Source organism: Caulobacter sp. DWR1-3-2b1, from assembly GCF_049895765.1.
Lineage (GTDB): Bacteria > Pseudomonadota > Alphaproteobacteria > Caulobacterales > Caulobacteraceae > Caulobacter.
The window spans coordinates 165,723-246,518 of record NZ_JAFCSZ010000005.1; the positions used below are offsets into that span (position 1 = coordinate 165,723).

General features: G+C 65.7%; 87 protein-coding genes, 1 other RNA gene and 4 pseudogenes (1 of these 92 cut by a window edge). 47 read left to right on the forward strand and 45 right to left on the reverse strand.

Going from position 1 to position 80,796, the window contains the following annotated elements; all coding sequences use genetic code 11:
- From ACP69S_RS07290 to ACP69S_RS07310, 5 genes are all read right to left on the reverse strand, one after another.
- On the reverse strand, positions 1–673 hold the 5' portion of the coding sequence (locus ACP69S_RS07290; RefSeq protein ID WP_425995907.1) for a Leu/Phe/Val dehydrogenase. The gene continues 386 nt to the left of window position 1, outside the view; 673 of the gene's 1,059 nt are visible here — the first part of the coding sequence; its start codon is at positions 671–673; its stop codon lies beyond the left edge, outside the window.
- Between the two features lie 59 nt (positions 674–732).
- Complete coding sequence (locus ACP69S_RS07295; protein ID WP_425995908.1) at positions 733–1,779, reverse strand: lysophospholipase; 1,047 nt, start codon at positions 1,777–1,779, stop codon at positions 733–735.
- Complete coding sequence (locus ACP69S_RS07300; protein ID WP_425995909.1) at positions 1,776–2,357, reverse strand: uracil-DNA glycosylase family protein; 582 nt, start codon at positions 2,355–2,357, stop codon at positions 1,776–1,778. Before ACP69S_RS07300 ends, ACP69S_RS07295 begins: the two co-directional genes overlap by 4 nt.
- A 56-nt stretch (positions 2,358–2,413) precedes the next feature.
- Positions 2,414–3,046: a glutathione S-transferase family protein gene (locus tag ACP69S_RS07305; protein ID WP_425995910.1), complete on the reverse strand. Its 633-nt coding sequence runs from the start codon at positions 3,044–3,046 to the stop codon at positions 2,414–2,416.
- A gap of 170 nt (positions 3,047–3,216) precedes the next feature.
- A complete protein-coding gene (locus tag ACP69S_RS07310) occupies positions 3,217–3,519 on the reverse strand; it encodes a DUF3253 domain-containing protein (protein WP_425995911.1) in 303 nt (100 codons plus the stop codon).
- A 103-nt stretch (positions 3,520–3,622) separates the two neighbouring features.
- Between ACP69S_RS07310 and ACP69S_RS07315 the strand changes: the two genes are divergently transcribed.
- Positions 3,623–4,075: a PaaI family thioesterase gene (locus ACP69S_RS07315; RefSeq protein ID WP_425995912.1), complete on the forward strand. Its 453-nt coding sequence runs from the start codon at positions 3,623–3,625 to the stop codon at positions 4,073–4,075.
- Between the two features lie 215 nt (positions 4,076–4,290).
- On the opposite strand, the gene ACP69S_RS07320 is transcribed toward ACP69S_RS07315, so the two are convergent.
- Both ACP69S_RS07320 and ACP69S_RS07325 read right to left on the reverse strand, forming a co-directional pair.
- Entirely contained in the window at positions 4,291–4,908 is a 618-nt protein-coding gene (locus tag ACP69S_RS07320) for a glutathione S-transferase family protein (RefSeq protein WP_425995913.1), read from the reverse strand.
- 63 nt (positions 4,909–4,971) lie between these two features.
- Positions 4,972–6,252 (reverse strand): NupC/NupG family nucleoside CNT transporter, encoded by a 1,281-nt coding sequence (locus ACP69S_RS07325; protein ID WP_425995914.1) that lies wholly within the window; start codon positions 6,250–6,252, stop codon positions 4,972–4,974.
- A 267-nt stretch (positions 6,253–6,519) separates the two neighbouring features.
- Here ACP69S_RS07325 and ACP69S_RS07330 point away from each other — a divergent pair, with 267 nt between their 5' ends.
- The 5 genes from ACP69S_RS07330 (at position 6,520) to ACP69S_RS07350 (ending at position 12,116) form a co-directional block, all read left to right on the forward strand.
- Positions 6,520–7,728, forward strand: coding sequence for an ABC transporter permease (locus ACP69S_RS07330; RefSeq protein ID WP_425995915.1), 1,209 nt, complete (start codon positions 6,520–6,522; stop codon positions 7,726–7,728).
- A complete protein-coding gene (locus ACP69S_RS07335) occupies positions 7,725–8,474 on the forward strand; it encodes an ABC transporter ATP-binding protein (protein WP_425995916.1) in 750 nt (249 codons plus the stop codon). Before ACP69S_RS07330 ends, ACP69S_RS07335 begins: the two co-directional genes overlap by 4 nt.
- An 18-nt stretch (positions 8,475–8,492) precedes the next feature.
- Entirely contained in the window at positions 8,493–9,497 is a 1,005-nt protein-coding gene (locus tag ACP69S_RS07340) for an HlyD family secretion protein (RefSeq protein ID WP_425995917.1), read from the forward strand.
- 183 nt (positions 9,498–9,680) lie between these two features.
- Positions 9,681–10,586, forward strand: coding sequence for an SDR family NAD(P)-dependent oxidoreductase (locus ACP69S_RS07345; RefSeq protein WP_425995918.1), 906 nt, complete (start codon positions 9,681–9,683; stop codon positions 10,584–10,586).
- Positions 10,587–10,862: 276 nt separating this feature from the next.
- On the forward strand, positions 10,863–12,116 hold the full coding sequence (locus ACP69S_RS07350) for an outer membrane protein transport protein (protein WP_425995919.1): 1,254 nt from the start codon (positions 10,863–10,865) through the stop codon (positions 12,114–12,116).
- A 55-nt stretch (positions 12,117–12,171) separates the two neighbouring features.
- Here the strand turns inward: ACP69S_RS07350 and ACP69S_RS07355 are convergent, their stop codons facing one another.
- On the reverse strand, positions 12,172–13,284 hold the full coding sequence (locus ACP69S_RS07355) for an Mrp/NBP35 family ATP-binding protein (RefSeq protein ID WP_425995920.1): 1,113 nt from the start codon (positions 13,282–13,284) through the stop codon (positions 12,172–12,174).
- A 237-nt stretch (positions 13,285–13,521) separates the two neighbouring features.
- On the opposite strand from ACP69S_RS07355, the gene hflK reads away from it, so the two are divergent.
- From hflK to ACP69S_RS07370, 3 genes are read left to right on the forward strand one after another with little or no spacing between them, the layout of a single operon-like run.
- Positions 13,522–14,478 (forward strand): FtsH protease activity modulator HflK, encoded by a 957-nt coding sequence (gene hflK / locus ACP69S_RS07360; RefSeq protein ID WP_425995921.1) that lies wholly within the window; start codon positions 13,522–13,524, stop codon positions 14,476–14,478.
- On the forward strand, positions 14,475–15,326 hold the full coding sequence (hflC, locus tag ACP69S_RS07365) for a protease modulator HflC (protein ID WP_425995922.1): 852 nt from the start codon (positions 14,475–14,477) through the stop codon (positions 15,324–15,326). Before hflK ends, hflC begins: the two co-directional genes overlap by 4 nt.
- Positions 15,327–15,379: 53 nt before the next feature.
- Positions 15,380–16,420, forward strand: a complete 1,041-nt coding sequence (locus ACP69S_RS07370; protein ID WP_425995923.1) for a purine nucleoside permease — start codon at positions 15,380–15,382, stop codon at positions 16,418–16,420.
- Between the two features lie 149 nt (positions 16,421–16,569).
- Here ACP69S_RS07370 and ACP69S_RS07375 read toward each other — a convergent pair whose 3' ends face one another.
- Both ACP69S_RS07375 and ACP69S_RS07380 read right to left on the reverse strand, forming a co-directional pair.
- Positions 16,570–17,079, reverse strand: a complete 510-nt coding sequence (locus ACP69S_RS07375) for a group I truncated hemoglobin (RefSeq protein WP_425995924.1) — start codon at positions 17,077–17,079, stop codon at positions 16,570–16,572.
- An 11-nt stretch (positions 17,080–17,090) separates the two neighbouring features.
- The gene (locus tag ACP69S_RS07380) at positions 17,091–17,981 is read right to left on the reverse strand and encodes a DUF3034 family protein (RefSeq protein ID WP_425995925.1); all 891 of its coding nucleotides are present in this window, start codon (positions 17,979–17,981) and stop codon (positions 17,091–17,093) included.
- 173 nt (positions 17,982–18,154) lie between these two features.
- Between ACP69S_RS07380 and ACP69S_RS07385 the strand changes: the two genes are divergently transcribed.
- Together ACP69S_RS07385 and ACP69S_RS07390 are read left to right on the forward strand one after the other, a co-directional pair.
- A complete protein-coding gene (locus ACP69S_RS07385) occupies positions 18,155–18,775 on the forward strand; it encodes a methylamine utilization protein (RefSeq protein WP_425995926.1) in 621 nt (206 codons plus the stop codon).
- Positions 18,776–18,783: 8 nt separating this feature from the next.
- Positions 18,784–21,132 carry an EAL domain-containing protein gene (locus tag ACP69S_RS07390; protein ID WP_425995927.1) on the forward strand — a complete coding sequence of 783 codons (2,349 nt, stop codon included), beginning with the start codon at positions 18,784–18,786 and terminating at the stop codon, positions 21,130–21,132.
- 76 nt (positions 21,133–21,208) lie between these two features.
- Here ACP69S_RS07390 and ACP69S_RS07395 read toward each other — a convergent pair whose 3' ends face one another.
- Genes ACP69S_RS07395 through ACP69S_RS07405 form a run of 3 tightly spaced genes read right to left on the reverse strand, consistent with a single transcriptional unit; the run spans position 21,209 to position 23,242 of the window.
- Positions 21,209–21,874 (reverse strand): HAD family hydrolase, encoded by a 666-nt coding sequence (locus ACP69S_RS07395; protein WP_425995928.1) that lies wholly within the window; start codon positions 21,872–21,874, stop codon positions 21,209–21,211.
- A complete protein-coding gene (gene serB, locus ACP69S_RS07400) occupies positions 21,871–22,740 on the reverse strand; it encodes a phosphoserine phosphatase SerB (RefSeq protein ID WP_425995929.1) in 870 nt (289 codons plus the stop codon). The genes ACP69S_RS07395 and serB overlap by 4 nt, the downstream gene beginning before the upstream one ends.
- Positions 22,741–22,786: 46 nt before the next feature.
- Positions 22,787–23,242: a hypothetical protein gene (locus ACP69S_RS07405; protein ID WP_425995930.1), complete on the reverse strand. Its 456-nt coding sequence runs from the start codon at positions 23,240–23,242 to the stop codon at positions 22,787–22,789.
- Positions 23,243–23,280: 38 nt separating this feature from the next.
- Between ACP69S_RS07405 and miaA the strand changes: the two genes are divergently transcribed.
- The 5 genes from miaA (at position 23,281) to ACP69S_RS07430 (ending at position 28,217) form a co-directional block, all read left to right on the forward strand.
- Positions 23,281–24,150: a tRNA (adenosine(37)-N6)-dimethylallyltransferase MiaA gene (gene miaA / locus ACP69S_RS07410; RefSeq protein WP_425995931.1), complete on the forward strand. Its 870-nt coding sequence runs from the start codon at positions 23,281–23,283 to the stop codon at positions 24,148–24,150.
- 29 nt (positions 24,151–24,179) lie between these two features.
- Positions 24,180–24,665 (forward strand): CinA family protein, encoded by a 486-nt coding sequence (locus ACP69S_RS07415; RefSeq protein WP_425995932.1) that lies wholly within the window; start codon positions 24,180–24,182, stop codon positions 24,663–24,665.
- A 244-nt stretch (positions 24,666–24,909) separates the two neighbouring features.
- On the forward strand, positions 24,910–26,718 hold the full coding sequence (locus ACP69S_RS07420; RefSeq protein WP_425995933.1) for an acetolactate synthase 3 large subunit: 1,809 nt from the start codon (positions 24,910–24,912) through the stop codon (positions 26,716–26,718).
- A gap of 44 nt (positions 26,719–26,762) precedes the next feature.
- Positions 26,763–27,317 carry an acetolactate synthase small subunit gene (gene ilvN / locus ACP69S_RS07425; RefSeq protein ID WP_425995934.1) on the forward strand — a complete coding sequence of 185 codons (555 nt, stop codon included), beginning with the start codon at positions 26,763–26,765 and terminating at the stop codon, positions 27,315–27,317.
- 12 nt (positions 27,318–27,329) lie between these two features.
- Positions 27,330–28,217, forward strand: coding sequence for a hypothetical protein (locus ACP69S_RS07430; RefSeq protein WP_425995935.1), 888 nt, complete (start codon positions 27,330–27,332; stop codon positions 28,215–28,217).
- Here ACP69S_RS07430 and ACP69S_RS07435 read toward each other — a convergent pair.
- Together ACP69S_RS07435 and ACP69S_RS07440 are read right to left on the reverse strand one after the other, a co-directional pair.
- Positions 28,195–28,443 (reverse strand): aquaporin, encoded by a 249-nt coding sequence (locus tag ACP69S_RS07435; protein ID WP_425995936.1) that lies wholly within the window; start codon positions 28,441–28,443, stop codon positions 28,195–28,197. The two genes, ACP69S_RS07430 and ACP69S_RS07435, sit on opposite strands and share 23 nt — an antisense overlap.
- Before the next feature lie 77 nt (positions 28,444–28,520).
- Positions 28,521–29,477, reverse strand: coding sequence for an AraC family transcriptional regulator (locus ACP69S_RS07440; RefSeq protein WP_425995937.1), 957 nt, complete (start codon positions 29,475–29,477; stop codon positions 28,521–28,523).
- Positions 29,478–29,656: 179 nt separating this feature from the next.
- On the opposite strand from ACP69S_RS07440, the gene ACP69S_RS07445 reads away from it, so the two are divergent.
- The 7 genes from ACP69S_RS07445 to ACP69S_RS07475 all read left to right on the forward strand — a co-directional run bounded on the left by ACP69S_RS07445 (position 29,657) and on the right by ACP69S_RS07475 (position 35,173).
- Entirely contained in the window at positions 29,657–29,800 is a 144-nt protein-coding gene (locus ACP69S_RS07445) for a hypothetical protein (RefSeq protein ID WP_425995938.1), read from the forward strand.
- A 227-nt stretch (positions 29,801–30,027) separates the two neighbouring features.
- Positions 30,028–30,393, forward strand: a transfer-messenger RNA (tmRNA) gene (gene ssrA, locus ACP69S_RS07450).
- Positions 30,394–30,742: 349 nt separating this feature from the next.
- On the forward strand, positions 30,743–31,225 hold the full coding sequence (locus ACP69S_RS07455; protein WP_425995939.1) for an SspB family protein: 483 nt from the start codon (positions 30,743–30,745) through the stop codon (positions 31,223–31,225).
- A gap of 3 nt (positions 31,226–31,228) precedes the next feature.
- Positions 31,229–31,699 (forward strand): PaaI family thioesterase, encoded by a 471-nt coding sequence (locus tag ACP69S_RS07460; protein ID WP_425995940.1) that lies wholly within the window; start codon positions 31,229–31,231, stop codon positions 31,697–31,699.
- A gap of 9 nt (positions 31,700–31,708) precedes the next feature.
- Positions 31,709–32,494, forward strand: a complete 786-nt coding sequence (locus ACP69S_RS07465) for a C13 family peptidase (RefSeq protein WP_425995941.1) — start codon at positions 31,709–31,711, stop codon at positions 32,492–32,494.
- A 102-nt stretch (positions 32,495–32,596) separates the two neighbouring features.
- A complete protein-coding gene (locus ACP69S_RS07470; protein WP_425995942.1) occupies positions 32,597–34,720 on the forward strand; it encodes a serine hydrolase domain-containing protein in 2,124 nt (707 codons plus the stop codon).
- Positions 34,721–34,786: 66 nt separating this feature from the next.
- Positions 34,787–35,173 (forward strand): hypothetical protein, encoded by a 387-nt coding sequence (locus ACP69S_RS07475; protein ID WP_425995943.1) that lies wholly within the window; start codon positions 34,787–34,789, stop codon positions 35,171–35,173.
- On the opposite strand, the gene ACP69S_RS07480 is transcribed toward ACP69S_RS07475, so the two are convergent.
- Both ACP69S_RS07480 and ACP69S_RS07485 read right to left on the reverse strand, forming a co-directional pair.
- Positions 35,141–35,581, reverse strand: coding sequence for a RusA family crossover junction endodeoxyribonuclease (locus ACP69S_RS07480; RefSeq protein WP_425995998.1), 441 nt, complete (start codon positions 35,579–35,581; stop codon positions 35,141–35,143). The genes ACP69S_RS07475 and ACP69S_RS07480 overlap by 33 nt on opposite strands.
- Positions 35,539–36,078: a DUF1697 domain-containing protein gene (locus tag ACP69S_RS07485; RefSeq protein WP_425995944.1), complete on the reverse strand. Its 540-nt coding sequence runs from the start codon at positions 36,076–36,078 to the stop codon at positions 35,539–35,541. The genes ACP69S_RS07480 and ACP69S_RS07485 overlap by 43 nt, the downstream gene beginning before the upstream one ends.
- Positions 36,079–36,203: 125 nt before the next feature.
- Between ACP69S_RS07485 and fumC the strand changes: the two genes are divergently transcribed.
- From fumC to ACP69S_RS07515, 6 genes are all read left to right on the forward strand, one after another.
- Positions 36,204–37,595, forward strand: coding sequence for a class II fumarate hydratase (fumC, locus tag ACP69S_RS07490; RefSeq protein ID WP_425995945.1), 1,392 nt, complete (start codon positions 36,204–36,206; stop codon positions 37,593–37,595).
- A gap of 4 nt (positions 37,596–37,599) precedes the next feature.
- Positions 37,600–38,007: a DoxX family protein gene (locus tag ACP69S_RS07495; RefSeq protein WP_425995946.1), complete on the forward strand. Its 408-nt coding sequence runs from the start codon at positions 37,600–37,602 to the stop codon at positions 38,005–38,007.
- 78 nt (positions 38,008–38,085) lie between these two features.
- Positions 38,086–38,625 carry an AAA family ATPase gene (locus tag ACP69S_RS07500; protein ID WP_425995947.1) on the forward strand — a complete coding sequence of 180 codons (540 nt, stop codon included), beginning with the start codon at positions 38,086–38,088 and terminating at the stop codon, positions 38,623–38,625.
- Positions 38,604–38,807 (forward strand): hypothetical protein, encoded by a 204-nt coding sequence (locus ACP69S_RS07505; RefSeq protein WP_425995948.1) that lies wholly within the window; start codon positions 38,604–38,606, stop codon positions 38,805–38,807. The genes ACP69S_RS07500 and ACP69S_RS07505 overlap by 22 nt, the downstream gene beginning before the upstream one ends.
- The gene (locus ACP69S_RS07510; protein ID WP_425995949.1) at positions 38,804–39,064 is read left to right on the forward strand and encodes a type II toxin-antitoxin system CcdA family antitoxin; all 261 of its coding nucleotides are present in this window, start codon (positions 38,804–38,806) and stop codon (positions 39,062–39,064) included. Before ACP69S_RS07505 ends, ACP69S_RS07510 begins: the two co-directional genes overlap by 4 nt.
- Entirely contained in the window at positions 39,065–39,373 is a 309-nt protein-coding gene (locus ACP69S_RS07515; RefSeq protein WP_425995950.1) for a CcdB family protein, read from the forward strand. It begins immediately after the preceding gene.
- A gap of 3 nt (positions 39,374–39,376) precedes the next feature.
- On the opposite strand, the gene ACP69S_RS07520 is transcribed toward ACP69S_RS07515, so the two are convergent.
- Positions 39,377–39,781, reverse strand: a complete 405-nt coding sequence (locus tag ACP69S_RS07520) for a YccF domain-containing protein (protein WP_425995951.1) — start codon at positions 39,779–39,781, stop codon at positions 39,377–39,379.
- Positions 39,782–39,975: 194 nt separating this feature from the next.
- Here ACP69S_RS07520 and ACP69S_RS07525 point away from each other — a divergent pair, with 194 nt between their 5' ends.
- A complete protein-coding gene (locus ACP69S_RS07525; RefSeq protein ID WP_425995952.1) occupies positions 39,976–40,827 on the forward strand; it encodes an FkbM family methyltransferase in 852 nt (283 codons plus the stop codon).
- A 3-nt stretch (positions 40,828–40,830) separates the two neighbouring features.
- On the opposite strand, the gene ACP69S_RS07530 is transcribed toward ACP69S_RS07525, so the two are convergent.
- Together ACP69S_RS07530 and ACP69S_RS07535 are read right to left on the reverse strand one after the other, a co-directional pair.
- Positions 40,831–41,424, reverse strand: coding sequence for a hypothetical protein (locus ACP69S_RS07530; RefSeq protein ID WP_425995953.1), 594 nt, complete (start codon positions 41,422–41,424; stop codon positions 40,831–40,833).
- Positions 41,424–42,434, reverse strand: a complete 1,011-nt coding sequence (locus ACP69S_RS07535) for a polyprenyl synthetase family protein (RefSeq protein ID WP_425995954.1) — start codon at positions 42,432–42,434, stop codon at positions 41,424–41,426. Before ACP69S_RS07535 ends, ACP69S_RS07530 begins: the two co-directional genes overlap by 1 nt.
- Before the next feature lie 226 nt (positions 42,435–42,660).
- On the opposite strand from ACP69S_RS07535, the gene ACP69S_RS07540 reads away from it, so the two are divergent.
- A complete protein-coding gene (locus tag ACP69S_RS07540; protein ID WP_425995999.1) occupies positions 42,661–43,320 on the forward strand; it encodes a tRNA1(Val) (adenine(37)-N6)-methyltransferase in 660 nt (219 codons plus the stop codon).
- Positions 43,321–43,323: 3 nt separating this feature from the next.
- Here ACP69S_RS07540 and ACP69S_RS07545 read toward each other — a convergent pair whose 3' ends face one another.
- The gene (locus ACP69S_RS07545) at positions 43,324–43,887 is read right to left on the reverse strand and encodes a nucleoside 2-deoxyribosyltransferase (protein WP_425995955.1); all 564 of its coding nucleotides are present in this window, start codon (positions 43,885–43,887) and stop codon (positions 43,324–43,326) included.
- A gap of 54 nt (positions 43,888–43,941) precedes the next feature.
- On the opposite strand from ACP69S_RS07545, the gene ACP69S_RS07550 reads away from it, so the two are divergent.
- Positions 43,942–44,739 carry a CAP domain-containing protein gene (locus ACP69S_RS07550; protein WP_425995956.1) on the forward strand — a complete coding sequence of 266 codons (798 nt, stop codon included), beginning with the start codon at positions 43,942–43,944 and terminating at the stop codon, positions 44,737–44,739.
- A gap of 1 nt (position 44,740) precedes the next feature.
- On the opposite strand, the pseudogene ACP69S_RS07555 reads toward ACP69S_RS07550, so the two are convergent.
- Positions 44,741–45,325 (reverse strand): annotated as a pseudogene (locus ACP69S_RS07555) (YceI family protein).
- A gap of 141 nt (positions 45,326–45,466) precedes the next feature.
- Positions 45,467–46,486 carry a ketol-acid reductoisomerase gene (gene ilvC / locus ACP69S_RS07560; RefSeq protein WP_425995957.1) on the reverse strand — a complete coding sequence of 340 codons (1,020 nt, stop codon included), beginning with the start codon at positions 46,484–46,486 and terminating at the stop codon, positions 45,467–45,469.
- Between the two features lie 167 nt (positions 46,487–46,653).
- Here ilvC and ACP69S_RS07565 point away from each other — a divergent pair, with 167 nt between their 5' ends.
- Entirely contained in the window at positions 46,654–47,577 is a 924-nt protein-coding gene (locus ACP69S_RS07565; RefSeq protein WP_425995958.1) for an NAD(P)H-dependent oxidoreductase, read from the forward strand.
- Here ACP69S_RS07565 and ACP69S_RS07570 read toward each other — a convergent pair.
- Complete coding sequence (locus ACP69S_RS07570) at positions 47,467–47,973, reverse strand: DoxX family protein (protein WP_425995959.1); 507 nt, start codon at positions 47,971–47,973, stop codon at positions 47,467–47,469. The genes ACP69S_RS07565 and ACP69S_RS07570 overlap by 111 nt on opposite strands.
- A 180-nt stretch (positions 47,974–48,153) precedes the next feature.
- Positions 48,154–49,047 carry an RcnB family protein gene (locus tag ACP69S_RS07575; protein ID WP_425995960.1) on the reverse strand — a complete coding sequence of 298 codons (894 nt, stop codon included), beginning with the start codon at positions 49,045–49,047 and terminating at the stop codon, positions 48,154–48,156.
- A 105-nt stretch (positions 49,048–49,152) separates the two neighbouring features.
- Here ACP69S_RS07575 and ACP69S_RS07580 point away from each other — a divergent pair, with 105 nt between their 5' ends.
- The 6 genes from ACP69S_RS07580 (at position 49,153) to ACP69S_RS07605 (ending at position 53,877) form a co-directional block, all read left to right on the forward strand.
- The gene (locus tag ACP69S_RS07580; RefSeq protein ID WP_425995961.1) at positions 49,153–49,707 is read left to right on the forward strand and encodes a DUF924 family protein; all 555 of its coding nucleotides are present in this window, start codon (positions 49,153–49,155) and stop codon (positions 49,705–49,707) included.
- A gap of 72 nt (positions 49,708–49,779) precedes the next feature.
- The gene (locus tag ACP69S_RS07585; RefSeq protein ID WP_425995962.1) at positions 49,780–50,619 is read left to right on the forward strand and encodes a thymidylate synthase; all 840 of its coding nucleotides are present in this window, start codon (positions 49,780–49,782) and stop codon (positions 50,617–50,619) included.
- Positions 50,616–51,128: a hypothetical protein gene (locus tag ACP69S_RS07590; RefSeq protein WP_425995963.1), complete on the forward strand. Its 513-nt coding sequence runs from the start codon at positions 50,616–50,618 to the stop codon at positions 51,126–51,128. The genes ACP69S_RS07585 and ACP69S_RS07590 overlap by 4 nt, the downstream gene beginning before the upstream one ends.
- Positions 51,125–51,640, forward strand: coding sequence for a dihydrofolate reductase (locus ACP69S_RS07595; RefSeq protein WP_425995964.1), 516 nt, complete (start codon positions 51,125–51,127; stop codon positions 51,638–51,640). The genes ACP69S_RS07590 and ACP69S_RS07595 overlap by 4 nt, the downstream gene beginning before the upstream one ends.
- Before the next feature lie 89 nt (positions 51,641–51,729).
- Positions 51,730–52,887 (forward strand): DUF3667 domain-containing protein, encoded by a 1,158-nt coding sequence (locus ACP69S_RS07600; protein ID WP_425995965.1) that lies wholly within the window; start codon positions 51,730–51,732, stop codon positions 52,885–52,887.
- A 78-nt stretch (positions 52,888–52,965) separates the two neighbouring features.
- Positions 52,966–53,877 (forward strand): SMP-30/gluconolactonase/LRE family protein, encoded by a 912-nt coding sequence (locus ACP69S_RS07605; RefSeq protein WP_425995966.1) that lies wholly within the window; start codon positions 52,966–52,968, stop codon positions 53,875–53,877.
- A gap of 329 nt (positions 53,878–54,206) precedes the next feature.
- On the opposite strand, the gene ACP69S_RS07610 is transcribed toward ACP69S_RS07605, so the two are convergent.
- From ACP69S_RS07610 to ACP69S_RS07620, 3 genes are all read right to left on the reverse strand, one after another.
- Entirely contained in the window at positions 54,207–55,298 is a 1,092-nt protein-coding gene (locus tag ACP69S_RS07610; RefSeq protein WP_425995967.1) for an NADH:flavin oxidoreductase, read from the reverse strand.
- Between the two features lie 141 nt (positions 55,299–55,439).
- A complete protein-coding gene (locus ACP69S_RS07615) occupies positions 55,440–56,651 on the reverse strand; it encodes an acyl-CoA dehydrogenase family protein (RefSeq protein ID WP_425995968.1) in 1,212 nt (403 codons plus the stop codon).
- Positions 56,652–56,656: 5 nt separating this feature from the next.
- A complete protein-coding gene (locus ACP69S_RS07620) occupies positions 56,657–56,947 on the reverse strand; it encodes a putative quinol monooxygenase (protein ID WP_425995969.1) in 291 nt (96 codons plus the stop codon).
- 150 nt (positions 56,948–57,097) lie between these two features.
- Between ACP69S_RS07620 and ACP69S_RS07625 the strand changes: the two genes are divergently transcribed.
- Both ACP69S_RS07625 and ACP69S_RS07630 read left to right on the forward strand, forming a co-directional pair.
- Positions 57,098–57,352, forward strand: coding sequence for a type II toxin-antitoxin system Phd/YefM family antitoxin (locus ACP69S_RS07625; protein WP_425995970.1), 255 nt, complete (start codon positions 57,098–57,100; stop codon positions 57,350–57,352).
- Positions 57,349–57,606, forward strand: coding sequence for a Txe/YoeB family addiction module toxin (locus tag ACP69S_RS07630; RefSeq protein ID WP_425995971.1), 258 nt, complete (start codon positions 57,349–57,351; stop codon positions 57,604–57,606). Before ACP69S_RS07625 ends, ACP69S_RS07630 begins: the two co-directional genes overlap by 4 nt.
- Before the next feature lie 10 nt (positions 57,607–57,616).
- On the opposite strand, the gene ACP69S_RS07635 is transcribed toward ACP69S_RS07630, so the two are convergent.
- Complete coding sequence (locus ACP69S_RS07635; protein ID WP_425995972.1) at positions 57,617–57,910, reverse strand: hypothetical protein; 294 nt, start codon at positions 57,908–57,910, stop codon at positions 57,617–57,619.
- Positions 57,911–58,066: 156 nt separating this feature from the next.
- Positions 58,067–58,762, reverse strand: coding sequence for a TerB family tellurite resistance protein (locus ACP69S_RS07640; RefSeq protein WP_425995973.1), 696 nt, complete (start codon positions 58,760–58,762; stop codon positions 58,067–58,069).
- Between the two features lie 287 nt (positions 58,763–59,049).
- Between ACP69S_RS07640 and ACP69S_RS07645 the strand changes: the two genes are divergently transcribed.
- Positions 59,050–59,895 (forward strand): hypothetical protein, encoded by an 846-nt coding sequence (locus tag ACP69S_RS07645; RefSeq protein ID WP_425995974.1) that lies wholly within the window; start codon positions 59,050–59,052, stop codon positions 59,893–59,895.
- A 179-nt stretch (positions 59,896–60,074) separates the two neighbouring features.
- On the opposite strand, the gene ACP69S_RS07650 is transcribed toward ACP69S_RS07645, so the two are convergent.
- The 13 genes from ACP69S_RS07650 to ACP69S_RS07710 all read right to left on the reverse strand — a co-directional run bounded on the left by ACP69S_RS07650 (position 60,075) and on the right by ACP69S_RS07710 (position 74,922).
- A complete protein-coding gene (locus tag ACP69S_RS07650; RefSeq protein WP_425995975.1) occupies positions 60,075–61,541 on the reverse strand; it encodes a GH1 family beta-glucosidase in 1,467 nt (488 codons plus the stop codon).
- A gap of 92 nt (positions 61,542–61,633) precedes the next feature.
- Positions 61,634–63,835 carry a bifunctional diguanylate cyclase/phosphodiesterase gene (locus tag ACP69S_RS07655; protein WP_425995976.1) on the reverse strand — a complete coding sequence of 734 codons (2,202 nt, stop codon included), beginning with the start codon at positions 63,833–63,835 and terminating at the stop codon, positions 61,634–61,636.
- Between the two features lie 284 nt (positions 63,836–64,119).
- Positions 64,120–65,190, reverse strand: coding sequence for a M48 family metallopeptidase (locus ACP69S_RS07660; RefSeq protein ID WP_425995977.1), 1,071 nt, complete (start codon positions 65,188–65,190; stop codon positions 64,120–64,122).
- 1 nt (position 65,191) lies between these two features.
- Positions 65,192–66,265, reverse strand: coding sequence for a YjgN family protein (locus tag ACP69S_RS07665; protein WP_425995978.1), 1,074 nt, complete (start codon positions 66,263–66,265; stop codon positions 65,192–65,194).
- A gap of 87 nt (positions 66,266–66,352) precedes the next feature.
- Positions 66,353–66,937 carry a hypothetical protein gene (locus ACP69S_RS07670; protein ID WP_425995979.1) on the reverse strand — a complete coding sequence of 195 codons (585 nt, stop codon included), beginning with the start codon at positions 66,935–66,937 and terminating at the stop codon, positions 66,353–66,355.
- 68 nt (positions 66,938–67,005) lie between these two features.
- On the reverse strand, positions 67,006–69,723 hold the full coding sequence (gene metH, locus ACP69S_RS07675) for a methionine synthase (protein WP_425995980.1): 2,718 nt from the start codon (positions 69,721–69,723) through the stop codon (positions 67,006–67,008).
- Positions 69,672–70,073, reverse strand: a complete 402-nt coding sequence (locus tag ACP69S_RS07680) for a DUF4259 domain-containing protein (RefSeq protein ID WP_425995981.1) — start codon at positions 70,071–70,073, stop codon at positions 69,672–69,674. The genes metH and ACP69S_RS07680 overlap by 52 nt, the downstream gene beginning before the upstream one ends.
- A 1-nt stretch (position 70,074) precedes the next feature.
- Positions 70,075–71,154, reverse strand: coding sequence for a homocysteine S-methyltransferase family protein (locus ACP69S_RS07685; protein WP_425995982.1), 1,080 nt, complete (start codon positions 71,152–71,154; stop codon positions 70,075–70,077).
- Complete coding sequence (gene bla / locus ACP69S_RS07690; RefSeq protein WP_425995983.1) at positions 71,151–72,020, reverse strand: subclass B3 metallo-beta-lactamase; 870 nt, start codon at positions 72,018–72,020, stop codon at positions 71,151–71,153. The genes ACP69S_RS07685 and bla overlap by 4 nt, the downstream gene beginning before the upstream one ends.
- Entirely contained in the window at positions 72,017–72,988 is a 972-nt protein-coding gene (metF, locus tag ACP69S_RS07695) for a methylenetetrahydrofolate reductase [NAD(P)H] (protein WP_425995984.1), read from the reverse strand. Before metF ends, bla begins: the two co-directional genes overlap by 4 nt.
- Positions 72,985–73,962, reverse strand: a complete 978-nt coding sequence (locus ACP69S_RS07700; protein WP_425995985.1) for an ArsR/SmtB family transcription factor — start codon at positions 73,960–73,962, stop codon at positions 72,985–72,987. Before ACP69S_RS07700 ends, metF begins: the two co-directional genes overlap by 4 nt.
- A gap of 76 nt (positions 73,963–74,038) precedes the next feature.
- Entirely contained in the window at positions 74,039–74,413 is a 375-nt protein-coding gene (locus tag ACP69S_RS07705; protein ID WP_425995986.1) for a VOC family protein, read from the reverse strand.
- A gap of 74 nt (positions 74,414–74,487) precedes the next feature.
- Complete coding sequence (locus ACP69S_RS07710; protein ID WP_425996001.1) at positions 74,488–74,922, reverse strand: winged helix-turn-helix transcriptional regulator; 435 nt, start codon at positions 74,920–74,922, stop codon at positions 74,488–74,490.
- Between ACP69S_RS07710 and ACP69S_RS07715 the strand changes: the two are divergent.
- Positions 74,921–75,202 (forward strand): annotated as a pseudogene (locus ACP69S_RS07715) (carboxymuconolactone decarboxylase family protein); the annotation flags it as partial. The gene ACP69S_RS07710 and the pseudogene ACP69S_RS07715 overlap by 2 nt on opposite strands.
- Positions 75,201–75,466: pseudogene (locus ACP69S_RS07720) on the forward strand (hypothetical protein). The pseudogenes ACP69S_RS07715 and ACP69S_RS07720, both read left to right, overlap by 2 nt.
- On the opposite strand, the gene ACP69S_RS07725 reads toward ACP69S_RS07720, so the two are convergent.
- Complete coding sequence (locus ACP69S_RS07725) at positions 75,463–76,422, reverse strand: 2-hydroxyacid dehydrogenase (RefSeq protein ID WP_425995987.1); 960 nt, start codon at positions 76,420–76,422, stop codon at positions 75,463–75,465. The pseudogene ACP69S_RS07720 and the gene ACP69S_RS07725 overlap by 4 nt on opposite strands.
- Positions 76,423–76,822: 400 nt before the next feature.
- On the opposite strand from ACP69S_RS07725, the gene ACP69S_RS07730 reads away from it, so the two are divergent.
- On the forward strand, positions 76,823–77,311 hold the full coding sequence (locus ACP69S_RS07730; protein WP_425995988.1) for a hypothetical protein: 489 nt from the start codon (positions 76,823–76,825) through the stop codon (positions 77,309–77,311).
- A gap of 60 nt (positions 77,312–77,371) precedes the next feature.
- Positions 77,372–77,788: a hypothetical protein gene (locus tag ACP69S_RS07735; protein WP_425995989.1), complete on the forward strand. Its 417-nt coding sequence runs from the start codon at positions 77,372–77,374 to the stop codon at positions 77,786–77,788.
- Between the two features lie 39 nt (positions 77,789–77,827).
- Here the strand turns inward: ACP69S_RS07735 and ACP69S_RS07740 are convergent, their stop codons facing one another.
- Positions 77,828–80,629, reverse strand: a complete 2,802-nt coding sequence (locus tag ACP69S_RS07740; protein ID WP_425996000.1) for a calcium-binding protein — start codon at positions 80,627–80,629, stop codon at positions 77,828–77,830.
- Between the two features lie 35 nt (positions 80,630–80,664).
- On the opposite strand from ACP69S_RS07740, the pseudogene ACP69S_RS07745 reads away from it, so the two are divergent.
- Positions 80,665–80,796, forward strand: a pseudogene (locus ACP69S_RS07745) (IS481 family transposase); the annotation flags it as partial.

Here is an 80,796-nt window from a genome sequence, read left to right on the forward strand (position 1 = left end):
TGGCGTCGGTCGAGACGATGGTCGCGCCGGTCCTGGCGGCCACCTCGTTCAGAGCCGTCTGATTGACGTCGGCAATGGTCAGGATGGCTCCGGCCGCATGCAGCTTCTCGGCCAGATAGGCGCCGACATGGCCCACACCCTGGATCGCCACGCGGACGCCCGTCAGGTCGCGCTGCAGAGCTCGCTCGACGCACAGGCGCACGCCGCGAAACACGCCCTCGGCGGTAACCGGCGAAGGATCGCCCGAGGCGGCCGCGTGGCCCTCCAGACCTGCGACATAGCGCGTGGTCTTGCGGGTGCTTTCGAGATCCGAAGGCGAGACGCCGACGTCCTCGGCGGTCCAGTATTTGCCGTTCAGGCTGTCGACGGCTCGGCCAAAGGCTTCGAACAGGGCCGGTGTCTTCTGGCTGCGGCTGTCGCCGATGATCACGGCCTTGCCACCGCCAAACGCCAGGTCAGCCATGGCGTTCTTGTACGACATGCCGCGCGACAGACGCAGGGCGTCAGTCAGGGCGGCTTCGCTGCTGGTGTAGTCCCACATCCGGCAACCACCGGCGGCCGGGCCGCGCGCGGTGGAATGAATGGCGATGATCGACTTCAGACCGGTTTTTTCGTCGAAGAAGGAATGGACGCCTTCATGTCCCTCGAAATCGGGGGAATCGAACAAGGTCATGCCGCAGGTCTCGCCTCAGACAGAAGAATGCGCCGGGGTGTACGCTCCCGCGCCCAAGCTCACAAGCCCGAAGACCTGGCGCTTGCCTTGCTTGGCGGCTTCGGGGCCAAGGCCTCCATAACCTTCACCTTAGGCGGGATCGGCGGGGAGCCCGAGGGCCACGGCGCGGCGGGGTCGTGCATGAAGCTCACGGCGTCGCGCCAGACGGCCTCGGCTTGCTGGTCCACCAGCAGCAGATGCCAGCCCTTGGCGTAGCAGGCCGTTCGGTCGCCGGGCTTCAGCTTGGCCGCCGCCTCGACCGTCGGCGCCTTGGGAATGATGTGGTCGTTGACGCCGTAGAACCAGGCTGTGGGGACCACCAGCTTGTCGGTCGAGCGCCACGCCTTCTCCATCAGACCGACCAGACCATAGATGGTGTCGGACCGCGCGCCCCAGATCATCAGCGGGTCTTTGCCCATGCGGCGCAGCTCGTCGATATTGTCGCTGGGCATGACCTTGCGGACCAGCCAGTCTGGCGGCTCGACCACCCAGCCGCCGACCATGTGGGCGGTGACCCACAGGCTGGCGCGATTGGGCAAAGGCTGTTCCGACCAGCCCCAGACGGCGGGCGCGAACAGCATCAGGCGATCGACCACCGGCGGGTCGGGGTCGGTCATGGCGGCGATGGCCAGGCCCCCGCCCATGCTGATCCCCGCCAGGGCGACCTTGGCGTTCGGGTGCCGCTCGCGGACCAGGGCCACACAAGCGCGGATATCCTCGACCACAATGCCGACCGGGGCCCAGACGCCGCGTTCGGGCGAGCGACCAAAGCCGCGCACATCGAAAGCGTAGGTGGCGATTCCCTGCCCGGCCCACCAGTCAGCGGCCAAGTGATAGGCGTTGGAATAGTCGTTCATGCCGTGCAGGCCGATGATCACCCACTCTGGCTCGCCCGCCGGCAGCCAGCGCTTGAGGCCCAGTCGCGCGCCGTCGAAGCTGACGAAGTCGTCGCCCTCGAAGCGCGGCCCGCGAAAGCCCAGCGGCCCCAGGTCCAGTTTCTGGGTGAGGGGCGCGCAGCCGCTCAAGGCGGCGGCGGACGCGGTGAAGATCAGGCTCCGGCGGTTCATGTTCCGAGAATGCCCGCCACACGCTGGCGAAGATAGGGCGCCACCTCTTCCTCGAACCACGGGTTGCGCTTCAGCCAGGCTGTGTTGCGCCACGACGGATGCGGCATGGGCAGGACATCGGGACCGACGGTGCGCCAGGCTGCGACGGTGTCGGTCATGGTCTTGCCCACGCGGTCGCCCAGCGCCCAGGCCTGGGCGTAGCTTCCGACCAGCAGGGTCAGCTCGACGTTCGGCAGTTGCTCCAGCAGTTGCGGCCGCCACAACGCAGCGCAGCGCGGCGGGGGCGGATAGTCGCCGCCCTTCGGGTTGGTGCCCGGAAAGCAGAAGGCCATGGCCGCGACGCCGATCTCGGGCCGGCCATAGAAGGTCTCGCGGTCGATCCCCATCCACTTGCGCAGTCGCACCCCCGATGGATCGTTGAACGGCAGGCCGGTCTCGTGGACGAGGCGTCCCGGAGCCTGGCCGCAGATCAGGATTCGGGTCTCGGGCCGCACCCGCACCACGGGCCGGGGCATATGCGGCAAATACGGCGAGCAGGCTCGGCAGGCGGCGATATCGGCAAGGACGGTGTCGAGCATCGCGACAATCTAGGGCGCGGCGGCGCTTATCCAAGCGTCGCCGCGCCTATTGCGGTCTATCCGCCCAGGAAAGCCCGTTCCTTGGCGACCACCGTCTCGAACGACGGCCGGGCCAGGATGGCGTCGGCCCACGCCTTGGCCTTGGGCCAGCGGGCGAAGTCGAAGCTCGTATGGATCAGGTTGGCGAACGGACTGGCCACAGCGATGTCGGCCAGGGTCAGGCGGTCCTCGATCAGGAAGCCGCTCGCAGGCGCGATCTTTTCCAGATAGTCCAGCACCGGCGGCACCTCTTCCTTCTCGGCTTTGTCAGCAGCGGCCAGATCGCCCTCGACCCCCATGAAGCGTGGGCCGACGATCCTGTTGAAGAATATCTTGCCGGCCGCCGCCACGAAGATGGTGTCGGAAAATTCCTCGAACCAGATCGTCCTGGCGCGGGCCTTGGGCTCCACGGGGATCAGGTTTGGATCAGGGTGGGCTGCTTCCAGATAGGTGACGATGGCGGTCGAGTCGGAGATTCTGAAATCGCCGTCCTGGAAGCCTGGGATCTTCTTGAACGGGCTGCTTTCCAGGAACTCGGGATCGGTCGAGCCCGGCCGGCCAACCTTGTTCTCGAAGGCCAGCCCCTTCTCGGTGGCGAAGGCCATGGTCTTGCGCACGAACGGCGACAGCGACGAGCCGTGGATGATCATTGGTGAACTCCCTGATGTTGGGGCGCATAAGTTCACTGATTAAGTTTCGTTTCAAGACCCAGTCATGTCGGCTTGACGTCGAAGCTTGCGTGCCCCCGCGTGCGGCTGGCGGCGCCGGAAAATGTCGACGCGCAGATCTCGGCCGGGATCAGGAAGGCCTGGGAAGGCGCCTAGATCTCGTCGTCCGCGCCATCATCTTCGACCGCCGTCTCGAAGCTGGTCGGGTCGCCCGGCAGGCGGGTGCGAATGCGATAGACACCGCGGAATTTCTCGGGATCAACCGGCTTGTTGTGACGCAGGATCACGATGGTCCCGGCGCGGGCCAGCTCGATGGCGTTGTTGCGCACGTGGCCCAGGATCTGCTGCCAGCGCTCGGGCTGCACCGCCTTGGCGACATTCATCGGGTCGATGGACTTGCCTTCTGGCAGGCCCGCCAGTTGGGAAAGGATGGTCTCTTGGATCGGGATCGTCATGGGCGCTCCCATGCCACGGATTGTCAGCAGAGGCGAGAGTCCGGCTTGCGCGCCTTTCGACCCTGCCCTAGCTGAACAGCGATAATAACGAGGGGACAGAGCCATGGATGGCGGAAACGACGCACCGAGCGGACCGCGACTGGTCGAGACCGGCGACTGGGCTGGCTGGCGCACATGGTCGGGCATGGACCCCTATGAAGACCAGTCCGGGCCGTTCTATTTCAAGGAAGACGACGCCGGCCGGGTGACCACCGCCTTTCGCGCCGAGAAGAAACACATGAATGGCGGCGGCTTCATGCACGGCGGCTGCATGATGACCTTCGCCGACTTCTCGCTGTTTGCGATCTCGTGGAAGGAACTGGGCGCCTTGCACGCGGTGACCGTCAGCCTGAACGGCGAGTTCCTGGGTCCGGCGCGGCCGGGTGATCTGGTCACGGCGACGGGTGAGGTCACGAAGGCCGGCGGGTCGCTGCTGTTCGTGCGCGGGCTGGTCTCGACGGGGAGCTCGCCGATGCTGAACTTCTCGGGTGTGATCAAGAAGATCCGGTCGCGCTAATTCAGATCCTCCCCCTAGTGGGCAGAGCTATCGCATATGGAATGCGGGCGAAAAAAGCTGTCATCCCGGACAACCCCGGCGAAAGCCGGGGGCAGATCCGGGACCGCCGGAAGCGCTGAGTTCAGGCGTCGGTCCCGGATTGGCGCGCTGCGCGCTTGTCCGGGATGACAACCGTTTTTGGTCATAGGCGATAGCCCTGCCTTCAGGCGGAGGATTTAAACCCCCGCCGTCGCCGCCGGCCGCTCCATCATCCCCTTAAGCCAGCGCCCCACGTTCACCAGCTCGGCGTCCGGCCGAAACCGAACCATCCGCGCGAAGTCGATGCCGGTGACCGCAAGGATGTCGGCGATCGTAACCCGGTCGGCCGCGATAAATTCGCTCTCGCCCAGTCGGCGGTCGAAGACCTTCAGCGCCCGCTCGGCGGACTTGCGGTTGGTCTCGGCGATCTCAGGCACCTGCGTCTCGATAGCCGCCAGCGCCGGATGCCCATGGCGCACAGCCATCATCAACGGGGTGGACACCAGCATTTCCGACCGACGTGTCCACATCTCGATCACGGCGATCTCGCGAGCGTCGTGGCCAAACAGGTTGGGCTCGGGATAGACGCTTTCCAGATAGCGGCAGATGGCTACCGACTCGGTGATCGTGGTCTTCGCGTCGATCTCCAGCGCCGGGACGTTGGGCAGCCCCGCCTTGGCCAGGTAGTCGGGGCTGCGATGCTGGCCGCCAAAGATGTCGATGTCGATGATCTCGACGTCTTCGATCCCCTTCTCGGCCATGAACCAGCGCACGCGACGCGGATTGGGCGCGCGGCGGCTGTCATAGAGCTTCATACGAAAATCCTCCCGGCTTTTGACCGGGAGGATGCGCGCCTTCCTCCAAGGAAAGGAAGAGACTTACAGCCCGAACAGCGCTCGGGGCATCAGGCCGATCAGCGAACCGGTCAGGCAGGTGGCCAGGAAGCCGGCGATCATCGCCTTCCAGACCAGGCCCAGCACCTCTTGCCGGCGCTCGGGCACCAACACGCTGAAGCCGGCCACGTTCATGCCGACCGAGCCGATATTGGCGAAGCCGCACAGGGCGTAGGTCATGATCATCCGGGTCCGCTCGTCCAGCAGAGCAGTGTCCATCTTCGACATCTGGATGAAGGCGGTGAACTCGGTGAGGATCAGCTTCACCCCCAGCAGGCCGCCAGCGCTGCCAGCTTCGTTCCAAGGAATGCCCATCGACCAGGCCAACGGCGCGAAGACCACGCCCAGACCACGTGCGATGCTCAGCGGTTGGCCGCCGACGTCGGGCAAGGCGCCCAGGGTCTTGTCGACCATTGTGGCCAGGGCCACGAAGACGATCAGAGTCGCGCCAATGTTGAGGGCGATCTGCAGACCGTCGGACGTACCCTTCATCACCGCATCGATGGCGCTGCCATAGGTCTTGTCCTCGGTGTTTAGATCCAGATCGGAGACCTTTTCCATCGGATCGGCGGGCACGATGATCCGGGCCAGCAGCACGCCGGCCGGAGCCGAGATCAGCGACGCGGTCAGCACGTGGGCGGCGGCGTTGGGCAGTACGTCGGCCAGGATAGTGGCGTAGGCCACCATGGTCGAGCCGGAGACGCAGGCCATGCCGACAGCGATCAGCATGAAGAGTTCCGACCGGGAGAGCTTGTCCAGATAGGCTCGGATGAAGATCGGCCCCTCAACCTGACCCATGAAGATGGTGGCGGCGGTGGCCAGGGCCGGCGGGCCGCGCAGACCCAGGGTCTTCTGGAACAGGAAGCCAAAGCCCTGCGCCGCCCATTTGAGGATCTTCCAGTGCCACAGCAGCGCCGACAGGGCGCAGACCACCAGGATCACCGGCAGGACACGGAAGGCGAAGATGAAACCCGCGCCCGGATTGCTGACCGGATAGGGCTGATCGCCACCGGCCAGAAAGCCGAAGATGAACGTCGTGCCGGCCTGGGTCGAGGACGACAGCCCCTCCACCGCGCCATTGACGCCGCGCAGCATCGCTTGGGCCTGAGGCAGGCCAAACAGCAGCAACACCAGGCCCACCTGGACGATGATCGCGCCTATGGCCAGCAGCCAGGGGAAGCGCTTCCGATTTTCAGAGATCAACCAACACAGGGCGAGGGTGAGCGCCACGCCCGCGAGGGCTTGAACGTTCTCGGGACGAAACATCAAGACGGAAGAACCTTTGAACTAGGCGACGCCCCCGCGACGTCGGCTAAGGGGCGAGATTGACACCAAGTTTACCGTTGGAGGCAAGCGGCTTGCGCGTGTGCGCGCCACGGGACGGGTTTTATGCCGCCCATGCGACAGAACGACTCTCCGCCTCGGCATCCCGCGCGCTCGGTCAGCCCCGAGGCTCGCCTTACCCCGATTTAACTTGGCCGCTAGTCGAACGCCGGTCATTGCTGCAACCCTCGATTGGGGAGCATTGTTCGCATGTCGCTGGCCTTGGCCACCTTGCTTTACGAGTGGCGTCGATACATGGCGGCCGTTGTCGCCTTGGCGTTCTCCGGTCTTCTGGTGCTGGCGCAGGTCGGCATGTTCGTCGGCATCGGCAAGGGCTTCACAGCCCAGATCGACCGTGCCCGCGCCGACATCATGGTGCTGGGTCCCGGCGCCAAGGCCCTGTTCGGCGGCCCGTCCGGCCTGCCGCGCCGTATGATCCCCCTAGTCTACAGCCATCCGGAAGTCGTGCAGGTGGCCCCGCTCGACGGTTCGGGCGGCCGTTTCCAGAACATCCTCTCCCCGGAGGAGCAGGCCAAGATCGAGGCCCGCACCAAGGCCGCCGCCAAAGGCGGCAAGAAGGCTGGCGGCGAAGGGGGCGGACGCAAGACCGAGTTCGTCAACGTCACCGTGATCGACGCCATTCCCGGCTATGTCACCGTGCCAACCGACTATACCCAGTCGATGATTGAGGCGCTGCGCCAGCCCTACGCCGTAGCCGTTGATCAGACTGCGCTGAAGCGCCTGGGCGTCAAGAAGGGCGACAAGGCGATCTACAACGGCAAGACTATCACGATCGCCGTGGTGACCACCGGCTATCCCAACATCATTCAGCCCACCCTGGTGATGTCGCGCGACACCCTGCGGATGCTGGGCGAGGCAGACGCCGGCCAGCGCGTGGGGCCCCTCATGGTGCAGATTCGCGACCCGGCCCGCGCCGAGATCGTGGCGGCGCAACTTAACAAGAAAGCAGACGGCAAGTTCCGCGCCTGGACCCGTCAGGAACTGGCCGACGCCAATTCCAGCGCCATGCTGGATGACCAGATCATCGGCATCATGCTGGGCTTCTCGGCGTTTCTCGGCCTGCTGATCGGCGTCGCTATCACCTGGCAGACCCTGCGGGGCGCGATCATGGCCAATATCAAGGAGTTCGCCAGCTTGCGCGCCCTTGGCGTATCGATGGGCGACCTGCGCAACATCGTGATGGAGCTGAGCTTCTGGGTTGGCATCGTAGGCGTCGGTGCGGCGGGCCTGCTGACCTGGCTGGTCACGCTGCTGGCCACCGCCGGCGGCGTGCCGATGTTCTTCCCGCCAAGCCTGATCATCATCGTCGCCGTCTTCCTGGTGATCATCGCCATGCTCTCCGGCTTTCTGTCGCTGGGCATCCTGAAGAACAGCCAACCCGCGGACCTGCTGCGATGAGCAACGATCACAGCCACAAGCGCGGGCAGAGCGCTCTTTCGGCCCAAGGCATCGTCAAACGGTTCAAGACCGGCCGCACCTATATCGAAGTACTCAAGGGCGTGGACTTCGACGCCAAGCACGGCGACGTGACCATGGTCATGGGCCCCTCGGGCTCAGGCAAGTCGACCCTAGTGGCGGCGTTGTCGGGCCTGCTCAAGCCCGACGAGGGCAAGGTCACCGCACTGGAAGCCAACGACCTGTGGGCGCTGACGCCCGGTAGGATCGATAAGTTCCGCCTCGATCATTGCGGCTTCATCTTCCAGGGCTTCAACCTGTTTCCCGCCCTCACCGCCAAGCAGCAGGTGATGGCTGTCCTGAAGTATCAGAACGTCGGCCCCGGCGAGGCGTCGCGCCGCGCCCAGGCGGCGCTGGAGTCGGTGGGCCTGGGTCCGCGCGTCAACCAGCGTCCCTCGGAGCTTTCGGGCGGCGAGAAGCAGCGGGTGGCCATCGCCCGCGCGCTCGCCAAGAACCCCAACCTGATCTTCGCCGACGAGCCGACCTCGGCCCTCGACGGCAAGAGCGGTGAAACCGTCATCAGGCTCCTGCGCGCCGCCGCGACCGAGCGCGGCGCGGCGGTGATCTGCGTCACCCACGACCCGCGGTTGGAGGCCTATGCCGACCGCGTCATCCACATCGAAGACGGCCGGATCCTGGACGACGTGCGTAGAACGCCCGACGCCAACCCCGCGCCGCTCAGCCACTGACTTTTTGGGGAAACCGATATGTTCGGCTTTTTGCGCCGCCCGATGTTCTGGATCACCGTCGTCGTCATCGCCCTCGGCGCTGGCGGGTTCTTCTACATGAAGGGCCAGGCGGCTGAGAAAAAGAAGAAGCTCGAAGTGGCGGCGGCTCAGGAAGAGCCCTCCCCCTACGCCGCCATCGCCAACGGCAAAGCCGACGTTGAGGGCGGCATCATCCAAGTCGCCGCCCGCCGCGGCGGCGTGGTCGAGGCCGTTTATGTCCAGGAAGGCGAAGTGGTCGTGAAAGACCAGATCCTGGCCCGCCAGCAAAGCGACGAGGGCCGGCTGGCCGTCGAGCGCGCCTCGGCCGAAGTCGCCCAGGCCCGCGCTTCCCAGCACGCCACCCGCGTCCAGCTGGCCACCGCCCAGCGCGAGCATGCTCGCCTGAGCAAGCTTACCGCCAGCAACTTTGTGGCCGGCTTGCGCGTCGATGCCGCCCGCGACGCCATCGACCAGGCGCGCGCCACCCTGGCCGCCCAGCAGGCGCAGGTCGCCACCGCCGTGGCGCGCAAGAACGAGGCCCAGTACAACCTCGAACTGACGGTGATCCGCGCCCCGATGAATGGCCGCATCGCCCGCCGCTACGCCAATCCCGGCGCCGGCGCCTCGACCCTGAATGTCTCCAACATGTTCGACCTCGAACCCGACACCCAGCGCATCGTACGGGCCGAGATCGTCGAGGCCGACATCCCCAATGTCACCGACAATCAGGAAGTCGAGATCCAGCCCGAGGGCGATCCGGACAAGGTCTATCTTGGTCGCGTTCTGCGCCGCGCCGCCGTGTTCGGGGCCCGCAAGCTGGCCTCCGACGATCCCAGCCAGCGCAGCGACGAGCGCGTGGTCGAGGTGGTGGTCAGCGCCGACGGGGCCCCGCTGCTGGTCGGCCAGCGCGTGCTGGTCAAGTTCATGAAGCCCGGAAAGAAGGCTGGCGTGAAGCGGGACAAGCCGACATCGCCCGTCGGCGGCGGCATGACCAAGCCGAAGTAGCCACAACTGTCATCCCGGGCGTGGCGCAGCGAAGACCCGGGACCGCCACAAACGAAAGCGCTTCCGGCGGTCCCGGCTCGGCGCGCTACGCGCTTGGCCGGGATGACAAAACTGCATTGACGCCTCCCCTCCCGCGCCGCACAAACGCGCCAAACCAAACACGCGTTTGAGGGAGACTAGGGCATGTCGGACATCCGTTTTGACGGCAAGGTGGCGATCGTTACGGGCGCGGGCGGCGGCCTGGGTCGACAGCACGCCCTGGAACTGGCCCGTCGCGGCGCCAAGGTCGTGGTCAACGATCTGGGCGGCAGCGTCGACGGTTCGGGCGGCTCGTCCGACGCGGCCCTGAAGGTGGTTGAAGAGATCAAGGCGGCCGGCGGCGAGGCGATCGCCCATGGCGGCTCGGTGACTGACGACGCCGGCGTCGCAGCCATGGTCAAGACCACCATGGAGACCTGGGGCCGCATCGACATTCTGATCGCCAACGCCGGGATCCTGCGCGACAAGACCCTGACCAAGATGGAACTGGCCGACTTCGAGCTGGTCATGCAGGTCCACGTCTTCGGCACCTTCAAGCCGATCAAGGCCGTCTGGGACATCATGAAGGCCCAGAACTACGGCCGCATCGTCGTGACCACCTCGTCATCGGGCATGTACGGCAATTTCGGCCAGTCAAACTATGGCGCGGCCAAGATGGCGGTGCTGGGCCTGATGAACACCCTCAAGCTGGAGGGCCAGAAGAACAACATCCACATCAACGCCATCAGCCCGGTCGCCGCCACGCGCATGACCGAAGGCCTGATGCCCCCCGAGGTTCTGGCCAAGCTGGCGCCCGAGGCCGTGACCCCCGGCGTCGTCTATCTGGTCTCCGACGAGGCCCCGACCGGCGCGATCCTGACCGCCGGCGCAGGCGCCTTCGCCCTGTCGCGCATCTACGAGACCGAAGGCGTCTATCTCGGCGAAAGCGAGCTGTCGGCCGAAGGCATCCGCGACCATTGGGGCCAGATCACCGCCGAAGACGGCCAAAAGGCCTATTTCAACGGCGGCGAACAGGGCCAGAAGTTCTTCCGCAAGATGGCGGGCGGCTAGAGATAGTCTTGTAATGAAAGCGCCCCGTTGCGGGCCACATTCTCACCATTACTGACATAACAGCGATTAAACGGGGCCATATCGGCCCCGTTTCTTTGACTGCTTGTATAAAATGCACCGCGCAATCGAGAAATAGCAACGGTTTCTGACTAAATCCGTTAGACGCGGCGCTCCTCCAGCGCCGCAAGACGCTTGGGGACTTCTCCTCCCCAAGAAGGTCTCGTCAGTCCCACGTCTTTTTCGCGTAACCACCTCGCCGTCGGCGTGGCTTTTGGCGTGCTTATCGCCGCCTCCCAAGCCTCCGCTTCGGCCTTTTATCTTCAAGAGCAATCGGTGCGCGGCGCGGGCCGGGCCTATTCGGGCGAAGTCGCCGATCGCGGCGCCGCCAGCCTGTGGTGGAACCCCGCATCGATCGCCGGCCTGGAAACCAACGAAGTCTATGGCGGCCTGCACGCCATCCAAGTCGATTCCGACGTCAATGACAGCGGTTCGACAATCACCCGCCCCGTGCAGCCCACCGGCCTGACCACCCCTGTCGGCGGCGACCCGCGCGCCTCGAAGCCGATCAATGACGGGATCGTTCCCAACTTCGCCAGCGCCTGGCGGATGAACGACCAGCTGACCTTCGGCTTGTCCGTCGCCGCGCCCTACAACTTCACCACCGAATACAGCCCGCGCAGCTGGACCCGCTACGACGCCCTCAAGTCGCGCCTGACCACGGCAGACATCCAGGGCACGGTAGCCTTCCGCGTCAATGAAAAGCTGGACCTCGGCGCCGGTGTCAGCGCCGTCTATGCCGACGCGGAACTGACCAACGCCCTGCCCAACATCTCGCCCCTGCAGCCCGACGGCCATCAGTCGCTGAAGGGCGACGGCTGGGCCTACGGCTGGACGGTCGGCGCGCAGTACCGCCCCACCCCGGCCCTGACCCTCGGCGCCAGCTATCGCGCCAAGGTCGAGCAGACCCTGAAGGGTGAGATTGCCGTATCGGGCCTGTTGGCCCCGATCCCCGCCGCCAGCAACTTCAAGACCGCCGGCGAGGCCAAGATCACCACCCCGTGGATGGCCATCGTCGGCGCGCGCTGGGCGGTCACTGACCGTGTTACCCTGAACGGCTCGGTCAGCCGCATCGGCTGGAGCGAGTTCGACGCGATCCGCGTCAAGTACGCCTCGGCCAACTCGATCAGCGTCCAGGACTACAAGGACATCACCACCGCCGCCGTTGGCGTCGACTACCAGGCCAGCCCGCGCCTGACCCTGCGAACCGGCGCGCAGTACGACCCGACCCCGACCCCGGACATCGGCCGCACCGCCCGCGTGCCGGACGGCGACCGCATGATGTACGCGGCCGGCGCGACCTGGGCGGCCAAGCCGAACCTGATGCTTGACGCGGCGATCAGCTACATCGGCTTTGAGGATACCAAGATCAATCGCGACGACGTGACCGCGACCAGCTCGACCGTCCGCCTGCGCGGCGACGTGACCGGCTCGGCCGTCGTGATGTCGACGGGCGTTCGCTACAGCTTCTAGGGCTGGCGAAATCAGAACTGCAGAGGCCGTCCGGGAGACCCGGGCGGCCTTTTTGCTAGGCCTTCAGCCTGGCCCAAAGCGTCTGGGCCGCGCCAGCGAACGCCTTGGACGCAACGCTCTCCGGCCTGCCCAGCACCACCGGAACCCCGCCGTCGCCGCCTTCGCGGACGGCCAGTTCGATGGGGACCTCGGCCAGCACCGGTACGCCCAGACTCCTGGCCTCGGCCACCCCGCCGCCCGATCCAAAGATCGGGATCGGCGCGCCGGTGGTCGGGTCGGCGAAGAAGGCCATGTTCTCGATCAGGCCCAGGATGGGGGTTGCGGTCTTGCCGAACATTACCGCCGCGCGGCGGGCGTCGATCAGGGCGATTTCCTGGGGCGTGGTGACCAACACTACGCCGTCGATGCGCAGCTTCTGCACGAGGGTCAGTTGCACGTCGCCCGTGCCCGGCGGCAGGTCGACGACCAGCACGTCAAGGGGCGCGGTCTCCGAGCCCCAGGCGACGTCGTGGATCATTTGGCGCACCGCCGACGAAGCCATTGGCCCGCGCCAGATCATCGCCTTGCCTTCATCGACCAGGAATCCGATCGACATGATCTTGATGCCATGGGCTTCCAGCGGCTGCAGCTTGCCGTCCTCGAAGCTGGGCTCGCCATCAACGCCCATCATACGTGGGGCCGAGGGACCGTAGATGTCGGCGTCCAGCAGGCCGACCTTCAGACCCATCGCCTGAAAGGCGCAGGCCAGGTTCGTCGCGACCGTGGACTTGCCAACCCCGCCCTTGCCCGAGGCCACGGCGATCACATGGCGAACGTGGGCGGGCTTTTCGGCTTCCGGCGGCGGGACCATGCGGGCCTGGGGATCTTCGCTCACCCGCGCGCCCTTGCGCACCCGGGTCGCGCCCTCTACAGCCTGGGTGGTCAGGACCACTTGGGCGACGTCGATCCCCGGCAAGGCGCCCAGCGCCTTTTCGGCGGCCTCGCGGACTGGCGCATAGGCGGCGGCGTTGGCGGCGGGGACTTCCAGCATGAAGCCGGCGCGACCGTTGCGCACGACCAGGCCCTGCACCAGTCCAGCGCAGACCAGGCCCTGTCCGGTCACCGGATCGACGATGCGATCCAGGGCCGCGCGGGCGTCGTAGAGGGTTGTAGAAGCGGCGGCGGTCACGTCTATGTCTTGCCTTGTTGGGTTGGCGTCCTCATATCCCCGTGTGGGGGACGATTTACAATCCCCGCTGAAAATCATAAAGCCGACGGGAAGACGACGCCGCTCATGCCGTGGAACGACAATGCTGGCCCTGGTCCCTGGGGTTCTCCGCCGCCGAGCGGCGACAAGGACAATGCCTCTCGCCCCGGTCCAAGGCGACCAACCGGCGGTCCGCGCGATCCCCAGACGCCCATTGACGTGAACCAGTTGATCGAGGACCTGACCGACCGTCTGCGTCGCTACTTCCAGGGCCCCGATCGTCCCCGCGCCATCGCGACGGCGGCTGGCGCTGTCGTCGCGCTCTGGGCCGTGACCGGCGTCTATGTCGTGCAGCCCAATCAGCAAGGCGTGGTCAGTACCTTCGGCGCCTTTTCGCGCGTGGCCAACCCGGGCTTGCGCTACCACCTGCCCTTCCCTCTCGAAACCGTGGAAAAGGTCTCCGTCAGCGAGATCCGCACCACCGACATCGGCGGCTCGGGCACGGACGGCGGCGAAGAGCGCCTGATGCTGACCAGCGACGAGAATATCGTCGACCTGGCCTTTTCGGTGCAGTGGCGGGTGTCCGACGCACCCAAGTACCTGTTCAATATCCGCGACCCCGACAGCGTGATCCGCGCCGTGGGCGAAAGCGCCATGCGTGAGGTGGTCGGCAAGACCGCCCTCACCCCGATCCTGACCACCGGTCGCGGCCAGCTTCAGCTTGAGGCCGAGCGCCTGACGCAGCAGATTCTGGATCGCTATGACGCCGGCGTTTTCGTCGAAAGCGTGCAGATCCAGACGGCCACCCCGCCGCCGCCGGTCATCGACGCCTTCCGCGACGTGCAGCGCGCCAGCCAGAACGCCCAGTCGGCCGCCAACGTCGCGCGCGGCCAGAGCGCCCAGATCGTGCAGCAGGCCAAGGGCTATCGCGAGCAGGTCGTGCGCGAGGCGGCCGGTGAAGCCGCCCGCTTCAACCAGATCTACGACCAGTACAAGCTGGCCCCGGCCGTGACCCGCGAGCGTCTCTATATCGAGACTATGCAGCGCGTTCTGGCCAATTCGAACAAGGTCATCATCGACAACAAGGGCGCCAGCGCCCCGGTGATCCTGCCCCCGGACGCGTTCCGTCCGAGGACCGCCACCGTGGTCAAGTCCATCGACGGAGCCGTCCAATGATCCGTCCGCAAAATCGTCTAGCCGCCATCGGCGTCGCCGCCGGCGCCCTGCTCGTCCTGCTGGGCTCGACCGTCTATCAGGTCGATCAGCGCCACCAGGCCCTGGTCATCCGCTTCGGCGACCCGATCCGCGTGGTCCGCACGGCGGGCCTGCATCTGAAGGCGCCGTTCCTGGATCGCGTGGTCAAGTTCGACAACCGCAACATCGCCCTGAATGCCGACCAGGAAGAAGTGATCGCCGCCGATCAGGAGCGCCTGGTCGTCGACGCCTTCGTCCGCTATCGGATCAGCGACCCGCGCCAGTTCTACAAGACCCTGGGCGACGAGACGAAGGCCAAGGACCGGCTGGAGCGCATCGTCAACGCTTCGCTGCGCCAGACCATCGGCCGGGCCAATTCCGAGGAAGTGATCGCCGGCAAGCGCGCCGTGGTCATGGCCGCCATCCGCGACGAGGTCGGCCGCCAAGTGAAGGCTTCCGATCTCGGCGTCCAGATCATCGATGTGCGCATTCGCCGCGCCGATCTGCCCGAGGCCAACCAGAAGGCGGTGTTCGAGCGCATGCAGACCGCTCGTCAGCAGGAAGCCGCCCAGCTGCGCGCAATCGGCGAGCAGCAGAAGCGCGAGATCGTGGCGACCGCCACCGAGGAAGGCGAGAAGATCCGGGGCGAGGGCGACGCCCGCCGCGCCGAACTGTTCGCGTCCAGCTTTGGCCGCGACCCCAACTTCGCGGCCTTCTACCGCTCGATGCAGGCCTATGAGGCGTCGCTTGGTCAGGGAGACGCCACCCTGGTGCTTTCACCCGACAGCGCCTTCTTCAAGTACTTCCAGCGCGGCCCGCAAGCGCAGTAAAGAACCAGGGCCGCGAGATTCTCTCGCGGCCCTTTTTCTGTCCGGGGAAGCCCATGCGCCATCTCGCGATCCTCGCCTGCCTGTTTGCCAGCCTGATGGCCGCGCCCGCCCTCGCCGCCCCCCTGGAAGTTCGAGTGGTGGTGGTGACCGCCTTCGAGATTGGCGAGGACACCGGCGACAAGGCCGGCGAGTTCCAGGCCTGGGCGCAGGTCATGCCGCAAAAGATCCCGTTCAAGACCGGCTTTCGCGACCTTCGCTACGACCCCACACGCAAGGTGCTGCTGCTCTCCACAAGCATGGGCACCAATCGCGCGGCGATCTCGACCATGGCGCTGGGCCTGGATCCGCGCTTCGACCTCTCCAAGGCCTACTGGCTGGTTGCGGCCATAGCCGGGGTCAACCCGAACCAGGGCTCGGTCGGCTCGGCCGCCTGGATCGGAGCGGTCATCGACAGCGACTTCGGCTACAATATCGATCCGCGCGAGATGCCGAAGACCTGGGCGATCGGCCAGATCCCTTTCCAACGCAAGGCTCCGTATGAGGGGCCGCCAGAGGCGGACAGCGAGAACCTCTTCCCGCTCAACATGGCCCTTCGCGACTGGGCCTTCGACCTGACCCGCGACGCGGCGATCCCCGACAACGAAGCCCTGAAGGCCCTGCGCGCGCCCTATATCGGCCTGCCCAAGGCCCAGACACCGCCGATGGTGCTGAAGGGCGACGAGGTCAGCGGCCAAGCCTTCTGGCATGGCGCGATCCTCAACCAGCACTACGAGGCGTGGGCCGACTACTGGACTGGCGACCGGGACGGCTTCGTGATGACTGGCATGGAAGACACCGGCGTCCTGGCCGCCATCGACGCCCTTGGCCGCGCGGGTCGCTCCGACCCTAGGCGTGTGCTGGTGCTGCGCACGGCCAGCAACTACACGACCCAGCCGCCCGGCGGCGATGCGGCGACCAACCTGCTGGGCGAGCACACCGGCGTGCCGGCCCTGCAGTCCTCGCTCGACGCGGCCTTCAAGGTCGGGGGTGTCGTGGTGAACGAGTTGGCGGGCAACTGGCCGCGATACGCGGAAACTGTTCCGGGAGCCAAGTAGCACCCCACCCCGCTCTTCCCGGCGAAAGCCGGGACGCAGATTCAGCCTGAGCGTCTGGGGATGACGCGCCGTTTGGTCTAGCAAAGGCGACAGCATTCCCCGGGGCTCGATCTGGACCCCGGCATTCGCCGGGGAGAGCGGTAATTGGATTACCGCTCGACCACGCCGCGCTGCATCGGAGCCAGCTTGGCCAGCAGCTTGTTCTGCGCGAAGAAAGGCACGCCTTCCTTCTCCATCGCCCATTGCAGGTTCTCGACCAGGGCGTTGAAGTCCTTGTTGGTGACGCCCATGTCCTTGTGCACCGACGCCATGTCGCGGCCGGTATAGGCGCAGCCACCGCCCAGCACGTAGCAGAACTGCTCGGCCAGTGTGCGCTTCAGGCGGGGCACGTCGGTGGTGGCGAAGACATCCTTGATGCGCGGATCGGCGAGGCTGCGATCGACCGTGTCGGCGGCGATCCGTGTCAGACCATCCTTGCCGTGAAACGCCCCGAAGACCTTGGTGTCGTCCATCGGCCTGGCGCCGGCGTTGGCGTTGGATTGCGCATAGGGATCGACCGGCTTCTCGCCGGGCGGTACGGGGTCCTGGGCCAGGGCGGCGCCGGTGAGACCGAGGGTGATGACGGCGGCCAGGGCCGCGCTCTTGGTGAAATGACGCATGATGCGCGCTCCTAGAAGCCAGCCTGCAGCGAGATATAGACCCCGCGCTGATCCTTGAACGTGGCGATGTCGCCCAGATCGACATAGGCGGCCGTCACCGACACCGTCCTGTTGATCGCGTAGGCGGCGAAGAGGTCGACCCAGTCGTCCTCCTTGGCGAAGCCCAGATTGCTGGGCTTGGTGCGGTACTCGGCGCCGACAGCCAGGCGTTTGCTGAGCAGCAGGCCGGCCGAGCCCTCGAACTGGGCCTTGTAGCTGTCGTTCTTGTCGCCGCCGAAGCCCAGCAGGCCGGTCTGGTTGGCCTTGGTCAGACGCACAGCGCCGCTCAGCACCAGACTGTGGTCGAGCAGAAGCTTGGTGGCGGCCACGTAGTAGTCCACGCCGCTGTCCTTCTTGCCGCCGACAGCGCGGACGATGGCGCCCTGATTGTTCTTCTTGTACTGCGCGCCGACCGAGACCTGCGGAACCCAACTGTCCTGCTCGTAGACAACGTCGCCCAGCACCCGCAGCTTTGCGCCGACGATGTCCTGTTTGAAGGTGAAGCCCTTGCCCAGGCCTAGCTTGGCGCCCGTAGCGCCGGTGTCGAACTCCTGACGAGCGATCGACAGTTCGACCCTGTCGTGGAAGCCGATGGCGGCCCCCGCGGCGCGCAGCTTGTAGTCGGAGACATCGACATAGGTCGCATGGACCTTCCCGCCGACGCCACTATTGGTCTCGTTGCCGGCGATGACGCCCCAGGTCGCCAAACCTCCGCCCGCTCCGCCTTCCAGCGAACTGACGCCGCCGGTCAGCAGCAACTTGCCACCGGCGTCGATCTCCGCCGCGGCCGCGCCGCTCGCCCAGCCGAGCGTCCCGACCAGAACGGTCGCCAGGCCAAGAGTTCTCGCAAGGTGAAGCCGCATGTCGCCCCCGTCGCCGATCCGACGCGCGCCTGCCCGTCTCGATGTCCAGATCCAGAGGTTCGTTCAGAAGACTTTACAGAACCTTTCCAGGTTAACCGCATCAACACTTGAAATGCCGCGTTGCAACACTGATGTTAACGCCGATTTCATTTGAAAGCCGTTAGGTGTTCAGCATGAAACTCATCGCGGCACTTCTCATGGTTGCGCTGATGAGCGGCAGCGCCTTGGCGGGCAGCCTGACCGTCACCGTTCGCGGCGCGGACGGCAAGCCCGTTCCCGACGCGGTCGTGACGGTCAATCCAGATGGCCAACCCACGCGCGGACCGATCAAGTTCCCTTGGCCCTACCGCGTTCAGCAGCAGAACATCCAGTTTTCGCCCTTCGTGCTGATCGTGTCGGCAGGCGCCGAGGTGACTTTCCCCAACCTCGATAAGGTGCGCCACCACGTCTATTCGTTCTCGGCCGGCAACAAGTTCGAGCTGAAGCTCTACGGCCGCGAAGAGAACCGCACCGTCAAGCTGCCCGCCGTCGGCGTGGCCGCTATCGGCTGCAACATCCACGACCGGATGATCGGCTTCATCAAGGTGGTCGATACCGCCTATGCGGCCAAGAGCGACGCCTCGGGCGTGGCCGTCATCGCCGATTTGCCCGCCGGTCCTGTCGTGGTTCGCGTCTGGCATCCGTATCTGCGCGCGCCGGAGAATGAAAAGACTCTGCCCCTGACGTCCATGGGCGGCGCATCGGCGCGTGAAACCGTCACCATCGATCTGCGCGCGCCGACGGCGCACCATTGAGACCAGCCGTGTTCAACCGCCTTCAGACCAAGCTGACCGTTCTCTACGCCGGGCTCTTCGCCCTGGCGCTGAGCCTGGTCGCGGTGACGGTCTATCTGGCCATCGCCGGCAACGCCCAGCAGACGGTGCGCAAGGGGCTGGCGGCCAGCGGCACGGTTTTCGACCGCGTCTGGGCCCTGCGCACCCAACGCCTGCGCGACGGCGCCGATCTGCTGTCGCGTGACTTCGGCTTCCGCGCCGCGGTCGCCACCCACGATGCGCCTACCGTCGAGTCCGCCGTCGCCAACCTGCGCCAGCGGCTGGGCCTGGACCTGGCTTTCGTGGTCGGGGTCGATGGCGACGTCGTGGGCGTCGATCCCGCCAAGCTGGACATCGAAAAGCTGTGGACGGCGCTCGACGCCGAGGACGGCGCTCTGGGCGTCTTCGTTATCGACAAGGCCCCCTATCAGGTGATCTCCGCCCCGATCATGGCCCCGACCCTGAACGGCTGGATCGTGTTCGCCGCCCGGCTGGACGACCGCGAAATGCGGGCGCTGGAACGCCTGTCGGCCATCAATCTCGACGCTCAGGTCTTCGACCGGCGGGGCGACAGGTGGATCACCACCGACACAGGCTTCGACCCCGAACGGATCGGCCTCTATGTCGATACGGCCCTGCGCGCCAAGGCCTACGAGCCCGGCCTGCTGAAAGCCGGCGGCGCGGACAACCTGGTGCTGGTCAAACCGCTCAAGTCCCTCAGCCATGACGGCGCGGCGGCGCTGGTCCTGCGCTATCCCATGGCCCAAGCCATGGCGCCCTATCGGCCCCTGTTCGCCGCCGTGATCATCGCCGGCCTGATCGGCGCAGCCCTGGTGGTCGCCGCCAGCTGGGCGCTGTCGCGGAGCTTGGCCCGCCCGATCGCCGCCCTTGACGACGCCGCCCGCCGCCTGCAGCGCGGCGAGGACGTTCATGTCGAGGTCCAGACCCACGACGAGATCGGCCGTCTGGCCGACAGCTTCAACCTGATGGCCTCGGAGATCCGCGATCGCGAAGCCAAGATGATCCATCAGGCCCTTCATGACGAAGAGACCGGCCTGCCCAACCGTCGGGCTCTCGAGCGCGAGATCACCGACCGTCTGGCCAAGGGCGCCGACGGCGAGCAGGTAATCATCAGCGCCGTGGGCCTGGACCGCTTCCCCTTCATGCGAGCGGCCATCGGCTATGGTCTGGCGACCCAGCTTATCGCCGATCTGGGCGAGCGGATCATGGCCATCAGCCCAGGCCTGCTGGTGGGACGCCTGACAACTTCGACCCTCTGTGTCGTCTCCGACGTTACCGACTTGGCCGCTCTGTTGCCGCTGATCGACCTGGTGGTGAATGACCTGGAACGGCCGATCCGGGTCGGCGGCGAACGGGTCGATGTCCACCTTAGCCACGGCTTGGCCGCCACCACCACCGCCGGCGGTCTGGATGCGCCGCGCCTGATCGAGCAGGCCCTGATCGCCCTGGACCAGGCCCGCGCCGCGAACCGCAAGGTGATGGTGTTCGACCCCGTGGCCTATGGCGATCCGGCGGGGAACCTCTCGCTGATGAGCGAGATGCTGGACGCGGTCGCCACTGGCGCCATGTTCCTCAACCACCAGCCGAAGCTCGATCTGCGCACCGGCCAGATCACCGGGGTCGAGGCCTTGGTCCGCTGGAACCACCCCACTCGCGGCCTGATGCGTCCGGACCTCTTCGTCGGCATGGCCGAGGAGACCGGCCACATCCGCGCCCTGACCGACTGCGTCCTGACCCAGGCCATCGCCGACCAGAAGGTCCTGCACGCGGCCGGTCACGACGTGCTGATGTCGGTCAACATTTCCGGCCGCCTGATCGATGATGCCGACTTCGCCGAACGCGCCATTGAGCAGGTGACCCGCGAGGGCGCACGCCTGTGTTTCGAGATCACCGAGACGGCCGTGATCGGTAACCCCGACGTGGCCCTGGGCGTGCTGGAACGCTTCGCCGCCGCCGGAATCCCGGTCTCGATCGACGACTACGGCTCGGGCCTGTCGTCCCTGGCCTATCTAAAACAGATCCGCGCGGACGAGCTGAAGATCGACAAGGCCTTTGTCATGTCGCTGCAGGCGAGCGGCAAGGACGCCCTTCTGGTCAAGTCCACGGTCGACCTGGCCCACAGCCTGGGCATGAAAGTCACTGCCGAAGGGGTCGAAACCCGCGAAGCCCTGGCCGTGCTGCAATTGATGGGCTGCGACCTTGCGCAGGGCTATCACATCGCCAAGCCGATGGGCCTGAGCCAACTGACCGAGTTCCTGGGCGGCTGGTCGATAGAGCTTCCGGCGCAGACGGAAGAGCAGACGGTTCGCACCGCTTGACCACGACAGGCTCACAGCTTCCGGCGGCCCCGGCTCGGCGCGCTTCGCGCTTGGCCGGGATGACAGCTCTAAAGGATCAGACTGACGCCTTCAGCAGGTCCAGCACCACGTGCAGGCTGTCGGCGATGTGGACGCACTTGTCGTGCATCTCTTCGTTCGGATCCAGGATGTCAGGCACCATCACCGTCATCATGCCGGCGGCATGGGCCGCGCGAACGCCGGGGTGGGAATCCTCCAGCGCAAGGCAGTGAGCGGGATCGACGCCGAGACGGCGAGCGGCTTCCAGATAGGGGTCGGGGTGCGGTTTGTGGCGAACGACGTCGGCATTGGCGACCACCGCGTTGAAGCGGCTCAGCAGGTCGAAGCGCCCCAGATACTTCTTGACCGACACCATGCCGTTGGAAGTAGCGATGGCGCGCGGCAGACCCAGGTCGTCCAGATAGTCCAGGATCTCGATGACGCCGGCCTTCAGCTTGGTCTCGGCTTCGAGCAGATCCTCGACGTCGCTCCAGACGCGCTCGAAATAGGCCTGGACCGGAAAGTCCTCGCCATAGAGATCGCGCAACAGGGTCGCGCTCTGAGGATTGGTCTTGCCAACGATCGAGGCATAGACCTCGCCGGTGAAACTGATGCCAAACATCGACCCGGCCTCGATCATGGCGGCGCGATAGACGATCTCGGTGTCCAGCAGCAGGCCGTCCATGTCGAAGACCACCGCCTCGACGCGGCGCGGGAAGCTCACGAGACGAACTCCAAAGCCACATAGCCCTGAAAGTAGAGCAAGGCCGTGAGATCGGCGTGATCGACCTTGGCGTGGGCCTGGGCCGCGACGATCGGCTTGGCGCGATAGGCGACGCCCAGGCCGGCGGCCTCGATCATCGCCAGGTCATTGGCGCCGTCACCGACCGCCAAGGCGTCGGCGGGCGTGAGGCCCAACAGGGAGGTCTCCTCGATCAGGGCGGCCAGCTTGGCCTCCTTGCCCAGGATCGGATCGCCGACCCGACCGGTCAGCTTGCCGTCAGCCTCGATCAGGGTGTTGGCGCGGTTGAGATGAAAGCCCGCCGCCTCGGCGACCCGGCTGGTGAAGAAGGTGAAGCCCCCCGACACCAAGGCGCAGCGCGCGCCGTGTTTGGCCATGGTCTTGACCAGGGTCTCGGCGCCAGGATTCAGCCGCACGCGGTCGTCGTAGCAGGACTGCAAGGCATCGACCGAAAGGCCGCTCAGCATGCCGACCCGCTCGCGCAGAGCGCCCTCAAAGGCAAGCTCGCCGCGCATGGCGCGTTCGGTGATCTCGGAGACCTGAGCCTTCACGCCGGCGAAGTCGGCCAGCTCGTCCAGGCATTCAACGTTGATGATCGTGGAATCCATGTCGGCGATCAGCAGGCGCTTCCTGCGGTTCTCGACGGCCTGAACGGCGAAATCGACGGGGAGACCCCGCAGGGCGGCCTCGATGACCGACTTGGTTGCTCCCGCCTCGCCTTCCGCAAAGAGGTCTAGCGCCCCGTCGCCCAGCACGGTTTCGGAGCCAACCGATAAGGCGGCGCGAACGGCGTCTCGCGCCGAGACAAGGGCGAGAGGGTCGGGCGTGACGAGCGTGATGCTGAGCATAACGCGCCGCTATTGGACCGCGCGCCTTGCGTCAACCTCGCACTGCTCAGGATCGCGGCGCGACCACCGCCGCGCAGCGGTTCAAAAGCGCCATGGCGCGCGCCTTGCCCTCTGAACCTCGATAATTTTTGACGCCTTGAAACGCCTTGGTCAGATAGCCCAGCGCTTGGCGGTGCGTGTCCGCTGGCGCCATGCCCTGGGCCGAAGCCTCGACCGCCGCTGCGTTGAACATGGTCGCACCGCTAGCGCCGAACATCCTCAGCATGGCAGACGCGCCTTCACTATTCCCGTTCACGCCCGGCGCCAGGGCGGGATAGGCTTTGATGATCTCGCTGGCGGACAAAAACATGAAACCGCACCCCAGCCGCTCCTCCAGGCTCGCGGTCGTCGCAGGCGCGGGCGCCGCGGATTGGGACTGAGCCCACGCGCCCGGCGCGGCGGTCAACACGACCGTCATCGCCATGGCGCCGACACCTTGTTTCATGGGATGTGTAAGCGTCATCGATCGTCCTCCCGCGAGACCAAGGCCTCGACCCAAGATTGTCCCAGACTCGCATCACACTCATCGCTGGCCCGACCGCAAGCGGCAAGTCGGCTTTCGCCATGCGTCTAGCCCAGGAAATCGGCGGCGAGATCGTCAACGCCGACTCCATGCAGATCTATGCTGACCTGCGAGTGCTGACCGCCGGGCCGTCCCCGGAAGAAATGGCGGCGGCTCCACATCACCTGTTCGGCACGGTCGACGCGGCCCAGACCTGGTCGGTCGGAAAATGGCTGGAAGCCGCCATGATCGCCCTGCGCGACATCGACCATCGCGGCAAGCCAGCCGTCGTGGTCGGCGGCACAGGCCTCTATTTCCGCGCCCTGACCCATGGTCTGGCTGATGTGCCCGCTGTGTCGGACACCCAGCGGGAGATCTCTGGCCTGCTCTATGCCGCCCAGGGCGAGCACGAGTTTCGCGAGGACCTGGCCAAGCTCGATCCCGAAGCCGCCACCCGCATCGAGGTCGGCGACCGCCAGCGCCTGCTGCGCGCCCACGCCGTTGCCGTGGCCACCGGCCGATCCCTGACCGCCTGGCAAAACGACACCCGCCCCTCGCTGGCGCCTGGCAGTTGGAAGGGCGTGATCCTCGATCCCCCCCGCGCGGAACTCTATGCCCGTTGCGACGCCCGCCTGGAGGTGATGGTCGAGAATGGGGCGCTTGGGGAAGTGGCGGCCATCGAGGCCCGCGGCCTCAGCCCCGCCCTGCCTGCTCTCAAGGCCTTGGGCTATCGCGAGTTGGCCAGCCACCTGCGCGGCGAGACGACCCTGGACCAGGCCCTGGACGCCGCACGGCAGGAAACCCGCCGCTACGCCAAGCGTCAGCTCACTTGGTTCAGGAACCAGACCCCCGACTGGGAGCGGGTTTGACCCCTCCTGCCCATGACAAGGAACGCCTGATGTCCGACCTGAACGCCCTCGCCGAACGCGTCGCCGAACGCCTGATCGCGCGGGGCGAAACCGTCGCCATCGCCGAGTCCTCTTCGGGCGGCCTGATCTCGGCGGCCTTGCTGGCGGTGCCGGGCGCGTCGAAGTTCTATGTCGGCGGCGCGGTGGTCTACACGGCGCGCGCCAGGCTGACCCTGATGGACATTCCGCAGAAGGCCATGGACGGTCTTCGTTCCGCTAGTGAGCCTTACGCCGTGATGCTGGCCCGCGTGGCGCGCAAGAACTTGAAGGCAACCTGGGGCCTGTCTGAGACTGGCGCGGCGGGCCCGGATGGCAACCGTTATGGAGACCTGCCAGGCCACACCTGCACGGCCGTGGTCAGCGAGGAGACGTCGGTCAGCGCCACCCTGGAAACCGGCAGCGACGAGCGTCCGGCCAACATGCAGGCCTTCGCGGGGGCCGCGCTGCGGCTGTTGCTCGAGACGCTGGACGGCTGAATTGGGACAATAGGGCACATCCATGCCTTCAAACCGGCCTTGACGGCCCCTTTGGCGCATGGCATCACCCTCCACGTAGCTTTGGAGCAAGACTCGTGCGCAAAACCATGATCGTACTTATGGAGCGGCTGTCCGCGATGTGACCTCGAAGTCACGTCGTAGTTCAGTCGCGCGCGCAAAGGTCCTTCGGGACCTTTTTTCTTTTCAGCTTTCCCCTTCCAGCTTCCCCCTACGGACCACCGCCATGACCGCCCACCAAACCATCGAGAGCCAGGCTCCCGCCGCCGCCGACACCTCACGCGCCATGACCGGCGCCGAGATCGTGGTTCGCGGCCTCGTGGACCAGGGCGTCGAGGTGCTGTTCGGCTATCCGGGCGGTGCGGTCCTGCCGATCTATGACGCATTGTTCCATGAGCCTCGCCTGCAGCACATCCTGGTCCGCCACGAGCAGGGCGCGACCCACGCCGCCGAGGGCTATGCGCGCAGCTCGGGCAAGCCGGGCGTCGTTCTGGTCACCTCGGGCCCGGGCGCCACCAACGCCATCACCGGCATCATGGACGCCCTGATGGACTCCATTCCGATGGTCGTCATCACCGGCCAGGTCCCCACGCACCTGATCGGCACCGACGCCTTCCAGGAGGCCGACACAGTCGGCATGACCCGCTCGTGCACCAAGCACAACTATCTGGTCAAAGACGTCCGCGACCTGCCGCAGATCATCCATGAGGCGTTCAAGATCGCCACTACCGGCCGACCTGGCCCGGTGCTGATCGACATCCCCAAGGACGTCCAGTTCGCCAAGGGCGAATATTACGGCCCGACCGAGGTCTCATCGACCCACGCCTATAATCCACGGACCAAGGGCGAACCGAGCCGCATCGCCGAGGCAGCGGCCCTGATCGCCCGCGCCCGCCGGCCGATCTTCTATACCGGCGGCGGAGTCATCAACGCCGGTCCCCGCGCCAGCGAACTGCTGCGCGAGTTCCAGGCCATGACCGGCGCGCCGGTCACCTCGACCCTGATGGGTCTGGGCGCCTTCCCGGCCGCCGATCCAGCCTGGATGGGCATGCTGGGCATGCACGGCACCTTCGAAGCCAACAACGCCATGCACGACTGCGACGTGATGATCTGCGTCGGCGCCCGCTTCGACGACCGCGTCACTGGCCGGCTGGACGCCTTCTCGCCAGGCTCCAAGAAGATCCACATCGATATCGACGCCTCGTCGATCAACAAGAACGTCCGCGTCGACCTGCCGATCATCGGCGACGCCGGCAGCATCCTTGAAGATCTGATCGCAGCCTGGAAGTCCGCCGGCCACCAGCCTAACAAGGCCGCGCTGAGCGACTGGTGGGCCCAGATCGACACCTGGCGCGCTCGCCAGTGCCTGAACTATCGCGGCTCGGAAACCACCATCAAGCCACAGTACGCCATCGAGCGTCTGTACGAGCTGACCAAGGGCCGCGACACCTACATCACCACCGAGGTCGGCCAGCACCAGATGTGGGCCGCGCAGTTCTATCGCTTCGAGGAGCCCAACCGCTGGATGACCTCGGGCGGCCTGGGCACCATGGGCTACGGCCTGCCTGCCGCCATCGGGGTGCAGATGGCCCATCCGGGCGCCTTGGTCATCGACATCGCCGGCGAAGCCTCGATCCAGATGTGCATCCAGGAGCTGTCGACGGCGATCCAGTTCAACCTGCCGGTCAAGATCTTCATCATCAACAACGAGTGGATGGGCATGGTCCGTCAGTGGCAGCAGCTGCTGCACGGCGAGCGTTACAGCCACTCCTATTCCGACAGCCTGCCCGACTTCGTGAAGCTGGCCGAAGCCTACGGCGCCGTCGGCATCCGCTGCAGCGACCCGGCCGAGCTGGACGGCAAGATCCTGGAGATGATCAACAGCGACAAGGTCGTGGTCTTTGACTGCCGCGTCGAGAAGCACGAAAACTGCCTGCCGATGATCCCCTCAGGCAAGGCCCACAACGAGATGATCATGGGCGAGGTCGAGGACATCGGGAACGTGATCGGCGAGGCTGGGGCAGGGTTGGTTTAAGCTGCCCCTCGCCCTTCGGTCCCTCTTTGCTTAGAAACGACCCCATGACCAACGCCCCCGCCGCCTCCGGATCCGCCTACGACATGCCCGTCGCCTCTGAAGCCGAGCAGACCGCGACCTTCGCCCTGCTGGTCGATAACGAACCGGGCGTGCTGCATCGCGTGGTCGGGCTGTTCGCCGCGCGCGGCTACAATATCGAGAGCCTCACGGTCGCCGAGACCGACCACAAGGCCCACACCAGCCGCATCACCGTGGTGACGCGCGGCACCCGTCATGTGCTGGACCAGATCGAGGCTCAACTTCAGAAGGTGGTCAGCGTTCGCCGCGTCCACGACGTGACCCGCGACCCCAACGGCGTCGAGCGTGAGCTGGCCCTGGTCAAGGTGCGCGGCTCGGGCGCCGACCGGGTCGAGGCCCTGCGGGTCGCCGACATCTTCCGCGCCAAGCCGGTGGACACCACCCTTGAGAGCTTCGTCTTCGAGATATCTGGCGCGCCGTCCAAGATCGACAAGTTCCTGGACCTGATGCGCCCGCTGGGCCTGGTGGAACTTTCCCGCACGGGGGTGCTTTCCATCGAGCGGGGCATTGAAGGTATGTAGCGGAGTACGGCGATGAGCCTTGCTGGATTGATCGCAGGGCTGGCCCTCGCCGCCCAGCAGGCCGCGCCTCCGTTTACGCCCAACCTGCCGCCACCTGATCCAGCTGTCTGGTGGTCGCCAGAGACGCCTCGCCCGTCTTCCGATCTCGATCCTCTCTATGGCCGTCGTCTCGGCCGCCGTGAGGAGCCGATCCCCATCGCCAATGGCGTCGAGCCCCTGCTCTATCGGCTCTGGGGCCTGCAGCCGCTTCAGAACCAGTTGGTGCGACGCGGCGAGATGATGCTGGAGGTCTGGGCCAGGCCCTCGCGCGGGGTGCGCCAGACGGTGATCCGTGTCACCACCCGCCGCGACGGCCGCGCCTTTGTCCAGGCCCGCGCAGGTCAGGGGTGCTGCACGCCGGAGATCGACCGCCGGGTCGACATCAACGCCGAGCTGCCCTCTGAACAAATCCCTGCGCTGAAAGCCCTGATCGGCGATGCGGTGTGGGACCAGCCGCGCGACGTGACGGTCGACTACGGTGACGGCTCGGTGTCGCCCGTGTGCCTCGACGGCGTGGCCTGGGACATCACCCTGCTGATCGCGGGTCAGGCGCGGCATCTGCGGCGAGCCTGCGACGACGCCGAGGTAGGTTCTATCGCCCATGTCCTGGGCCTGGCCCTGAATGCGGCGGTGGGGCGAGATGCCCGCTTCGACGCGGTGTTCCCGCGAGGCGCGGACGTCTCGCGCCAGCATATGGCCTATGAGCAGTTGATCGCCTCCGGCGGCCTGCTGAAGCCCGCAGCCAATGCTCGGCCCCAGCCGCCCTCCGTGCCGCTACCGCCCGAGGATGAACGGGAGGCCGGGGCGTCGGCGGCGATCCCGCCGACGCCCCGGCCGGTCAGCCCACCTTCAGGATTTTGAAGCGGTAGAGAAGCGCGCACAGCACAGCCCCGATCGCAGGGGCCACGAAGAACAGCCACAGCTGCGCCAGGGCCTGCCCGCCGACAAGCACCGCCGGGCCAAAGGAGCGGGCCGGATTGACCGCCACGCCAGTGACCTGAATGCCGACGATGTGGATCACGGCCAAGGCGATGCCGATGCCCAGACCGACAAAGCCCGGCCCGGCATCGGAGCCGGTTCCCAACATTTTGACCCAGGCCCTTGGCGACGCCGCCCGCGATGCAGCACAGGTTGACAGCGCCCGCCCCCCGCCCGCGAACTGGGCTACAGGCCTTTCCGACCTGAGGCTTCATCAGGTCGGAAAGGCCTGTAGGCTTCCATCACCATGGCCGGACAATCCCTCAGCCGGGCGGCGTCTCGCAAAGGCGGGGCTCCGAACAGCCGCGCATATTCGCGGCTGAACTGGGAGGCGCTGTAATAGCCGACAGCGTGTCCCGCCGCCGCGGCGTCGATGTGCTGGATCAGGATCAGCCGGCGCGCCTCCTGCAGACGAAGCTGCTTTTGGTACTGCAGAGGACTGAGCGCCGTCACCGCCTTGAAGTGCTGGTGCAGGGTCGAGACGCTCATCCGCGCCTCTTCCGCCACCGCTTCGATGCGAAAAGGCTGGTCGTAGTTGCGCTTGATCCAGCCGATGGCGCGACTGACCTGGCGCAGGCGGCCGTCGGCGCGGCAGATCTGGGCCAGGCGCGCGCCATGCTCGTCGGTCATGACGCGATACAGGATCTCGCGCTCGATCAGCGGGGCCAGGATCGGCGCGTCTTCTGGGCTCTCCAGAAGGCGCACCATCCGCATCGTGGCGTCGATCAACGCCGGGTTCAGCAGGCCGACCGCAAGACCGCAGGCCGTTGAAGCCTCGGCCTCGAGCCGCGCCGCTAGGCCTGCCTCCATCATCAGCTCGCTGATCACCGCAGGATCCAGCCTCATGCGGAAACACAGATAGGGCGCCTCGGGCGAGGCCTCGATCACCTGCCCCACGACCGGCACATCCACCGCTGCCAGGAAGTAGTTGGTCGAGCCATAATGATGCACGGCGTCACCGGCCAGAACCCGCTTGCGGCCCTGAACCAGCACACATAGCGAGGGCTCATGCACCGCATGGACCGGTTCACTTGGCCTCGTGGCGCGATACAGGCTCATGCGAGGCCCGCAACAGGTCTCGTTGACGCCCTCTTCAGGCGTGAATCGTTCAATCAGCGCCGCGAGCTTTTCACGTGCGTCCATCTCAAATCCCTTGATTGATTGACCTAGCTCAAGGGCCGTTCAACGTCACGCGTTCGAACGGCATCTCGGATTATCGAGCAATCAACGCGGACCATTGATCTATCGGATTTCGAGCGCCGTCGGTCATAGTGGCCTTGTTCCGCCGCAACGCGGCCCGCCCCCAATTCAGAGTCCTTTGCATGACCCGCCACACGCCCCGCCGGGCGGTCGCGGCGCCGCGCTGGTTCGCCGCCGCCCTGATGGCCGGCGCAGCCACGATCGTCGCCGTTTCGGCCATTCCGCCCTCTCCCGCCGCCCACACAGAATGGAGGAGCGCCCAATGATCGCCCACACTCCCGTTTCCGGCATCTGGTCCTCGCCCGATGGACGCATCAGCCTCAGCTTCGCCTGGACGGCTCGTTCCGCGAACGCCACGCCACGCTGCGAGAAGCCTTCACCTGCGTCTATGTGCTGGTCGGCGAAAAACTGAAGCTGTTCGAAGGCTCCGGGGCCGTCGCCACGGGCCGTCTGGCCGATGGCCGCCTCAGCATTGGTGAAGAAGACGCTGACGAGCCTTCCATCCGGAGCGCGAACCCCCTATATTGTGAATGTCCGGTCTCGGCCGGACTATGGGGATAAACGCGCACGTAATAAACGGACTGGACCCGGGTGCGATTCCCGGCGGCTCCACCAATCTCTCCCAAGTTATCATGGGACTGCATGGGGCCGATCAGCATCGACAGACGTGTAAAGGTGTAATGCTTTCTCTCGGCGTGGCTCACCGTATCGGGCCGCCAAACTAACTGCGAACGATAACTTCGCTGAAGAGTTCGCTATCGCTGCGTAATGCGGTGCTAGCGAATTCGCCTCTTAAGTCCTAGGGGTTCAGATCCTTAGGCGGGGCCCGGAGGGAGCCTGCCAACAGAATCCCTCCACTTTCCACAAGTGGCAGCCGGGGCTCCCTCCTCTCTCTTCGAGAAGGAATGGGGGAGCCTGCCAACAGAATCCCTCCACTTTCCACGAGTGGCAGCCGGGGCTCCCTCCTCTCTCTTCGAGAAGGAATGGGGGAGCCTGCCAACAGAATCCATCCACTTTCCACAAGTGGCAGCCGGGGCTCCCTCCTCTCTCTTCGAGAAGGAATGGGGGAGCCTGCCAACAGAATCCCTCCACTTTAACCATTCCCAAAATTTGTGCCGTCGGCGCCGCTTCCCGCATCTTTGCCCGGGGGCCGTGACGCGCTACGCTGGGAGTCTTGTTTCAGTTCCCCAGTTTCTAGACGGACCGCAATGGCCCCCACCAATCCGCCTGAAGACCTTATGCAATACGAGGCCATGGCCCAGGACGCCCTGCGCGGCGTCGTGAAGGCGGCCCTGAAGAAGGCGGCGGCTCCTGGCGGTCTGCCCGAGCCGCATCATCTCTACATCACGTTCAAGACCCAGGCGGCCGGCGTGTCAGGTCCGCAGGACCTGCTGGGCAAATATCCCGACGAGATGACCATCATCCTGCAGCACCAGTACTGGGACCTGGCGCCGGGCGAGACCTTCTTCTCGGTCACCCTGAAGTTCGGCGGCCAGCCCAAGCGCCTGTCGGTGCCCTATGCGGCCGTGACCCGATTCTACGATCCGTCCGTGCAGTTCGCCCTGCAGTTCGAGGCCCCCGACGTGGTTCCGCCGGAACCAACCGTCGAGCCCGAGCCAGACGCCCCCACCGAGGGCGGCGGCGAGGACGCGCCGAAGATCATTTCCCTCGACCAGTTCCGGAAGAAGTAGCGGGTGAGCGACGTCGCGGCGAACGAATCCAGGGTTCTGACCGACGAGGAGATCCTCGAGCGTTTCCGCGCGTCCAAGAGCCAGCCTTCGGGCTCGCGCACCCTTGGCTTCCAGCTGTTGGCCGTTCGCCAGGCCGACCGCGAGGTCGAGGTGGGCTTCGAGGCGCGCGCCGACCTGCTGTGCAACCCGATGGGCCAGATCCAGGGCGGTTATGTCTGCGCCATGCTGGACGAGTGCATGTCGGTGGCTGGCCTGATCAGTTCGGGCATGACCCACGTCGTCCCGACGCTGGAGATGAAGACCAGCTTCCTGAGGCCCGCGATGCCCGGGCCTCTGCGCGCCGTCGGGCGGGTGGTGAAGTGGGGCAAGACCGTCTGCTTCACCGAGGGCGAGCTCTACGACGGCGAGGGCCGGCTGCTGGCCAAGGCCTCCGGCACCGCCATCCCGACCCCCTTCGACCGGTTCAAGAAATAGGAGCCGGCTATGCGGAGCACGGCGGGCATTCTTGTCAGCGTTCTCCTGCTCACCCTGACGTCGTTCGCTCCCTTGGGACCGGCCTTCGCCGAAGCGCCGTTCTCCCGCTGGTCGGCCGTCGTCGTGGCCGGCGATTGGCGCGCCAACTCCGGCGCCTCGACCGAGGCCTTCGACAACGCCCGGCGAGACGTCGCCCTCACCCTGACCGACATCGGTTTCGATCCGGCCGCAGTGCGCCAGTTCTCTGTGCGGCCGGCCCGCTATCCCGCCGTCGCACCAGGCCCTTCTAACGCGCGCTCGGTCCACGCCGGCCTCAAGCAAAGCGCCCGAACGACCAAGGCCGGCTGCCTGTTCTATATCAGCTCGCATGGCGGCCCCGAGGGCGCCCTGCTGGGCGAGGACCTGCTGCGACCGCAGCAGTTGGCGGCCCTGATCGCCGACGCCTGCCCCTCGCGCCCGACCGTGGTGGTGATCTCGGCCTGTTTCTCGGGCGTGTTTGTTCCGGCGCTGAGGAAGCCCGACCGCATGATCCTGACCGCCGCCCGCCCCGACCGGGCCTCGTTCGGCTGCGGCGAGGGCGACAAATATCCGTTCTTCGACGACTGCTTCCTGTCGTCCGCGCGGCAGGCCACGGACTTCATCGCCTTGGGCGCGGCGGTCCAGACCTGCGTGGCGCGAAAGGAGGTCGAGGTCGGGGCGGAACCAGCCTCCGAGCCCCAGGTCTGGATCGGCGCGGCCCTGCGACCACTGCTGCCGCTCTATGCGTTCGCACGGACCAAATCCGGATCGCCGTGAGAGTCTCCCCAGCAATAGACGCCAATAGCGCACGCCGGCCTTTGAACGCGCTGCGAGGCGCCCTAGAAGTCGGCTGAAGTCATTCAGCCTGAGGGGTCGGCCTTGACGTCGCGCTTTTCGTCCAGAGCCGCTCTGATCGCGGCCATGATCGGTTTTCTGGTGTCGGCGAGCCTCGCCCAGGCCCAGGAACCCGCGCCGCCGCCTCAGTCCGAGCCCATCGCGCCCTCGGTATCCGAAGGCCCCAAACCCTATACCAGCCTGCGCCGTCGTCCCCGGCCCCGACCCGCCGCGCCCCGCCAGACGGTCAGCGGGCCGGTCGTCGCGCCCGCTGCGCCCATCGCTCCGCCCGTCGCCGGCGTCACGCCCCTGCCGCCCGCCGAGCTTGAAGCCTTCGTCGACGGCCTCGTTCGCCGCAGCATGGTCGAGGACCACATCGCCGGCGTAACCATCGCCGTCGTCCAGAACGGCCAGGTGGTGCTGAAGAAGGGCTATGGCGTCGCCAGCCTCAAGGAGCGCCGCGCGGTCGATCCCGACAGGACCCTGTTCCGTATTGCCTCGATCTCCAAGACGTTCACCTGGATCGCCCTGATGAACGAAATCGAGGCCGGCCGCATGCGGCTGGACGGTCCGGTGAACCTCTACCTGCCCGAGTCTCTGCAGGTGCGCGGCAAGGACCAGGCTCCTGTCCAGCTTCGCCACCTGATGACCCATACGGCAGGGTTTGAGGACCGGGCCATGGGCCAGCTGTTCGAGCACGACTGGAAGCGCGTCCGGCCCCTGAACGAATATCTGCGCCAAGAGCGACCGCGCCGCGTGCGCGAGCCCGGCGCCCTGCCGGCCTATTCCAACTATGGCGTGGCCCTGGCCGGCGCCGCCGTGGCCAATGTCACCGGCAAGCCGTTCGAGCAGCTGGTCGCCGAGGAGATCATCTTCCCGGCCGGCATGACCCGGACCACCTTCCGGGACGCCCACCCATGGAGCGACGGCCTGCCCGCGCCGATGGCCCCTGCCCTCGCCGCCGACCGCTCGGCGGGCTTTCGCTGGACGCAGCTTGGCTGGCGCGAGCAGCCGGCCGAAATGACCGGCCAGATCGCCCCGGCGGGCGGCGCGTCGTCGACGGCGGCGGACATGAGCCGCTACATGATGCTGCTGCTGGGCAATGGCACGATCGACGGCAAGACGATCTATTCGCCGCGCACCGCCCAGGCCTTCCGCACGCCCATGTATCAACCTGCTCCGGAAGCTGCGGGCTGGAACGCCGGCTTCCAGGACATCGCCCTGCCCGGCGGTCGCCGCGGCTTTGGCCATAACGGCGCCACCCTGTGGTTCTTCTCCAACATGGTCGTCGTTCCCGACCTGGGGCTGGGCGTGTTCATCGCCGTGAACACCGACACCGGCGCCCAGCTGCCTTCGGTGGTGCCCACCGCCATCGTCGAACGCTTCTATGCGCCGCGCCCCGCTGTCCCCATCGCGCGTCCGCTGAGCGCCGACGCGGCCCGGATCTATGAGGGCGACTATCTGGGCACGCGCCGCGCCTATCGCGGCCTAGAAGGCTTTATCGGCCGCATCACCCAGCGCGCCCAGGTGCGCGTCACGCCCGACGGCCAACTGGCCATGCTGACGGACGGCAAGTCCACCCTGTGGAACGCCACCGACAAGCCAGGCGTGTTTCAGGCAAGCGACAGCGCCAGAACCCTGGTCTTCGAAACCGCAGGAGGCCGCGCCACGCGGTTCTATGGCTCGACCGGCTTCGCGGCATTCGAGCGGATAGGCTTCCCGATGAGTGCCGGGCTCCTGACCTGGATCGTGTCGCTTTCGGCCTTCGCCGCCATCGCCACCCTAGCCGGCGTGTTCATGCGCGACCGTCGCGAGACGCGCCAGACCCCGACCCAGACCCGAGCCAATCTGCTGCAGACCACCCAGGCTACGCTGTGGCTGATCGCCCTGTGCTGCGTGGGCGTGTTCGCCGCCAAGTCTGGCGACATCGCCTGGGTGTTCTATGGCTGGCCGAGTGGCTGGTTGGTAATCGCCTCGGCCTGCGCCCTGGTAGCCAGCGTCTTGACCGCCGTCACCCTGGTCATGGCTCCGGTAGTCTGGCGCGGCGGACGGCGGGTCGACAGCTGGACCACGCTGCGAAAGCTAGCCTTCACCTGCACCGCCCTGCTCTACACCGCCCTGACGATCCTGCTGACACTATGGAATTTCCTGCTGCCCTGGAGCGGCTGATCCGCTCCAGAACCGGCGCTGGAATTGCACTGTTCTCCCATGGGAAGACCTTTGGGAGGGGACGACGTGTCAAAGCAGGACGGTTTGATATTTGGCGGAGCGGGTCTTGGAGCCTGGCTGGCGGCGACGGCGTTTTACGCCGCGTTCGGAGGCGGGGTTCTGGAGAGCGCCTTCTGGTTCTATGCGATCAACGCCTTCGCAGCGGCGGCCTTCGTGACCTTCGTGTTCCACGCTGCGGCGCGCCTGCGCCACGTCAGGCGGGGCAAGCGCATGCTGCCGATGCTGACCTTCGCCGCGCCCGGCCTGATGGCCAGCGCCGTGGTGATCGGCCAGTTCGAGATGCTGATGCCCTCCGCCGACCCGGTCAGCCTGGGCCGCTATGGCGCCTTCTTGATGGTGCTGTTCACAGCCTTGGCCGCCTCAGCCTTCGAGCGTGCGCCGCAAAAGGCCTGAGGCGCGCTTTCGCACCAGGATGATGATCCGCTCGCGATCCCCCGGCCGGCGCTCCACCAGCAGCCGGCCGACCTGGGCGTCGTCGTGGAAGGCATAGCCCTTGATCGAGTCCAGCAGCGCCTTGGCCAGGTTGTCGAGGTCCATCCACGGCGGCTCGCCGACATATTCCATGAAGATGTCGACCTCGAATTCGCCCCAGGCCGGCCGCGCGCCGCGCCAGACCTTGCGGAAGAACTCGTAGATAAGCGGCTTGTAGTACTTGCCTTGGGTCGTCAGGCCATCGACGACGAGGGTCAGTTCGCCGCCGACCTCGCGGGCGCGGACCTTGCCGTGGTGGGTCCAGTCCTGTCCGTCGAGATTGAGGGTCACAGGCCCACCATCTGCGCCAGCTTCTGAACCGTGTTCCAGTTGCGGGCCGTGCCTACAGGCTGGCGCTTGGTCTTCTTCCATTCCCGGTCCAGCAGCGAGTCAGCCATGCCGATCGGGAAATCGATATAGAGCTCGCGTCCTATCGCCTGGAGCGTCTCCGGCCCTGTAATCGCCGCGCGCAGGATCTCGACATCGGCCTGGGCGATGGGCGCCTTCAGGAAGTTGACCAGCAGGTGGTTAGGTCGGGTCTTGGCCTGTTCCTTATAAGGATTGGCGGCGATGACAGCCTTCAGTTCGGCCGGCGAGCGCACCATGAAGTCGGTCCGCAGGCCCATGCGCTTTTCGAGCCCGTCCTCCAGCCGCTTCTCCAACGCCTCGCCGCCTTCCGCCGCGCCCCACAGCACGAGATTGCCGCTGGCCAGCAGCGTCCTGGCGTCGTCGAAACCCAGGCCCCTGGCCAGGCCCAGCATGTCGTCCTTAAGGACCTTGCGGCCACCGACATTGACGGCGCGCAGCAGGGCGATGTGCGGGCTCATGGGCATCTCCAACCAGCCGGATTGGCGAGCCGTAAGGCCGTGCGCGCCATATCGCAACCACGACGTTGCTCTGCGCCCGCCTTGGGTCTAGACCGCGCTCGACCGTTTTTCCGGAGACCCGCCGCATGACCGCCACGCGCATTGAGACCGACACCTTCGGCCCCATCGAAGTCGCCGCCGACCGCTACTGGGGCGCCCAGGCCCAGCGCTCGCTCGGCAACTTCAAGATCGGGTGGGAAAAGCAGCCCCTGCCGATCGTGCGGGCGCTTGGGATCGTCAAGCGCGCCGCCGCTGAAGCCAATCTGGCTCTGGGCAAGCTGGATCCGAAGGTCGCCGAGACCATCGTCGCAGCCGCCAACGAGGTCATTGAAGGCAAGCTGAACGATCACTTCCCGCTGGTGGTCTGGCAAACCGGTTCCGGCACCCAGTCGAACATGAACGCCAACGAGGTGATCTCGAACCGCGCCATCGAGATGCTGGGCGGCGAGATGGGCTCCAAGAAGCCAGTCCATCCCAACGACCACGTCAATATGAGCCAGTCGTCGAACGACACCTTCCCGACGGCCATGCACATCGCGTGTGCCGAGCAGGTAGTCCATGACCTGCTGCCCGCCCTCAAGCACCTCCACAAGGCCCTGGCCGCCAAGGCCGCCGAGTGGAAGGACATCATCAAGATCGGCCGCACCCACACCCAGGACGCCACACCCCTGACGCTGGGCCAGGAGTTCGGCGGCTACGCCCAGCAGATCGAGAACGGCATCGCCCGCATCGAGATGACCCTGCCGATGCTGATGCAGCTGGCCCAGGGAGGCACCGCCGTCGGCACCGGCCTGAACGCTCCCGTCGGCTTTGCCGAACTGGTCGCTGAGAAGATCGCCGCCGTCACGGGCCTTGCCTTCACGACCGCGCCGAACAAGTTCGAGGCCCTGGCCGCCCACGACGCCATGGTCTTCACCCACGGGGCCATCAACACGGTTGCCGCCAGCCTGTTCAAGATCGCCAACGACATCCGCTTCCTGGGCTCAGGCCCGCGCGCCGGCCTCGGCGAACTGGCCCTGCCGGAGAACGAGCCTGGTTCGTCGATCATGCCGGGCAAGGTCAATCCGACCCAGTCCGAAGCCCTGACCCAGGTCTGCGCCCAGGTGTTTGGCAACCACTCGACCCTGACCTTCGCCGGCAGCCAGGGCCATTTCGAACTCAACGTCTTCAACCCGGTGATGGCATACAACTTCCTGCAGTCAGTGCGCCTGGTGGCAGACGCCGCGATCAGCTTCACCGACAACTGCGTCGTCGGCATCGAACCGCGCATCGACAACATCAGGAAGGGCGTCGAAAATAGCCTGATGCTGGTCACGGCCCTGAACGGCAAGCTCGGCTACGACGCCTGCGCCAAGATCGCCAAGACGGCACACAAGAACGGCACCACCCTGCGCGAGGAAGCCGTCGGCGGCGGCTATCTGACAAACGAGGAGTTCGACCAATATGTGCGCCCGGAAAACATGATCTCGCCCGGCTGATCGCATGGATGCCCGTGGTTGCACCCGTCTGCTGATCGCGGCCATCTATGCGCCGTTCGGCGTCCTGCACATCGTGTCCAGCGGCGGCTTCCTGTCGATCATGCCGCCGCTGGTTCCGTTTCCGCGCGAAGTGGTGATCCTGACCGGTCTTTGCGAGATCGCCGGCGCCGCAGGACTGCTGATCCCCCGAACACGCCGGCTGGCGAGCATCATGCTGGCGCTGTACGCGCTGTGCGTCTGGCCGGCCAATATCTATCACGCCTTGAGCGGCGTCTCCGCGCCGCCGCTGCCCAGTTCCTGGTGGTATCACGCCCCGCGACTGTTGATCCTGCAGCCGCTCCTCATCTGGGCGCCGCTCTGGGCCGCTGGTGTTCTGCGCTGGCCATTTGGTCGGCCGGATAGACCGGACTGACCGTTCTTCAAGGTGCGACTTTCGATTGCAAACATCGCCCGATGTGCAATCTTCGAGGGAACGTATCGGGAACTTTAGATGACCGTGCTCGGCCGTCCCTATTGGATCGAAGCTCTGATCCAGCGCCGTGAAGGCTGGGATCCGGAGGCTTACCCCTTCAACCTGCCGGTGCTGCGTGGTCTGGAGAGCATCGCCTTCCATCCACGTGTGACCTTTCTGGTCGGTGAGAACGGTTCGGGGAAATCGACCCTGATCGAGGCTCTGGCAGTGGCGTGGGGCTTCAATGCCGAAGGCGGGTCAAAGGACCATCGCTACTCGACCCGAGAGTCGCATTCGCCGCTACACCAGTTCGTGCGACCCGTCCGGGCGCCGATCAAAGCCAGGGACGGCTATTTCTTGCGCGCCGAAAGCTTCTTCACCACGGCGAGTTATCTGGAAGCCTCCGGCACGAGCCGACGCGGCCAGATGGGGCTGCATGAGCGGTCACATGGCGAGATCATCGCTTCGAGGGCGACGGCCTCTATATCCTCGATGAGCCAGAAGCCGCCCTGTCGCCCAGTCGGCAGCTGTCGTTTCTGGCCAAGCTGCACCAGTTGGTGCTGGCCCGGTCGCGACTGATCATCGCCACCCATTCGCCGATCATTCTCGGCTATACCGACGCGTGGATCTACGAGACCTCCGAACGCGGTCTGGAGCGAGTGGAGTATGAGGACCTCGACCACGTCACGGTGACCCGCAGCTTCCTCAACCGCCGCCAGACCATCCTGGACGTGCTGCTGTCGGAGGATGAGGAGGGATGATACGCTCGCGGCCCATGGACGCCCCGCAACGCGATCTCGAAATTGACGCCGAACTGCTGGCCCAGGCCCAGCGGCTAGGGCTTTCCGTCGCCGGCCTGAGCGAAACCCAGCTCCGCCTGCATCTGCAGAAGGTCGATCCCGCCGGCGCCGAGGAACGGGCGAGGCGGTGGGCGGAGGAGAACGCAGAGGCGATCCGCGATCATCAGGAACGCATCGACAGATACGGCGCTTTCGGCGACGACATGCGCACTTGGTAGGTGCGGCAGTTCGAAGTCCGTCACAATATTTCGGCGTCAAGACTCTATGCGCCGTTTGTCGTGGTGATGCAGTCCCACTTGCTGGAGGCGATGCCGACAGTTCTGGTGGCGCCGATGCTGCGTGGCGACGGGCGCCAAGTCTATACGAAGGTCAGCCTTTCGATCGCCTTTCAGGGCAACGGCTATGTCCTTTCCGTTGGCGAACTCGTCGCCGTCGATGTCCGGCTTGTCGGCGGTCGCGTCGGCTCCGTCGTTGAGCACGAAGACGAAATCCGTCGCGCCCTCGACCGTCTATTCACCGGCTTCTGACGCCTATCGCCGAACCTCCACCACCTCGCGGCCGATTGGAGCCAGCGCGATGAGGGCCAACTGGAAGTCCTTGATGGCGAAGGGGATGCCAATGATCGTGATCGCCTCGGCGAAGGCGATAATCAGATGGCTGAGCGCGATGTACCAGCCGGCGAAGACGAACCAGATCACGTTAAGTACGAAGCCCAGGGGGCCGGTGCCCAGGTCGCTCTTGCCGGCGACAATCTCGCGACTGACGATCTCCTTGCCGAACGGCCAGAAGGCAAAGCCGGCGATGCGCCACGCCGCGCCCGTATAGGGCAGGCCAACGATGGTGATGGCCAGGATCAGGCCGCCCAGCAGCCACAGCAGGCCCGAAAGCCATCCGCCCAGGATGAACCAAAGGATATTGAGGATCGTCCGGATCACGATGGCGGCTCCCAGCCCTTAACCAGGCCATACAGTTGGGGTCTATCGCCGGCCTTGTCGAGAACCCACGGCGCGGGTTACGGCGATTTCACCGCCTCCCCCAGCCTTGGGGAGTATGGCGGGACGGCGAAAATCGGATAGTTACCCGCTAGCACAGGGCGCGAGGGAAATTCGCGTCGCCGACGAGGACGATCATGGGCCTGTTCCGCAAGAAGCGTCGACCGATCGAACTGCCGGCCGGCGTGGCCCCGACCCTGATGGAAGTGAAGTTCCGCGGCTGCGCGTTCTGGATGCCCGAACACTGGGTGATCACGCGCCAGCTGGACGACGGCAAGGACTACGAGCCCTGGGTGCTCGACTATTTTCTTCAGACCCTCCAGCCCGGCATGACCGTGCTGGACGTCGGGGCTAGCTGGGGCGCTTTCGCCCTGCCGGCCGCCAGGAAGGTCGGCGCGACGGGGAAGGTCATTGCGATCGAGATGAGCGCCGGCAACGGCCGGGTGCTGCTGGAAAGCGCCAAGGCCAGCGGCGTGACCAACATGCAGCTACTGCTGGTCGGCGTGTCCGATCGCCTGGGCACGGAATATCTGCGCCGCCAGACCGTGCACAACAACTTCCAGATGGAACCGCCCACCGACGGCATCCCCGAGGACCTGGACGCGTTCGACATCGCGCCCGTCGTGCCTCTGGACCTTTTGCGCGCCGACTTCGGCAAGGTCGACGTGCTGAAGATCGACATCGAAGGGATGGAATATCGCGCCTTCATGGGCGCCCGGGCCCTGATGGCCGAACAGAAGCCGATCACCTTCCTGGAATATTCGCCGCGCTTCCAGAGCGAGATCTCCGGCGCGGACGGGTCGGCCTTGCTGACCTTCTTCCTCGACCTCGGCTACAGCGTCGAAATCCTGCATCGCAAGAAAAAACGTGAACTCGTGGTTGGCGACACAGCCGCTCAAGTCATCGCCCAGGTTGACGCGGCCTGGAACCGCCATGTCGAGGACGACAAGGGCACGCATCTGGACCTATGCCTGACGGCAAAGGGCTGAGGCCTATTTGATAATTTGCCAGCGCCTGGTCCAACGGCCTTTGAAGATCTGCGACAGCGCCAGAAGGTAGATGCCGGCGTAAATCACCGTCCCGACCGCGATCAGCGCCCAGGCCCAAGGACCCGGTGCGTGCAGGGTCGGAGCGGTGGTGACCCAGTCGTGGCGCGGCGAGGTCAGTTCCAGCCACAGCCCGCCCACCCAGGCGGCGGAGAACAGGGCAACGATCGGGTATCGCAGAATAGGATTGCGCTGAACCAGCAACCAAGTCTGGATCACGGTCGTCATCAGGCCGACGGCCAGGCCAGCTATCCACGGCCACCAAGGACCCGGGACCAGCTGCGCCGCCCGCAAACCGGCCCAGCAAGGCGCCCACAGCACGGGTCCGAGCATCAGCACGATCAGCAAGACGCCGACCAGCACCCCCAGCCCGCCGCCAATCACCTTGCCAGCCGCCTCGCCAGCCTCTTGGGCCCGGACATTGGGATCGCCGCCCGGATTGGCGGGCGAGGTTGAGATGATGGTTTTCAGGGACGGCAGGCGCTCGCCCGGCGCGGCCTTGGGCAGCCCGAGCTGGACGGGCTTCTTCCGTCGCGCCATCAGGCTCTCCGGCTGACCGCGAAGTCGGCCAGGCTTTCCAGCGCCACGCGCCAGTCACTGGCCGGGAAAATCGCCAGCGCGGCCTTGGCCTTGTCGGCATAGTCGCCGGCCAGGTCCAGGGTGGCGTCAAGCGCGCCCGAGCCGATGATCAGTTCGCGTGCCCGGCGGAAATCGGCTTCCGTCTGTTCGCGGCGGCCAATGGCCCGCTCCCAGAACTCCGCTTCGCGCGGGCCAGAACGCGCGATGGCCAGCAGCAGCGGCAAGGTGGCCTTGCCTTCGCGGAAGTCGTCGCCGGCGTTCTTGCCGAGTGTTTCAGTCACGCCGCCATAGTCGAGAGCGTCGTCCGCCAGCTGGAACGCCAGGCCCAGGTTCATGCCATAGGCTCGCAGGGCGTCGGAACGGGTCTTGTCGATCCCGGCCGAAACCGCGCCGGCCTCCGAAGCCGCGGCGAACAGCTCGGCGGTCTTGGCGGCGATGATATCGAGATAGATGGCCTGCGAGAGATTGAGGTCGTGGCTGCGAGTCAGCTGAAGCACCTCGCCTTCGGCGATCACGCGGCTGGCGCGGGCCAGGATCTCCAGCGCCTTCATCGAGTTGGTCTCGACCATCAGCTCGAAAGCCCGGGCGAACAGGAAGTCGCCGACCAGCACGCTTTGCGCCGCGCCCCAGATCAGGTGAGCGGCGACCTTGCCGCGACGCAACTGGCTGCCGTCGACCACGTCGTCATGCAACAGGGTGGCGGTATGGATGAACTCGACCGAGGCGGCCAGCTTCAGGCAGGCGTCGTTGTCCGAGCCAGCCAAGCGCGCGGCGGCCACGGTCAGCAGCGGACGCAGGCGCTTGCCGCCAGCGGCGATCAGGTGCTCGGCAAGAGCCGGGATCACCGGCACGTCGCTCTGCATGCGTTCGGTGATCAGGCGGTCGACCCCGCCCATATCGGCGGCCGCCAGACGCACCAGTCGATCCACCGATCCCGGCTCACGGGCGAGGGTCGCTGCAACTGCGTCCAAGACGTTACTCTCCTTGCCGACGCCCCGGGCACACTGCCCATGGGCGATCGGGCTATTATCCACCCCCCAGCAGGATCAGCCGTTGCAGGGAACAATGGTGGCGGGATAGGTCACGGTCAAGGCAAGCACAAGGCTTGATGCGTTGGACGACACTCAGCTTACCGAAGATCGCGTGCTGAACGGCCGTGTCCTCCTGCGCCAGCAGGCCGGCGGATACAGGGCTGGCATGGACGCGGCGCTGCTGGCCGCGACCTGCGACGCCGGCCCGGGCGACCGGGTGATAGAAGCCGGCTGCGGGGTGGGCGGCGCGCTGCTGGCGGCAGCCGCTCGTCGCCCGGGAAGCCGATTCCATGGAGTGGAACGCGATCCACAGGCCGCCGAACTGGCGCGCGGCAATGCGGCGCTCAATAAGATGTCAGACCGGGTCGAGATCACCACGGGCGAGGTCGAGGTCGGTTTCCGCGCCTTGGACTTGCCCGTCTTCGATGCAGCGATGAGCAATCCGCCCTTCTTTGACGACCCCGGCGCGCTGCGCGCCCCCTCCCCGGCCAAGACCGGGGCCTGGATGGCCGACGGCGGGCTGGCGGCCTGGACGGGTTTCCTGCTCAAAGCCGTGCGCGAAGGCGGGAGCATCACCATCATCCACCGCGCCGACAGGCTGGCTGACATACTGGCGCTGCTGGCCCCCAAGGCGGGGTCGTTCAAGGTGCGGCCCATCCAGCCGTTCGCCGACGCGCCCGCCAAGCGCGTGATCGTGCGAGCGATCAAGACCGGCAAGGCGCCGCTCGTGCTGTTCCCGGCCTTGGTGCTGCACGAGCGTGACGGCGGCCATCACTCGGCGGCGGCGGAGGCGATTTTCCGGGGTGAAGCAGATCTGGGGTGGTGATCCCTACTCCGCGTACAGCCTCAAAGCTTCGAGACACAGCTCTAGTCCTGTCAGGTCGTGCAGCGGATCCGACGTGACGATCACGAACAAGCGCCGCGCCTCGGCCCACAGCATCACGGTCTCGGGCAGGCCGTAGTCCTCGACCACGCAGCCGTCGCCGTCGCGCCAGACACCCGCCTCATCCCGCTGGGCGCCGACAAACGATTCCACCCGATCGACATATTCGGCCTGGGATTCGTCGGGCACATTCAGATAGGCGAAGATCGGACGCCCCAAGCCCGCCAGCACGCCGGTTTCGAAGGCCGCGCCCGGATCGGCCGAGGGTCCGCGCCACGGGGTCAGATTGACCACCCCGGCGTCGGCCTGACGCAATCGCGCCATGCGGGCGGCGTAGAGTTCGCGGGCTTCGAGCTCGGAACTATGGTCCGAACCCTGAGGTACCGGATCCGGGGTCAGGCCGGTGAAGCCGGCGTCGATGCAATGGGTCCGCTGGCGCGCGGCCTGGGCCTCGAAATCGGGGAGCCAGACATCGGGGCCGGCCAGCCATATGGAACGCACGGGACGCATCGGGTCTTAGAGCTTGGTCCCGGGGGTTCCTGTCAATCTTTGTTAAGGGCCGCGATGCCGCAAATTCTTCGAAGAACCCTGCTGACTGCGCCGCTGGCCTTGGCCGCCGGCTTGGCCCACGCCGCGCCCATAGCGCGCTGGCAGGCCTATGACCGCAGGCTGCGGAGAGGGCTGAACGATGCGGCGGGCGGCGACTTCGACGACGGCTTCGAAGACACCTTGCTGGACCTCAACAACATCATCCGCGAGCGCCAGGGCGTGGCTCCGCTACAGCCCGACAGGGGCCTGACCCTGGCCGCCCGCGCCCATGCCGCCGACATGGCGGTCAGCGGGGTCTTCGACCACGTCACACCGGATGGCTTCAGCGCCGCCGGGAGGGTCGGCCTGCTGGCCCGCGACCTGGTCGGCGCGCCGGGCGAGAACATCGCCATGCGCCGCAACGCCGCCGGCGCGGTGCAGCCCGACCAGATCATGAACCAGTGGCGCGGCAGTCCCGGCCACCGGGCCAATCTGGTGGCGCGCGGCTTTACCCACGTGGGCTACGGCGTGCTGCGCCAAGGCCCGCGCGTGATCGCCGTGGGCGCCTATGCCGAGGTTACCGCCCGGCTCGCGCGGCCGGCGCCGCTGCGCGTAAGATCAGCCGACGAGATCGCCGCCGCCCTGTCGCGCGCGACGCCGGCCATCGGCCAGTTCTCGGTCTCCGAGCCCGGCGGCGACGTCTTGACCGCCACCTATGGCGGCGGGCGCTCGCCGACGGTGCTGGCCCCCGGCGCCTGGCAGCTGCGCCCGCACATCGCCTCGGGCGAGCGCCGTTACCAAGTGGCCTGGGGGCCGGTTTTCTTCCTGGGCTAGCCTACTGAGCGACCGCCAGAGCCTCAATGCGGATCATCACGCTGTCGCCGATCGCGCCGGCGGCGTTGGCGCTGCCGAAGGCCTTGCGGCTGATCGCGCCGGTGATGGTGAAGCCGGCCTGTTTCTTCTGATTGTTGGGCGCCGTGCCGATCTTGTTGAGCTTGACGTCCAGCACGGCCGGCTGGGTGACGCCCATGATGGTCAGGTCGCCGGTCACCCTGGCCGTTGCATCGCCGGTCTTTTCGACCTTGGTCGATTTGAAGGTCATGGTCGGGCTCTTGACGGCGTTCAGCCAGCGCTCGCCCTTCAGGTGACTGTCCCGGGTCGTGTCGGCCGACAGCAGGCTGTCGACATAGACCGTGGCCTCGACGCGGGACTTCTCGGGCGCGGCTTCGTCCAGCCAGATCGTGCCTTCCGACTTGGCGAAGATGCCGATCACTGAGTTGAAGCCGAAACGGTCGATGACAAAGGTCGTCTCGGTATGGGCGGTGTCGATCTTTTAGGCCACCTCGGCGGCGGCCGCGGGACCAGCCGTGGCGAGGCCAATGGCGGCGCAGGTGGTCAGGACGGCGAGCAGGCGCTTCATCGGTCAGTCTCCAAATCCTCGGGCGGATCGCGACTTTCCTGTCAGAGGGCGCGCCCCGCAACCCTGAAATGAAAAAGCCCCCGGCCGGGGGCGGCCGAGGGCTCTGACACGATCCTTGGAGGGGATCCTGGGAGAGGGGACTTAGTTCTTGGTGACATCCACCAGCTTGTTCTTGGCGATCCACGGCATCATGCCCCGCAGACGCGCGCCGACTTCCTCGATCTGGTGCTCGCCCGCGCGACGGCGGGTGGCCTTGAACGAGGGCTGGCCGACCTGGTTTTCCAGCATGAAGTCGCGAACGAACTTGCCCGACTGGATGTCTTCCAGCACGCGCTTCATCTCGGCCTTGGTCTCGGACGTGACGATGCGCGGGCCGGTGACGTATTCGCCGTACTCGGCCGTGTTGCTGATCGAGTAGTTCATGTTGGCGATGCCGCCTTCATAGATCAGATCGACGATCAGCTTCAGCTCGTGCAGGCACTCGAAATAGGCCATTTCCGGCGCGTAGCCGGCTTCGACCAGCACTTCGAAGCCGCAACGGATCAGCTCGACCGTGCCGCCGCAGAGGACGGCCTGCTCGCCGAACAGGTCGGTTTCGCACTCTTCGCGGAAGTTGGTCTCGATGATGCCCGAGCGACCGCCGCCGATTGCGCTGGCATAGGCCAGACCCAGGTCATGGGCGTTGCCGGTGGCGTCCTGATGCACCGCGATCAGGCAGGGCACGCCGCCGCCCTTTTGATACTCGCCGCGCACGGTGTGGCCAGGGCCCTTGGGGGCGACCATCAGGACGTCGATGGTGTCCTTGGGCTCGATCAGGCCGAAGTGCACGTTCAGGCCGTGGGCGAACAGCAGGGCCGCGCCGTCGCGGATGTTGGGGGCGATCTCTTCGTTGTAGATCGCGCGCTGATGCTCGTCGGGCGCCAGGATCATGATCAGGTCGGCCCAGGCCGCGGCTTCGGCGACAGTCATGACCTTCAGGCCTTCGCCTTCGGCCTTCTTGGCGGTTGGCGAGCCGGCGCGCAGGGCGACGGCGACGTTCTTGGCGCCCGAGTCGCGGAGGTTCAGCGCGTGGGCGTGGCCTTGCGAGCCATAGCCTACGATAGCGATCTTCCGGTCCAGGATGCGGGCGAGGTCGGCGTCGCGATCATAATAGACGCGCATGATTTGTTCTCCGGACTGGTCAATCAGGGCCGCTCTGCGCAACAGCGGAGCGACAAAGGCCGGGCGTTTGAGCGTTTTTTTGCCGTTTCGTCAAGGCGATGACGACAGAACAACGTGACCCGAAAGCCTCTTCGGCCACGTTTTAGCCGGCCGGGCGTTGTTTGCCCATGACCGACCTTGCCGACACCCCCGCCATCGCGCCCGAACCCACTGAATCGCGCGCCCTGCGCGTGCTGGTGATCGCTGGCTCTCAACGCCGCCATAACAGCTGCCCGGGCCTTGACTCCAAAGCGCGCGCCCTGATGCAGCGCATGGCCGCCGCCTTGCCGGCGGCATGGCAGATCGACACCGAAGACCTGGGCAACCAGCATGGCCAGCCCAAGATCCAGCCGTGCAACGCTTGCGTCTCCTCGTCGATGGCGCTCTGCGTCTATCCCTGCAACTGCTATGGGCCACGCAGCACGACCCAGCCGGACCTGATGTGGGACCTGGATCTCTATGGCCGCCTGGCGCGCGCCGACGCCTGGGCCTTCATCGGACCGACCAATTGGTACGGCCCGACCACCAACTTTAAGCTGATGTTCGACCGCCTGGTCTGCGCGGCCGGCGGCAATCCTCGTCCCGACCTGATTGACAAGAAGGACACGTTGAAAGCCCAGGCCCTCGAGCGCTCGCCCCAGTGGCGGCGCCTGACCCGCAACCACCTGGAAGGTCGGACGGCGGCATTCTTCACCTATTGCGACGGTGGCGCCAACGAGATCGGCGAAGACGGCAGGCCTCTCCTGGTTCAGCGCAAGGACTGGTTCGATCCCGCTCAGGAGCCCTATCGAAACGAGCGCGACGCCTATCAGGGTCTGGTCTGGCAATGCCGCTACAGCGGGATCGAGGTCCCAGACGACCTATGGGCCGAGGGCGTGTTCGGCGAGAACAAGCCCTATGCCGACGACCAGGCCGACGACATGATGGCCGACTTCGAGGGATTAAAGCCCTTTGACGCCTGGGCCAGCGCCTTCATCCGACATGTGGAGGGGAAGGGCCTGGTCGCGACCAAGGAAGACGAGAAGGCGGCGAAGTCCACGACGAACCTCTAAGGCCCAACTCCGCCGCCACGGGAACAGCGCCCGCAACGCCGGGTCGCGCAGCCACAGGCCGCCCCACAAGAACAGGCCAAGATAGATCGCGAACAGCTCGTGGCTGAACCGGGGGTTCTCGACTCGCACCTGGGTCGCCATGGCCCCGCCCAGCAGGCCGGTCATCAGGATAGCGCCGAGCAGGCTAGTGCGTGGGAAGAGATAGAGCGCCAGGAACGTCAGCTCCATGATCCCGATCATCAGGACATAGTCGGCCTTCCAGCCCAGAGAGATCAGGGTTTGCGCCGCCACCGGCATGCCGGCCAGCTTGGGCGCGATCGATGCCCCCAGTATGAACAGGGCGAACAGGCCAGTCAGGACACGGCCGGTCCAGACCGTTGGAGAAGCTTTCAACATCGTTGTTCCTTTCGATGCCGGCGCGCGGCGATGCCCGAGGACGAACGCCGTCCGTCCGGGCCGACATCTCGCAACGAAAAGATGCAACGGAATCGTCCCGGCGTCGAAGCGCGAGCCAAACGAAAAAGGCCCGGGTCGGACCTGAGGGGTCCGCCCGGGCTTTGTCAGCGACAGGATTGCCTACCAGAACAGGTCGTATTGGACGCTCAACACCTGGCCGGACCACACATCGACCAGGACGGCGTTGTCGCCGACCCGGACCCACTCGCAGCCGATAGGCGGATTGGGCAGGCCATAGCGAAACCCGTCGAGATAGTACGACGTCGAGTACCAGCCGCCGGGCAGACGGTCGCCAAACGACCAGCTGCGAACGTACCAGCCGCGCGGGTAGCGATAGGCGCCGGCGCGATAGCGTTGCGCGGAGTGGAAGCTTTGACGATAGCGGCGCTGGTCGTAGTGCGAGCGGCCTTGGTCGCGATCGCGATACTGCCCGCCCTGCCCCGGACGACCCCGGTCATTGCGATCCCAGCCGTCGCGGCCACGATCATCGCGTCCCCGATCCCAGCCGCCGTTGCGATCCTGCCCGCTGCGGTTCCAGTCCTGACCACCACGATTGTCGTTGCGGTCGCCGCCTGGACGGCCTTGATCGGGACGACCTTGATCGCCGCGATCCTGGCCACCGCGATCCCGGCGACCGTCACGATCCGGGCGGCCATCGCGGTCGCCACGATTCCAGTCCTGCTGGCGAGGCGACTGCGCCTGTGGAGCCTGGCTGGGCTGCGAGGCCGTCGGCGCCTGGGGCGCGGGACGAGGAGCGCCGCCGTTCCAGTCTGGCCGCCCACCGCGATCACCACCGCGATCGCCGCGATCACCTCTATCACCGCGAGGTTGGCCGCCTTGCTGCTGGCCCTGCCCTTCATCACCACCCTGGCGACCGCCGCGATCACCACGATCGCCGCGCGGGCCGTCCTGCCGCTGTTCGCGCTGAGCGACCACCGCCCCGGCGGATCCGGCTTCCGCCGCCACGCCGCCCAACAGCGACAAGGCCATGGCGGTCGAGATCAGACGCTTCATTTCGTGCTCCAGGGGGCCTTGTGCGCGGCCCCGGCTTTGTCCCTTGATAGCAACATCAGCTGTCGCGGGTGAACAGCGTTTGAACGGATACGCGAAGGCTTAACCATGACTGCGCACCCCATGGATATCGTCGGCTTCTGGCGTTCGGCTGGTCCCAAGAAGTGGTTCGCCAAGGACGCGGGCTTCGACTCGATCATCGCCCTGAAATTCGAGCAGACCCACTATAGGGCCGCCCAGCGGCGCTACGACTCCTGGGCGCAGACGCCCGAGGGCGCCCTGGCCCTATTGATCCTGCTGGATCAATTCCCGCGCAACCTCTACCGCAACACCGCCCACGCCTTTGCGACCGATCCCCTGGCCCGGATGTTAGCCCGCGCGGCGCTCGCCGCCGGTCACGATCAGACCGTGGAGGCGCAGTTGCGGCCCTTCTTCTACCTGCCGTTCGAACACTCCGAGACCCTGGCCGACCAGGAGTTCTGCGTCGAGCTCTGCGCCACCTTGCAGGCCGACACCGGCGACGAGGACACCGTCAAGTGGGCGCTGGAACACCGGGACATCATCGCCCGCTTCGGGCGCTTCCCTCATCGTAACGCTGTGCTGGGTCGCGAAACGACGCCCGAGGAACAGGCGTTTCTCGACGAGGGCGGATTCGCGGGGTGAAACCACGCCCGCCTGTGGACAGGCCAAGGCGCCGCACTGTGCAAACGAGCGATTCGCGGCCACTCTACCGTCATGAACACCGCCGTCCTCGCCCAGCCGAAAGCCGCCGCCGACCATCCCGAGCGGCAGTATCTGAGCCTGCTCGCCGATATCCTGGAAAACGGCGTTGAGCGCGGCGACCGTACGGGCACCGGCACACTGGGCGTGTTCGGCCGGCAGATCCGTTTCGACCTGGCCAAGGGCTTCCCGGTCTTGACCACCAAGAAGCTGCACCTGCGTTCGATCTTCATCGAGCTGCTGTGGTTCCTGAAGGGCGACACCAACATCGCCTACCTCAAGGAAAACGGCGTCCGCATCTGGGACGAGTGGGCCGACGAGAACGGCGACCTGGGTCCCGTCTATGGCAAGCAGTGGCGTTCGTGGGCGGCGCCGAATGGTCAGTCCATCGACCAGATCGCCAATCTGATCGAGGGCCTGAAGACCAATCCCAACAGCCGGCGCCATATCGTCAGCGCCTGGAACCCGGCCGATGTCGAGGACATGGCCCTGCCGCCCTGTCACTGCCTGTTCCAGTTCTTCGTGGCGGATGGGAAGCTCAGCTGCCAGCTCTACCAGCGCAGCGCCGACGTCTTCCTGGGCGTGCCGTTCAACATCGCCTCCTACGCCCTGCTGACCCTGATGGTCGCCAAGGTGGTCGGGCTGGAGCCCGGCGAGTTCGTCCACACCTTCGGCGACGCCCACCTCTATCTGAACCATCTGGACCAGGCCCGCGAACAGCTGACCCGCGAGCCGTATCCCTTCCCGACCCTGGCCATCGCCAACAAGCGCGACCTGTTCGGGTTCGACTACGCCGACTTCACGCTGGAGGGCTACGAGGCCCACCCGCACATCAAGGCGGACGTGTCGGTTTGATCCCCACCGTAGAGTTCCACGATTTGGAGGAACTCACTCAATGGATAATTTCCCGTACACAGGGCGAGCGCTCTGTCATCGCAATCGACGGATTTACAGATTCAGGCAAGACAACACTTTCAGCCGCGATAGCTGAAAAGACTGGCCTTTCTGTACTGCATCTCGACGATTTCGTCGTCCAGCAACTTGGCGATGGCGTCTTCACTTATGCTGACACCTTAAATTTCCACGCATTAAAGACGGAGATTTCGAAAGTCGGTTCTCTTATTGTGGAAGGAGTGACCGTCCGGGAAATCCTCAGACAGCTCCAAATTACTCAATCATTGGACGTCTATGTGAAGCGTCTGAATAGTGAGTTCGAATGGCAAGATGCTCTGGAGCTTACCATTCCCCACCCTATCGATGCATACGTCTCGCCTTCCAAATTGCGTGTCCTTGTTCGCAATTACCACCGCGCAAATCGCCCTCATGAACAGTCGGACGCCATCTTTAGTTGGATCGAGCCATGAGCATAATCCCCCTCGCCCTCGTCGTCGCTCGCGCCGCCAACGGCGTCATCGGTCGTGACGGCGACCTGCCGTGGCGGCTGAGGTCGGACCTGGCCCTGTTCAAGGCCAACACCCTGGGCAAGCCAATCATCATGGGTCGCAAGACCTGGGACAGCCTGCCGAAAAAGCCCCTGCCAGGCCGCATGAACGTGGTGCTGTCGCGCGACAGCAGCTTCGAGCCCGCCAACGCCGTGGTGTGCGAGAGCTTCCTGGAGGCCGTGCAGATGGCCCGCGAGCAGGCGCTGGAGGACGGCGCGGACGAGGTCTGCGTGATCGGCGGTCGGGCGCTGTTCGAGATGGCCCTGCCCAAGGCAAAGCGCCTCTACATCACCGAGGTCGCGGCGCAGGTCGAGGGCGACGTCATCTTCCCCGAGTTCGACGAGGCAGCCTGGACCGAGATCCGCCGCGAAGAGCATCCCGCCAGCGAAGGCGATGACCACGCTTTCATCTTCCGGGTGCTGGAACGACGCTAAAGCCATCGGCGCGTGCGTTGGGCGCAGCTAATCTTTGACGGTCGTGCGCTGCCGAGGCACAGGAGGCGCGGGCAAACGGGGCGCGACTGATGGTGGACATGGATGCGGCCGGCGGCGCGGTCACCGGCGGCCTGATTGGCGGCGCCCTTGAAAAGCCCGAGGGCAAGGCGGGTGAGGCCCATTCCGGTGATTGCACCGATTGCAACCAACCGGTCAGCGGCAATTTCTGCGCCCATTGCGGCCAACCCACCCATGTCCATCGTTCGCTGCTGCATCTGGGCGAAGAGCTGCTGCACGGCGTGATGCACTTCGACGGGCGCATCTGGCGCACCGTGCCCTTGCTGGTGCTCAACCCCGGCCGCCTGACGCGCGAATGGGTCGAGGGCAAGCGGTCGCGCTATGTCTCGCCCCTGGGCCTGTTCCTTTTCACCATCTTCCTGATGTTCTTCATCCTGAGTTTTGGCGGCGGCAAGACCTTCGAGACCGGCGCCGTCAACACGCGCCTTGAAGTGGCGCGGGAGACTGTCGCCGACAAACATCAAGACGTGGCCGAGGCCAAGGCGGCTCTGGCCGTCGCCGAGCGCAATGTCGCGGCCGCCTCGCCGCCCGAGCTCGAGGCCGCCAACGAGGCGCTGACCAAGGCAAAATCTGACTTCGATGAGGCCATCGACGACTTGGCGGACGCCAGCAACCTCGTGACCCGTCTGGAAGGCGTCAAGGCGGCGGGGCCGCGGGCGGACGGCCTGGAGCCGGGCAGCTGGCAGGCCGAGTTGCACGACGCCGTGGCGAACAACAAGGTCAAGGTCAATATGGGCGGCGACGGGATCAACAAGAAGGTCCTCAATAAACTCGCGAACCCCGATCTCGCCGCCTACAAGATTCAACAGACCCTCTATAAGTACTCGTTCCTGCTGGTGCCGCTGTCGATCCCGTTCGTAGCGCTGCTGTTCCTGTGGAAACGCGGCTTTACGCTCTACGACCACGGCGTGTTCGTGCTGTATTCGTTGACATTCATGGCGATGATGAGCATGGCGTTGAGCCTGTTTGGCCAGATCTCGTGGCTGAGCAGCATCGTAGCCCTGATCGCCCTGATCGCGCCGCCGGTTCACATGTTCGCGCAACTGAAGGGCGCCTATGGCCTTTCGACCTTGTCGGCGCTGTGGCGGACCCTCTTCCTGCTTTTCTTCTGCGCCATCGCCCTCGCCCTGTTTCTGGTGGCGATCATCCTGCTGGGCCTGGGCGGCTGACGTTTAGCGGCTGGCCGCTTTCAAACGCGCGTTTATAGTCTTCCCATTCGCCTGTGAGAGGCGATCAGGGAGAGACGCATGGACATCGAACTCGTCGCCGAAGGTCTGCTGTTTCCGGAAGGCCCCATCGCCATGGCCGACGGCTCGGTGATCCTCACCGAGATCCAAGGTCAGCGACTGAGCCGAATCACGCCCGACGGCAAGCGCGAGACGGTGGCCGAGGTTCCCGGTGGTCCCAACGGCGCCGCCATCGGCCCGGACGGGGCTATCTATGTCACCAACAATGGCGGCAGCTTCCAGTTCATCGACATGGGCGGCCTCAACGTGCCCGGCCCCACCCCGCCCAGCCACACGGGCGGCTCGATCCAGCGGGTGGATCTGGCGACGGGCGCTGTCACCACGCTCTACGCCGAATGCGACGGCAAGGCGCTGGTAGGTCCCAACGACCTGGTCTTCGATAGGCAGGGCGGCTTCTGGTTCACCGACCATGGTTGCTCGACGCCCGAGGGCCGCAAATATGGCGCGCTCTACTACGCCCGGACCGACGGCTCGAAGATCACCCGCTGGCGCGACCATTTCGTTTCGCCCAATGGCGTAGGCCTCTCGCCGGACGAGAAGACCGTCTACATGGCCGACACCTCGCTGGGGCGGCTGTGGTCGTTCGACGTCGCCGAACCGGGCGTCCTTGAGCCCACGGCGGGCTTTGCACCCGGCAACGTGGTCTGCAACCTGCCGGGCTATCAACTTCTGGACAGTCTGGCGGTCGAGGCCGGCGGCAAGGTCTGCGTGGCGACGATCATCAATGGCGGGATCACCACCTTCGATCCCGACGGCTCGACCGAGCACTTCGCCGTGCCGGACGTCATCGTGACGAACATCTGCTTTGGCGGGGCCGGCATGCGCGATGCGTGGATCACGGCGTCGGGGACTGGCAAGCTCTACAAGGCGCGGTGGCCAAGGCCGGGGCTGAAGCTGAACTTCAACGGTTAGGAAAAAGATCCTCCCCCTGAAGGGGAGCGGTCCCCGACTTGATCGGGGGCCGGCGGAGGTAGTCGGAAATGACTTGGCCGTCACTTCCCCCTCCGTCGGCTACGCCGACACCTCCCCCGCTAGGGGGAGGACTTACAGACCCGCATCAGTCCTTCAACAGCGCCCCGATCACCAGCAGGATGAGGGCCGACATCGCGAACAGGCCGGCAAGATAGGGCAACCAGGTCATGACGCGCCTCCGGTCGGGAGCGGCGGAATGCGGCTCGTCGATAGCGCGACCATGGGCCGGGGCTGTCTTCGCCGACAGCCCCGGAACAGGGGGGATGACCCTAGTAAAGAACGCCCAGGGCTTCGCGTTCGAAGCTCTTGAGTTCGTCATTGCGGCCATCGCGGATCTTCACGACCCACTCCGGGTCCTGCAGCAAGGCGCGGCCGACGCCGACCAGGTCGAACTCGCCGCGATCCAGGCGTTCCAGCAGGCCGTCGATGGAGGCGGGCTGGCTGCCCTCGCCGCCGAACGCCGCGATGAACTCGCCCGACAGGCCCACCGAGCCCACGGTGATGGTCGGCGCGCCGGTCAGCTTCTTGGTCCATCCGGCGAAGTTCAGGTCGCTGCCTTCGAACTCAGGCTCCCAGAAGCGGCGCTGCGAGCAGTGGAAGATGTCGGCGCCGGCGTCGGCCAGGGGCTGCAGCCAGGCTTCCAGTAGCTTCGGCGTCTCGGCGTTTTTGACCGCATAGTCCTGCTGCTTCCACTGCGACAGACGGATGATCACCGGATAGTCGGGACCCACGGCGGCGCGAACCGCCTTGAGGATCTCTGCGGCGAAGTTGGAGCGCTCGGCGATGGTCGGGCCGCCGAAGGCGTCGCCGCGGACATTGGTGCCCTCCCAGAAAAACTGGTCGATCAGATAGCCGTGCGCGCCGTGCAATTCGATGGCGTCGAAGCCCAGCAGCTTGGCGTTGCGGGCGGCGTCGGCGAAGGCGGCGATGGTGTCGGCCACCTCCTCGTCGGTCATCGGCTCGGTGAAGGGATTGCCGCCCTTCTTGGACAGGCCAGAGGGGCTGTCGATCTTGCCCAGCACGTCCTTACCCTTGGCCGCGCCGACGTGCCAAAGCTGGGGAGCGATCAGGCCGCCGGCGGCGTGGGTCTCGTCGACCACCTTCTTCCAGGCGGCAAGTTCCTTCTCGCCGTGGAAACGCGGCACATTGGCGTCGTTCAGCGAGGCGTCGCGCGCCACGCCCGTGCCTTCGGTGATGATCAGGCCGACCTGGTTCTCTGCGCGGCGGCGGTAGTAGGCCGCCACATCGTCGGTGGCCACGCCGCCCGGCGAGAACGACCGGGTCATAGGGGCCATCACCACCCGGTTGGGCAGTTTCAGCGACTTGAATTCGAACGGCTTGAAGAGGGCGTCGAGGGCCATGGGGCACTTCCGGAAAGGGTCGGTGTTGGCGAGACTATGAAGCGGGTTGCGATTGTGGACTATGCAGAAAAACTGCAACCGGCCCTGTATCTGGTGTGCGGTGCGGCAAAACGGAAGAGGCGTCCCGCCGCTAACCGGGCCTCAAAGCCCCAGCACCATCTTGGCCATGATGTTGCGCTGGATTTCGTTGGAGCCGGCGTAGATCGAGGCCTTGCGATAGCTGAAATAGCTGGGCGCGGCGGGCGCGGCGTACTCGGGACCGGCCCGGCCTTCGTTGGTCGGCGACCAGGTGTTGCGCACGAACGGCGCGGCGTAGGTTCCGACCGCCTCCAGGGTCAGCTCGGTGATCGCCTGCTGGGCTTCCGAACCCGCGCATTTCAACATCGACGAGGCCGGGCCCACGGCCTTGCCTGCGCTATTACCGGAGAAGATCCGAAGTTCGGCGGCGTTCAGAGCCTCGACCGAGATCTCCAGATTGGCGATCTTGGAGCGGAAGTCCGGATCGTCGATCAGGCGACCGCCGTCGTCGGCTAACTCAAGCGTCGCGATCTTGCGCACCTTGCGGATCATGTTCATCAGGCCGGGCGCATAGGCGTTGCCGCGCTCGAACTCGAGCAGGTACTTGGCATAGGTCCAGCCCTTGTTCTCCTCGCCGATGCGGTTGGAAACGGGCACCCGAACATTGTCGAAGAAGACCTGATTGATCTCCTGCTCGCCCTCGGCCGGGCCGTCCAGGGTGGGCAGCGGCTTGATCTGGATGCCGGGGCTGTCCATCCGCAGCAGCAGGAAACTGATCCCGCTCTGCGGCTTGCCTTCGCTGGATGTGCGCACGAGGCAGAACATCCAGTCGGCCCACTGGGCCTGTGTGGTCCAGATCTTCGAGCCGTTCAGCACATAGTCGTCGCCGTCTCGCTCGGCTTTCATCTGCAGCGAGGCCAGGTCGGAGCCCGCGCCGGGCTCCGAATAGCCTTGGCACCACCAGATGTCGGACGACAGGATCGGCGGCAGATGCTGCTTCTTCTGCTCCTCGGTGCCAAAGGCCAGAACCACCGGCGCGCACATCTTCAGGCCCATCGGCGAGGGATTGGGCGTGCCGGCCAGGCTCAACTCCATGTTGAAGATGTAGCGCTGCGAGGCGGTAAAGCCGCAACCGCCCCACTCCACCGGCCAGTCGGGCGCAGCCCAGCCGCGTTCGGCCAGCTTCTTCTGCCATTTCACCTGACCAGCCTTGTCCAGATAGCCGTTCTTGGACTGGCTCATCTTGCGACGCAGGTCATCGTCATAGGCAGCCGCGATCCAGTCGCGGACTTCCTGTTGAAAGGCCAGATCCTCGGATGAAAAGGCGAGATCCATGGCGGCTACTCCACCGCGTCCAGATATTCGATCTCGGGACGACCGGCCATGAACGGCCCCATCGCCGCGCCGCCGGCCTTGAAATAGTCCGTACCGCCGTGCGCCTTCAGATCGTCAGCCGACGCGTAGAGCTCAAGCACCTTGTAGACGCCAGCCTCGGTCCTGGACTTGGTCAGCTGATAGACGATGCAGCCCGGCTCGTTGGCCTTTACCTTGGCCGCCAGATCCAGAAAGATTTTCTCGAACTCAGAAGTCTTATCGACCTGAACCTTCAACGTCGCCACTACACCGATCACGCTCGCCTCCCAACGTTTGTTTGAAAGCAGCATCGGTCAGGCGAACGCGGACCGCAAGGGCGACGTTGGGTAAGGTTGCGAAACGGGTTGCGCCGGCCATGTGCAGACTGGCGCCTTGATATCAAGTACGCAATCACGTACAATCAAGCCATGCGAACCACCTCCTACAGCGAAATGCGCAAAAATCTCGCGGCCATGATCGACCGCGTGAACAGCGACCATGAGCCGGTGATCATCACGCGCGACAAGGGCAAGCCTTCCGCCGTGTTGATGTCGCTGGAAGACTTCACCGCCTTCGAGGAAACCCGCTATTTGCTGCGCAGTCCCGCCAATGCCGATCGTCTGCTCACCGCCGTGACGCAGCTAGATCAAGGCCTGGGAAGCGAACGCCAGCTCGCCGAATGAAGCTCGTCTTCAGTGAGCAGGCCTGGGACGACTATCTGCATTGGCAGGCGCATGACCCCAAATTGCTCACACGCCTCAATGGCTTGATCAAGGAATGCGCCCGCACGCCCTTCAAGGGTACAGGCAAGCTCGAGGCGCTGCACGGCGCGCTTTCCGGCTGGTGGTCACGGCGCATCACCCAGGAACATCGACTGGTCTACCGCCCTTCCGAGGACGGTCTGCTGATAGCCCAGTGCCGCTACCACTACGGCTAGGCCGAATGGCTTAGGGCCGCTCGTTCCAGCCGTAGGCGACCCAGGAATGGCCGCCGACGTTACGGGCTTCGATCAGGGAAGGATCGCCGCTGGCCTTGGCCTTTACCGTGCGCCGCGCCCGCAGCGCCAGGGCGACCAGGCCAAACAACGCGCTGCCCATGAAGCCGATGACGACGACGGTGGCGGCGAAAACGACGGCGAGAGCCGAGCCGATGACAACAGCGGCAGAGGTCGCCAGCGCGCCGGCGAGCCATGCGAAGCTGCGCAGCGCGGAGCCTCCAGCCATCGTTGTCGAGCCTGTCATCGATCGTCCCTCCGGGCGTGGACCCGCAAATTAGCACCTATGGTCAACAAAGTTGGTTCACGGACGCTGAGCGTCAACTCAACACCCGCGTGATCGATCTGAAAAGCTTTTTTCTCCCGGGACATAGCGTCCTGTTCGCAATTCACGCGGCAGGGGTCAGCCGGCAGCCGCCAGACCCAGTTCACGACGCTCACGCATCACGCTGGTGAAGGCCTCGTTGATCGCGGCCGACTTGGCCTCGGCCACCTCGATGAATTCGCTGGGCAGGCCCCGAGCCCGAGCCCGGTCGGGGTGGGCCGACGACAGCGCGATCTTCCAGGCCGACCGTACTGTGGCGTCGTCGGCGTCGTGCGCCACATCAAGGATCATGTACGGATCGTTGGCGTCCGACCCCAGATGCACGGCGCGCAAACGCCGGAAGCCCAGCTGCGACAAGCCAAAGAGGTCGGCGACCCGCTCCAGATAGTCCAGCTCGTCCTGGGTCACCACGCCGTCGGCCTTGGCGATGTGGAACAGGCCGTCGACCACATCCTCGAGAATCTGCGGGCAGGTGCGATAGCGCTTGGCCAATCGCTTGGCGTAGCTCTCGAAGCCGTGCGTGGTCTGGCGGGCCAGGTCGTACAGGCGATGGATGTTGCCCTCCGAGGCCGGGTCGGGCTGGAACACTTCGCTGAAAGCGGCGAACTCGTGCCCGTCGGCGCGGCCATCGGCCTTGGCCAGCTTCGCGCCCAGCGCCGTGACCGCCGTCGAGAACGCCGGATCCTCGCCCGGCAAGCCAGCCGGACAGTCCGGGCACTCGGCCAGGTCGAGCCGGCGCGCGGCTATGGTTGCGATGTTGCGCCAGAAGGTCATGGAAGTAGTGAAAGCCCCGAAGCGTGGCGGAGTGATGACAAATGAAAGTACGCGTGACCGCAGGATACGGATCACGCCCCTGACGATCTTCTACCATGTTCCGCCGCCCGCCCCACCCCGGGCGGGCGCGAATGAACCCGAATTCATCTGGAGCTTTTCGGCGCGCCGCTCGTTATGGCCCAGCTTGAGGTCATCAGCCGGCGCCACGGGCGCCATGCTGTGGTCCCATTCTGCCCCGAAATGCTCTAGTCAAAGCGTCACTGCTCTTCAAAAGGACTTCCGCCCGCATGGCGACCGCTCTCTTTCTCGCCCTGGCCATGATGGGTCAGGCGCCCGTCGCCCCCGCCGCCACGGCGCCCGTCGACGACTATGGCTATGTGGCTTGGTGCTTCGGCGCCCTGGGCGGCTATGTCGATCTCTACGACCAGGTGATGCCGGAGGTGACCCGCATCGAGAAGGCCTTCCCCGGTCCCGACGGCGTTGCGGCCTCGCTGAAGACCTATCCGGAGATGCGCGCCCAGGCTCGCAGCGACATGAAACTGTTCAGTTCAGCGATCACGGCGGCCGAGAAGGCCAGCCCGCGCCAGATTTCGGAATATGGCGGCGCGGCCGTCAAGAAGGGCCGCTCGGTCTGGAGTGGCGCGGATTCGGCCAACAAGGCCCGCCTGGCCCAGGTGTGGATGAGCTGGTCGCCGCCCGGCGATTGCGAGACCCGCGCCAGGAACCTCGAAAAGAAGTCGAACATCCTGGGCAAGGCCCTGATCTACAACGCCGCCAAGCCGGTTGAACAGGCGCCGGGGCAAGCGCTCGCCCCCGTGCCCGAACCGGCCGCGGTAACCGCGCCCGCGCGCCCCGTCGAGCAGGCCGCGCCGCCTGAACCGGCGATCGCCGAAATGCCCAAGCTAGCGCCGGTCGCCAAGACCCCCGTCGCCAAGCCCCCGGCCAAGGCGCCAACGATCAAGGCCGCAACGTCCGCTTCCGCCAAGACGACACCGGCCAAGCCCGCCGCAGCGAAACCGGCGTCGGCCAAGGCTGAGTTCGTCATCGACATGGCCGACCCCAAGCCTTGTCCGGGCAGCCTGGAGCCCGTCAAACGCAATGGCAAGGACGTGCTGGTCTGCAAGCCGGACTAGATTCTCCCTTCTCCCCTTGCTTGCGGGAGAAGGTGGTCCCGGCAAGGCCGGGATCGGATGAGGGGTTGAAAGCCTTTTCCGACCAACCGCAGATAGGCCGGACGCGGCGGTCGCTGTCAGCGCGACCCCTCATCCGGCGCTGCCCGCCACCTTCTCCCGCAAGGGGAGAAGGTCTTGATCTAGAGCTTCGCTGGCAGCGCCCTGCTCGCCGCCAGCGCCTTGAACCACTCATACGACGCCTTGGGCGCGCGCACGCCTGTTACCCGGTCGTGCGCCACCAGGCCGAATTTCGAGGTGTAGCCCAGGTTCCACTCGAAATTGTCGAGTAGGGTCCAGCAGAAATAGCCGCCGACCGGCGAGCCGGCTTCGCGAGCGGCCAGCACTGCCTCCAGGTGACGGCGCATATAGTCGATCCGGAAGCCATCCTCGATCACTGCGGGTCCCTTGCTGAACGGATCCGAGCAGCCGTTCTCGGTGATCAACACCGGCGGATTGCCGTATTCGCGGCGCACAATCTCCAGCATCTGGAACAGGCCTGACGGATCGATGTGGCGGCCAAAGGCGTCAAGCTCCGCGCCCTTGGGCGGCGTCGCGGGCGCGATCTTGCTGGGCGAGGACAGGTCCAGCCGCACATAGGCCGGCGCATAATAGTTCACGCCCAGGAAATCGACCTTCTGGCGGATCGCCGCCATGTCGCCGTCGCGCACGACCCCGTCCTTGAGCATGTCTTCGAGCGCCTTGGGATAGGTCCCCTTGAACAGGGGATCCAGCCACGCGCGATTCCACAGGGCGTCGAGGCCGTCCGAGGCCAGCCGGTTCCAGAACGCCAGGCCTCCGCCTGCCGGCCGGCACGGTTGCAAGGCCATGGTGGTGCCGACCGACAGATCACCCCGCCCCGCCCGCAGCGCCTGCATCGCCAGGCCTTGCGCCAGGTTCATGTGGTGGACGGTCGGGCCCAGCAGCCCAATGTCTTTCAGGCCCGGCGCGTGCTCACCCAGCACATGGCCGAACACCGCGTGAACCGCCGCCTCGTTGAGCGCGATGTAATGCTTGAGCCGGTCGCCCAGCCGATCGACCACCGCGTGGGCGTAGTCGGCGAAGCGCAGGGCCGTGTCGCGGTTCTTCCAGCCGCCCTTGTCCTGCAAGGCCTGGGGCAGATCCCAGTGAAACAGGGTGGCGTAGGGGGCGATCCCCTTGGCCAGCATGGCGTCGACCATCTTCGAATAGTGGTCCAGCCCCACCGGGTTGATCGCGCCCTCGCCGGTCGGCAGCACCCGCGACCAGGAGATCGAGAAGCGATAGGCGTCCAGCCCGGCCCCGGCGATCAGGTCAACATCATCGGCGTAGCGGCGATAGCTGTCAGTCGCCACGGTCGCGTCGGAGCCATCGACGACGATCCCCGGCTTCTTCTCGAACACGTCCCAGACGCTGGGCCCTCGCCCGTCGACATTCTGCGCGCCCTCGGTCTGAAAGGCGGCCGAGGCCACGCCCCAGACGAAGTCCTTGGGGAACTGGCGAGATTTGGGATGAAGTTCGGTGCCCGGCTTGGCCTCGCAACCTGACAGGCCAAGAGCCGCCCCGCCTAAAGCCCCTCCACCCAGAGCCATGGCCGCGAGGCCTCGACGGCTGACGCCTTGGTGATCCACGCCGCATCCCTCCCAAGTCGGAGGTCGCCGCCCCCGTTCAAAACGAGGATGCCGTAGAATAACGCCGGTTGACCAGCCTTCCCTTGCGGAGCCTAGCGGCGCGGCCGGGAGGATACCTTGGCCGCATTAGCCAGCGCCTGGCGCGTCTCCCGGGCGGCGGCGATCTCGTGGGCCGGCATCGGGCGGGCCAGCAGAAAGCCCTGAAACTCGACGCAGCCCAGTTTCACCAGGGTGTCGAACTGGCCTTGCGTCTCGACGCCTTCGGCGGTGGTCTTCAGGCCCAGCGACTTGGCCAGACTGATGATCGCCCCGGCCACCGAGGTCGCCTCCACGTCGGGCGGCAGGTTGGACACGAACGAGCGGTCGATCTTCAGCTTGTCGATGGGATGGCGGCGCAGATAGGCGAGGCTGGCATAGCCGGTGCCGAAATCGTCCAGCGCCAGGCGGAAGCCCAGACGCTTGATGCGGCGCAGGGCGTCGTGGACACCGTCGCTATCCTTGAGCAGCGCCGTCTCGGTAATCTCCAGCACGAAGCCGGAGGCCTCCGCGCCGGTCTCGGCCAGGATCTGCTCGATCTCGTCGACGAAGCCGGGCAGGGAAAGCTGCAGAGCCGAGACGTTGACCGAGACCTCCAGTCCCGACCAACGCAGGCTGTCATAACAGGCGCGGCGGAACACCAAACGGCCGATGGCGGCGATCAGGCCGGTCGACTCGGCCAGCGGAATAAAGATGGCCGGCGAAATGTCGCCGCGCTCGGGATCATTCCAGCGCGCCAGAGCCTCGACGCCCAGGATCACGCCCCGCGCGTCGGTCAGGGGCTGGTAGGCGACGGTCAGGCGTTCCTGGTCGATGGCGGCGCGCAGGTCGCGCTCCAGGCCCTTGCGAAGGCGCAGGGCCGCGTCCATTTCCGGCTCGAAGAAGCAGTAGCGGCCGCGACCGGCTTCCTTGGCGCGGTACAGGGCCACGTCGGCCTGGCGCAGCATCTCGGCCTGGCCCTGGTCGGCGTCGGAGACCACCGCCACACCCACCGAGCAGGACAGTTCGGCCCGGCCGATGCTCAGGTCCAGCTCGCCCGACAGGCCCTCGACCACGCGCTGGGCCAAGGTGGCGCAGCCTGCCGGAGTGGTGTCGGGCTGGATGATCGCGAACTCGTCGCCGCCCAGACGGCAAATGGTGTCAGTCTCGCGGCAGATGGCCTGCAACCTGCGAGCGACCTCACGGATCACCTGATCGCCCGCGTCGTGGCCGTAGCTGTCATTGACCTCCTTGAAGCGGTCCAGATCGACGCACAGCACGCCCAGATAGCCGGGCTTGCGCCGCAGTAGGGCGTGGGCGTGAACAAGGCGGTCGGTGAACAGCGTGCGGTTGGCCAGGCCCGTGAGTGGATCGTGCAGAGCCAAGTGTTTGGCTTCCGCCTCGCTGAGCAACAGCTTCTTAGCCGCACGGCGAGTGACGCGGAACAGCATCATCGCCCCAATGCCGGCGGCGAGGGCGGCCAGGGACAGGATGGGCGTGGCCTGCCGCAGCAGCTCAGCGCCCGGCTTGCGCGGATCCCAGCGAAGCACGATGCGGCGACCATCGGGCGCCCGGCCCATCAGGGTCTGGGCGTGCTCGCCCTTGATCTCGCTGGCGGGGATGATCTCGATGCGGGCGTTCTTGAGCAGGAAGCGTTCGGAGAAGGCTTTCACCACACTGCTGGCCACCGGCATGCCTGAGACCACCAGCGGCGCCCGCGCGCCGCGCGTCCTGGCCTTGAGGTCCGGACGCACCAAAGACACGGTGACCAGCACCGGCTCGCGGCCGATCAGTTCGACCCGAGTGACATGAACGGCGCGCATCTTGGCGACCTTGACCGGATCGGTTTCGATGGCGCGGACCTGGTCGATCAGGCGCTGGGTCTGGGCGGCGTAGATGTCGAAGGATGAAGGCGCCACGTCGGTGCCGTTCATGTGGCCGTAGATCGGCCGGTTGTCGGCGTCGAGAACGAAGACGGCGCTGTAGCCCAGGGCGCCGCCGATGGAGGTTCCGATGTTTTGGTTGGCCCAGGCCAGGTCGAAGTCGTTGTCCAGTTTGTGGATGGCCTCGTCCCAGATGACATAGGGATTGAGGGCGGTCTGAACTTCCTTGCCGCGCTGGCGCAGGCCGTTGCCGACCAGGGTCTGTTCGTACTGACGCTCGCGCAGGTCGGCTTGGCGGGTCGCGGTGAACAGCAAGCCAGCAGCCAGCAGGACCATGGCCGCCGCCATGCCCACGATCAGGCCAAAGATCTTCAGCTCGATGTTGTTGCGGTTCACACGCTCGTCCCGACGACGCTCGCATCAGTCTACGCGACGTGTTGCTGAATCCCTTACCGCGACGGCTTTTTGGGTGTTTTGCCGCACATTGTTATGCGGCGAGGGTCGAATAACCGATTTGAGGACGGTCGGACGCCATTATTGGCCAGGTCACGGGCATCGCGAAGGCCCGCCCTAGAGCCCTTCCCGACCTGATGGCTTCATCAGGGTCGGGAAGGGCTCTAAATCAAGAGTTTAGAGCATTTTTCGATCCGATAACCGTTTCACACTTATCGGAAAATGCTCTAGCGCCGAACCACTTGGCAAGCCGCCTTCAGAACCCGCCAGTCGGCCTCGGACAGAGCCGGCGTCCCGTGCGCGGCCACCGCCGCGGCGCGATGCGCGCGCTCGGCGGTGTCGGGGTGGGTCGCGAACCATTCGGCGGCGCGACGCAGCCGAGGATCGTCCTTGCGATTGGCCATCCGCCCGAAAAAGTCCGCCATGCCGCGGGTCGAGATGTCTTGGGCGCCCAGCAGTTGGATGGCCCGCGCATCGGCCTCGGTCTCGAGATCGCGACTGAAGCGCTGATCAGCGAAACCGCCGGCCAAGAGCACGGCCTGCTGACCAGCGCCCGTGCCGCCGCCAACCACAGCGTCCAACAACAGCCCCGCGCCCATCGAGCGCCAGGCCGCCTGCATGGCGTGCCGACGCTCGACGTGAGCGATTTCGTGGGCGATGACCGCCGCCAGCTCGTCTGACGTGCGAGCTTGGGCGATCAGGTCGTCGGTGACCAGGATCGCGCCCCCCGGCAGGGCGAAGGCGTTGACGAACGGCGCCCGCACCGCCTGGACCCTGATGTCGAACGCCGAGGTTGAGCCTTCAGCTAAGCGATCGCCCAGATCCGACAGGATCGCCGCCCCGCTCGGGTCACCCTTGCAGGGCCGGAACGCGACCTTGAACTGGGCCTCCATGTTTGAGCCGAACCGGGCCTCCAGAGCCGGCGGGGTCCAGGCGGCCAGTGGGCCAGCCGCACGGGGAACGCCGACGAAGACGACCGCGGCCAAGGTGGCGCCTGCCCCGACCAGTCCAGCGATAAGCCCCCATTCGGTTCCGCGTCCGCGTCGCGCAATCGCGTTCGCTGACCGGCCGGAAAAAGCCCGCCACGGCTGGATTTCGACGACCAGCCGCGCGTCGTCGTCACCACGCGTCAGGCGATAGCGGCCCGCGGCGTGCGCTGCCTCTCGCACCTCCTCCAGTGGCCAGTCGATCCCGACGTGAGGATCGTCCAGCGCCTGCGCGGTCACCCTGCCCGCCTGCAGACCGATCTCGACCCGCCATGCGCGTGACGTTAAGCCGTCGTAGAGCAGGCCTTCCACGTCAGAACGGCGAGACGTCGAAGGCGTCGGCCAGGCCTTCGCCCGTCTTCGGCCCGCGCGAGGCTTGCAGCGCGTCCGCCAAGGGCGCTTCGCCGGCGCTGGACAGCCTGGAGATCATGAACTTGGCAGTGCGGGCCATTACGACCGGGGTCAGGAAGCCTAAGGTCAAGAGCATGATCAGCACATTGGTCAAGGTCAGGCCAATCAGGGGGGCGGCTTTGATATCAATTCCAAACTTGGCGTCGCCCAAGCGGATCGAACCAGCGATGGTTCGCATTACGGCCGCGTGATAGGGCGCGGTGGCGACCACAAGGAACAGGGTATAGAGCAGCGCATAGCCGTAGATTTTCACAAACAAGGTAGCACCGGGCTCGGTTCCGCTCTGCATAGAGTTCATCACAGCAGGCATAATGGCGGCGATAAGCACCCCGTAGCCGGCCATGCCAGCGACCCAAGCAAGAGCGAACGGCCCATAGAGGCCCTCCTTGCGCGAACGCTCCCAGCGCAGCTTCTGATCGCCATACGACATCCCGCCCCACAGCTTCTCGGCGATCCGCATCGACATGGCCGGCGCGTACCAGCCCAGGGTGATCATGACGAGCAACGTATAGCCAAGATAGGACCAGCCGAACTTGCTGGCCGAACCCTGCAATTGGAACCGCACACCGCGCCACACCGTACGGCTGGCCATGTAGCGATAGGTCATGAAGATCGCCGCGCCGATCAGTACGATGATCGCGATATAGAGCGGCAGCATCAGCAGGGTGAACATCGGGCTGACGAACTGGATCGCCAGGATCAGCGCCAGATAGGGCACGCCCAGCACCAACAGCGCGATCAGGAAGCCACGGAACAGCTCCCCACCCTTGCCGGTATACTCGAAGGGCTCGTTGTTCAGGGTGATGTGCGACCAGACCCGGCGGCGCACCTCGGTCTTCCCCCAGAACCGGTACAGCGTCAGGGTGATGATATTGAGCAAGCCGTTTTTCAGGCTAAGGCCGATGAACGCCCCCGGCTTGATCGTGTGGCCAAACGTCAGCGTCTCGCCCTTCACGGGCGATTGAGCGCCATCCATGAAAATCCCCTAAGCCCCCGCCCGCAACTGTCGCGAGCAAGCAACCCTTGCGGGTTTTGGTTTGGAGGTCAACCTGCCATGGCGTAGCTAGGCCGTTGGCGTGCCAAGGCTGCCGACAATGCGCTTTCGGAAGACGAGCGTCGTCAGCGCCGTGGCCAGCAGAGTGCCCAGCGCATTTCCGAATACGCCCTGCGCAACAGCCCACCTGACGCAAACTTCGACCAAAGCTCCGACAGCGGGAACCATAGCGGCGATGGCGCCAACCAACGCGACGGAGGGCCAGCCGAGGACGCCCCAGAAGGCGGCAACCATGTCAAAGCGATCCGAGGGCAGCGGCCGATGGACTGCGGAGAAAATGCCGAGACCACCGGTCAAGGCCGCCATAGCCAGCAGCACGCCGATCAAAAAGGCTATGCCGCCAAAAAGACTGCGCTCTTGAAAGATTTCAACAATGCTTGAAACGTTCGAAATGATCATCACAGCAAAGAACAACGTGAACAGGATGCTCGACGTCGTCGCATAGTCGTAGCCGAGCCAGAGAACGAAGACGGCCAGCCAAGCATAAACAATTGCCGCGACAGCCAACAGGAAGAGCCCAAAGCTCCTCCAGACTTTAGGTTTTTCCTTCGATTGGCTCATAGCCGCCCCCAGCCAGTCCATACCGATGTACATTCGGTAGACGCGGCTCGAGATTGTCAATCTTAAAGCGATCAGCTCGGCTAGTTCGCCATAACCGGGCCTTAAGCCGCCGCCTCGCGAGCCCTCGCGCCTGGATCATAGTTCAAGATCGGCGACAGCCATTTCTCGGCCTTGGTTAGGTCCCAGCCCTTGCGGCGCGCGTAGTCCTCGACCTGATCCAGATCCACCTTGCCAACACCGAAATAGTGGCTCTTGGGGTGGCTGAAATAGAGGCCGCTAACCGCCGCGCCGGGGCTCATGGCGTAGCTCTCGGTCAGGATCATGCCAGTGGCCGCCTCGGCGTCCAGCAGCTTGAACAGAGTGCCCTTTTCGGTGTGGTCGGGCTGGGCCGGATAGCCGGGAGCCGGGCGGATGCCCTGGTACTTTTCGGCGATCATCACATCGGCGTCGGCCGGCTCGTCAGGGGCGTAGCCCCACAGCTCGACGCGGGCCTTGTAGTGCAGCCACTCGGCGAAGGCTTCGGCCAGACGGTCGGCCAGGGCCGAGGCCATGATGGCGCTGTAGTCGTCGCCGGCGTCCTTGAAGCGCTTGACGATCTCGTCCTCGCCATGGCCGGCGGTGACGGCGAAGCCGCCGACATAGTCCGCCCCCTGCCCCAGCGGCGCGACGAAGTCCGCCAGCGCGGCGTTGGTCTTGCCGGCCCCCTTGTCCATCTGCTGCCGCAGGGTGTGCAGGCGCGACAGCTCCACGGTGCGGGTGTCGTCCGTATAAAGAATGATGTCGTCGCCCTGCGCCTGGGCCGGCCAGAAGCCGATCACGCCCTTGGCGCCAAACCACTTTTCGGCGACGACCTTGTCGAGCATCTCGCGGGCTTCGCGATAGAGGTCGGTGGCGGCCTGGCCGACCACGTCGTCTTCCAGGATCTGCGGGAAACGGCCGATCAGCTCCCAGCTGGCGAAGAACGGCGACCAGTCGATGAAGGGGACCAACTCGGCGAGGCTCGGCTCGAAGGTGCGCGCGCCGATGAAGCTCGGCTTGGGTGGCGTGTAGCCTTCCCAGTCGATGGCTAACTTCTTCTGCCGCGCCTCGGCGATGCCCGTGCGAGCCTTGGCCGTCAGCCCCCGGGCATACTGCTCGCGGATACGGACATATTCGGTGCGCGTCTCGGCCTGTAACCGGTCGCGTTCCGAGACAGACAGCAGGCCCGAGACCACGCCCACGGCCCGGCTGGCGTCCAGCACATAGGTGGTCGAGCCCTTGTGATAGGCCGGTTCGATCTTGACCGCCGTATGGGTGCGGCTGGTGGTGGCGCCGCCGATCAGCAGCGGAATGGTGAAACCCTGGCGCTCCATCTCGGCGGCCACGAACACCATCTCGTCCAGCGACGGGGTGATCAGGCCTGACAAGCCGATCATGTCGACCTTGTGCTTCTTGGCTTCTTCGAGGATGCGGTCGGCCGGGACCATCACACCCAGGTCGATGACCTCGTAATTGTTACACTGCAGCACGACGCCGACGATGTTCTTGCCGATGTCGTGGACGTCGCCCTTGACCGTCGCCATCAGGATGCGGCCGGCCTGCTCCCGAGGCTTGCCGGCCTTCTCGGCCTCCATGAACGGCTCCAGCCAGGCCACGGCCTGCTTCATCACGCGGGCCGATTTCACCACCTGCGGCAGGAACATCTTGCCCGAGCCGAACAGGTCGCCGACCACGTTCATGCCATCCATCAGATGGCCCTCGATAACGTGCAGCGGCCGCTCGACCGACAGGCGGGCCTCTTCGGTATCGACGTCGATAAATTCAGTGATGCCGTTGACCAGGGCGTGGGTGATGCGTTCGCCCACAGTCCCCTTGCGCCATTCCAGATTGGCGGTCTGGACCTGGCTCTTGTCGCCCTTGTAGCGCGGGGCCAGATCGACCAGCCGCTCGGTGTTGGAGACATTGGTCCGCTGCGGACGGTTGAGGATCACGTCCTCGACGGCCTCGCGCAGTTCGGCGTCCAGCGTGTCGTAGACCGGCAGATCGCCGGCGTTGACGATGCCCATGTCCATACCCGCCGCGATGGCGTGGTACAGGAACACCGAGTGGATGGCCCGGCGCACCGGCTCGTTGCCGCGGAAGCTGAACGAGACGTTCGACACCCCGCCGCTGATCCGGGCGTAGGGGCAGCGCTTCTTGATCTCGCGGGCGCCCTCGATGAAGTCGACGGCGTAGTTGTCGTGCTCCTCGATCCCGGTCGCCACGGCGAAGATGTTGGGGTCGAAGATGATGTCTTCGGCCGGGAAGCCCACCTTGTCGACCAGGATGCGATAGGCCTTCTCACAAATCTCGATCTTGCGGGCGGCGGTATCGGCCTGACCCTGCTCGTCGAAGGCCATCACCACCACGGCCGCGCCGTAGCGCAGGCACAGCTTGGCCTGTTCGATGAACTTCTCCTCGCCCTCCTTCATGGAGATCGAGTTGACGATGGCCTTGCCCTGCACGCACTTCAGGCCAGCCTCGATCACCTCCCACTTGGAGCTGTCGATCATCACCGGCACCCGGGCGATGTCGGGCTCGGCGGCCATCAGGTTCAGGTAGGTGACCATGGCCAGCTTGGAGTCGAGCAGGCCCTCGTCCATGTTGACGTCGATGACCTGGGCGCCGGCCTCGACCTGCTGGCGCGCGACGGACAGAGCGGCCGGATAGTCGCCCTCGATGACCAGCTTCTTGAACTTGGCAGAGCCAGTGACGTTGGTGCGCTCACCGATATTGACGAAGACTGGTCTCATGATTGGCCGTTCAACAGGGATTGCAGCCCCGCGATCTGGGTCAGCCATGCATCGTGGTCCTCGCCCTCCTGCCAGGTTTCGTCGAGTTCGGAGGCCGGGCCAACAATGCGGGCCAAGGCCTTGCGGGCCAGGTTGGCGGAGCCTTCCGGCGGCGCGCCGAGCGCTGCCTTCAGGTCGGCGTGGGTGTCGGGCAGCACTGAGCCCGCCCCCACGCACGAGGCGACGATCCCGGCGGCGGCCACGGCCATCTCGCCCTCGGGTTCCTCAAGGTACCCCGTGACGCTTGAGACATGCTCCAGCAGCGCGATCACCGTGCGCCAGTCCGGCGCCTCGGTCAGGTCCTCGATGAAGTCGGCGGCTTCTTCGTTGTCGAAAGGTCCGGGAGCCCAGGCAGTCATCTCAACCCACCAGTTCGAACGGCTCGAGGCCCGCCAGGCGCATGGCCTTGGGACGCTCGGGGATGGCGCGCGGGGTGACGCCCGCAACAGCTTCGGCGACGTGGCGGATGTGGTCGGGCGTCGTGCCGCAGCAGCCGCCGAGAATGTTGACCAGGCCATCGGACGCCCATTCGTGCAGGGCGTGGCCGGTCTGGTGCGGCTCCTCGTCATATTCACCCATGGCGTTGGGCAGGCCGGCATTGGGATAGGCCGCCACCAGGGTGTCGGCGATGCGGGCCATCTCGGCGATGTGCGGGCGCATCAGGTCGGCGCCCAAGGCGCAGTTGAAGCCCACGGCGAACGGCTTGCAGTGCTTGACCGAGTTCCAGAAGGCTTCTGCCGTCTGGCCAGACAGGGTGCGGCCCGAGCGGTCGGTGATGGTGCCGCTGATCCAGATCGGCAGCTCCTCATGGCCCTCGTCGCGCAGGTCGAGGATGGCCTTGATCGCGGCCTTGCAGTTCAGCGTGTCGGTAATGGTCTCGATCAGGAACAGATCGACCCCGCCCTCGTACAGGGCCGAGACCTGCTGGCGATAGGCCTCATAGACCTGGTCGAAGGTCACCTTGCGCGCGCCGGGATCGTTGACGTCCGACGACATCGACAGCATCACGTTCAGCGGCCCGATCGAGCCAGCGATGAAGCGTGGCTTTTCCGGGTGTTCGGCCAGCCAGCGGTCGGCGACCTCGCGGCCAATGCGGGCGCCTTCGTAATTGATGTCCCAGACGTCCTGCTCGCCGAGGCGATAGTCGGCCTGGGCGATGGTGGTGCCGGAAAAGGTGTTGGTCTCGGAAATGTCCGCGCCGGCGGCGAAATAGGCGTCGTGCAGTTCCGCCACCAAGTCGGGCCGCGTCAGGCACAGGACGTCGTTATTGCCCTTCATCTGGCCGTCATAGTCGGCGAAGCGCTCGGCGCGGTAGTCGGCTTCGGCCAGCTTCTTCTTCTGGAACATCACGCCCCAGGAGCCGTCGAGGATCAGTACGCGCTCTTTGGCGGCGACCTTCAGGGCCACGATGCGGCCAGCACGAGTGGAAAGATCGGTCATTTGGCTGCTTCCTGCTGGCGCGCCAACTCCTTGTCGAACGCCGCCTCGGACTTGGCGACGAAACGGCCCAGCTCGGTCGGATCGATGAAAGCGCCGTTGTCGCCGCGCAGCACCCGCTGGCGCTTGGCCAGCAGATCCCCCTGCTCCGGATGCACCGGCAGGAAGACATCAGCCGGCATCGCCTTCAGCTTGGCGAAGGTGGCGCGGTAGTCCGACACGTTCCTGGGATAGGTCTTGTTGCCGATCAGAGCGTTACCGGCCACCGAGACCGAGTTGAAGAACACCACGTTCAGCGGGCGCCCGCGCTCGGTCGTCGACAGGGTCCAAGTGGTCCCGCCGATGGTGTGGCCAGGAGTTAGATGGGCCGTCAGGGTGGCCTCGCCCAGCTTGATCTTCTGGCCGTCGCGGATGGTGCGATCCACCTTCACGGCCGGGAAAGGCGTCAGGCCGTTCTCATTGTCGCCGAAGTGACGCCCCTTCTCCAGGGCTGGCTTGTCCTGTGACGAGGCGTAGAGCCTGGCGCCGGTGCCGGCCTTCATCTGGGCCAGACCGCCGGCGTGATCGAAGTGCGCGTGGCTGTTGATCAGGATCTTCACGTCCGCCAGCTTGAAGCCCAGCCCGACGATGTTGCTCTCGACCAGTTTGGCGCCCTCTGCCGACATGCCGGCGTCGAGCAGCACGTGTCCGGCCGACGAGGTGATCAGGTAGGACGAAAGCCCCTCGGAGCCGACATAATAGACGTTGCCGACCACCCGATAGGGTTTGCTCGGTTTGGTCCAAGCAGCAGGCGGCCCGTCATCGGCGCGCGCGACATTGACGCTTGCCAGCGAAAGCACGCCGCAAAGGATCAGGGCCAGGATCTTCATGCCGCAACCTCCGCAGACGCCGTTTCCCGCTCGCGCACGCCCAGCACGCGGCAGATCGCATAGACCAGATCGGCCCGGTTCAGGGTGTAGAAGTGGAAGTCCTCGAACCCCTGCTCCTGAAGCTTGGCGCACATCTCGGACGCGACCGAGCAGGCGATCAGGCGGCGGGTCTCGGCGTCGTTGTCCAGACCCTCGAACAGGTTCGCCAGCCAGGTCGGCACCGCCGTCTGGCAGGCCTGGGACATCTTTTTCAGACCGTTGAAATTGGTCACCGGCATCACGCCCGGCACGATAGGGATGGTGATCCCGGCGGCGCGAACCTTGTCGTTAAACCGCAGGAAGGCGTCGATATCAAAGAAGAACTGGCTGATCGCCAGCGTCGCCCCGGCGTCGACCTTGGCCTTCAACACGTCGATGTCATGCTCTAGCGACGGGCTCTCGGGATGCTTCTCGGGATAGACGCCGACCAGCACCTCGAACGGCGCGACACCGCGCACGGCATGGGTCAGTTCCGTGGCGTTGGCGTAACCATCCTCGCGGGGCACATAGACGCCGCCGATGCCGCCTTCTGTGGGCGGAGGATCGCCGCGCAAGGAAACGATGTGGCGAACGCCCGTCTCCCAGTATTCGCGGATGACCTCGTCCACTTCCTCGCGGCTGGCGCCGACGCAGGTCAGGTGGGCGGCCGGCTTCAGGCTGGTCTCGTCCAGAATGCGCTTGACCGTGCGGTGCGTGCGCTCGCGCGTTGTGCCACCGGCGCCATAGGTCACCGAGACGAAGGCCGGATCCAGCGGGGCGAGCCGGGTGATGGCCTGCCACAGGCTCTCTTCCATGGCCGGGGTCTTGGGCGGGAAGAACTCGAACGAAACGCGCGGACGGCCGCCAGCCTGGCTCTGGCCGCGCTCGCCGGCGCGGGCCACGGGGCCGATCACGCGGCGCGGGCCAAGACGCGTTGGAGGAAGGGTCATGCGGCGCTCCTTTGCGCGGAAGCAGCGGCTGGACGGCGGGCTGTCCAGATCTTGACGGTCAGCCCCTCAGCCGAAGACGGCGGCAGGGCTATGTTGTTTTCCAGGCTCAGGCCAGCGGCCTCGAGCCAGGGAATGATTTCGGCGTCTTCGAAACCCAGGCGGCGATGCTGGTGGGCTTCGCGCAGGAACTCGTGGTCGTGCGGGGCGAAGTCGGCGATCAGCAGCAGGCCGCCCTGGGCCACCAGCCGCGCGGCCTCGGCCACAGCGGCGGCCGGGTCGCCAAGATAGTGCAAGACCTGGTGGACGGTGACCAGATCGGCGCAGCCGCCCGGCAGGCCGGTGGCGAAGATGTCGCCGTGACGAAGCTCGCACTGCGCCAGACCCGCTTTGGACACCTCGTCGCGGGCGATGTTGAGCATCTGCTGCGACAGATCCAGACCCAGGGCGGCGCTGGCCCGCTGGCCCAGCAGGGTCAGCATACGCCCCGCGCCAGCGCCCAGATCGACCATCTCGTCGAAAGGCCCCTCGCCCGCCGCGCGCAGGATCGCCGCCTCGACCTCGGCCTCGTCGACATAGAGCGAGCGGATCTCGTTCCAGCGGGCGGCGTTGCGGGCGAAATAGGCCTGGGCGCCGGTCGAGCGCTCGGCCCGCACCGTGGCCAGCTTTTCGGCGTCGGCATGAACCGCCGGGTCAGCGTCGTCGATCAGGTCCAGGGCCTGGCCGACCAGATGGCGGCCGGGCGACTTGCTGGCCAGGCGGTAGAAGACCCACGCCCCATCAGGGAAACGCTCCACAAGCCCGGCCTCGGCCAGCAGCTTCAGATGGCGCGACACGCGGGGCTGGCTCTGATCCAGGATCTGGCACAGCTCGAGGACCGAAAGCTCCTCGCTGGCCAGCAAGGCGAGCAGGCGCAGACGCGTCGACTCCCCCGCCGCGCGCAGCACCTCGACAACCTGTTCGGCCGATAGTTTCATAAGGACATAAAGATATCTTTATGTCCGATTTGGCAAGCTGAATTTGAGCGCTAACGCCACGGTGCCATGCGGCAAACTATGCCTCGGCGGCGGCTTCTGGCGGCTCCCAGAGCTCGATCTTGACCCCGTCCGGATCGATAAGCCAGGCAAATCGCCCCATCTCGTCGTCCTGCCGGCCGGTGGGTTCGACACCTTCCGCCGAGGCCTTGGTCAGCACCCCGTCGATATCCTCGACGATGAAATTGATCATGAACGCTGCGGTCGAGGGCTCGAAATAGGTCGTGTCGGCCTTGAATGGCGACCAGTTCGTCCCACCGATCTTCGGATGATCGAACATCGCCCCGCCCCAGTCGTGGACCTCGAAGCCCAGCACTCTAGCATACCACTCGCGCACGGCGACGGGATCGGCCGCCTTGAAGAATATCCCGCCCAGACCCAGCACCTTGGCCATCATCAATCTCCTAAAGCCCTTTCCGACCTGATGGCTTCATCAGGGTCGGGCGAAAAGAGCTTTAAATCAAAAGTTTAGAGCATTTCTCGATCCGATAACCGTTTCACACTTATCGGGAAATGCTCTAGCGCCAGATCATCCGCCCAAGCCTGCGACCAAGTCATGAGAGGCGCAAGCGCCTCGATCAAGGCGCCCCCCCGTGGCGTCAGGCGATAGCCGGCTTCCGCCGACACCACGTCGGCGGCCCGCAATTCGGCCAGGCGGGCGTTCAGCGTGCCGGGCGGCAACTGCGCCGCCGCTTGTAGCGCGCGAAAGGTCAGGACAGCGCCCTCGCGCAGCTCCCAGACGATCCGCAAGGCACCGCGCCGGCCCACCAGATCGAGCACAGCCATGACCGGCCGACCCGTCGTCGAACCGCGCACAGGCTTGCCTGGCAACGGCGCTTCAAAACTTGTAGCAACTGGCGGTTTTGGCATGATACAGATTTTGTAGCAGAAGGAGCCAGCCATGTCCGCCCGCATCGCGCCCGCACAGCCGCCCTACCCCGCCACGGTCCAGAAAACGCTGGACCACCTGAAGACGCCCGGCGACCAGCCGTTGTCGCTGTTTCGCACCCTGGCGCGGGACGAGCGCCTGTTCGCTCGTTTCACCGGTGCGGGCCTGCTCGATCCCGGCCATCTGAGCCTCACCGACCGCGAGATCGTCATCCACCGCATCTGCGCCCTCAATGGCGCGGCCTATGAATGGGGCGTGCACGCAGCGATCTTCGCCAAGGCCGCCGGCCTGGATGCGACACGGCTGGCCGCCACCGCTGCGCCGGGGATCGCCGACTGCTGGTCGCCGCATGAGGCGTTGCTGATCAGCTTCTGCGATGCGGTCAACGCCCGCGCCGACATCGACGGCGATCTCTGGGCGCGACTATCTGGCGCCTTCTCGGAAGAGGCGCGGATCGAGCTGATGATGCTGGCCGGCTTCTATCGCACGGTCAGCCTGCTGGTGAACGGCCTGCGCCTTGAGCCCGAGCCGTTCGCCGCGCCCTTTCCCGAAACCTAGCCCCCGACCGGGCTGGCCAGAGGCTCGCCGTTGAAATAGCAGCGCAGGTTCTCGAGCGTCAGATTGACCATGGCCGGAATACTGTCGAGCGTAGCCCCCGCGGTGTGCGGCGTCAGCACGGTGTGGGGCACGTCGACCCAGCGCGCCGGCTTGGCGGGCTCCTGCTCGAACACGTCCAGAGCGGCCATGCCAAGCGTTCCGGCCTTGAGGGCCTCGATCAGGGCGTCTTCATCGACCAGCGAGCCGCGGGCCACATTGACCAGCAGGCCCTGCGGCCCCAGGGCCTCGATCACGGCCTTCGAGATCATGTGCCGGTTGAAGGCGTCGGGACGGGCGCAGACCACCAGAACGTCGCTGTCGCGGGCCAGAGCCAGCAGGCTTTCGGCGCGCGGTCGCTCGGTCTCCTTGGCGCGCGGCGCCCACCAGGCGACCTTCATCTCGAAGGCTTCGACCCGCCGGGCCACCGCCTCGCCGATATGGCCAAGGCCGACAATGCCGACCTTTCGACCCCGCAGGCCGTGGCGGGGCGACATGCGCTCAGCGTGAGTCCAGCGACCAGCCCGCAAGCGGTGGTCGCCCTCGACGATGCCGCGCCAGGCCGCCAGCATCAGGCCCACCGCATGGTCGGCCACATCGCCGGCGTTAAGGCCCGTGGAGTGGGTCACCGAGATGCTGTGCGCCTTGCACCAGGGCACGTCGACGCCGTCATAGCCGACGCTGACACAGGCGATCAGGCCAAGCCTTGGCATCTCCGACAGCATGTCGCGCGCCAGGCTCATCTCGCCGGCATGGACGATGGCCCGCACGCCGCGCCCAGGGCCGTCCAGAAAGGCCAGATGATCGGGATAGTCCCACAGCCGGTGCACCGTATAGGCGCTCTCCAGCAGCGGTTGCAGCGGCATGAGCATCTCATGCGACAGCAGGACATCCGGCTTTTCGGCGAGGGCTTTGGGCATTTAAGGGCTCCACACGGGCTTGGATGCGAGCGGCTGGACCGCGCTTAAGCTTCAGCCTTCAAGCGGATCAAATTAGGCTCAGTTCCCCGATACGGCCATGGCCTTGCGATCTTGACCGTAAACCTTGCGACTGGTCCATAGGGAACCATGCGCTCATACGATCCGAACCTGCCGATCGTGTCCCTGCACATCCCCAAGACGGCGGGCACCAGCCTCAGATCCACCCTGACTGACTGGTTCGGAAGCCACCGCCTGTTCCTGCATTATCGCGGTCACCAAGGCGAGGCCGCCCGAGCGGTTCGAGCTTGGCGCGGGCCAGTGCGTCCAAGGCCACTTCAACCGTCTGCGCGGCGTAGGAGCCCTCGACTATTATCCGGACGCCCGCCAGTTCACGACCTTCTTGCGCGAGCCGTTTGCGCGGTTCATCTCGCAATGGCGCTACCTGCACTTCCAGCAGCGTATGGGCGTGGCCGTGCCGGCGCTCGACGACAATCCCACCTTCGCCGACTGGTTCGCGCGCCGCGCCGACGGGATGGCTCAAGGCGAGGATGCGTTCTCGTTCCTGGGCCAGCTGGCATGGCCGGTCTCGGCTGAAGATCCCTCCATCGCCTTTGATCGCGACTATGTCGCCGTGGGGATCATGGAGGACTACCAGAACTCGGTCCGGGTCCTGACCGCCGCCCTGGGCTTCACCCCGCCGATCGCCACGCTGCACATCAACCGCGCCGACGACCCGCACCGCGGCGGCGACCCCACGGCTGACTTTCCCGAATGGCGCGAGCACCACCGCGAGGCCTTCGCTATCGAGTACGCGGTCTATGAAGCCGGACGCGCCCGGATGCTGGAAGCGCTGGCGAAACTCAACGAGGCTCAAGCCGCCGACCTGTGAACCGATCCGCAGCGGGGGAGTTGTCCTGCCGGGGTCGGGGTTCAGCACAGGAACCGCGCCATGTTCATCAAGACCATCGCAACCGGGGCCGCCTTGACCTTGGCCATCGCCGCCTCGGCTTCGGCCCAGACCACCGCCAAGCGCAACACGATGATCGGCCCCAAGGCGCCGATCCCGTACGGCCAGCTCAAGGCCTATTCCAACGCCTCGGCCAAGACCCGGGCCAGCAAGGACTGGTGGCAAGACTCCGCCGCCGCCTCGACCGGCGCCGCCGTAGATACTTCAGCCACTGCGCCGATGCCGACCGGTACGCTATCAGGCGACGCCAAGGCCAGCACCTCGACGGACATGATGGTCAACCCATCTTCGTCAATGCCGGCCACGCCACCGATCCAGCCCGGCTCGAGCGTGTCGCCGGAACCCGGCTCGAACCTGCCGGGCTCCACGCCCGACATGCCGCCGCCGACGCCGAAATAGGCTCGAAGCCGAAGCGAGGCGGCTGACGCCGCCTCGCGCCTAGACGAATAGCCAGGCGCCCAAGGTCGCCTCGGTGATACCGACAAGGATCATTTGATCCCCGACGCCGAGACTGATGACCACGCCCTCACCGGTGTAGCTGAGGGTGTAGGCCTGTCCCGCATCGAGCAGCACCCGATCCCCCGCCGCCGCCGAGGGGTCGGTCACCCGATCAAAGGCCGCCCCGGCGAAGAAGTAGAAGGTATCGGCGCCGGCGCCGCCCGTTACCGTGTCATTGCCCCGGTCACCGGCCATCCAGTCATTGCCGGCCCCGCCGTCGATGACGTCATCAGCCTGCCCGCCCCGCACCCAGTCAGCGCCCTCGCCTCCGTAGCAGGTGTCGTTGCCGAGGTTACCATAGACAACGTCGGCGCCGTTTTCGCCGTAGAGCAGGTCGTTGTCCTTTCCGCCCACGACCCAGTCGCCGCCCTCGCCGCCACGGGCTGTGTCGTCGCCGACATTGCCGTTGATCTGGTCGAAGTCGTCGCCTCCGAGGATGGTGTCATTGCCATCGCCGCCCCAGAGAGTGTCCAGGCCGGAACCGCCGGTCAGCGTGTCGTTGCCCGCCAAACCCTGAATGAAGTCGCCGCCACCACCGCCGTCGGCGCTGTCGTTCCCAGCACCGGCGTCCACCGTGTCCGAGCCTGAAGCCCCGACGATTTCGTCCGCGCCTTCACCGCCGACCAAGAGGTTGGAACCCCCGCTGACGAAGATGCGGTCGTTTCCATCGCCTCCATCCAATGTGGAGCCAAGGTTGCCGCCGGAGAGATAGTCCGCGCCGGTTTCGCCATACAGCTTTCCCGGCCCGAACAGCTGGTCGTCACCCGTTCCACCGTAGGCGCTGTCGCCGGCGCTAACGGTCATGAGGCCGTCATTGCCGGCGCCGCCGCGAAGAATGTTGGCCGCCCCCGGCAAATCGGGATCAGAGCCATAGTAGGTAACGGTGTCCGACCAGATGAGGTCGTTCCCCTCCCCACCTTCGAGCAGATCGTCGCCCTGACCGCCATGAAGGAAGTCATCGCCGTCCCCGCCCTGGATCGTATCGGCGCCCGGCCCACCGCGAATGAGATCTGCGCCCAAGTCACCGGCGATCAGGTCGGCGCCTTGATTGCCGTGCAGGATGTCCGCGCCAGCGCCGCCATTGATGGTGTCGTTCCCGCCGAGCCCGAAGAGTTCTTCGTTCGCCGCCCCACCGTTTATGACCTCGGAAGCGTTGGTCGCAGTTCCGACCTTCGCCATCGTGTTCGCAACGAACATGTCGCTTGTGAAAATAACCGATCCAGTGAACTTGGCTACAAAGTCTGCCGCATCCAGCTTATTGTTATTATCACGGTCAATTATGAGATACGAATTTCCAACATTGCTCCAAGACCATATATGCTGAAATCCGGGACCATAACCGCCGCTAAGCGAAATTGTACTATTCAGCGCGAGCGCAAATGTCGGATTATCGATGGACCCAGCAATGATATAGTATCCTGGGTATAGAATGGTGAACGGAAGGGAGATTTTGTCTCCATCCGATGCAGTGAAGTCTTGGAACGCACTCTGCTGGGCATACGATCCCTCCAACCCGTTCAGGATGAATGTGTCGGCCCCGGCCCCTCCTCGAACAACGTTTGAGTTGCCGCGCACGTCGAAAACGTCATTGCCAGCGCCGCCGTCGAGCGTCGAAGACATCCCGGTGAGGTCATCGTCGCCCGCTCCGCCGAGCAGGAGATTTCCCCCCGATCCGAAATGGACGTCCGTGTCGAGAATGTCGTTGCCGTCGCCGCCCTCGAGCGTATCGTGCGAGCCTCCGAGCAGTTGATCGTTTCCGGCCCCGCCCAGCAGCAGATTGCCGCCGCCGTCCGCCGAATACATGTTGTCCCAGAGCAGGTCGTCGCCCGCCCCGCCTTCAAGACGGTCGGCGCCGGCCTCGCCGTAAAGTCGGTCGTTTCCAGATCCGCCCATAAGAGAGTCGGCGCCGCCCCCGCCGTTCAGTGTATCGTCGCCGTCAAGGCCCGACGCCGACTCCGGGCCGCTTCCCCCAACGAAATGATCGCCCGCGGCAGTGCCGGTCCAGGTCCCATCGGCCAAAGACGTGTTCACGACGTAGGGATCATACAGCCCGGGGGACGCGACCAGATCGTCACGACCGATTGACGGAGCCCCGTCAAACGCAAGAATTTCGTCGGCGCCACCCAGCAGGCCGTCGCCATCAGTGTCGATGATGAGATAGGTGACCGGCGCTGTCGTCCAGGTGAAAATCCCAGCGAAGCCTGCGCGATGGCCATCGCCGAGCGATTGCCCCAAGGTCAGGCTGAAGCCGTTCCGAACTTCACCGCCCCAAACTGCCTTGCCCGGTATGTTGTCCCCATCTCCCCCTCCGCCGCTGAGAGCGATCTTGTCGCCTTCAGCCCGGGAGAAGTCAGCGATCCGGTCAATGCTAAGCAGGTTGTTCGTGGTGCCCGGCGCCTTCACGTAAGTGTTGAAGACGAACAGGTCGGCGCCACTTCCGCCGCGCAGAACATCGATGTCCGATGGGTCCGACCCGTAGCACTGCAGAACCAGTGTGTCGTCGCCGGCGCCGCCGTCCAGCGTATCCGAGCCTTTGCCGCCCTCCAAGTCGTCGGCGCCGTTTCCGCCCGACGCCTGATCATCGCCGCCATAGCCCCTGACGATATCAGCGCCGTCCTCGCCGAAGAACAGCTCGCCGTCCGCGCTGCCGAGGAAGACGTCGTCCCCCGCGCCGCCTTTTAGCGTATCCGCTCCGCCGCGAAGTTCGAAATGGTCGTTACCTGTTTGGTCCCGGACTTTGATGGTGCACTATTTTCCGATGGTTGGAAGGATGCGCTATGGGGCAGGTAGACCACGGGAGCGCCACAACGACAGCGGCGGTCCGTCGAGCGATACAGCATAGTCAAGAGAGCCTGAGGGGCCTGGCGAAGCGTCATGGGATCAACCCCAAGACCGTCGCCAAGTGGAAG

Excerpts from the sequence above, each read along its gene's own strand:
- ACP69S_RS07610 (WP_425995967.1), bottom strand. The coding sequence starts at position 55,298 with ATGGCCCTCGACGCCCTCTTCAAGCCGTTCGAATTCAAGTCGCTGAAA.
- ACP69S_RS07525 (WP_425995952.1), top strand. The coding sequence starts at position 39,976 with ATGGGCCTGTTCCGCAAGAAGCGTCGACCGATCGAACTGCCGGCCGGC.
- ACP69S_RS07575 (WP_425995960.1), bottom strand. The coding sequence starts at position 49,047 with ATGAAGCGTCTGATCTCGACCGCCATGGCCTTGTCGCTGTTGGGCGGC.
- ACP69S_RS07615 (WP_425995968.1), bottom strand. The coding sequence starts at position 56,651 with ATGGATCTCGCCTTTTCATCCGAGGATCTGGCCTTTCAACAGGAAGTC.
- ACP69S_RS07345 (WP_425995918.1), top strand. The coding sequence starts at position 9,681 with ATGTCGGACATCCGTTTTGACGGCAAGGTGGCGATCGTTACGGGCGCG.
- ACP69S_RS07565 (WP_425995958.1), top strand. The coding sequence starts at position 46,654 with ATGACCGACCTTGCCGACACCCCCGCCATCGCGCCCGAACCCACTGAA.
- ACP69S_RS07725 (WP_425995987.1), bottom strand. The coding sequence starts at position 76,422 with ATGCCCAAAGCCCTCGCCGAAAAGCCGGATGTCCTGCTGTCGCATGAG.
- ACP69S_RS07705 (WP_425995986.1), bottom strand. The coding sequence starts at position 74,413 with ATGGCCAAGGTGCTGGGTCTGGGCGGGATATTCTTCAAGGCGGCCGAT.
- ACP69S_RS07440 (WP_425995937.1), bottom strand. The coding sequence starts at position 29,477 with ATGGACGCACGTGAAAAGCTCGCGGCGCTGATTGAACGATTCACGCCT.
- bla (WP_425995983.1), bottom strand. The coding sequence starts at position 72,020 with ATGAAGATCCTGGCCCTGATCCTTTGCGGCGTGCTTTCGCTGGCAAGC.
- ACP69S_RS07550 (WP_425995956.1), top strand. The coding sequence starts at position 43,942 with ATGCCGCAAATTCTTCGAAGAACCCTGCTGACTGCGCCGCTGGCCTTG.
- ACP69S_RS07545 (WP_425995955.1), bottom strand. The coding sequence starts at position 43,887 with ATGCGTCCCGTGCGTTCCATATGGCTGGCCGGCCCCGATGTCTGGCTC.
- hflC (WP_425995922.1), top strand. The coding sequence starts at position 14,475 with ATGATCCGTCCGCAAAATCGTCTAGCCGCCATCGGCGTCGCCGCCGGC.
- metH (WP_425995980.1), bottom strand. The coding sequence starts at position 69,723 with ATGGCTGACCCAGATCGCGGGGCTGCAATCCCTGTTGAACGGCCAATC.
- ilvN (WP_425995934.1), top strand. The coding sequence starts at position 26,763 with ATGACCAACGCCCCCGCCGCCTCCGGATCCGCCTACGACATGCCCGTC.
- ACP69S_RS07635 (WP_425995972.1), bottom strand. The coding sequence starts at position 57,910 with ATGACAGGCTCGACAACGATGGCTGGAGGCTCCGCGCTGCGCAGCTTC.
- ACP69S_RS07510 (WP_425995949.1), top strand. The coding sequence starts at position 38,804 with ATGATACGCTCGCGGCCCATGGACGCCCCGCAACGCGATCTCGAAATT.
- ACP69S_RS07430 (WP_425995935.1), top strand. The coding sequence starts at position 27,330 with ATGAGCCTTGCTGGATTGATCGCAGGGCTGGCCCTCGCCGCCCAGCAG.
- ACP69S_RS07405 (WP_425995930.1), bottom strand. The coding sequence starts at position 23,242 with ATGACGCTTACACATCCCATGAAACAAGGTGTCGGCGCCATGGCGATG.
- ACP69S_RS07685 (WP_425995982.1), bottom strand. The coding sequence starts at position 71,154 with ATGACCGATCTTTCCACTCGTGCTGGCCGCATCGTGGCCCTGAAGGTC.
- ACP69S_RS07320 (WP_425995913.1), bottom strand. The coding sequence starts at position 4,908 with ATGAAGCTCTATGACAGCCGCCGCGCGCCCAATCCGCGTCGCGTGCGC.
- ACP69S_RS07385 (WP_425995926.1), top strand. The coding sequence starts at position 18,155 with ATGAAACTCATCGCGGCACTTCTCATGGTTGCGCTGATGAGCGGCAGC.
- ACP69S_RS07735 (WP_425995989.1), top strand. The coding sequence starts at position 77,372 with ATGTTCATCAAGACCATCGCAACCGGGGCCGCCTTGACCTTGGCCATC.
- ACP69S_RS07680 (WP_425995981.1), bottom strand. The coding sequence starts at position 70,073 with ATGACTGCCTGGGCTCCCGGACCTTTCGACAACGAAGAAGCCGCCGAC.
- ACP69S_RS07580 (WP_425995961.1), top strand. The coding sequence starts at position 49,153 with ATGACTGCGCACCCCATGGATATCGTCGGCTTCTGGCGTTCGGCTGGT.
- ACP69S_RS07420 (WP_425995933.1), top strand. The coding sequence starts at position 24,910 with ATGACCGCCCACCAAACCATCGAGAGCCAGGCTCCCGCCGCCGCCGAC.
- ACP69S_RS07640 (WP_425995973.1), bottom strand. The coding sequence starts at position 58,762 with ATGACCTTCTGGCGCAACATCGCAACCATAGCCGCGCGCCGGCTCGAC.
- ACP69S_RS07445 (WP_425995938.1), top strand. The coding sequence starts at position 29,657 with ATGACCCGCCACACGCCCCGCCGGGCGGTCGCGGCGCCGCGCTGGTTC.
- ACP69S_RS07600 (WP_425995965.1), top strand. The coding sequence starts at position 51,730 with ATGGTGGACATGGATGCGGCCGGCGGCGCGGTCACCGGCGGCCTGATT.
- ACP69S_RS07645 (WP_425995974.1), top strand. The coding sequence starts at position 59,050 with ATGGCGACCGCTCTCTTTCTCGCCCTGGCCATGATGGGTCAGGCGCCC.
- ACP69S_RS07710 (WP_425996001.1), bottom strand. The coding sequence starts at position 74,922 with ATGGCTGGCTCCTTCTGCTACAAAATCTGTATCATGCCAAAACCGCCA.
- ACP69S_RS07500 (WP_425995947.1), top strand. The coding sequence starts at position 38,086 with ATGACCGTGCTCGGCCGTCCCTATTGGATCGAAGCTCTGATCCAGCGC.
- ACP69S_RS07495 (WP_425995946.1), top strand. The coding sequence starts at position 37,600 with ATGGATGCCCGTGGTTGCACCCGTCTGCTGATCGCGGCCATCTATGCG.
- ACP69S_RS07595 (WP_425995964.1), top strand. The coding sequence starts at position 51,125 with ATGAGCATAATCCCCCTCGCCCTCGTCGTCGCTCGCGCCGCCAACGGC.
- ACP69S_RS07670 (WP_425995979.1), bottom strand. The coding sequence starts at position 66,937 with ATGTACATCGGTATGGACTGGCTGGGGGCGGCTATGAGCCAATCGAAG.
- ACP69S_RS07370 (WP_425995923.1), top strand. The coding sequence starts at position 15,380 with ATGCGCCATCTCGCGATCCTCGCCTGCCTGTTTGCCAGCCTGATGGCC.
- ACP69S_RS07605 (WP_425995966.1), top strand. The coding sequence starts at position 52,966 with ATGGACATCGAACTCGTCGCCGAAGGTCTGCTGTTTCCGGAAGGCCCC.
- ACP69S_RS07375 (WP_425995924.1), bottom strand. The coding sequence starts at position 17,079 with ATGCGTCATTTCACCAAGAGCGCGGCCCTGGCCGCCGTCATCACCCTC.
- ACP69S_RS07485 (WP_425995944.1), bottom strand. The coding sequence starts at position 36,078 with ATGAGCCCGCACATCGCCCTGCTGCGCGCCGTCAATGTCGGTGGCCGC.
- ilvC (WP_425995957.1), bottom strand. The coding sequence starts at position 46,486 with ATGCGCGTCTATTATGATCGCGACGCCGACCTCGCCCGCATCCTGGAC.
- metF (WP_425995984.1), bottom strand. The coding sequence starts at position 72,988 with ATGACCCTTCCTCCAACGCGTCTTGGCCCGCGCCGCGTGATCGGCCCC.
- ACP69S_RS07315 (WP_425995912.1), top strand. The coding sequence starts at position 3,623 with ATGGATGGCGGAAACGACGCACCGAGCGGACCGCGACTGGTCGAGACC.
- ACP69S_RS07540 (WP_425995999.1), top strand. The coding sequence starts at position 42,661 with ATGGACGCGGCGCTGCTGGCCGCGACCTGCGACGCCGGCCCGGGCGAC.
- serB (WP_425995929.1), bottom strand. The coding sequence starts at position 22,740 with ATGCTCAGCATCACGCTCGTCACGCCCGACCCTCTCGCCCTTGTCTCG.
- ACP69S_RS07380 (WP_425995925.1), bottom strand. The coding sequence starts at position 17,981 with ATGCGGCTTCACCTTGCGAGAACTCTTGGCCTGGCGACCGTTCTGGTC.
- fumC (WP_425995945.1), top strand. The coding sequence starts at position 36,204 with ATGACCGCCACGCGCATTGAGACCGACACCTTCGGCCCCATCGAAGTC.
- ACP69S_RS07435 (WP_425995936.1), bottom strand. The coding sequence starts at position 28,443 with ATGTTGGGAACCGGCTCCGATGCCGGGCCGGGCTTTGTCGGTCTGGGC.
- ACP69S_RS07335 (WP_425995916.1), top strand. The coding sequence starts at position 7,725 with ATGAGCAACGATCACAGCCACAAGCGCGGGCAGAGCGCTCTTTCGGCC.
- ACP69S_RS07665 (WP_425995978.1), bottom strand. The coding sequence starts at position 66,265 with ATGGATGGCGCTCAATCGCCCGTGAAGGGCGAGACGCTGACGTTTGGC.
- ACP69S_RS07295 (WP_425995908.1), bottom strand. The coding sequence starts at position 1,779 with ATGAACCGCCGGAGCCTGATCTTCACCGCGTCCGCCGCCGCCTTGAGC.
- ACP69S_RS07530 (WP_425995953.1), bottom strand. The coding sequence starts at position 41,424 with ATGGCGCGACGGAAGAAGCCCGTCCAGCTCGGGCTGCCCAAGGCCGCG.
- ACP69S_RS07570 (WP_425995959.1), bottom strand. The coding sequence starts at position 47,973 with ATGTTGAAAGCTTCTCCAACGGTCTGGACCGGCCGTGTCCTGACTGGC.
- ACP69S_RS07310 (WP_425995911.1), bottom strand. The coding sequence starts at position 3,519 with ATGACGATCCCGATCCAAGAGACCATCCTTTCCCAACTGGCGGGCCTG.
- ACP69S_RS07330 (WP_425995915.1), top strand. The coding sequence starts at position 6,520 with ATGTCGCTGGCCTTGGCCACCTTGCTTTACGAGTGGCGTCGATACATG.
- ACP69S_RS07300 (WP_425995909.1), bottom strand. The coding sequence starts at position 2,357 with ATGCTCGACACCGTCCTTGCCGATATCGCCGCCTGCCGAGCCTGCTCG.
- ACP69S_RS07630 (WP_425995971.1), top strand. The coding sequence starts at position 57,349 with ATGAAGCTCGTCTTCAGTGAGCAGGCCTGGGACGACTATCTGCATTGG.
- ACP69S_RS07325 (WP_425995914.1), bottom strand. The coding sequence starts at position 6,252 with ATGTTTCGTCCCGAGAACGTTCAAGCCCTCGCGGGCGTGGCGCTCACC.
- ACP69S_RS07415 (WP_425995932.1), top strand. The coding sequence starts at position 24,180 with ATGTCCGACCTGAACGCCCTCGCCGAACGCGTCGCCGAACGCCTGATC.
- ACP69S_RS07625 (WP_425995970.1), top strand. The coding sequence starts at position 57,098 with ATGCGAACCACCTCCTACAGCGAAATGCGCAAAAATCTCGCGGCCATG.
- ACP69S_RS07455 (WP_425995939.1), top strand. The coding sequence starts at position 30,743 with ATGGCCCCCACCAATCCGCCTGAAGACCTTATGCAATACGAGGCCATG.
- ACP69S_RS07340 (WP_425995917.1), top strand. The coding sequence starts at position 8,493 with ATGTTCGGCTTTTTGCGCCGCCCGATGTTCTGGATCACCGTCGTCGTC.
- ACP69S_RS07305 (WP_425995910.1), bottom strand. The coding sequence starts at position 3,046 with ATGATCATCCACGGCTCGTCGCTGTCGCCGTTCGTGCGCAAGACCATG.
- ACP69S_RS07585 (WP_425995962.1), top strand. The coding sequence starts at position 49,780 with ATGAACACCGCCGTCCTCGCCCAGCCGAAAGCCGCCGCCGACCATCCC.
- ACP69S_RS07465 (WP_425995941.1), top strand. The coding sequence starts at position 31,709 with ATGCGGAGCACGGCGGGCATTCTTGTCAGCGTTCTCCTGCTCACCCTG.
- ACP69S_RS07700 (WP_425995985.1), bottom strand. The coding sequence starts at position 73,962 with ATGAAACTATCGGCCGAACAGGTTGTCGAGGTGCTGCGCGCGGCGGGG.